Here is a 111,828-nt window from a genome sequence, read left to right on the forward strand (position 1 = left end):
ATCAAGTTCGGGCAGGCCCTTTACCGCGAGCGTGACGCGCTGATCGACGCTGAGCGGCAGATCGCCCTCGATGCTGCCGCCCTGCTGCGAGATGTTGCACAACGCCGCCGGCAGCACCACGCTGCCAGCACGCACCTGCGCCGGCAGGTCCACCCGCGCCCGGACCGGCCGCTTGCGAAAACGGCTGCGCTCCACCAGCAGGTGCTCCAGCTGGGCGGCATGGGTAAACACGAAACCGGCCTGATCGCCGCGCTCCCAGATCTTCTCGATATCGTAGCGATCGCCATTGCCGAGTTCGAGGACCATGAGGACATCGCGCGGCAGGGGATGGAACAGCTTCAGCCGCGCCCCCCTGCTGGCAACGTCGCGCAGGATGCACAGGTATTCGCCACTGCGGGCAATCACCTTGGCTGGCCGCAACAACAGGACCAGCCGCTGCACTTCACGCTTTTCCAGGCCATCAAAGCCCGGACCCAGTACCGATTCCGTTCCCGGCATCGCAACACCCCCGGCTGCAAAGCCCGTCCCCCGACGCGCCTTACAAGTGCAAACTATGGGCAAGTGCTTGAAACGCTTGCTACGAATCATGCTTAAAGCCGCGTAGGAGATCGCAGCCGCAAGGCTCCAAACGTGCTGCTGGGAGCAGCCCTGGCTCTCCAGGCCGGACCGCACAGACGGCCGGAGAACAGGCTGAAGGCAAAACAAAGGCCCGCCGGGACGCTTTCCCGACGGGCCCGCTTTACTGGTGCAGATGATCGTCAGCCGGCCATCATGTGGAAGGCGCACAGCTTGTTGCCATCGGGATCGCGCAGGTAGGCAAGGTACATCTTGCCAAAGGGCATGTCGCGCACGCCCGGCGGGTCCTCGCAGGTCGTGCCGCCGTTCTCGACGCCGGCCTGATGCCAGGCGTCCGCCTGTTCCGGGGTCATGGTCAGGCCGATGGTGCCGCCGTTGGCATGGGTGGCCGGCTCGCCGTTGATCGGCTTGGTGACCATGAAATTGCCGGTCGGCGACATGTAGAAAATGCGCCCTGCAGCCGCATCGCCGGCGCCCGAGATGCCGAGCACGGCGAATGTGGCGTCGTAGAACTTCTTCGATGCTTCAAGGTCGTTGGAGCCGACCACGATATGACTGAACATGCACTTCTCCTGATAATGCTCAAAGCGGCGTGACGCTCGCTTCGGGCGTAAACAGCATACGCGCGGCACTGCAGGCAAGGGCAATCGCCGCAAGCAATGCGGCAATCCCCGAGGCGGCCGCGCGGGCGGCGGACCGCTCGGGCGGTCAGCGGATGATCAGCGGGTAATGCTGGTGCGGCACGACCTTGTGGGTGTCGCGATATGACGGGGGCTGCCGCCCGCCCTCATCCGTGATGCCGTATTCGCGGCCCAGTTCGGCTCCGATCAGGGTCTGGCCCGAACGCTCCGCCAGCGCGGGATCGTTGTACAGCGCCCAGATGACATGGCCGGTGTATTCGGGCGTTTCGATCTGGTTGCGCAGGTAGCCGTACTTCTCGGGGTCGGCCTCGATCATGGCGAGCAGGCGGTCGGTCGCCAAAGCGCCCATCCAGATCGAGATGGCGGAGACATTGGCCTCGGCGTTGCGGAAATCGACCGCCATGTCGAAGGCCAGCTTGTCGACCCCCGCCTTGTGCGCGCCATAGGCCGGGCCCATCGAATAATGCGCCGCCCCCGAGGCAGAGGTCATGACGATGAGGCCGCTGTTCTGCTTCACCATTGCGGGGGCCGCCATCCAGCTGGCGACGTAGGAACTGCGCAGGCCGACATCGATCATGTCCGCCAGCTTGAGCGGCTTTTCCCAGAAATTGCCCGGCATCGACAGCTCGTCATAGACGGCCGCGGCATTGTTCACGAGGATGTCGATGCGGCCCTGTTCGGCAAGCACCTGATCGAACAGGGCCTGGACCTGCGTATCATCGGCATGGTCGCAGCGCACGGCGATGCCCTTGCCGCCCGCGCGGGTGATGGCTTCGGCGGTCGCGTAGATCGTGCCCGGCAGGGCATGATCGCCCGCCTTCTCCGAACGGCCGGTGACATAGACGGTGCAGCCATGGCTGCCGAGCGCGATGGCAATGCCACGACCGGCACCGCGGCTGGCTCCGGTAACGATGGCGACGGGGGCTTGTGCGGTCATCTTGGTCTTTCTTCGAGATTGACGCCGGGATCGGCCTAGAGCTTTGCGAAGATGCTGGAGGCGAGCGCGCCCCACATCACCATCAGGCCCAGGAAGGAAATCGTAAAGGCCCCGCCGCGATGGTTCGGGTTGTTGTAGGTGATGTGGACGAGGCTCTGCACCGTCCTGCCGACCGCGAAGATCCACGCGCAGATAAGCACCGTCGTCGTCACCGAACCGGTTACATAGGCCGTCAGGCAGCCCGCGTAGAACACCGTGGGCAGTTCGAACAGGTTGTCCCAGTGGCGCACGGCGGCACGGGTCTTCTCGGGCTCGGGATCGCCGAGGTAGACCTTGTAGAATTCCGGATTCTGGCCCTGCTTGACCGCGCTGGCGCGCTCGATCGCCATCTTGACGAAACCCACGAAGGTGATCGCCACCAAAAGCAGGACTGGCAGAAAGATCTTCAGCGAATGGTCATTGGCCATGATGGTCCCCTCTCGTTTTCAATCCGCGTGCAATCAGGAAAAGGCTTCCTCGCCTTCCAGTTTGGTGCGGTGCATCTGGCGGTCACAGTCCAGCGGATAGGCCATGGCGCGGTGCATGGTGCCGGTGTTGTCCCAAAGCACGGCATCGCCCACCGACCACTCGTGGCTGAGCGAGAACTGTTCCTGCGTGGCCCAGTCGCGCAGGCGCACCAGCAGGCGCCGGCTTTCGATCGGGTCCATGCCGGGGATGTAATCGCAGGTCGATCCCAGCACGAGCGACTTGCGGCCGGAAGTGTGCGCCCAGACCAGCGGCAGGTCATTGGTGCCGAGCCGCGACCACTGGTCGAGCAGCGCAAGGCTGGGCTCCGGCTCGACGAACAGTTGCGCCGCCACCAGCGAGTGGATCACGCGCAGGTTCTCCAGCTCCGCCTTTTCGTTATCCGGCAGAGCATCCCAGGCCGCATAGGTGTTGCAGAATTCGGTGTTGCCGCCGACCGGTGCCTTCTTCTTGCAGGTCAGCATCGAGGCGAACAGCGGCACCTGCTGCATCGTGCCATCGATGTGCCAGTAGAAGGCACCCTTCACATAGTCTGCCTGCGGGTTGATTTCCTTGTCCATGGAGATCTTGAAGATGTCGCCGTGCATCTCGGGCACGAACTTGCCAAGCGTCTTGGTGAACTCGACCTGTTCGGCATCGTCGAAATGGACCTCCTTGAAGACGATGACACCGCGATCTTCGAGCATCTCGCGGATCTGCGCGGAATAGCGGCCGCTGAGCAGCGTTTCCTTGTCGGTACGCACCACGGCGCCGATCAGCGGCTTGACCTGCGTCACTTCGAATTTTCCGGAAAGGGTAGCCATGGTCTGCCTCGTTCAATCAATGAATGCGTTGAAATTCACATCGCCGCCCCGCCGTTCACGCCCAGGACCTGACCGGTGATATACCCGGCGGCATCGGAAGCGAAGAAGGCACAAGCGGCTGCAATATCCTCGGGCTGGCCGAGGCGGGGAATCGGGTAGGTGGCAATGATCTGCTCATAGGGCACCGGGAACAGTCCGCCATCGATCGCGCGGCGCGCCATGGGCGTGTCGATGAAGCCGGGTGAGACCGAGTTGACCGTGATTCCCTTTGGCCCGAGCTCGATGGCCAATGAACGGGTCATCGAGATGATCCCGCCCTTGCTGGCGGTATAGAGCGCCATGTTGGGCGCGCCGATCTGCGCGCCAAAGGCAGAGACATTGACGATCCGGCCCCAGCCGGCCGCCACCATGTCCGGCAGCACGCATTGCGCGGCAACATAGGCGCCGCGCAGGTTGATCGCCATGAGCCGGTCCCATGTCGCATCGTCGAGATCCTCGATCGCGGTGAAGTTCTCGATAGCGGCATTGTTGACGAGGACGGTGATGGGACCGAGCGCCTCGCGGATCGCGGCAATCGCTACCTCCACTTGGGCGCGCTCGCCAATATCACCCTTGACCGCAATCGCCCGGCCACCAGCCGCCATGATCGTTTCGGCGACTGCCTGGGCACCTGCCAGGTCGACGTCGATGATACCCACGGCATGTCCGTCAGCCGCCAGCTTGAGGCTGGTCGCCCTGCCCATGCCGGCCGCGCCGCCGGTCACCACTGCCACGCGCGCCGCGCCTGCCATCTTTGTTCAATCCTTCCGACTGCAAGAGCGCCACGCTGCCGCTCTCGGTGCCTGGCGCCTTCCCGGTGATTTGGGGCAGGCAAGAACCCGAAGTCCAGTGTTCGTCATTTTGTTAGCGAGCCTGGCGGGCACGGTCAATTGCATGCTTTACCCGGGGCGGAGGGCAATCTAGGCAAGGTCATGGCCAGCGAAACAGGCATACAGGCCCCTGCAAGGACAGTGGCCCCTTCCCCTGAGCGCCGCATGGGTCCGGAGGGGTCGGAGAACTGGCATGCCATGCTGGACGGCGCCGAGCTGATTCTGCGCGAAGAAGGCCATGCCGCGCTTACGTCCCGGCGCGTGGCTGAGCGGATCGGTGTCAAGCAGCGGCTGGTCTACTATTACTTCCGAACGATGGACGACCTTGTCGTCAGCCTGTTCAGGCGCATGGCGGAACGCCAGGAGCTCAGGCTCAGCGAGGCTGCCGCTCAGCCCCGCCCCCTGCGGGCGCTGTGGGACATCAGCCTTCATTCGACCGACAGCAGGCTGATTGCCGAATTCATGGCGCTGGCCAACCGGATCGAGGGCCTCAAGCGCGAGGTGGTTCACTTCATCGAGAGCGCGCGTCGCATCGAGACAGAGGTGCTGGCGCAGGTGATGGACCGCGTGCCGCAAGCCAGGAACATGGGTCCGGCTTCGATGGCCGTGACGATCACCAGCCTCGCCCTGCTGCTGTCGCGCGAAAGCCAGCTGGGCGTGGACCTTGGCCATGAGGAAATCCTCGCGGCGCTTGACGCGTTCCTCGATCAGGTCGAGCCACTGGACGCCGCGACCTAGCAAGCGGGCAGACGCAAGGCCTGCACCGCATCGCCAGGCTGTCTTTCGTCAGACGATCGGGCGCTCGCCCACGATCGACAGGCCGTACCCTTCAAGCGCAACCAGCGAATGGTGCGTGTTGGTCAGCAGGACCATGTCGTGCACGCCCAGTTCGGCAAGGATCTGGGCGCCGACGCCATAGTCGCGCAGTTCCTCCGTCGGTGCCTCTTCACCAGCGCGCACCCGGCTCTTGATTTCGATGGCCTTGCTCATCAACCGCTGCATCGGCCGGTTGATGACCACGATCGCGCCCGAACCATGATCGGCAATCATCTTCATCGAACGGCTGAGCAGGTCGGCACGATCGCCCTCTTCGCCGAAGATGTCAGAGAACACGGACAGGGTGTGCATGCGCACAAGCGTGGGCTGGTCAGGGTCAACCTTGCCCTTGACCAGGGCGAAGTTCTCGTCCCCGGTTGCCTTGTTGTAGAAGGTGATCGCCTTCCAGTCGCCGCCCCACTTGCTGGTGAAGGGCAGCTCCGCGCGCTTTTCGACCATGCGGTCATGCTTGCGGCGGTAGGCGATGAGATCGCGGATGGTGCCGATCTTGAGGCCGTGCAGCCGGGCGAAGGACACAAGATCGTCGAGCCGCGCCATCTCGCCATCGTCGCGCATGATTTCGCAGATCACCGCCGAGGGGTTGAGGCCGGCCAGCCGCGAAATGTCGACGCCTGCCTCAGTATGGCCTGCACGGACCAGAACGCCGCCATCGCGGGCCTGAAGGGGAAAGACGTGGCCGGGCGAGGTGATGTCGTTCTTGCCCTTGGTCCCGTCGATGGCGACAGAGACGGTGCGGGCGCGATCGGCTGCGGAAATACCGGTCGTGATGCCTTCGCGCGCCTCGATTGAGACCGTGAAAGCCGTGCCGAGCGGCGTGCCATTCTCGCGTGCCATCGGCGGCAACTCAAGCTGCTCGCAGCGCTCGCGGGTGAGGCACAGGCAGACGAGGCCGCGCCCGTGAGTGGCCATGAAGGTGATGGCCTGCGGGGTTGCCATCTGGGCCGGAATGATAAGGTCGCCCTCGTTCTCGCGATCCTCGTCGTCGACAAGGATGAACATGCGCCCGTTGCGCGCCTCGTCGATGATTTCCTCGATGGGGGCGAGCACGGGGCGATCATCGTTGGCCATCAGGAAGCGTTCCAGCTTGCCAAGCGTTTCCGCAGTCGGGTTCCAGCCATCCTCCCCGCAATCACGCAGGGTATTGGCATGAAGCCCGGCCGCACGGGCAAGGCCGGAACGGCTCATGGAGCCGGAGGAAACGAGTTCGACGACGCGGTCAATAAGCTGCTTTGACATGGCCGCGCACATTGCACAGCTGCGTGTGCGAAGCAAGGCCCGCGCATACATCAGGATGTGATCGCCAACCAGCATGCGCCGACCTGGCCGACGATACGGCAGTCGTCTGGAGCTATGGCATTGCCCATCACATGGTCGGCAAGGACGAGGGCTGCGACGAGATCATTGCCGGGGTCCAGTATCGCGACAAATGTCGCCGGACGGACGATGGCTGGCTGATAATCGAGCGCTCGATCGCGAACCAGTGGGTGGACATGCGCAAGCCTGCCTGACCGCTCCGCGGCCGAACCCTTCAGATGGTGTCTGGCTCGAACAGCAATGTTGCGGGCCAGGCATCGCTGGCAACGAGGGCCGAAAGGGTGTGGCGCAGGATCATGTCCGCCCGTTCGACCAGACGCGGCACCTTGCAGTCCCGCGTTGCGCCGATGCTGACCGGCTGGTTGAGCACGGGATCGACGATCGGGCAAACCGCCAGGCTGCCTTCGCGCAGTTCGCGCATGATGGCTGACTTCGGCAGTACCGTGTGGGCCTGCCCGCCACTGACCATCTGCTTCAGCAGTTCGAGCGAATTCACCCGCCGGACTACGTTGATGCTCGCCTTGTTCACATAGGCGAGCTTTTCCACGATGGGGACCACGCCGCTCCTGGCCTCGGGCAGGATAAGCGGCAGGGCGGTTGCCGCGCTGAACCGCATCGGTTTTCCCTCGCCATCTTGAGGACTATTGCTGGGAGTGCGTGCCATGCGGCGCAGGCGCGCTGCGACGGTCTTGATGCTGGTGACTTCGGACATAGGGTGGATCTCCAAATCGGAGCAGCGGCACTCGCTGCTCCCACCACCCAAAGCCCCGCCAGTGGACTGGTCAGGGCGCTAGCGCCAAGCCACACGCTCAAAGGCAATGTTCGTTATCGCTATTACAGCACGCGATCAGACCTGATCGATGGCACGGAAGCCTGGCGGGTCTCTGCGCATGATGTCGAACGATTGGTTTGCGAGCGACTCGCCGCCTTGCTTGATGATCGATCCGGCATGACCAAGCATCTGTGCGCATATCTCAAAACGGCACGGCAATCTTCAACGATGCTTTATGATGCCGTCCGGCATGCAAACGAGCTCCGCACAGGTCGCCCCGCGCAGCGGCTGTCCCTGATTGTCAAACTGGTCGAACGCATCGAACTGGGCGCAGAGGATATCAGGATTCGGACAAGCACCTCGCGACTTGCCGCAACGTTTGATCTCGAAGCAGCATCCGATGCCAAGTCAGAGCCGATCGATCTGACCTGTCCATCAACCAAGGTCTGGCATGGACGTCAGCTGCGTTTGGTGATCCCTGGACCGGTTGCTCGTGCACAGCTCGGTCACCGCGACCTGAAGCTGATCAACCTCATTCGCGAGGCCCATGCCGCCAGGCGACTGGCAATCGTAAATCCGGACAAGACAATCTCCGACCTCGCCAGGATGTCAGGACGTTGCCGTAACCGACTCGCCCGCTACCTGAAAGTTTCGAGCCTTGCCCCTGACATTGTCACAGCAATCTTGCAGGGTCGGCAGCCGATTGGGTTTTCGATCACGCAGCTTCTGGGAGCAAATCTGCCACTATGCTGGCAGGAGCAGCGTCGCCTTCTCGGGTTCGCCTGAACGCCCAACATACCCTGTGCTGTCAGTCATTCTGCAATCGAGACTGACCCCAATTTGCTGAGAGATCATGTCTCTTCTCTGGGCGTCTCTGGAAGCACGGCCCTAAGCACCAAGCCCGAAAGCCCGCGGAAGTGCGCCAAACACACGCCCTTCCGCGTCGGGCAAACGCTAGAGGGCAGGACTTAAGGACTTCATGGTGCGGACGGTGGGACTCGAACCCACACGATCGAGGATCAGGAGATTTTAAGTCCCCGGCGTCTACCATTCCGCCACGTCCGCGCGCCACCGCCTTAGGGCGATGTGGCGGCGGTTTCCACCCCTTGCCGGGGCATTGCGTGAAGGCAGGTGCGCGGGATCAGTCCGCGTTCAGGCGCTGGCGCATTTCCTTGCCGGGCTTGAAGTAGGGAACCTTCTTGCCCGGAACGCTGACCGATTCGCCCGTGCGCGGGTTGCGGCCCTGGCGAGCCTCGCGCTCGCGGGTCGAAAACGCGCCGAAGCCGCGCAGTTCCACACGTCCGCCCTTGGCCAGGCGCTCGCTGATCTCGTCGAAAAAGATATCGACAACACGCTCGACTTCCTCGGCGCGCAGTTCGGGATTTTCACGGGCAAGAACCTGCAACAGTTCGGAACGGATCATGGTTTCTCCATCGCCGCAGACGCGACGTTATCCAGTTCCAGGTCGCGACCCCCCACTCCGGAGGACCTGAAAGGTTTTCGTTGATTGCCGATGTAATCTGCCAGACGTACGACACAAGTGCAATTGTCGGATTTGCGGCAGACCGAATGTCACGCTTCGGCAAGAAGTTCCGCCGGATCGATCCCCAGCATGTGCATTTTCGCCCGGATTGCCGGCCATTCACGGCTGAGGAACAGATCCCGCTCGCGCCCGCGCAGCTTTTCGGCAGCACCGGGCGCGACATACATGCCCACCCCGCGCTGCACCTCTACCAGTCCTTCGAGCTGGAACAGCTGGTACGCCTTGGCCACGGTCAGCGGGTTTGCGCCCTGTTCGGCGGCAAAGGCCCGCACCGAGGGAAGCATCGCGCCTTCGGCATAGGTGCCGTCGATGATCGCGGCGGCAATCAGGTCACGCAGCTTGAGGTAGACGGGCTGGCTGTTCTGGCTCATGGTGCAGCAGTGCCATAATACAGCGCGTCAGGCAAGGCCGTTTTTGCAGCATGGCTGTCGCAAATAAAGGTACAAGTGTAACGATTTTCCGCTTCACAGCCGCAAATTCGAAGCTAGGGTCTGCGCACGTATGCGCGCCGGGCAGGCGTGTGAATTCGGGGAGTTGTCATGAAGGAAATGGGTCTCTGGAACGAGGGTGACTGGATCGCGGCCATCGCGGTCGTCGTCCTCGGCGTGTTCCTGGCAATCGGCGCGCGTGTCGCCATCCAGAAGGAACCGGAGTTCGCAGGCCACCCCAAGGGCCTGTACATGCTGTTCTTTGCCGAAATGTGGGAGCGCTTCTCATACTACGGCATGCGCGCACTGCTGATCTTCTACCTGACCCAGCACTGGCTGTTTTCCGACAGCAAGTCGAACCTGATCTATGGCGCCTACACCAGCCTCGTCTACATCACGCCGGTGCTGGGAGGCTACCTGGCCGACCGCTATCTTGGCCAGCGCAAGGCCGTGCTGTTCGGCGGCCTGCTGCTTGCCGCCGGCCACAGCCTGATGGCGGTGGAAGGCGTTGGCGGACAGAACGATCCGACGATCAACGTGTTCTGGGCCGCACTTGCCTTCATCATCGTCGGCTCGGGCTTCCTGAAGGCCAATATCTCGGTGATGGTCGGCCAGCTCTACAAGCTCACCGACGTGCGCCGCGATGGCGCCTACACCATCTTCTACATGGGCATTAACCTGGGTGCTGCCATCGGCACGATCCTTGTCGGCTATCTTGGCCAGACGATCGGCTGGGGCTGGGGCTTCGGCCTTGCCGGCATCGGCATGCTCGCGGGCCTCGTCGTATTCGTGCTCGGCAAGAACGTGCTTGGCGGCGCGGGCGAGGCGCCGGCTCCGCTCGCGAAGAGCAAGGAATGGATGCTTTACGGCATCGGCCTTGCCTCGGTCGCCGTGATCTGGGCGCTGGTCCAGTACCAGGACGTGATCCAGACGTTGCTGATCATCTCGGGTGTCAGCCTGTTGGGCTACGTGCTTTACGAAAGCTTCAAGCTGCCCAAGGAACCGCGCGAGCGCATGTTCGCCATCCTGTTCCTGATCAGCCTCAACCCGCTGTTCTGGGGCCTGTTCGAACAGGCCGGCGGCTCGATGAACCTGTTCACCGACCGCTTTGTCGATCGCGGCGACGTGCCGGCGGCGATCTTCCAGTCGATCAACCCGATCTACATCATCCTGCTGGCACCGCTGTTCGCCGGATTGTGGGTGTGGCTGGGCAAGCGCGGCAAGGAACCGTCGGCTCCGGCCAAGTTCGGCCTGGCGCTGGCGCAGATGGGCCTTGCCAACCTCGTCCTCGTCTGGGGTGCCGAAGCCTTTGGCCTGGCAGCCATGACGCCGGTGATCTTCGTCTTCCTCTACTACCTGTTCGCGACGACTGCGGAGCTGTGCCTCTCGCCGGTCGGCCTCAGCGCGATGAACCGGCTGGCACCCAAGTTCCTCGCCTCGCTGATCATGGGAGCATGGTTCTACATGACCGCGGTGGGCAACTTCGTCGCCGGCAAGATCGGCGAGGCTACTGGTGGCCACGGCGGCGAGATGAGCAAGGCAAAGCTGCTGGAAATCTACGAGCTGTTCGGCTGGATCTCCATCGGCGCGGCCGTGCTCGTGCTGCTGCTCTCCCCGATCGTCAAGCGCTGGATGCACCTTGACACGCTTGAAGACCGCTGATCCCAGGAAGGCCTTTCATCGATGAAACGTAACCGTACCGTCCGCCCGGGCGTTTGCGCGCTGGCCGCGCTCGCCCTTGTCCTGCCGGTTGCCGGCGGGGCGAAGGAAAAGAACAGCAAGGACAAGGCAGCCGCCTCGCCCGCGGTGAACTTCAACAAGAACCCCTATCCATCGACGTACCGGCCCTTCCCGGGCGAGCCGACCGCGCTGGTCGGGGCGACGGTGTTCGATGGCGAAGGGCGCCGCATCGAGAACGGCACCGTGCTGTTCGCCGAAGGCAAGGTTGTCAGCGTCGGCGGACCGGACCTGGCGATCCCTGCCGGCTACCGCCGCATCGATGCTGCCGGCCGCTTCGTTACGCCCGGCATCATCGACATCCACAGCCACCTGGGCGACTATCCCTCGCCCGCGGTGCAGGGCCACAGCGACGGCAACGAGGCAACGGCACCGACCACCGCCGATGTCTGGGCGGAGCATTCCGTCTGGCCGCAGGACCCCGGCTTTTCCCGCGCGCTGGCCAATGGCGGCATCACCGCGCTGCAGATCCTGCCCGGTTCGGCCAACCTGATGGGTGGCCGCTCGGTTACGCTCAAGAACGTCTATTCGCGCACCATGCAGGGGATGAAGTTCCCCGGCGCGCCTTACGGCCTCAAGATGGCCTGCGGCGAAAATCCCAAGCGCGTCTATGGTGAAAAGGGCCGCATGCCCTCTACCCGCATGGGCAACATGGCCGTCAACCGCGCCACCTGGATCAAGGCGCAGGACTATCGCCGCAAGCGCGATGCCGGAAAGCTGGAAACCCGCGACCTTGCGATGGAGACGCTCGCTGGCGTCCTGGACGGTGATATCCTCGTCCACAACCATTGCTACCGCGCTGACGAGATGGCGCTCGTCCTCGATATGGCCAAGGAGTTCGGCTACAAGGTCAGCACCTTCCACCATGCCGTGGAAAGCTACAAGATCGCCGACCTGCTGAAGGAAAACGGCGTGTGCAGCGCGGTCTGGGCAGACTGGTGGGGCTTCAAGATGGAAGCCTATGACGCCATCCCCGAGAACGCCGCACTGATCAACAAGGCCGGGGCCTGCACCGTGATCCACTCGGACGACGAAAACGGCATCCAGCGTCTCAACCAGGAAGCGGCCAAGGTGCAGGGCGATGCCCGCCGCGCCGGGATCAACATCGCTGACGAGGAAGTGATCCGCTGGCTCACGCTCAACCCCGCAACCGCCATGGGCATCGCCAGCCAGACCGGCAGCCTTGCCCAGGGCAAGATGGCCGATGTGGTGCTGTGGAATGCCCACCCGCTGAGCACCTATGCCCGGCCTGACAAGGTGTGGATCGATGGTGCGCTGATGTACGATGCCGCCGATCCCAAGCGACGGCCGGTGAGCGATTTCGAACTTGGCCAGCCCGGCGAAGGAGACGTGAAATGAGCGCCCGCGCAACCACCCTTGCAGCAACGGCGCTGCTCTCGCTTGTCGCGGCACCGGCGCTTGGCCAGTCCGTCGCGGTGACAAACGCGACGCTTGTGATCGGCGATGGCTCGGCCCCCATCAAGGGCGGCACCGTGCTGGTTAGCGGCGGCAAGGTTGTCGCCGCAGGCACCAGTGTGGCCGTGCCTGCCGGCACGCGAATGATCGATGCCGGTGGCAAGTATGTCACCCCGGGCATCGTCGTCGCAGTGACCGATCTCGGTCTGGTCGACGTCGAATCGGACGATACCAGCAACGATACCGGCGCAGCCAAGGCCCCCTTCGGCGCCGCGCTCGATTATGCACCGGTGATCAATCCCAGCGCTCAGCCGATCGCCATCAGCCGCGCAGCCGGCGTAACGCGGGCGGCAGTCGTTGGCAGCGCCGGCAGCTCGATCTTCGCCGGACAGGGTGCGGTGATCGATCTGGGCAACGATCCCGCCGCCGTGGTCCAGCCGCGCGCCTTCCAGTACGTCGAACTTGGCGAAGACGGTGGCCGGATCGCCGGTGGCAGCCGCGTTGCCGCGCATACTGCGCTGCGCAATGCCCTGGCCGAAGCGCGCGACCTGGCTCGCCGCCACGGCCCCAACGTCGCCGCAGCCGACATGCGCCTGTCGACGACCAGCCCCGAACGGCCCGGCGATGCCCTGCTCAACCGCTTCGATGCGGCAGCGCTGGTACCGGTGGTGAACGGCCTCCAGCCGCTCTACGTGCGGGCGGAACGCGCGTCAGATATCCGCGCCGCCCTGGCGCTGAAGAACGATTTCCCGCTGCTCAAGCTGGTGATCGTCGGCGCGACCGAAGGATGGCTGGCAGCAGCCGACCTCGTCGCCGCGCGCGTTCCGGTCATCGCCTCGCCGCTGCGCGACCTGCCGAGCGACTTCGAGCACCTTGCCGCGACGCAATCGAACGTCGGGCGCATGGCTGCGGCCGGGGTGAAGGTTTCGCTCGGCGCGTTCTTCGACCAGCCGCGCCATGCCACGCAATATGCCGGCAACCTCGTCGGTCTGACGCGGGTTCCGCGCGCCAGCGGGCTCACGTGGGCCAAGGCACTCGCCGCGATCACCTCGGGCCCCGCCGAAGCCATCGGCATGGGCGACAAGTTCGGCAGCCTCAAGCCCGGCAAGGCCGGCGACCTGGTGATCTGGGACGGCGATCCGCTGGAAATGACCAGCGGCGTGGTTTCGGTGTTCATCGATGGCGTCGAACAGCCGCTCGACAACCACCAGAGCCGCCTGCGCGACCGTTACAAGACGCCGCAGGAAGGGGTGCTGCCGAAAGCTTACGATTGGTGAATCTGGAGGCGGGTCTGCACGTCAGGCCCGCACTTCTCCTACGCCTGCATCGTTCCAGCGCAGCGCCTTCAGCACGGTTTCGACGATGTGCGGCGCATTGAGACCGGCTTCGTCGTACTGCTTGTCCGGCGAATCGTGGTCCTGGAAAACGTCGGGCAGGCGCATGGTGCGGATCTTTAGGCCGGTGTCGGTCAGCCCCTCGTCGCTTGCCATGGTCAGGACATGGGCGCCCAGCCCGCCGATCGCGCCTTCCTCGATCGTCACCACAACCTCGTGCGTGGCGATGAGCTTGCGGATCAGTTCCTCGTCCAGCGGCTTGGCAAAGCGCAGGTCGGCGACGGTGGTGGAAAGCCCCTTCGCCTCAAGCTGGTCCGCCGCCTTCAGGCTTTCGGCGAGGCGCGTGCCAAGCGAGAGCAGCGCGATCTTGCTGCCCTGGCGCACGATGCGGCCCTTGCCGATTTCCAGCCTTTCGGGAACCTGGGGCAGCGGCACGCCCACGCCATTGCCGCGCGGATAGCGGAAGGCGATCGGGCCGGCATCGTACAGCGCGGCGGTGTGCGTCATGTGGACCAGTTCCGCCTCGTCCGCTGCGGCCATCACCACCATGTTCGGCAGGGTGGCAAGGTAGGTAATGTCGAACGAGCCAGCATGGGTCGCCCCGTCCGCGCCAACGAGGCCCGCACGGTCAATGGCGAAGCGGACCGGCAGGTTCTGGATCGCGACGTCATGGACCACCTGGTCATAGGCGCGCTGCAGGAAGGTGGAATAGATCGCCGCGAACGGCCGCATCCCCTGCGCGGCAAGACCGGCGGCGAAAGTAACCGCGTGCTGCTCGGCAATGCCGACATCGAAATAGCGGTCGGGATAGGCCGTCTCGAACTTGTCGAGCCCGGTGCCGCTCGGCATGGCGGCGGTGATCGCGCAGATGGTGTTGTCACGCTCGGCTTCGGCCAGCAGTGCCTTGGCGAAGACGTTGGTATAACTGGGCGGGCCGCCCGCGCTTTTCACCTGTTCGCCGGTGATGACATCGAACTTCTGGACGCCATGGTACTTGTCCGCCGCCGCCTCGGCCGGGGCATAGCCCTTGCCCTTCTGGGTGACGACATGGATCAGGCACGGCCCCTCGGCGGCATCCCGCACGTTTTCCAGCACGGGGATCAGCTGTTCGAGGTTATGTCCGTCGATCGGGCCGACGTAATAAAGCCCCAGTTCCTCGAACAGGGTGCCGCCCATGGCCATGCCGCGGGCGAATTCATCCGTCTTCTTGGCGGCGCGATGCAGCGGTTCCGGCAGCCTGCGCGAAATGCGCCTGGCGATCTCGCGAATGCCGAGGAACGGACGCGAGGATACCAGCCGGGCCAGGTAGGCAGAGAGCCCGCCAACAGGCGGGGCGATCGACATGTCGTTATCGTTGAGGATGACGACCAGCCGGTTGCCAGCCTGCTTGGCGTTGTTCATCGCCTCATAGGCCATGCCCGCGCTCATCGCACCGTCGCCGATCACCGCGATGCCGCGCCCCGGGGTGCCGGCCAGCTTGTTGGCCACGGCAAAGCCCAGCGCCGCCGAAATCGAGGTGGAGCTGTGCGCCGTTCCGAAGGGATCGTATTCGCTTTCGCTGCGCTTGGTGAAGCCGGAAAGCCCCCCGCCCTGCCGGATCGTGCGGATGCGGTCACGCCGCCCGGTCAGGATCTTGTGCGGATAGGCCTGGTGGCCAACGTCCCAGATCAGCCGGTCATCCGGCGTGTTGAACACATAGTGGATCGCCACGGTCAGCTCCACGACACCGAGGCCCGAGCCAAGATGCCCGCCGGTCTGGCCGACGGCGCTGATCATTTCGGCGCGCAATTCATCGGCCAGCTGGCGCAATTGTGCTGGCTCAAGCTTGCGAAGTTCGTCGGGAGTACCGACATTGTCGAGGAGCGGGGTGGCCGGATGGGCGGTCATGCGCTTAGCCTTACACCCGGAATCGGGCACTGTCGATTGATCCCCTCATGAAGGACCTGCATTAATGAGCATTCCCGCCGCCTCCATTCCGCTGTGCATGGTTCACACCGCCGACCGGGCTCGCAGCAGGCCGTTTTATTCGGGCGTGCTGGGGCTGCGCGAGCTGGGCGAGGACGACCACGCCGTGACTTACGACTTGGGCAACCGCACGCCCATGCGGCTGACGGAAATCCCGGGCCACGTGCCGTCGGGCCATACCGTGCTTGGCTGGCACGTGTCCGATATCCGCGCCACCATGGCGGACCTGAAGGCGAAGGGCGTGACCTTCCACATCTATGAAGGGTTCGATCAGGACGCGGACGGCGTCTGGCACGCTCCGGGTGGCGGCGCGAAGATCGCCTGGTTTTCCGATCCTGAAGGAAACGGCCTGAGCCTTACCCAGTTCGGGTAAGGCGGGTTCAGCCTTCGCTGCAATCCGCGCAGATACCGCGCACTTCGACCACCGGGCGGATATCGGCAAAGCCAGCCGCCCGTGCCGCTTCGACCAGCGCACCCGTCAGCCGGTCATCATCGCTGTGGACGGCGCGCCCGCACGAATCGCAGATCAGGAAAATGCAGTCGTGGCGGCAGCCGGGGTGGCTGTTGGCGACATAGGCATTGGCGCTTTCGACCCGCCGGGCGAGGTTGGTGCGCACGAACAGGTCGAGGATGCGATAGACCGAATTGGCGGCAACGCGCTTGCCGCGCTGCTTCGATACGTCCTCGGCAATGTCGTAGGCAGAGGCGGGACGCTCGCGCTCGGCAAGTGCGGCGAAGACGTCGGCGCGCATCTCGGTCCACTGTTCGCCGGCTGCTTCCAGCGCAGACTGCGCCGCATCGGCCAGATCCCTGCCGTGATGCTCGTGATGATGGTGATGGCCGCTCATGCCGCAGGTATAGTCGGCAATCAGCCCTTGGTGAAGCTTGGCTTGTAAAGGCCCGGGAACAGGCGCTTCAGCGCCGCCAGTTTGGGCACGTCCCAATAGGTGATGTAGGGATGCTGCGGATTCCTGGCCGCGAAGTCCTGATGCTCGGCTTCCGCGGCATAGAAGCCCTTCGATGGCTCGATCCGCGTGACGATCGGCGCGCGCCACAGGCCGGATGCGCGCAGCTGGGCAAGGTAGGCAGAAGCCACCAGCTTCTGTTCCGCGTTCTGCGGTACCAGTGCCGAGCGGTATTGCGTGCCGACATCCGGGCCCTGCCGGTTCAGCTGGGTCGGATCGGCGATGACGGAGAAGAATATCTGCAGCAACTGGTCGTAGCGGACCTGCGCGGGGTCATAAGTCACCCGCACGGATTCGGCGTGTCCGGTATTGCTGTCCTTCACCCGGTCATAGGTTGCAGAGCTGCGGCTGCCGCCCTGATAACCGGAAACCGCACTGGTCACGCCCTTCACATGACTGAACACCGCCTCGGTTCCCCAGAAGCAGCCGCCCGAAAATACCGCGACTTTCAGGCCTGCCGGCTCAGCCGACTTGCGCGCGGCGGCAGGCGCATTGACTGCGCTGTCACGCGCAGAGGCCGCCACGCCCTGCTGGCAGGCGGAAAGGACCAGTAGAAGCGGGATAAGCGCGAGGCCGCGCTTCATCTCAGCGCGCCGGGGCAGCGATCGCGGAAGGAACCACACCGTTCGAAGGTTCGCCAGAGTCCATGGTCATGAACAGCGCCGCGCAGCCGACCAGGAAGCCGATGCCGAAAGAGCGCAGGAGGTCAGCCTTGAGGAACGACATGTTACGATTCGCCCGAGTAGAAACGCGTGTTCGCCGAATGGGCGATCGCTGATTGCCAAGAAGTGAACTTTCGAGTCGCGCCAGCCAGCCTGCGGCAAACCGTTGGCGACCTGCGGCGAGTTGCCCGGCTCAGTGCCGGAAATGCCGCATTCCCGTGAACACCATCGCCAGGCCCGCTGCGTCTGCCGCGTCGATCACTTCCTGATCGCGCATCGAACCGCCGGGCTGGATCACCGCCGTTGCCCCCGCTTCGGCTGCGGCGAGCAGGCCATCGGCGAAGGGGAAGAAGGCATCGGAGGCCACGGCAGAGCCGACCGCGCGGCTCTGCGACCAGCCGTATTTTTCCGCCGCTTCCGCTGCCTTCATCGCAGCGATGCGGCTGGAATCGCGACGGTTCATCTGGCCTGCGCCAATACCGGCGGTTACCCCGTCCTTGGCATAGACGATGGCGTTCGACTTGACGTGGCGGGCAACCGTCCAGGCGAACAGGCAGTCCTTGAGTTCCTGCGCGCTCGGCTGGCGCTTCGTCACGACCTTGAGATCCGCCTCGGTGATCGCGCCATTGTCACGCGTCTGGACCAGAAGCCCCCCGGTGATCGGCTTGACGGCAAGACCGCCCCGGCGTGGATCGGGCAGGTCGCCTGTCAGCAGCAGGCGCAGGTTCTTCTTTTTCGCGAAAGCCTCGATCGCCTCGTCGGTGGCCGAGGGCGCGACGACCACTTCGGTAAAGATCTCGCAGATCGCCCGGGCCGTTTCGCCATCGAGCTGGGCGTTCACGGCAACGATGCCGCCAAATGCCGAGACCGAATCGCACTGCAACGCGCCGTTCCAGGCTTCCAGCAGGCTGGCGCCCTGCGCCACGCCGCAGGGGTTGGCGTGCTTGACGATGACCACCGCCGGGTCCTGCCCCTTGAATTCGGCGCAGAGTTCGAGCGCGGCATCGGCGTCGTTGTAATTGTTGTACGACAGCTCCTTGCCCTGCAGCTGGCGAGCCTGGGCGATACCGTGCGAATGCGGCCCCCTGGGCAGGTAGAGCGCCGCCTTCTGGTGCGGATTCTCGCCATAGCGCAGCTCTTCCTTGCGCGTTGCCGTGATCGCCAGCATCTCGGGGAAAGTTTCGCCCTGGTCAGCGAAGGCAAACCACTGGCTGATCATCGCATCGTAGGCGGCGGTGGCGGCATAGGCCTTGCCCGCCATCTTGCGGCGGAAATCGTAGGAAGTCGCGCCATCCTTCGTCTCGAGCTCGGCCAGCAGCGTGGCATAGTCGGCCGGATCGGTGACGATGGTCACATAGGCGTGGTTCTTCGCCGCCGAACGGACCATCGAGGGGCCGCCGATGTCGATATTCTCGATCACCTCGTCACGTTCCGCGCCCCGGGCAACGGTCGCCTCGAAGGGATAGAGGTTGACGACGACCAGATCGATCGCGCCGATCTCGTGATCGGCCATGGCCTTGGCGTGTTCGGCATTGTCGCGCACTGCCAGCAGGCCGCCATGGACTTTGGGGTGCAGCGTCTTGACGCGGCCGTCCATCATCTCGGGAAAGCCGGTGAGTTCGGAAATGTCCTTCACCGCAAGACCCGCCTCGCGCAGCGCCTTGGCCGTGCCGCCGGTAGAAACCAGTTCCACGCCGCGCGCACCAAGCGCCTGTCCCAGCTCCACGAGCCCGGCCTTGTCGGACACCGAAAGCAGCGCCCGGCGGATCGTCACGTCAGTCATTGCGAAAACTACCCCATTTTCTTCAGCAGCCAGGCGAAGTTTCGTCCGCCGCGCGAGGCGAGCCCCTGCACCACAAGCTGCTGGATGGCAACCGGGCGACCGTGATGGTCTGCCCAGAGCGAATCCTCGATCGAAACCTCGCCGCCGCCTGATCGGAATTGCCAGTAAGAACCGTCGGGCAAGGCAATGCCCGCACCCTGGCGATCTTCGGTCAGCCGCACTTCGACGTTGGGCCCAAGGTGGAAGCGGATGGCGAAGGCAACTTTTCCGCGCGATCCCTTGCCCTTGGCCGGAACCAGAAGGTCTTCCCCGCGCAGTTCGCTGCCATCGTCGCGCAGGATCAGGATGCGGCGATGGACCAGGCCATAGCGCCCGGCATAGCCATCGTGGCTCGCCTCGATCCGGGTCGCACCCGATCCGCGTTCACCCTCGAGCGTGCGCCGTTCGACATCGACTTCGTTCACGCCGGAGCCGATTTTCCCGCCGATCAGCACGGCGGTTGAGTTCGAATCGTCCAGGACGAGTGTTGAATGGGCCGCCGTGGCGCGCAGGCCGGCGTCGAGTCGCGCGGGAATCAGTCCACCCGCCGCCGCTGCGCCGCCGCAATTGACGATGATTCGCTGTCCGGCGTGGCTCAGTTCGAAGGCAAGGGTCGATGCGCAGCCGTGGCGCGAATGGCGCGACAGCGGGGGCGGCGCGGTATCGAACTGCAAGACCGACTTTCCGGCCACGACCCGCTGGTAGCCCCATTGCCGCACGTCGCGCAGCGGCCGGGTACGCGCGCCGCTTGCCTCGATCAGGCGCGAAAGCTGTTCGGCGCCGATTGCCCAGCCGCCTTGCCACGAACCCAGCGAACCATCGCCGTGCGTCAGCGCCAGAAGCGGCGGCACCAGCATGGATTGCATCGCGGCAATCGCCTCGGGCGGTTCGCGCTTCACGGCCTTGTAGCAGGCGCCCAGCCGCACGAGCAGTTCGATCGCTTCGATCTGGCACAGCGGGCTGCGCGAAAGCACGCCGCCATCGTCACCCACCATCTCGCCGATGGCACGGACCATGCCGGCCTCGCCGAACAGGCGCCGCGGCTTGCCATCCGAAAGCAGCAGGCCGGCCGCCGTGATGGCGCACCAGCCGGCGAAACGGGCAAGCAGATCCTCTCCGCGCTCGACATGGCGGTCAAGCCAGCGGGCGTGGCCAGTGATCGCGGCCATGGCCCGCGCACGGCTGGCCTTGTCGCCGGACAGGACGAGGGGCGCGTGGACGAGCCAGGAAAGCAGGCGGGTTCCAGCGCTGTCCACTGTCCAGAGGCCGGCCTTCGCAGGCCGCTTCGGTTCCTTGGGGTTGGCCGTTAGCCAGGCCTCCATGATGCGCTCGGCCACGGGCAGGCACTGCTCACGCGGGGCGGCCGCTTCAAGATCCGCCAGCCAGGCGAAGGAGTGGACATAGCGCTCCATCGGCGGAGCCATGCGGGCAATGCCGCCGAAATCGGCCTGCGAGATCGGCAGCTTCACGCCGTGCAGCAGGAAATGGCCTGCGCGCAGCGCGGTGCCCGCCACCTTGTCGCCGGCCAGGGGATCTTCCGCCGAGGCCAGCAGCCGCTCGCGCGCAGGCTTGGCAAAGGGCCGGGCGAGTGCGGAACCGGGGACACCCAGCTTGTAGGCAAAGCGCAGGAACCGCTCACCCGTGCTCAGCCGGGGTGGTGCAAAGTCTGCCAGCGCGAGCATGCGGCCGGGCGCAATGACCGAATCGGGCCTTTCGACTGCCTCTTCGCCTTCTGCCTCAGGGGCCGACTTGCCGATCACCAGATCCTCCCGCACCCCTTGCCGCAGCGGAATGGCGCTGCGCGGTTCCGCCAGCACTTCATCGTCCGCCTCGCCACCGGCCGCAAGCGGCGCATCGTGAAGAGGCGCTTCCACCGCGCCTACCCCTTGCCCTTCAGTGCGGCGATGTTGGCCGCATAGCAATCCGGGCCGCCCTTGAAGGTGGCCGTGCCGGCAACCAGCACGTCGGCACCGGCGGAAACGCACAGCGGCGCTGTGCCCGCATCGACACCGCCGTCAACTTCCAGCCGGATATCGCGGCCGGACTTGTCGATCATCTTGCGCACGGCCTCGATCTTGCGAAGCTGGCTGGAAATGAAGCTCTGCCCGCCGAACCCGGGGTTGACGCTCATCACCAGGACAAGGTCGATCTCGTCGATCAGGTAGTCCAGCATCTTGGCGGGCGTCGCCGGATTGAGCGAAATGCCCGCCTTCTTGCCCAAGGACTTGATCAGCTGCACCGTGCGATGGACGTGCGGACCCGCCTCAGGATGGACGGTGATGATATCCGCCCCGGCATCGGCAAAGGCCTGAATGTAGGCATCGACCGGCGAGATCATCAGGTGGACGTCAAACGGCTTGGCCGTATGCGGGCGCAGGGCCTTCACCACCATCGGTCCGATCGTGATATTGGGCACGAAATGACCGTCCATGACGTCAACATGGATCCAGTCCGCGCCCGCTGCGTCGATTGCGCGAACTTCTTCACCGAGCCGGGAAAAATCAGCCGAGAGAATCGAGGGGGATATCAGGGGAGCAGCCATTGTGCCTATTGGCCTTAACCCTATATCGAGTGCCGACAAGCGAGCTGCAGTGCTTTTCCACACAACATATACGGTTCAACGCCCTAGCGATTCAATTCATCGCAAAGCCCGCCATTGACCCTGCCCCGGCAAGCCGCAAGAACGCTGCCGTGACCAGCCCCGCCCCTTCCGACCCCGTTGCCCTGATGCGCCGCGAAATGCGCGTGCGGCTTGGCGAGGTCGGCGAATGGCTGGGCGACCTGCGCATCGAGCCGGGAACCTGGAACCTGCGCGGCGAAGAATTTTTGCTGCGCATGCCCAGCATCGGCTTCCGCTATCGTCGCGGCGAAGGGGTTACCATCGAACGCAGGCCCGGCGCGCGGCTTTCGGAAGAGCGCCTGTTCCTGTTCGGCACGGTCTATGCCGCCGTTGCCTGCATCAACGGCCTTTATCCCATCCATGCCTCGGCCGTTGCCTGGGACGGCGGCGTCCATGCCTTTGCCGGACCATCCGGGGCCGGCAAGTCGACACTGGTGACCGCGCTGGGAACGCGCGGCTTTCCGATGTTCTGCGACGATACGCTGATCCTCGACCTGTCCGATCCCGACCGCCCGCTCGCCCTGCCCGGGCACAAGCGCCTGAAGCTGACGGCAGAGGCGCTGCGGCTGACCGGAGCCCGGCCGCAAGAGCAGGTCGATGCCGCGGTCGAGAAGTTCTACGCCGTGCCGCCCGGCGGCGATTGCGCCGAGCCGCTGCCGCTGCGCCAGCTGATCTTCCTTGAAGACGGGGCGGACCTCGCTGGCAGCCCGATCACCGGGGGCGAGAAGATCGCCCGCCTGACCGACGACCATTACACCTTCGAAATCTACGACCTTGCCAATCGGCCCGATCCCGCCCGCCGCTTTGCCCTGCAGGCCCGGCTGGCGCGGCAGGTTGCCATGGCGCGGCTCGTGCGCCCGCGTGACGCGGCACGGTTCGCCCAATCCGTTGAACTTGCAGCAAAGCTGGTTTGCAGCCATAGCCTGCCGACATGACAGGGCTGATCGTCAAGTTTCCCGACCGTTTCGTCGAGACCGCCATCGACGATGAAACCGTTGTCATGGACCTTGACAGCGCAGAGTTCTTTTCGCTCAACGAAACGGCGGGCGCCGTGTGGCGGGCGATCGACGGATCGCGGGATCGCGATGCCCTGATAGCCGCCATTGCCGGGGATTATGGCGAGACTGCCGAGGCGATCGCCGCGGATGTCGATGCAATCCTGGCCCAGTTCACGCGGGCCGGCTTCATTGGCAACAGTGCCTGAAAAGCGCCGCCGCGGGCCTGTCCGCAGCCGCCTCGAAACGCTGGAGGCGGCCCTGTTTCTGACAATGGCGCGGCTGCTGATCGGCGCGGTGCGCTTTGAACGCTGGCGGAAATGGCTGGGCGATCCGGCGCAACAGGCCTGCCGTGAACAGCCGCAATGGATCGATGCCTACTGTGCCAAGGTGGTGATGCGGGCGGTAAGCCACCTGCCTTTTGACTGCGCGTGCCTGCCGCAGGCCATGGCGCTGCACTGGATGCTGCGCCGCCGTGGCCGCGCGGCCGATCTTGTCATCGCCACCCTGGGCGCGCCCCAGCGCGGCACGCATGACGACCTGCATGCCTGGGTGGAAAAAGGCGGGCAGATGCTGATCGGAATGACAACTGATCCGTTGCATCCGGTAATTCGTTTACGCTTTCCCGAATTCGAACAGGCGGCAAGTGCAGTGCAGCAATAAAGCTCTGGCGGCGGGGCAACTAATGGTTTATTCTTAGTCTTCACGCGTGCGTTAAAGTTTCCGACGGAGTTCCAAATGCCGGCCACGAGCAAGAAGAAGATCTGGACCAAGCCCACGATGTCCACCATCGGCCGCATCGGCGATGTGAAGGGCCTTGCTCAACCGGCAGTCAACCAGAACAACGGCGGCAGCGCCTGCACGGTCGGTTCGCCGAGCTGCGCCTTTTCCTGATAGGGCGCACCAAATTACCTGAATGATCGGCGCGGGAATCCGCTGGGCGGCCAATTCGTGGTTGGACGCATCCCGGATCGCGCCCTCGCTTGGCCTGTTTGCCGGCCATCCGGCCGCATCCGAAACCCGTGACGGGCTGACGCTGTCCAGGCTGGCGCGCCCGCGCGGCCCCTCGCCGCGCGGCTGGCGCGCGGTGCGCTCGCCCGCTGGCAATCCCGTGCTCATCTGCGGCTGGATCGACAATTGCGATCGGATCGCGGCGGACCTGGGCGTCGACCGCGCCTCGCCGCAGGGCCAGGACGAGGAATATCTCTACGGCGCGGCTTTCGACCGCTGGGGTGACGGTGCCGAAGCCCGGATCAGCGGCCTTTACGCCAGCATCATCGCCCTGCCCGATGGCCGGCTGCGGCTGGCCAGGAGCCCGCTGGGTGCCTACCCCCTGTTCTATGCCCACACGCCGACAGGTGCTGTCGCCTGCTCGATTCCCCGGCCCGTCTTCGCGGCCGGCTGGCCGCAAAAGCTGCGTTCCGATGCCCTCCTGTCGCAGCTTGCCTTCGAACTTGAAGATGACAAGGCGGCAAGCGCCTATGACGGGCTGATGCAGGTGCCGGAAGGATCCGTCGCCTACCTGTCACCCGCAGGTGTCACCTGCCGCCGCTGGTATGATATCACCGCCATCCCGCCGACCCGGTTTGCGCGCGACGAGGACTATGTCGAGCAGGCCAACGCCTTGCTGGCGGAATCGGTGGGCCATGCGCTTGCTGCTGCACGCAAGCCTGCGGTTTCGCTTTCAGGCGGGCTCGACTCGAGCATCGCCACTGCAGAGATCGTGCGCCAGCTGCCTGCCGGCCAGCGCCTGCCAAGCTTCACCTTCCACCCGCCGGATGACTGGCAGGGGAACGTGCCGCCAACCAATTTCGCCGACGAGCGCGAGTACGTGCGCGCCTTTGTCGCACAGTATCCGCAGATCGACCCGCACTTCATCGACAACCGGGGCATCGGTTTCGACCACAAGGCGCGCGAATTCTTCCTGGCAACAAGCACGGCCTATCCGGCCCAGACCGTGGGCGCCACGCATCACGGCGTGTGGCAGGCCGCCGCCGATGCGGGTGTCGACTGGCTGCTGACCGCGGCTGACGGCAATGCCACGATCAGCAATTCCGCCCCCTGGGCCTACAGCGAGTTCCTGCTGCGCGGCCGCTGGCGCGAGCTTTGGCGCATGGCGGCGAACCGGCCCGGCGACCATCGCAGTGTGCCTCGCCGTATCCTTGCCATGGGCCTGGTTCCCTTGCTGCCGCCTCGGATGAGGGCTGCCGTCCGCCAGTTCGTCCACCGCAACGATGACACGGCGCACTTCGGCAACCCCCTTTTGCGCGAGGGCCCCGCGCAGGGCCGCAAGGATTCGATTGTCGGCGGGCCCGAAGCGAGCAGCCGCCGGCAATGGCTCGCCATGCTGGAGGCACGTTGCGGCATCGGTGCGGAAATGGGCCACGGCTATGAACAGATATTCGGCCTGCGCTGCCGTGACGTGACGCATTACCGTCCGCTGCTGGAATTCTGCTTCAGCCTGCCGACCGATCAGTTCGTCCGCAACGGGCAAACCCGCTGGCTCGCGCGGCGCATGGCCGTGGGCCGCCTGCCCGAAGCACAGCGGCTGGAACGGCGCAACGCCATGCAGAATGCCGACTGGTATGCCCGGCTCACCCCGCGCCTTGGCGAACTGCGCGAGATGATCGGCGATATCGAGCGCGATCCGGAACTCGCCGGCCTGATCGATACTGCCCGCGCCAGGGCTCTCGTCGACAACTGGCCGCAAAGCGATCCGGGCTACGGCAAGCTGGCGACCCACCTGCGCTTTGCCCTGCCGTCGACCCTGCTGATGGCGCAGTTCGTGCGCCATGTCAGCGGTCGAAACTGAGGGGTCGCGCGTGGCTTCTCCCTCCCGATCCTCTACGCTCGCGCAGCTCGGACCGGCCTTGCCCCGGCGCAGGCTGGCCCTGTTGGCTGTGGTCTCGCTTGCCGCGTCGCTGAGCGAAGGGCTGGGGCTGCTGCTGCTGGTGCCGCTGATGGAAGTGGCAACGAACGGCCCGCAGGGAGGACTTGCCGCCGCGCTTGCCAGTTGGGGCCTGCCGCGCCGCCTTGATGGCCTGCTGGTGCTGTTCGTGGTGCTGGTCTCGCTCCGCTCGCTGCTGGTGCAGTATCGCATGGTGCTGGAAACTCGGGCTCGGATCGAGGTGACCAGCCGGCTGCGGGACCGGCTTCTGCGCGCCCTGTTCCATGCCGATTGGCGCTTCCTCTCGTCGCTGCGCCAGGGCGAACTCCTTTCGCTGGCGACCAGCGCGGTGGATCGCGCGGGCAACAGCCTGCAGTTCCTGTTGGGCCTGTTCTCCGCACTGGTCACGCTTGCCGCCATGTTGGTCGCGGCCCTGCTGATCGCACCGCTGCCGGCGATCGCGGTTGGCGCGGGTGGAGCGCTGGCACTTGCGCTCTACGCCGGCCTGCGCCGCCGCGCAGGACAGGAAGGCGAGGCGCTCGAGGCCCGGTTCACCGGCTTCTACGGGTTCTTCATCGAACGCTTCGGCGCGCTGCGGATCATCAAGAGCCTTGGCAAGGCGGAGGACGAGGCAGCTCTTGCCCGGAAACTGGCAGCAGGCGTTGCTAACGCGCAATTGCGTTACCAGTCGGGACTCGCGCTGGGGCAAGTCGTCCTGCAAAGCGGGGCGGCCCTCGCTCTTGCCGGCGCGGTCTGGCTGGCGCTGACCAGATGGAACGTGCCGCTGGCTGCATTGCTGCCGCTCGTCGCGCTGTTTGCCCGCAGTGTTCCCCTGTTGGCGGCAGTCCAGGCCAGCTGGCAGCACTACGCCCACAATGCCGCCGCCATTGCTGAGATCAATGCCCGCGTAACGCAGGCGCTTTCCCGCGCAGAGCCCGAGTGGGACGGGATCAGTCCGGCACCGGCCCTGCACCGGGATATCCGGCTCGAAGGCGCCTCGCTCTTCCACGCAGGTCGAGCCGTGCCCGCGCTCGACAAGGCCTCCCTCATCGTTCCGGCCGGTTCCGTCTGCTTCCTCACCGGGCCATCAGGCGCGGGCAAAAGCACGCTTGCCGACCTGCTGGCCGGGCTCATCCAGCCTGACGAGGGGCGGGCGCTGGTGGACGGTGTTCCGCTTGAAGGTGCAGCGCTGGCTGCATGGCGCCACCGGGTCGCTTACGTGCAGCAAGAGCCGGTGCTTTTCGACGCCTCGCTGCGGGAAAACCTGCTTTGGGCAGCGCCTGATGCAGACGAAGGGGCGCTGCGCGCGTGCCTTTCGCGCGGGGCCGCCGATTTCGTGCTGGACCTGCCGGACGGGCTCGACACCCGCATGGGACCGGGCGGGAGGCAGCTTTCCGGCGGCGAGCGCCAGCGGATCGTGCTTGCCCGCGCCCTGCTGCGCGATCCCGCCCTGCTGATCCTGGATGAGGCAACCTCGGCACTGGACCGCGAGAACGAGGCGCGCATTGTCGAGGCAATCGCCGCCCTCAAGGGAAAGGTCACTGTGGTCATCATCGGTCATGGCGGCAGGCTTGCAGAACTCGCCGATCAGACGGTGAGGCTGGAAAACGGGCGCGTTCTTGGCTAGCGCTCCGCAATCGCGGTGCAATCCATTCTCAATTCTGCCAAATTCAGGCGGCATTAACGGGGCGAATCGCATCCAAGGGGGGACAAGCGACTGATTTCAGCCGTGCCCGGTGCCTGCTTGCGGCACTTCCGGGCGAACCAATCCCCCCTTGCAGAACTGTTTTTGGAGTTCAGGAACGAACGACCATGGCTATTTCGACGACCATTCGCGCTGCAATCGCGCTTTCGCTGGCCAGTGCCGCCGCCCAGCCTGCCATGGCCGAAAGCGCGCCTGCGGGCTGCACCGGCACGCCCAGCCCGACCTGGGTAACGGTAGTGGCCGAAGGCATGCGCAACGGCAGCGGCAACCTGGCGATCACCCTGTATGCCGACGATTCGAAGAAGTTCCTTGTCCGCAAGGGATCGCTGTACGTCGGTCGGGTAAAGGCCAGTGCAGGCACGACGCGCGGCTGCATCTTCGTGCCAAAGCCCGGTGTCTATGCCATCGCCCTGTACCATGACGAGAACGCCAACGGTAAGATCGACCGGTCCGGGCTGGGCCTGCCGACGGAGGGTTTTGGCTTCACCAACAACCCGACCACGATCATGAGCCTGCCGGCCTTCAGCTCCGTGCGCCTCAACATCCCCAAGCCGGGCCTGGTGACGCGGATCCGCATGAAATACCCCTGATCGGGGCAGTTCAGCCGTAGATTTCAGCCAGCATTGCCGGGGCTTCGGCCTCGGCGAGCTTGTGTGCACGCGGGTCGTCGACATCGAGCCACCAGGCATCGCCGATATCCAGCGTTGCCGCCCTGCCGCGATCGGCCAGCCACTGCATGCCGTCGGAAAGACTGCCGGACTTGCCCTCGGCAATGGCTGCCTCGATGGCGCGGGGCAGTTCCTGGGTCGCGAGGAAAGCGCCGCAATCGACCGCGTCATAGGTCGGGATGGTCTTGCCGATGGCCCTGATGAACCCGCGGGCATCGGTTTCCACCCAGGTGGCATCGTCGGGATCGATCAGCGGGCTGCTCACGCGGCGATCGATGCCAAGGGTAACGCCGCGATCGGGAGCCCCCGCCGCTGCAAGCCGCTGCAGGATGGTGGCCGAGAAAATGTGGTCCGCCATCATCAGCAGGAAATCGCCGCCACCCAGCGCCGCCACGCGCCCCGCGCCGGCCATCACCGAGAGGCCATTGGGCTTCGACCAGTCAGCCACGCGTTCGGACAGGACTTCGATGCCCGCTTCCTGCGACAGCCGCGGCAGATAGGCTTCCACCCGCTCCGCCTCGTGCCCGGTGACGACCACCACCCGCTGCGCGCCCGCAGCCTTGGCCTGGCGGACGCCCAGTTCGACCAGCGGCTTGCCGGCGACCGGGGTCAGAGGCTTCGATTCGGAAATGTCGCGCAGGCGGCTGCCGAACCCGGCGGCGATGATCACGGCGTCCATGGCGAAACCTGCCCTCCTCAAACGAAAACGGCGCCGGATGGACCGGCGCCGCTTCTTCCGGCTTGATGCCGATTATTCGGCCGCGATGGCCTGGTCGGTGATGTATTCCTCGACCATCTGGGCGGCGAGATCATCGCTGAACTGCTGCGGCGGGTGCTTGCAGAAGTAGGCCGACGGGCCGACCAGCGCACCACCTTCGCCACGCTCGAGAGCAACCTTGGCGCAGCGGATCGCGTCCATCACGCAGGCTGCCGAGTTCGGGCTGTCTTCCACCGAGAGGCGGAGTTCCAGTTCCATCGGCACGTTGCCCCACTGCAGGCCTTCGAGGCGCAGGAAGCACAGCTTGTTGTCCTTCTGCCAGGGAACATAGTCCGACGGGCCGACGTGGATGTTCTCATCCTCGAGGCGCTGGGCGAGCATGGCCTGGACGGCTTCGGTCTTCGATTCCTTCTTGGAGCCGAGACGCTGGCGGTCGAGCATGTTCATGAAGTCGGTGTTGCCACCGGTGTTGAGCTGGTAGGTACGCTCCACCGTCACGCCGCGGGCGGCGAACAGGCTGGAAAGCACGCGGTGAACGATCGTTGCACCGACCTGAGCCTTGATGTCGTCGCCGACGATCGGGATGTTCTTGGCGCGGAACCGGGCTTCCCATTCCGGGCGGCTGGCGATGAACACCGGCATGCAGTTAACCACGGCAACGCCCGCTTCCAGCGCGCATTCCATGTAGAATTCGGTGGCTTCCTGCGAACCGACGGGCAGGAAGTTGATGAGCACTTCGGCGCCCGAGTCCTTGATCGCCTGGACGATGCGGGCCTGGTCGGCCTCAGGCTCGTTGGCGACGATGAAGCCCTTTTCGCCAACGGTGGTCATGTGGGCAGCAACGCCGTCCGAGACCTTGCCCATGATGACCTTCGAACCGGTCATCGGCACGTCTGCCTGGAACACCTTGGTGTTGTTCGGGGCAGCGAAGATGGCTTCGGAAATGTCCTTGCCGACCTTGCGCGCATCGACATCGATACCGAGAACGAATTCGACATCGCCAGCGCCATAGCCGCCGATGCGGTCATGGATCAGGCCCTGCGAGCTGTTGTTGTTCCGGTAGTAAGCTACACCCTGGACCAGCGAACTTGCGCAGTTGCCCACGCCGATCATGGCAACCTTGATTGGCTTCATTAATTCGATCCCTATCAGTATGTCAGACGCACGATCGCTGAGCGAATGCAGCGTCATTGTGAAATCGCGCGCCAAAAGCAAGAAGTTTGCGCGAGGTCAAGCCTGCTTGCCCCGCTTCGATGCATCCCCGGCGCGCCCCGTGGCGTTCCTGACACAACCAAAACGGGCCTGGCGGCTCGCATCCGGACCTGTCCCTAGCCGCAAACTGTGGCCAACCCAAGGCGGCATTTGTCGCAGCAGGAACGGTTATTCCCGACTATTTCCCTTTCTGCCGGTTGAGGAAAGCATAGGCGGTCTTGCGCATGTTTGCATCGATGGCCGGCGAATTGGCCCGGCCGAATTCGCCTATGCGCATGTAAAACCGCCATTGCATGAAGAAGAAGGTGATCACGCTGTAAGCCGCGATCATGACGAAGCCGGCCTCCCAGGCACCCAGCAGCACGAAGGGAATCAGGCACCACATGAAGGTATTGCGCCGTCCCGAAACAAGACGAAAGGCGCGTTCGATCCTGCCGGCATCGTCAAGCTGGCCGCCCGTGAAGCGCCGGAAGAATTCACCCTGCACCGCTTCGGCCAGCGCGAAGAGCACGATCAGGGCGCAGACGGCCCAGGCCCATCCCGTGCCGATCCACGCCGCCATGCAGATATAGCACAGATATTCCACGATCTTGTCAGCCACATGCTCAAGATCGCCCCACTTCGAAAAATCGAGCCGGGTGCGGGCGAGCTTGCCGTCCAGTCCGTCGAGCGGACCGATCACAAGGACTAAGACCAGCCCCGCCACCCACGCGCCAGTCGCAAAATACCAGGCCGCAAGAAGCCCCAACATGAAGACGAAGACCGAGACCATGTTCGGCGTGATCGGCGTGGGCAGCAGCAGGCGCGTCAGCAGGTTTTCAACCGGCGGATGGAAATAGCGCGCCGGCCAGTCGAGACAGCCCTTCTGGGCCGAATCGAGCAATACCGCCGTGCCCTTGCGGCCATCGGCCTCATTTGCCAGCGGCAGCCAGACCATCGGCAGGCGGCGGCGGCGGGCAGGTGCGTAGTCGTCGAGACCCGAAAGATCGACGATCCGTGCAGAGGCAGGCTCGAGGCCGGAAAGCGAATCGACAAGAAGAGTGTCGGCAAGCCGCGCATCGAAGGTGCCGCCCGGAAATTCGGCGATACCGGCAGGCCGCGCACCCTTTTCGTCGAAAGCGCCCAGGACGGGCCCCACCGGCGATTCATCCCGGTCGCTTGCGGTGAAAAAGGCAGCGAGCATCCGCTCATCGACCAGCAGGGCCTCGTCGATGGCCAGCACGCGGCTTTTGCCGACCGCTTCCACCAGCTTTGCAGGCGTATCGGCGATGAGAAGCGGCAGCTTGTCGCGCCGGGCTTCGCGCAGCGCCTCGTCCGCCGCCGCGCCCTGTTCGCCAGAACAGGCGAGCACGATCCGGTCTACGCCAAGCGTGTGCAACTGGCGGATCTGGCGGCGGATAATCGGGATTCCCCCGGTAACCAGTGCAGCCAGCGGGCCATGCGCCGAGCGCCGCGTTGCAAAGACCAGGCCGACGGCACCGGGGGCCGCGCGTTCCGCGCCAATGGCGGCAACCGCATCGACCTTCGGCCGCGCAACCTCCGTCAATTCACCAAGCAGGGGGGCAACACCGGGAGACAAGGGGGGAGAATATTTCACGTGCAGGCCAAATCCCTCAATTCCGGGAAAGGCGGTTCTCGCCAATCCCCTCTGTTCGCGGCTCCCCAAGCGATATAAGAACCAATCATCGTGTCGCCAGACAAGAAATTAATTCGGGGGCAATTGCAGTTTCGAATATGAACGAGACCCTTACGGCACCGCTGCAAAGGCCGCAGCGCAAGCGCGAACTGCAGGATTCGCTCAATCACTACCTTTATCACCCGCTGGCGTGGCAACTCGCTCGCGCGCTTTCGCGTACGCCGATCACGCCGAACATGGTGTCGATAATCGGCGGACTGTGCGTGGTGGGCGCTGCAATCGCCTATGCCCAGCCGATCTTTCCGCAGTCGGCCATGCTTGGCCTGCTGCTGCATATGACCTGGCACGTGGTCGACGGCGCGGATGGAGACCTGGCCCGGATGACCGGCCGTTCCAGCCCGATCGGCGAGATGGTGGACGGCCTGTGCGATTACCTCAGCCACGTCGTGCTTTACCTGACGCTCGGCTGGCTGCTCAGCAAGTCGATCGGCGGCGTGGCATGGTTCTGGACCGTCGCCGCAGGCATCAGCCACGCCTTGCAGGCCAACCATGTAGAGGTGCAACGTCGCCAGTACCAGTACTGGGTCTATGCCACCCCCTGGATCCGCCATAATCACGGCGCCGATTCCGCCACGGCGAAAAGCCCCTTCGCGGCGCTGGTAAGCGCCTACCTTGCCATTGCCAGCGGCATGACACCGCATGCGCTGCGGATCGACGAGGCGGTGGAAAAGGCCAAGGACGATCCCGCCCGGCTTGAGGCCATTCGCGCCGCCGTGCGCGCCGAAGCGCCGCCGCTGCTGATGCTGTGCAAGGTCCTGGGCCCGAATCCGCGCGCCATCGTGCTCGGCCTGTCGATGCTGGCGGGCGGAGCGGGCTGGCACGGCGCATTCTATTACTTCGCCTATCAGGCCGTTGTGCTGAACCTGCTGATGGTCTGGTCGGTCCGCGCTCACAACGCCGCTGCGAAACGGATTGCCGCCAGCATCGGCGCCTGATCTCGACAGGGCAATAATCGCGGCTATCATGCCGCCATGCCGAGCCCCGACCTGCTGGCGCAAGCGCGCGATATCGAACCGGAAATCGTCGGACTGCGCCGCGCGATCCATGCCGAGCCGGAGCTTGGCCTGCACACCCCGCTGACGCGCGACAAGGTGCGCGCGGCGCTCGCCGGCTTGCCGCTCGAATGGCGCGAGGGGCCTTCGACCACCGGCATGGTCGCGACGCTGAAAGGCCAGGCCGGAGAGGGCCGCCGGGTGCTGCTGCGCGGCGACATGGATGCCTTGCCCATGCCGGAAGAGACAGGACTGGCGTTTTCCTCCCGCTTCGAAGGCGCGATGCATGCCTGCGGGCATGATGCGCACACGGCCATGCTCGCGGGGGCTGCCCGCCTGCTGTGCGAACGGCGCGCATCGCTGGCAGGCGAGGTACAATTCATGTTCCAGCCGGGTGAGGAAGGCTGGCACGGCGCACGCTTCATGCTGGACGACGGCCTGATCGATCCCCTGCCCGATGCCGCATTCGCCCTGCACGTCATGCCCAATGCCCGCCATGGCGTGATCGGCGGGCGGGCTGGCCCGCTGCTTGCGGCCGCAGACCAGCTTGAGATCGTGGTCGAAGGCGCAGGCGGCCACGCCTCCATGCCGCACCAGACGCGCGATCCGGTGCCTGTCGCGGCGGAAATCGTCATGGCACTGCAAAGCCTCGTCACCCGCCGCTTCAATGCCCATGATCCGGTCGTCGTCACCATTGCCAGCCTCTCCGCCGGTTCGGCCCACAACGTGATTGCCGATCGCGCCGTGATGAAGGGGACCATGCGCACGCTATCGCCGGCGCACCGGGCCGAACTGCGCGATGCCGTGCAGCTTCTGGCCGCCGGAATCGCCGGGGCCCATGGGCTGACCGCCACCGTCACCATCATCGAAGGCTTCCCGGTGACCATCTGCGATGCCCGCGCGGTCGATTTCGGCGAGGCGGTGACCCGCGACCTGCTGGGCGCAGACCGCTTCCAGCGCCTTGCCGACCCGATCATGGGTGCCGAAGACTTCGCCTATGTTCTCGAGCGGGTGCCGGGCGCCATGTTCTTCCTTGGCGTTGCCCCCGAAGGGGACAACTGGGCCCAGTGCTGCGGCATCCATTCGACCCGCATGATGGTGGACGAAGGCACGCTGCCGGTGGGTGCCGCGCTGCTGGCTGCGCTGGGCGAGCGGTTTCTCGCCGGGGGATTCGGCGCATGACCGGGATCGAGCGCCTTGCCATCGCCGAAGAGGTGCGCCGGGTCAAAGCCACCTATTTCCGCGGTGTCGATACCGAAGATGGCGATCTCGTCCGCTCGATCCTCGCGGCCGATTGCGAGCTGGACTACCGCGGCTGCTGCACCGATCCGAAAAGCGGCGTCGATTTCATGCCGGCGATGAACTTGGTGCTGAAAGGACGCGAAGGCTGGGTTTCGGGTGCCTTCTCGAAAGCCGGGATCACCAGCGTGCACCAGGGCCACCAGGCCGAGATCACGGTTACCGGGCCGGACAGCGCCCGTGCCATCTGGGCGATGACCGACCGGCTCTACATGCCGCCCGGCGCCTTCTTCGGCCTGATGCGCGGCTTCGGATTCTATCATGAAACCTATGTGCGGGAAGCGGACGGATGGAAGATCCGCACCCTGAGGATCGAAAGACTGCGGGTAGAAGGGGTTTCGCCCTGACGCAGAAGGGAGAGGACAACAGGACGTGCTGGGAGGAATGCAGGATTGGGAAATGCGGGTCGAACATTTCGTCGATCACGCTGCGCGCGAGCATGGCACGCGCGAACTGGTAACCCGCTGGGCCGATGGCAGCGAAACGCGCACGGACTGGGCAGGCATCCGGCATGACAGCCTGAAGATGGTCCAGGCCCTGCGCCGGTTGGGCATCGGCAAGGGCGATCGCATCGCGACCCTGGCGATGAACCATCACCGGCACCTGATCACCTGGTACGGCGCGGTCGGCGTGGGCGGGATCCTGCACACCCTCAACCCGCGCCTGTTCGATGACCAGCTGGACTATATCGTCAACCATGCCGAAGACCGGGTGCTGCTCTACGATGCGGTTTTCCAGCCGATTGTGGACCGTATGCGGGATCGCTGGCCCAGCATCGAGCATTACATCTGCTTCGATTCCGATGCCCGTTCGCCGCATTTCGAGCAGTGGATCGGGGCAGAGGACGGCAATACCGGCTGGGAGCTTGGAGACGAACGCGATCCCTGCATGCTCTGCTACACCAGCGGAACCACCGGCCATCCGAAAGGCGTGCTCTATACCCACCGCTCCACCATGCTTCACGCGCTGACCAGCGTGCAGCCGTCGATCTTCGATTTCGACGCGCGCACGGTGATGCTGCCGATCGTGCCGATGTTCCATGCGGCAAGCTGGGGCCTGCCCTGGGGCGGAGCGGCCTGCGGCGTGAAATTCGTCTTCTCCGCCACCAACGATGCCGCCGTGCTGTATGAACTGTTCAAGCGCGAGAAGGTTACTCATTCGGCCGGCGTGCCGACCGTGTGGATGGCGCTGTTCCAGCACCTCGACGCCCATGGGGGCGAGCTGGAACGGCTGCGCCACATCATCTGCGGCGGCTCCGCCATGCCGCGCGCCATGGTGGAACGCTTCATGCGCATGGGCATCAACGTTGCCCATGCCTGGGGGATGACCGAAACGTCGCCCATCGGCACCACCGGCACAAAGCCATGGAACTGGGACGACATGGCCTTCGACGAACAGGTCGACGTCAAGGCGATGCAGGGCCGCGTGCCCTTTGGCGTTGAACTGCGCTGCGTCGACCTTGGCGATCCGGGCAAGGTCCTGCCGCGCGACGGCAAGACGTCAGGTGCGCTGCAGGTGCGCGGGCCCTGGGTGATCAAGCGCTACTTCAAGGGCGAGACCGACGCCGCGCCCGATCCGGACCAGTGGTTCGATACCGGCGATGTTGCCGTGCTTCACCCCGATGGCACCCTGCAACTGACCGACCGCACCAAGGACGTCATCAAGTCCGGCGGGGAATGGATCAGCTCCGTCGAGCTGGAGAACATCGCCGTGGGCTATCCCGGGGTTGCCGAAGCGGCGGCCATCGGCATTGCCCACCCCAAGTGGGACGAGCGGCCGATCCTGGTGGTGGTGAAAAAGCCGGGTGCGGAGGTTTCGGCCGAAGGGCTGGTTGCCTTCCTTGCCGACAAGGTCGCCAAGTGGTGGCTGCCCGATGCCGTGGAATTCGTCGATGAACTGCCGCACACCGGCACCGGCAAGATCAGCAAGAAGGACCTGCGCGACCGGTTCCGCGATTACCGGCTGGCCGAATGACCCTAGTTGTACTGCACCGTCACGCTGAGCGTGCCGGTGTAGGTTCCGGTGGTTGTCGAGGATGAAAGAGGCAGACTGCCGCCGACCTTCAGGGGTATGGTTCCCGCTGCGCCCAGCGAGCCTGAAAGCACCTGCGCGCCGTTGTGGGTCGGAATGGTGGTGACGGTCAGGCTCCCGTCCGGTCCTGTCAGCGTAACCGTCGATGGCACCGACAGGGAAACGCTCTGCCCGCCTTCGCCGCTGACCGTAAAGGCCGCTGCCCGCGGCAGGGGCGCCGAAAGGCTCGCAACGCCGATTCCACTGACCGTTACCGCATCGGTTGCCGGCGCAAGCGTGATCGTTCCCGCGCCGGTCTTGGGAGCGCTGACCCTTCCGAAGCTGAGGTCCTGCGTCTTGCTGAGCGTCAACGAGCGCAGCACCGTTGCATTGACCGATCCCGACAGCGAAATCGGCCGCGACCCGTTGAGGCGCGACACCGTGACAACAAAGCTCGACGATGCCGCGCCGCTCGCTCCTGCACCGTTGTCGCCGTTGATCGGCAGGTCATATCCCAGCCAGAATGTCTTGCTGCCGTTGCGGCCGACCGGTCCGATGCGAAAACTGATCGAACTGCCTGTGCCGGGGGCGAGCGTGATGGTCGCAGTTGCAGCCGATGTGGACACGGTAAAGTTCTGCAACGCCCCGGCTCGTCCGGTCGGCGTGCCGGTGAGCGCTACCGTTACCGCAGCTTCATCGGTATTGCAGCTTGGCTGGTTGGCGCAGGAAATCGTCACTAGCGAGCGGACCGGCGCCGTACCGGAGCGCAGGCCGTTGCCCGAAAGCCGCGTAACCGTACCCGTCGAGGCACTTGCGCGAAAGGTCGTCGGGCCGGTGGCCGCAGCGACGACCGGACCCAGGTTGGCGGTGCCGATCGACGAAACGCTGAAATTCTGAGCCGCCACCGGCGATCCCCAGAGACCGATTATCAGGAGGGCAAGGGCAAGGAGCCGCATCATTGCAGGGTCCGGCTGAACAGGATTTCGCCGGTCAGCGAACGCGCCTTGCCATCGTCGCCAATGGTGACGCGCAGAGGGCTTGCCAGGCGCATGCCCAGGCGGCGCGCCTGATCGGGATCGAGTTCCACCGTGTAGGACCCCGGCTTGACCGTATCGAAGACCAGCGAACCGTCGAACTCGGTTATGGCAGAGAGCACTTCACCCTTCTGCGGCACAAGTCGGACGAGCACGGCGGATAGTCCTGTCATCGTGCCATCCTGCTGGCGCATGTTCATGCGGATGACAAGTTCCGACGTAGGAACAAGCGGATAGAGAACCTTGACGACATTGCCGGCGCGCGGCTCGAAGGCCACGTTTTGCGGCGGCGGGGCAACGAAAACGGTGTCGGTATTGGCAATGTCGGTGCGCAGGTTTGCAACGCCGCCATCACCCAGCCCGGTCACGAAGGCACGGCCGGCGGCATCGGTGATCACCTTGCGCCCGGAACCTTGCAGCTCGACGCCGGGAACGGGATCTTCGCCTCGGTCCATGCGGCCGTTGGCATTGGCATCGAGGAAAGCCAGCAGGGCCGCGCTGCCGCCGTTGCCGGGGCCCGGCGGCGTGGCGCGATAGCGTCCGCGGAACGGATCGTAAGCCAGCCCGAAGTTCAGCTGCAGCCCCACCCGCCAGCGCTTCTGACCGGTGGAATAGTCCCCGCCCAACGTCGCATCGGCGAAGGGCAGGTGCGCGGTGAAACCGGCCTGAAGCGCATTGTCGCGCGCGGAAAAGTTGCGGCTCGCCCCCAGACGCAGGCTGTAGCGATCATTGATCGCGCGATCGGCGGTGATTGCCACGTTTTCCAGCCGCACCCCCGGCTTCAGGCGGTAATCGGCGCTCGCCCGCAGCTGCCATTTATAATCGATGAAGCGCGAGGCCGAGACGCTGCCGGTAAGGTTCTCGATTTTGCCGAACGGACCGGTACGCCGGTTGTAGTCCATGCCCATGGCCACCAGCGTGCCGGCGACCGAAGCGGTCGTGCGTGCGCGGGCCATCAAGCTGGTGCCGCCATCGGTGAACTGGGCCCGCTCGACCCGTGCTGAAACCGGCAGGCGGGCCTTGCCCGGCAGCGGCAGGGCGAAGTCCAGCGTAACCTCGTCATAGCGGCGCATGGGCCGTGAAAGATCCCAGGCCGAATTGGCTTCATCATTGAATTTGCCCGAATATTCCACGTGACGGGCAAGAAATCCGATGCCTGCGAGACGGCCGGCAGCACCGAGCGAAAGCGCGCTGCCGCCCTTCACCTGCTTGGCGAAATCGGCCTGCACCGCCATGCCCGCCAGCGATGTGCGGACCCCGGCATTGATGACATTGTGGCGATTGCCGCCAAAATCCTCGTAGCTGGCAAACCCGCCCCCCACGGTGAGGCCGGCGGTGAGGCCATGCGCCACGCTGACCACGCCGCGCACCGATCCGCGGGCCTTGTTGCTTGCCAGCTGGTTGTCTTCCGACAGGCTGATGACCGGCCGGTCCTGCAACACCACGCCCGCATCGAACTGCGTCTTGCCGGATGGAAGCTGCCCGCCGCCGACATTGACGATCCGGGTCTGCTCCAGCCGCTCGCCGCGCGGCCCATAAAGCACCAGCCGCACCACGTTGCGACCGCGCACCAGCGGCACGCCGGTGAATTCGTAGCGACCCTGGTTGCGCGCGCCGGCAAAGCCGCTGCGCAGGATATCGTTGACGTACAGTTCGGCATCATAGCCGATCGGCAATTCGCCGCGGATGTTTATCCGCTGGAAAACACTGGATTCTTCTGTCCCAGCCGAAGTGATCACCAGGCCGGCACCGCCCGCGCTGCGCGGCCCCAGGACGAGCGCGGGGGAATAGACGTCACCCGCCGATGCCATGGTCGCTTCAAGCGGACCGAGCAGGTCGCCGCTGGCGCTGCGACGCGTCGCGGTCACGCGCGCCGAACTCGGCTTGCCCTGCATGTCGGTGGCGAACCAGCCCGAAAAGCCGGTCTTGGCGAGGTCGCCGGAGACGCGAGCCTCCATGCGCGTGATCGCCCGACCGGTGCCGCTGTCTGCGCCCAGCTCCAGGCCGACATCCACGGAGGGACGACTAACCCATTGATATGGATTGGATACTCGTAATGCATCGACACCTGCCTGCGGTGCATCCATCAGCCCGCTAAGGCGCGCGACGCGCTCGCGACGGCTCTGGATGGGAAGCTTTTCCCGCGCTGTCAGGTCGATCGCCATTTCGTCGCTCGAAACCTTGATCGCGACTGGGAACAGCTTCGCTACCAGCGAGGCGCGCAGGTAGATGTCCGTCGCGGTCACCTTGCTGTCTGGCGGGACCAGGGCAATGACCTGTCCGCCAATCAGCGCACGACCGGCGGCGAGATCGACCGTGATGGCCCGCTGGTTCTCTCCCAGCCGTCCCGAGGCGATGCGGGCCTGCGGCTGGACGGTAAAATTGATTTCCAGCAGTCGGGAAAGTTCGCCAAGCGGGATCAGCGGATCTTCCGCATTGCCATAGGCGGCAAGCGATTCGCTAAGCGTGGCCTGATCCAGGTTCAGCGCATAGAGAAGCAGCTGGTCGGTATCCACCGCCAGGCTTGGGGACTGCGCCGCGGCAGTCCCGCCGGCTGGCGGCATGCCCGCAAGGACAGCCGCCAGGGCAAGGGCGAACAGCTTGCGCAGCATGGATCAGAAAGCCGTGAAGCTCCCGCTGGCCATGGCCGTGCCGGGCTTCTGATCCTCGGCGAAATAGCTCACGGTCACCGTCTCGCCCTTGCGCAGCGCGCGCAGCAGCGGAACGCCGGCGATGCGGTCGGTCACTTCGGGATAGACCGCGAGGCCGCGAACCAGGCCGACAACCTCGTTCTTGCCCGATCGCACTTCGATATTGCCATAGACGGAGCCTGTCCCGCTGCGGCGGATCGGAACGAGCAGTTCCGGCGTGCCCTTTGCAATGCTGCTGGTGATCGGACCGAGCGTAGCCTGCGCGCTGGCAGCTCCATCACGCACGATCAGCGGGATCGAAAGACCGAAGATCGACTGGATGCGAAGCACCAGTTCACCGCGCTGGGCAGCAGCGGCCTGTTCGGCGGTAAGGCCCGAATCAGCTGCGGGAACGGTGGTGACCGTCAGGTGCGAGCGGTATTCAGCGCCGCCAGCCCCTTCGGGCTGGGTCGCGCGGACCCGGATCGTCTTGCCCTGGCCGGGGCCAAGCACCAGTCGGCTCGGCGCAGCCAGCAGATAGGGCCTGGCGCTTTTCACCGTGGCGGCGGCGGCTTCGGCCTCAGGCCCTTTTTCCGCAGCGCGTGCCACGGGAACGATCTCGCCGGTCGGCAGCATGACGTTATCGACCAGCGCGACATCGACGGTAACCGCCGCGTTGCCCTGGTTGAACACGTAGACGGCTTCGGTCCGCTTGTTGGGCCCGAAGATCACGCGACGCGGGGTGATGTTGATATTGGCGGCACCAGTGGTCGGCGCGGCGGCGGCGGCGGGCGCAGAGGCAGGCGCGTCCTGCGCGGCAAGCGGAGCGGAAAACAGGCCCGCAAGGCCGGCGAATGCGACGGTCAGGGCGCGCAACGCGGCCCGGAATGATTGAATGTTGAGCCGGTTCATCACCAGTCTCCCCCGAAACGGTCGGCCCAGAGCCTCGCGGCTAATTGAACTGGGCCAGGAACAACAGGTTGCCCGGCGCAGTGCCAAAGCCCGCAGGCTGTCGGCGCGCGCCACCGGAATCTGGCAAAGCAGGAGGATTCGCTGTCGAGGATTCGCCGGGCACGCCGAAGCTGTAAGTGGCAGCGGAAAGCACCACCACTTCTCCCGGAATCCTGTTGCTGCGGCGTTTTGTGCCCGGCCGTGCCGGGGAAACGAGCAGCGAGACCGAATCGCCGACCTGTCCTTCGAGAAACGCTCCGGAAAGCGCGTCCGTCAGCACGTCATAGGCGATGCCGGTTCCCACCGAACGGGTTATCTCGACCAACCCGCGGGCGCTTGCCCGCTGTTCCTGGGCCTTGGCCGGAACAGCGGACAGGCTGGCGAGCGAGGCCGAAAGCAGCAGCGCCGTTGCGCGCATCTTGCCGGAACCCCGCTCGCTCATGCCCATATCTCCATGCAATCCAGGTTCTGGATTACTGATAGGCAACCGTCACGTCGAAAGTGCCGGTGTATTCGCCGCTGGCCTGCGAGGCGGGCAGGCTGAAGCTGCCGCCGACGTTGATCGCCTTCGAACCGGCAGCGCCCAGGGCGTTCGACAGCGTTTCGGTCGCGCCGACGTCCGGCGAGAGCGTGACGGTGATCGTGTTCGAACCGTTGGCGAGGTCGAAAGTGCTGGGGATCGCCACGGTGACGACCTGGCCGCCTTCGCCGTCAACCGTGAAGGTGGCGTGGCTGGTGGTGATGCCGGACAGCGCAACAGCGCCCGCACCGGCAACCGTGGTGTTGCTGTTGTTGGCGATCGAAACCGTGCCGGTGCCGCTGCGCGGCTGGACAACGCGGCCGAACACGAGATCGGTGTTCTTGGTGACCGTCAGCGGACGGATGATCGTGACCGAGCCATTGGCGGTCGCGGTCGAGGTGTCGGCGGCCGACTGGGCCGAGGCCGGAGCAGCGGCAAAGCCCGCAGCAACCAGCGCAAGTGCGATGATCTTCTTCATGTAAGTCTTCGTCCCGTACTCGGGGCACGAGGCCCCAGATGAGCATCCGGGAGACACCGCCTGGTCCCACACCAGTTGTTTCGCGAAGCCCCCCCGATCGAAGCAGATCGCCCGGGGTGCCCGCGCAAACTGCGGACTTCTACTTAGGTTAAAGGACTTATCGATTGGTTAACATGCGTAAAACGCCGCAAACCGGGGGCGGCTGACCAAAGCGCCGCGCTGCCGGGACAGGCCCGCTCGGAAACGGAATGCCCGTCTCCAGCGGTGAAGGGAGGAAGCGTTGCAGGATGCGCGGCGGAGCAAATTCCGGCGCACCTTGGAGGCACTCTTGGGGAGCGCTCGCTATAAACTATTGAAAAGATGGCGCACCCGACAGGATTCGGACCTGTGGCCTCTGCCTTCGGAGTGCAGGGAACCGGCCTAACCGTGGACAGAGCCGGACAATGAAACCCCTGAAATTGAGGCCTTCTATGTCTTGCGTCATCCCGTTTCGTCCTCCATTGTATTCCGTACAAATTCCGTACGGAACGAAAAGGGCGATCTGGCGATGGCACTGGACCTCAGCAAAGTTGGTGAGCGTGACAAGCTGAAGGCAACGCGGGAACCGCACTGGCAGCGGCTGCGCGTTGGCTGCTTTCTTGGCTTTCGCCCCTCCAAGGTTGGCGGCAAAGGCGGCAACTGGATTGCCCGCGCGTACGATCAGGACGGCGGCAAGTACCGCCTGAAGGCGCTAGGCGACTTTGGCACCCTTGCCGGTAATGAGGTGTTTGCAGCGGCCAAGAAGGCCGCTGAGGCATTTGCGGAACTGGTGGAAACCGGCGGGCAGGTGCGCGCCAAGATCGAAACGGTTGCCGATGCCTGCCGGGAATATGCCAAGGGCCGAAACGAAGCGGGCAAGCGGTTTGAGCGCCATGTTTATGACGACCCCATTGCCAAGGTGAAACTGGACAAGTTGCGCCGTCGCCACGTTGCCGAATGGCGCAAGCGGCTGGAGGAAAAGCCCGCCCTTGTGAGCCGCCGCAAGAAAGGTAAGCCGATCACCCGCGACCGGGCAGCCTCCAGCGTCAACCGCGATATGGCGGTGTTGCGGGCAGCCTTGAGCAAGGTGCTTACCAAGGGCGCTCCGAATAGTGAGGCGGCTTGGCAAGAGGCGCTGAAGGCCGTTCCCAATGCAGACGGGCGGCGCACCCTTTACCTTGACCGCAACCAGCGCCGCGCGTTGCTCGAAAAGATGGATGCAGAGGCCGCGCCGTTTGTCCGGGCGCTCTGCCTGTTGCCCTTGCGGCCCGGCGCTCTGGCAGCCCTGAAGGCTGGCGACTTTGACAAGCGCACGGCGGAACTCACTATCGGCAAGGACAAGACCGGTAAGGCCCGGCGCATTCAACTTCCGGCAGAGGCAGCCGCATTGCTAGCCGCGCAGGCCAAGAACAAGCTGCCCGCCGCATCGCTGTTCATGCGCGCCAATGGCACGGCATGGAACAAGGATAGCTGGAAACTGCCCATTGCGGCGGCTGTGAAGGCCGCTGGCCTGCCTAGCGAGGCGACCGCGTACACCTTGCGGCACAGCACCATAACGGACCTTGTGAGCGCAGGCCTTCCCTTGCTCACCATCGCGCAAATATCGGGCACCAGCGCCGAAATGATCGAACGGCACTACGGGCACCTTGCCAGCGATGCGGCGGTGAAGGCACTTGGGGAGTTGGTGTTGTGACCTTTGCAAATGAAGGCGAATGGCTGGCCTTCATTGCGCGGGACCATTACCTGCCCATGATAACGCCGGAAGCCGTCGAGAGCGCGTTAAAAGACTGTGCGCCGCCCATTGTCAGCGGCAAGGACTGGGAATGGCTGGCAATGGCCGTGCGGCGCTCATTGGCATCCACTATGCAAAATGTCAGCGACAGCCCTGATCGCACATCCAATGCAGCAATTTGCCGAGAACTGGTCGGCCTGTGTGAGCAAATTTCAGGCGCGTACATTGCCCTCCAGCGCAGGTCGAACGAGGCCGATATGCAGCTTTGGAATGTCGCCTTCAAGCAGTGGAAAGGCGTGAATGCGCTGGCGGCCGATGATGATCCAGACTTCGACTACAACCGTTTTGAACGAGCGCTTGCTGATCTTAAATGGCTTGGCGAGTTCGTCGGCCATGCAGCCGTCAACACGAAGCAGCAAAAGGCTAATTGGCGTACCACCGAAAGGAAGTTACTGCGCGTTGAGCGCGGCCATTGTTTGGCCAGGGTGTATGAATCGGCTTTCGGCATACCGATCACGGTAAACAACTGGCCAAGCGGGATGCACCGCGCGCCATCGCCGTTCATGGAGTTCTACCAGAAAATGGTGGCTCTGGCTTTCGGAGAGAGGGCAACACCAGACCTAGCGGGCATATTGAAACTAGCTCGAAGGCGGCACCTCAGCGCACCCTACGCCGTCTCGGAAGGTGAAATACCCGGCCTTTGATGGGGAGCATTGCCCCCCAATTCCTGATGCAACGATCACCACCTTAGTCCGCCCATCCTCTGGCACGTCCCTGTGTGTCCGCACTCATTGCGGCGACACATGAGGAAAAGAGGATGACGAAAAAATACGGAACGATGCCACAAGCGGTCGAGTACTCAGGCCTGAGCCGGTCGCGTATTTATGAGGCGCTTAAGGCGGGGGAACTGACAGCCAAAAAGGCAGGGCGCAGGACGCTCATCCCGTTTGCCGATCTCGACACGTACCTTGCCAGCCTTCCCACCTTTCAGGCGGGAGCATGAGCAATGCTGAGCGCTCCGCAAATGGAAAACGCCGGGTTGCAGCCCGGCGTGATCCGCAATCAACTTGGAGGCTGGTTGCACTCTCCCTCTACCGCATCGGACAGGCAGGCGCAAATGCTTGCGGCCCGTTTCTGCCTCTCGCCTTGGATGGCGCAGGATATGGCGCGGCTCTGCTTTGGGGAGTGCGGCCATGAGTAAGGCACCCTTTGCAACGCACCGGGAGGCGGCGCTTGCGCTGTTGAACGGCGGTTACCGGGCCAGCCGCAAGGCCGGGCAGTTTCTTGGCCAGCTAGCGGTTGATCCATCGCCAATGAGCGCCGCGCAGACCGATTGGCTGGCAAAGCTGCTAGACAAGGCAGGCCTGCCCCCACTGGCAGAGGGAGGCGCGCAATGAGCACCTATCCCAACGCACCGGGGCACCGGAAGGTGGAAACCTCCAAGGCTGCTGCCAATGCCCTTGCTCCCAAGCTGGGGCGGCTTCAGCGCATGGCAGAGGCCGCAATCCGCGCGGCTGGATCGTCCGGCCTGACAGCCGATGAACTGGCAGCCCGGTTGGAAATGGACCGCTGGTCTATCCAGCCCCGTACCAGCGAACTTAAGTGCAAGGGCCTGATCCGCGACAGCGGCAAGCGCAGGCCGAATTGCACCGGCAAGGCCGCTATCGTGTGGGTTGCTGCATGATGCCCGCTGCCGTTTCGCGCATTCCACGCGCGCGTGACGGCGGCGCTTTGAAACTTCACCGGGGGGCGACTTTCGGTGAAGTTTCAATTGCACCGCTCCAGCCGCAATCGCCCGCCAATGCGCCGTTTGCCCGATCTGGCACGGCGCTTGCGATAAATAACCTAACCTTAGGTGTGGCAGCACAATCGGCAGGCAAGCCCGGCAGGGGCGGAGCGCGGAACCGTGGCAACAGGCCAAGCCATGAACTGAAACAGGGCCAGATTGCCAATCTAAGCGCCTCTGAGGGCCATTCCCGCAACATCGGCCTGCCTTTCACCCGGATGATAACAATACACTGGAAAGCCGCTGGAGTGCCCTTGGAGGGCATGGCGGCAGCGACAGGCCTTTTTATCGACTACCTCACTAGATGGCTGGCCCGGCGCGGCCATCGCATCGCTTGGCTGTGGGTGCATGAGAACGCGGGCGACAAGGGCTGGCATTGCCATGTTCTCGCCTCCATCCCTGCCGATCTGGTGAAGCCTCTGGTTGGCGCACAAAAGCGATGGCTTAGGACGATCACCGGCAAGCCATACAAGGCGAAAGTCATTCGCAGCGACCCTATTGGCGGGCGGCTTAGGCTGGAAACCGGCAACCCCGTTTTGCACTTCGCCAATGCCAGAGCGGCGCTCGCCTATATCTGCAAGGGCGCTCCGCAAGCCGTGCTCGATACGGCTGGCCTAGACCGGCAACACAAGCCGCAAGGCCTGATTATCGGCAGGCGTTGCAGCACCTCTCAAAACATCGGCAGCACAGCAAGAAAGGCGCACGATGCCAAAGAAGAATAAGGCCAGGACGGAAGGCAAGGCAGCCGTGGTTGAGGGCTATACCGGCGAAAGCGAGGCGGAAACCATGGCGCGGGTGTTCACCGGGCCGACAATCCGCCACGGATCAGTTGCAAGCAGCTTTATTGGCAAGATGTTCGGCCAGTTGCCGGGACAGCCACAGTTTGACGACTACGGCAGGGCAATCGCTACCCGGACAGACAAAGCCAAGAGCGGAGATCTGGCGGCAGCGAGCGAAATGTTAATGGCTCAGGCAATCTCCCTTGATGCCATGTTCACCGAACTGGCCCGGCGATGCGCGATGAACATGGGTGACTATATCCACGCATCGGAGCGGTACGGGCGGCTAGCCCTGAAGGCTCAGAGCAACTGCCGGGCAACACTGGAGGCTCTGGCAAAGCTGCACCAGCCACGCATTCAAACGGTGCGCCATGTTCATGTCAACGAGGGCGGGCAGGCCGTCATTGCCGATCAATTCCACCACCACGGGGGGTGCGAGAAAAATGCGAGATCGAAAAATCAAAGCCATGCAACCGGAGCGGCTGGCGAAAGCGCCGCGCTGCCTAGCCCGGACCCGCTCAGGAACGGAGTGCCAATCTCCGGCGGTGAAGGGGAAGCGGCGTTGCAGGATGCACGGCGGGACCAATCCGGGGGCACCTAAGGGCAATGCCAACGCGCTTAAGCATGGGGCCTATTCGGCTTGGACGAAAACGACAGCGACACAGATAAGGGCGCGGCAAGTCGATTGGAATGACTTTTAGCTGGAGGCTTTGAACTCCTCCAAACACATCTTTTTATCGTTCTCGTGCCCTGTGTCGTAATCGTCGCCCAAGTCGTTTGGAAGGCTGCAATTGGTGGCGGGTGTTATCTTGATACTGTCACAGTAATATCCTCCACCATCCATACACCGCCGCTTCTTCTCCAAATCCTCCCCGTTCAATCTCCGGCAGGTTTTCTGCCAACGCGACTGATAATTTTCAAAAGCATCGGCCAAGCAGGCATTGTATTTTGCCTTCGCATCGCTGAGTCGCTTCTCTTTTGCCATTGCGGCGGTGGATTCGCTTGTCGCCCGAGCCAATTCAGCGCTCCGCTCTCGATCCAACTTGGTCTGGGCAACTTGGGGAAGGAAGATGGCATAGTAATACGAAACGGACACGCCGATCAGGAGAGCGGCAACCGCAAGCGCTAGTTTCAATAGCTGGTCTGCTTTCTCGATCATGCCCACCCCCTATGCGACAAAAGATAACCAGATTAGGACGATAGGCAACCGACGACACGAAATTGCAGCGGGATGCAAGCTCTACCCGAGAGCCACGCTGAACACCCCCTTTTTTCGTACTTATTCCGTACGAAAGGAGAGAGCGTCCGCTAAACCATTGAAAAGATGGCGCACCCGACAGGATTCGAACCTGTGGCCTCTGCCTTCGGAGGGCAGCGCTCTATCCAGCTGAGCTACGGGTGCCTGGCCGGGCGGTTAGCAGAGGCGGGGCGGCCTTGCCAGAACTAATGCGCGCGCTCCCTGACGGGTGGCTCGGTGCCTTCTTAGCAATTTTGCAAGGGGCCTTGCGGTACCAGCCTGGCATGAACGGAACCATGGCTCCCTTTTCCTCAGCCTCCGCAGGCTCCGCGAGCGGGCCGCTCGCCGGTGCCGGCCGCGCTTCTTTCGGGCAGGCGTCTGTCAGCTCGATGGGCATGAAGTGGTCGGCCTTGCACGATGCCGCGGGCATTGTCGCGACGCTGGCCGGCATGCCGCCCGAGCCGATGCGCCCCGAGGTCCGGAATTTCCCGGCCGTTATCCGCGATGCCGGTGGCTGGCGGCGCGAGCAGGCGGAACAGGGCGTCGAAGACCTTGCGGTCATCATGGAGGCCGGGATCGGTGCGCTGCTGGCAGTTCATGCCCGTGGTATCGATTCGCGCGCGGCCGCGCTCAGCCTGTGGACCGAGTTCCAGTCGGCCCGCGCCGCATTGCTCGAACTGGTACCGCAGGCCCGGGATATGCGCCGCCCGTTCTGAAGCGCTTGCACAGTTCCCGGTCTGTTCCTAGTATCGCGGGGTGAACCTTCCCGCGACTCCAACCGTTAGCGCCGAAGAGCGCGCCGCATTGGCTGTGGCCCGAGGCATCTGCCGTCTGTTCGCCCGCAACGATATCTGGTGCCTGCCCGAAATGCCGCTGCGATCGAATCGCCGGGCTGACCTGATGGGCATCGATGCCAAGGGGCGGGTGGTCATCGTCGAGATCAAGGTCAGCAAGGCCGACCTGATGGGCGATGGCAAGTGGACCGACTATCTCGACCATTGTGACCGGTTCTACTGGGGACTGGCCCATCACCTCGATCGCGCCTGCATGGAAACGCCTGCATTCCTGCCGGAACGCTGCGGCCTGATTGTTGCCGATGGCTACGATGCAGAGATTGTCCGGCAGGCCCCCGATCTTGGCCTCAATGCCGCCAGGCGCAAGGCAGAGATCGAGCGGCTGGCAAGGACCTCGCTGCGGCGGCAGGTCGTCGGCTCCGATCCGCAGTGGAGCGGTTGGGGCTAAATCCGGTCGAGCCGCACGGACTGAAGCCGCACCTCGCCCTCGCCGGGTTGCAGCATGAACGTGAGCCAGCGTGCGGGGCATTCCGCGCCTGCCCGGATTTCCGCCTGGTAGCTGGACGATTCCGGCCGGAACGTTGCCGGCAAAGGCTTTGCGTTGGACATGTCGCAATCGAGAGAAGCCTGGATCTGCGCGGAAGGCCTGCCCTGCGCCGTGGCTGCCTGCCAGGACAGCCGGTAAGCGCCCGGCGCCATGACCACGAGCTGGCGCAGCACCGTGCGCGAAGCAGGAGCGCTTGAGGTGAGTTCAAGAACCCGCTGCCCCGCCTTCGATCCGGGTAACACGGCCAGGCCTACATCGCTGCTGCCCACCAGCTCCCATTCGAAATTCGTGCGACCGCCGATGGTCCGCAAGTGGCCGAAATCGGCATCGGCAATCAACCCGGTGCCCGCTTCGCTGCAATGATCACGCCACAGGGTACGCGCCGCATCGAGCTTGCCGGCGTGGACAAGGCCGCTGACCGGCGGGGCAATGGCATCGCAGCCCAGAGGCATTCCCCTGCGGGCGATGGCATCGAGCACGATGGCGCGCCGCTCGACCACGTCCGCGGGCTGCTCGGCCGCGCTGCGGGCATAGGCCTCAAGCCAGGGCGGCCGGGCCTTTGCCACACGGTCCACGATGGCGCGCCGCCCCTCTGCCGGCCCTTCGATGGCGGCCAGCAACTGCGCGTTCTCGGCAAGCCAGGGTTGCTGGCGCAGCAGGGCGTCGAAGCGCTCGGCGGCAACGCGCCAGTCCTTTACCGCGATCGCCTGGTCCATCCAGTAGGCCTGCGTCAGCGGGACACGCCAGCCCATCTGGCCAGCGACGCGGAAGGCCTTTTCCGCGCCGGTACGATCACCCACCGCCAGACGCGCCGCGCCGAGCAAGGCCGGGCTTACGGGATCGACCGGCGCTGTGCGCACTGCGGCTTCCCCGGCCATGAGGGCATCCTGCGGGCGACCGGCGGCCAGATCGGCCTGTCCGCGGGTGTGGAGCGCCGTGCTGGCGAACAGGTCCGGCACCCTTTCCGCAGCGCTGGGGCGCAGGAAGGAGCGCCGGTCCATGGCGCTGCCGATAGCCAGCAGGCCGAACGCCAGGCACCCGGCCAGCACCGCGGCTTTCTCCGCCTGCTGCTTGCCTGCCGGGCCAAAGGCCATTTCAGCTCTCCTGCGTGTTGCCGTACTGGTAGTAGTCGTAACCGTAATATTCGGAATATTGGTTGCCCGCCTTCAGCGGATCGAACTTGGTCAGCACCGCGCCAAGCAACACCGGACGCATCGCGCGCAGGCGGCGAAGTGCCATCTTGAGCGATCCGCGGCGGCTGCGGTCTGCCTCGACAATGAAGACCACGCCATCGGCCAGGGCCGAAAGCGTCGGCGAATCGGCAAGGCCGAGGATGGGCGGACTGTCGATGATGACGACCTGGTGGGCGGCGGCGGCCTGCTGAAGGATGTCCTCCATGCGTGCCGTCGACACCAGTTCGGTCGGGCTTGGCGGGATCGGGCCGGAGGGCAGGAAGCTCAGGTTGTCCTGCCCGGAAGGCAGGATCGCGGTCCCGATGGCATCGTGCGAGGTCAGCAGCGAAGAAAGCCCGCGTTCGTTCTCATAGCCGATACGGCGGTGCAGCGATGGCCGGCGCATGTCGGCATCGATCAGCAGCACGCTGCGGCCCATGCGGGCGAAGCTGGAAGCAATGGCCACGGCGCTGGTGGTCTTGCCCTCGGACGGCTGCGCGCTGGTAATCAGCATGACATGCGGCAGGCCTTCGGCTGTCGAATAGAGCAGTGAACCACGCAGCGAGTTGTACGCTTCCGAAATGGGCGACTTGGGATCGAGCAGCGCTTCGGTCGGTTCGTCGGAATGCGAGCGCGGGACGACGCCGAGCAGCGCCATCCCGAGTTTCGATTCGACGTCTTCCGGCACGCGGATCGAATCGTCGAACTGGTCCTTGAAGAACACGATGACAGCGGCCAGCCCGAGGCCCAGCAGCAAGGCGGCCATCAGGTTCTTGAACAGGTTTGGCGAAGATGGCCCGCCGGGAATCTGCGCCGTATCGACGATCGAGATGTTCGAAAGCGCGATGCCGGCAGAAGCATTGAGCTGTTTGAAGCGCTGCAGCAGCCCGTCATAAACCTCGCGATTGGTATCCGCCTCGCGGGCCAGCAGGGCATACTGGACCGTGCGGTCCTGTTCGCTCAGGGTCGCCGACTTCAGCTGGACGACCTGCTCGGAAAGGCGCCGTTCGGTTTCCACCGCCGCGCGATATTCGGCCAGGATGCCGTTGCGGACGTTGGTTGCCGCCTGCTGGATCTGCTGGTTCAGCACGGCAAGCTGCTGCTGCTTGGCCTTTACCGTGGGGTACTCATCCAGGTGCCGGGCCTTTTCCTGTTGCAGCTCGGCCTCGACCTTGGCCTTTTCGGTAAGCAGGCTGGTGACGTTGCTGTTGGTAAGCACCGCCTGCGATGAAAGCAGCGGCGCTGCCGAAACCGCCTTCCAGCGGCCCTCTGCCTCGATGCGACGGGCAGTAGCTTCGTTGGCGGCGGTATTGATCTGCAACAGGCTGCCCGTGGTCACGGAGCCGCCGCTGTTGCCTTCGCCTTCCTTGCCGCCGACCAGCGCGTCGCGCGTGCGGATCAGGCCTGCACCGCGAGAATAGGCGGTCAGCGCCAGCTCGGACTGCTCGAGGCGCGCCTTGGTCTGCGCAAGCTGGTCCGAGATGAAGCTGCGCGCGTAGGTCGATGAATCGAACTTGCGCTGCAGGTCCGCCTGGATGAATTCCGACGCATAGGTATTGGCGATCAGCGCCGACATGCGCGGATTGGTGCTTTCCCAGGAAATCGTCACCACGCGCGAATCGCGCGGCAGGGTGACGGCCAGGTTGCCCTGCACCAGCCCGGCCGCAGCCTCTGCCAGCGCCTTTGCAGGAGTGCCGGGGGCAATCCCTTCGACTTCCTGCGAAGCGAAGAATTCCGGGTTGCTGCCAAGATTGAGCTTCTGCACCACGCGCTGGGCCAGACCGCGCGACTTGAGCACTTCGATCTGGGTCTTGAGGGCGCGGTCAACGTCGTAATCGGGCGCCTGTTCTTCCTCGCCCTGCTCGCGACCCAGGACCTTGCTGGTGCTGGCATTGATCTGGATCGTCGTTCGCGCAGTATACCGCGGCGTTTCAAGCATCGTCATGACCACCGCGATGGCCAACGCGGTGGAGACGATGGCAACGATCAGCAGCAGGTTCGAACGGATTGCCGCCACGATGTAGCGAAAGTCGATTGCTGGCCGGGCCGCAGAGACCTGGGCGATTTCGTCAGCCGGATCGGCCACGTAGTGCGGTTGCCAGACCGGCTCGTTGATTGGCGCACTGGTTGCCACGGAATGCCCTTTCCCGCTCGTGATCAGAAGAAGGTGAAGATGTTGAACAGCGGCGCAGCGGCGAGGAAATCGCGCCAGGTGCTCTTCACGGCGGAATTGCCGACGACGATGGTATCGCCCGCAAGAATCTGGGGATCGGGCGCGCGGCCGCGGCGTATGTCGCTCAGGTTGAAGCGCCCGCCGGCCCGCTGGCCGTTGATAATGCGGAACACCATGATCTCGCTGAGCTTGGCGGTCTTGGTCGGGCTCTTGGCCTGGGCAAGCGCGGTCAGCAGGGTGGTGCCGGGATTGGCTTCGAACACGCCCGGCGATTCGACGTCGCCTTCGACCGTGAAGGTCGAGCGCGGCCGATCCAGCACGGTGATCGCCACCTGCGGGTCCTTGATGAAGCGCGCTGCAAGCCTGCGTGTGATTTCGGCGCGCAGTTCGCGCGGGGTCTGGCCGCCGACCGGCATTTCGCCGATCAGGGGCATCTGCAGATAGCCGACCGCATCGACGCGATAGTTGTCGGACGAAAGCTCGGGCTCGCCGAAGATGCGGATGCCCAGGCGGTCACCCGGGCGGATCCGCTCGCTCAATTCGCCATTATCGACCCGTTCGGGAATGGTTTCATAGGCCGCAGCCCCCTGGGGCAAAGGGCTTGGTCCGCCGGCAGAGGCGCAGGCCGAAAGCATGGCAAGGCCCAAAAGGGCCGCAAGCATAGCCGGGACCCGCCTCAAGACATGTCGATCAAACATCCGCATTCCCTGTTTCTGCCCCGCGGGGCGCTGGCATCAAAAGAGCCACCGCCGCTGCCGCCAGAAATGCCAGCGACATAGACCGAAGCGGATAATCCACTATCGAATGCAGCGCAATCACGGCCAGGGCAGTCGTCGAAAAAACCACTTGGGAACGCGAGCTTGCAGGACACTCTTGCCAAGCCTGGCGGAGCAGCCCCGCGACGTTCCAACTGATCGCCGCCAGCAGCATCGCGGCGAAAATTCCCCCCTCGACGAGGATCTCCAGATAGTCGTTGTGCGCCCGGTTGGTCAGCGTTGCATCGATCACCTCGAGCGGCTCCACGGCGACGAAGGCGGGAACGAATCCCCCCATCCCGACACCCCAGGGAAAATACTGACGGATAACAAAAAGCGTATCGTGCCAGATCTGGGGCCGCAGCTCTCCCGAATCGCCGAAGCGCCTCACCACCCGTTCCACCACGCCCGCTTGCGCGAATATGGCCACGATCACGAGAACCGCGACAATTGAGATGGCGCCGCCGATTCGCAAAGCCTTCCGATCGAACCTGAGCCAGGGCCATACGATAGCCAGGACCCCGGCCCATGCCACCGGCAGCAGCAGGATCCCGGCCCGCGAACCCGTGAGGAAAACGCCGATGGTGAACAGCCCGACAAGCCCTGCCGATAGCAGCAGCCGGTAGCTCTGGGTCAGGCGCGAATGCGTCTTGAACTCGCCATATTCGCGCACGGTGGCAACGGCGGCGACCATGGCGATAAGGAAGACATCGGCCGCGGCATTATGGTTGGCCTGGAAGCCGTTCAGGAAACCGACATCGCGCTCGTAAAAACGGAAAGCGTTAGCTTCACCACCTGCCAGTTGGCCCGCGCCGACGACGAGCCCGAGCAGGGACATCGAAGCGATCATCGCCATTACCGTGGCCCGCCCACCGCGCCTCAGGCCGGCAACCATCAGCATGAAGGCCGCTGCGGGAAGCAGCGCCAGCAGCGAAGCAAGCGTGCGGAGCGGGTCGAGCGACCAGGGGTGCCAGCTATCCTGCGCGCCGACAAGGGCCAAGGATTCCCTGGTGAGCTCACGCCCCGGCAGAGCCTGCCACACCATGGGCGGCAGCGGGATCATCTGGACCAGCGGAAGGACGATCAGCAGGCCGGCAATTACCCAGGCCCGGCGATCCGCCGACACGAAGGGAAAGCGCAGTGGCGAGAGGACAACCCAAACAGCGCAGGCGAGCGCCGCAATTCCCTGAAGCAGCATTTCGGGAAGCGGCCAAGGCGAACCGCCGCCGCCAAGCACGACGGCGCACCCGACCAGCAGAGCCGCGATAATCACCTGTCCGGTGCTTGAGCGAACTGGATCCAAAATGCCCCCCCAGGCCAAAGAAAAACCCCCTCCGACTTGAAGGGGGTTCATCCGGTCAGGTCGATCCCGACATCACGATCAGCAACCGGCCTTCAGCCCGGCGACTTCTTGCTGACTGCGACCACAAGGCCACCTGCGCCCACCGAACCGACCAGAATGCCGAGCACACCGCCGCCGGCGCCCGCCGAGCTGGCAGCCTGACCTGCTTCTGCGCCAACCGGAGCATCTGCGCATTCGCGGGTCTGCTGAAGCTGTCGCACGATACCTTCGGCATTGCCGTTGCTTTCACTGGGACCAGTGAGAACGTTACAAACACAGGAGCCGTCATCAAGCTGTTGACGGGTCACGTTCGCCTCGCCCGGGGTGCCGGTGCGAATCACGTTAACCGTGCACTGGCCGCCAGTAGCGCCGGCAGCGAGCACAGGGAGGGGCAGCGATGAAACCGCGCGCGTTTCTGCGCTTGCAGCAACACCAGCGGTAACCAGGCCGGCTGCTGCGAGCGCGGCGAAAATCTGGCTTGTCACAATCTGCCTCCAAATACGCTTTAGGTTTATTTACCTAAGTAGGCAGCCTGAGTCTATTCCAATTCGCAAGCACAGCAAGACTTTCAATTAATTTTTGTGCATTGCAGCACGGATGTCCGGCGCCGTCGCAAAGGAAAGCCGCCGACCTCAATAGGCCCGGTCATGCACCAGCACCCTTATGGTTGCGACAACGATGCCGAGATCGCGCCAGATCGACCAGCCGTTAAGGTATTCGAGGTCCGCGCCGAGGCGCTGCTCAAGATCGGACTCGTGGTCAGTCGCACCGCGATAACCGCGCACCTGCGCCAGGCCGGTCAGGCCGGGCTTCAGGGCATGGCGCAGCCAGTAGCGTGTATCGACTTCCCAGAAAAGCTTGTCGCCAGCCTGGCTGCCGATAGCGTGCGGTCTCGGCCCGACGATCGACATGTCTCCGGCAAGGACATTGAACAGCTGCGGCAGTTCATCGATCGAGGTGCGACGGATGAAGGCACCGATGCGCGTAACCCGCTGGTCATCGCGGGCGGTCGAAACGTTGCCTTCCTCGTCAAGGCTGGCCACACGCATCGAGCGGAACTTGTACATCCGGAAGAACGTATTGCCGCGTCCGATGCGGCGCTGGACAAACAGGGCCGGGCCACCGTCTTCCGCCATGATGAGCAGCGCGACGACAAGCAGCAGGGGAGAGAGCGCGAAGATCGCCAGGCCCGAAAAGGCGACATCGAATGCGCGCTTCATCGCCCTTGCCCGAAGGCCCAGCGGCCCCACCGAAACCAGCAGCAGACCGTGCCCGCCGGCCTTGCGCGCGCCAAGGGCATCGAGTTCGGCAATGGTATCGTCGATTACTTCGCCGGCAATTGCCGCACCCTTGAAGATCAGCGCCCAGGCGTGGCGACGTTCGGGCGGGCAGGACACGATCACCCGGTCGCAGCCGCGCAGCACCTTGCCGATCCGGTCAAGCGCAACCGGGTCGGAAGCATCGGGCACAAGCCGGCGCTTGCGCGCATCCACCTGCATTGCGCCCGCCAGGTTGATCGGCGGTCCGCCATCATCGATGACCAGTTCGTTGGTCACCCGCGCGCCGCAGCGCCACCTTACAAAGCCGCGCATCTGCGCGCGCAGCCACGGCAGCATGAAGGCGGCAAACGCGATGCCCAGCGTGAAGCTGGCGCGCGAAAAGTCCCGGCTGGACTTGGTGTAGAAGGCAATGAAGACGACCGCTGCCGACGAGATGAGCAGGGCGATCAGCGCCCTTGCCGCGCCGAATTCCCAGCTTTGCAGCGTGCGCAGCGAATAGGCGTTGTTGTAAAGCGCAACCGTAAGGAACACGGGCAGGACGATCTGCCCCAGCACCAGGCCCATCTCGGCGCCTTCGCTGCCGAGATAGATCCATCCGCCAAGCAGGAATGCGCCCAGCACCATGGCGATATCGCCGATGAGGATCGCCAGGTAGCTTTGCAGTCGCCGCCGTTCCAGACCGGGCACGGAACCGGCCGGAGCGCTCTGCGCCCCACCTTTCCTGACTACCGGTACGGGATTTGCTTCGGCGTTCATCGTGCGTCTGCGGTTCGTTCCCAGCGGGCGCCAAGAGACCACCAAGGCACTGATGTGCCATTGGTTCCCCTCGCCCTTGTTGCGTTGCAACCAAGACCTAGAACAACCGAATTGTAAAGCTAATATACGTGTAACTACCGAGTGCCAGATTGGGGCGATACCCGGTCAATTCCTTCCCGCGGCAAAGCGGGCAATCTCGGTCAGCTCCTGGGCGAGAAGCAGTTCGGCAGACTGGCTGTTCGCCAGCAGCGCGCGGTGCAACGCGGTGAGGCGGTCAAGCAGACGCTCCAGCTTCCGCCCCCGCCAGCGCTGCAGCTGCGCCTGGAAATCGCGTTCGTCTTTCCAGAAAATGCGGCGCGCATTCTTCTCCGCCTCGACCAGCGCCCTCACATCGCCCCGCGGCCCCAGCTTGCTGGCCAGCTGCGCCAGTTGCGCAGCACGGCGCTCGAACTGGATGAGCAGACCGACCGGGCTGAGACCCAGTTCGCGCATCCGGCGGATTTCCGAGGCCAGCTTGTTGGTTTCGCCTGACAGCACGGCATTGACGATGGGCATCATGCCATCATCCCCGGTAGAGGCTCCGATCGCATCGAGAGCGGCCAGGTCCGCCGTGCGGGGCCGTTCGATGCTGGCATCGAGAAAGAGCGCAAGCTTGTTCACCTCGCTTTGCGCCAGCCGCGTATCCAGCCCGGATGCGCGGGCAATCCGTTCGGCCACCGCCCCATCGATCTTCAGTCCGGCGGCATTGCACATTTCGCGCACCGCCGCGGCAACGGACCGCAAGTCCGGCGGCCAGAAGATCGCGAACAGCGCGTCCTTGCGATCGGCCAGCAGCTTTGCCGTACGGCTCTTGTCGGTGGCATTGGCGGCAACGATCAGGACTGGGCAGGCTTCGACATCGCTCGACAGCAGGATTTCGACTGCTTCGGCCACCTCATCGCCCTGCGCGCGTACCCAGATATGGCGCTTGTCGCCGAACAGCGAAGTCGATCGCGCCTCGTCCCCCAGGCGGACCGGATCCTTCTTGAGCTCGGCGCCGGTGAGCTCGACCCGCTCGCCGATATCGGGAATTAGGCCCGCGATCCTGAAGGCGGCATCCTGCGCCCCTGCCTCGTCCTGACCGCAGAAGAAGAACACCCGCGCCTGCGCCGCCGCCTTTGGCGCTAGGCTGCCGAAATCGCGATTGGTGGCCTTCACTTGGCCGCAGCCGCGCCCTTGCGCAATTGCAGGGCGATCTGCGTGATCATGCGATCGGCAACGTCTTCGGCAAGGTTTTCGAGCGCCTTGTTCTCCGCCGCGATGGCCGCATATTCGGAGGAAACCACGTCGATACCGGCATCAGAACCGGCCGTGGCATCAAGCAGGATCTCGCCCGAAGCCAAATCGACAAGCTGGTAACGCGCACGCAGCGTGCGGCGCTCGCGGCCGATGGTATCGTCAGACAGCAGGCCGAGGCCTTCGAGCCGGTCGTCCAGCCGCACATCGAGCCGGTAACGCGCCACGCCCGAAGAACCGGCACTGCGCAGCCGGTCATTCAGCGCATTGCGCATCAGCCAGCCGGCACGCCCTTCGATCGCGGGCACGTCGATCCCTGCAAGGCCCTGCGCCACGGCACCCGAACCACCCCCGGCATACATCGGCTGGAGCCCGCAGCCCGAAAGCGCGAGCGCGGCACCGAGTGCAAGGAGCGCACGCCGGATCATGCTACCAGGTTCACCAGCCGGTCGGGCACGACGATCACCTTCTTCACAGCCTTGCCATCAAGCGCACGCTGGACCTTCTCGCTGGCGAGCGCAAGCGCCTCGACCTCTTCCTTCGGCAGGCCCTTGGCAACCGTGATCGTATCGCGCAGCTTGCCAAGCACCTGCACGGCAATGGTCACCTCGTCCTCGACGAGCAGCGCCGGATCGACCGACGGCCAGGCCGCATCGGCAACCAGCCCTTCGCCACCGATCCCCGCCCATGCCTCTTCGGCAAGGTGCGGCATCATCGGCGCGCACAGCAGCAGCAGGCTGCGAATGGCGGCACTCCGGCTGGCAGAGGGGGCGGCCTTCTCGATTACCCCGGTCAGCTCGTAAATGCGGGCGACCGCCTTGTTGAAGCCCAGCGAGGCGATGTCCTGACCGATGGCATGGACGGTCTGGTGGGTCTTGCGATCAACCGCCTTGTCCTCGCCCGTGGCGGACGCATCGTACTGGCCGAACAGGCGCCACAGGCGCTGGACGAAGCGCGCGCAGCCTTCGATTCCGGCTTCCGACCACGGCAGGTCGCGCTCGGGCGGGCTGTCGGACAGCATGAACCAGCGCACCGCATCGGCGCCGTACTGGGCAATGATGTCGTCGGGGTCGACCACGTTCTTCTTCGACTTCGACATCTTGATGACACGGCCGATTTCCACCGGCTGGCCATCGGCCCTGAGCACTGCCGAATCTCCGCCCCGGTCGATTTCGGCAGGGCTGAAATAGACCGGCTGGCCGTTCGCAGGATCGACGCGCGAATAGGTCTCGTGCGTGACCATGCCCTGGGTAAACAGGCTGGCAAAGGGTTCCTTGACGTCGATCAGCCCGATGTGGGCCAGCACGCGGGTCCAGAAGCGGGCATAGAGCAGGTGGAGGATCGCGTGTTCGATCCCGCCGATGTACTGTTCGACCGGCAGCCACTTCCTGATGGCCTCGGCATCGAACGGCTTGTCCGCCGGCTGACTGGCGAAACGCAGGAAGTACCACGATGAATCGACGAAGGTGTCGAGCGTATCGGTCTCGCGCTGGGCCGGCTTGCCGCACTGCGGGCAATCGACGTGCTTCCAGGTCGGGTGGCGCAGCAGCGGATTGCCGGGGGTCTTGAAATCGACATCCTCCGGCAGGGTAACGGGCAGGTCCTTCTTGGGAACCGGCACCACGCCGCAGACTTCGCAGTGGATGAAGGGGATCGGCGTACCCCAGTAGCGCTGGCGCGAAACGCCCCAGTCGCGCAGGCGCCACACCGTCTTGCCCTGGCCCCAACCGCCCGCTTCGGCGCGCCTGATCACTTCGGCCTTGGCAGCGTTGACCGTCATGCCATCGAGGAAACCGGAGTTGACGAGCACGCCATCGCCCGCCTCTGCCTCACCGGCGAAGGGCTTGTCCGCTTCCTCCGCATTCGCGGCAACCACGCGCAGGATCGGCAGTTCGTACTTGGTGGCGAATTCGAAGTCGCGCTGGTCGTGGCCCGGCACGGCCATGACCGCGCCGGTGCCGTAGTCCATCAGCACGAAATTGGCGATGTAGACCGGCAGGTGCTTGCCCGTGAACGGATGCTTCGCGCCGATGCCGGTATCGAAGCCCAGTTTCTCGGCCGTCTCGAGTTCGGCCGCGGTGGTGCCGCCCTGCTTGCACAGGTCGATGAACCTGGCCGCCTCGCAATTGTTCATCGCCACGCCCTGCGCGATCGGGTGATCGGCCGCGACGGCAACGAAGCTGGCGCCGAAAATCGTGTCGGGGCGGGTGGTATAGACCTCAAGGCTCTCGCCATTCGACAGCTCGAAGGCGAACTGCAGGCCCTGGCTCTTGCCGATCCAGTTGGCCTGCATGGTGCGGACCTTCTCGGGCCAGTTCTCCAGCCCGTCGAGCCCTTCGAGCAGGTCATCGGCGAACTGGGTGATCTTGAGGAACCACTGGTTGAGCTTGCGCTTCTCGACCAGGGCGCCCGAGCGCCAGCCGCGCCCGTCGATCACCTGTTCGTTGGCCAGCACGGTCATGTCGACCGGGTCCCAGTTGACCGCCGATTCCTTGCGATAGACGAGGCCCGCCGCATAGAGATCAAGGAACAGCGCCTGTTCGTGGCCGTAGTATTCCGGCTCGCAGGTCGCCAGCTCGCGGCTCCAGTCAAGCGCGAAACCAAGGCGCTTGAGCTGGGCCTTCATGTTGGCGATGTTGTCACGCGTCCAGCCGCCGGGATGGACGCCCTTTTCCATCGCCGCGTTTTCCGCCGGCATGCCGAAGGCGTCCCAACCCATCGGGTGCAGCACTTCATGGCCCTGCATCTTCTTGGCGCGGGCGATCACGTCGCCCATCGTGTAGTTGCGCACGTGGCCGATGTGTATGCGGCCCGAAGGATAGGGGAACATCTCCAGCACGTAGGAGCGCGGTTTCGCGCTGCCATCGTCGGCGCGGAAGGTCTGCCGCTCGTCCCATATGCGTTGCCAGCGCCCGTCGGCGACGGACGGATCGAACCGCTCACTCATTCATCGTGCCCCTTGTCGGGTCAGTTCTTGACCGCAGACTGGCGCAGGTCGCGCGCCTTGGTGAGGATGATGTCCTCAAGCTTCTGGACCGTCGCCGCCTGGACCGGCGCATCGACCCACGCACCGCCCTGCGAAACCTGGCGGCTGGCCGCAACGCGCAGCGCATCGGCGCGCAGGTCCTGGTCGAGGATGGTGACGGTAACCTTCACGCGCTCACCCGGGTTCTTCGGGTTGGCATACCAGTCGGTAACGATGACACCGCCGTTGCTGTCGGTCTGCACCAGCGGCATGAACGACAGCGCATCCAGGCTGGCGCGCCACAGGTAGGAATTGACGCCGATCGTGGTGACGCGGGCAGCGGCGAGATCGGCCTTGGGCCGTTCCTTCTTGCCGCATGCCGCCACCGACAACCCCAGCATCAGCACAATGCCAGCCTTGGCCAGAACGGACTTGGTCTTGCGGCTTGAGATAGTGCCAGTCATCGTCGATCGGTTCCTGTCAAAATGGGTGCAGCCCGAGGCCGGGCATTTCGCGCGTTTCGCCTCTATAACCGCGAGGTGGCGCGCGGCAAGCGTTGATACGCGGGCCTGCCACCTAGGGCGCAGGCCCCTTTAACCCCGAGTGAACAGCGCGATGGCGCCGATTGCCCGCCGGCCGCATCTGCGAATCCACTTGGAATTTGCAGCAAACGGGAGCACATTTGCCGGAGTCTGGGCGAGTCCCCGTCAGGGCTGGTTCAGGTAACCGGGGGCAAGGTTGCAACGCCATGATCAGGGCCAGGGACATCGATGCACGCGTATCCGGGGTTTCCCCGGCGGTGCTGATCGCCTGCGCCGTCGGCATGCTGGCCCTGCCCAGCGCGGTTCTGGCCTTTTCCAGTTCCTATGATCCCCGCCCGGTCAGCCTGAACGAACGTGCCGCCATGGGCACGATCACCCCGGCTTCGGTCGATCCCGCTCTTGCTCGCCAGATCAGCGTGAAGAGCCTGCCCAACGGCCAGATGTTCCGCTTTACTCCCGCCGGGATTGCCGGGCGGCCCGATCGCTCGATCACCGTTGCGGTGCGCGTCGATGCAACCACCGCCCGCGCCGTCAACGTCCGCGGCGGCCTGGGTGATACATCCGGCGCCATGTCGCCGCTGGGCATCGCGCCCACCGCCTATAACCTGGGCGTGGCGCGCGGCTTCCAGGGCTTCACCCTGCCCAAGGACGCGCGGCGGGGCGAGGACCAGGCGCTTAACAGCTTCAGCCTGAGCGCAGGCGCGCGCAATGCACCTTCGCGCTTTGCCCCGCGCATCGCGCTCGACAACCGCGAGAATGCCGGGCGCGCGCCCCGCACGTTTGAAGGCAATGGCGAGGCGACGGTGGATCTGGGTGGCTCCTATCGCCTGGGCAAGAACCTCAACGTCACGGCCGGCGTGCGCTATTCGCAGGAACGCGACCGCCTAATGCCGTTGACCGATGGCCGGCAGGACAGCCAGGCCGTCTATGTCGGAACCCAGTTCCGCTTCTGACCTCGCCTCCCTCCGGGAAATCCTCGCAAAATCGCCATCTTGCCGCTTTTGGCGGCTTGTCGCGCGCGCGCGCTCAGCCTAGCATCGGGGGCGAGGAGAGGACCTCGGCAGAAGGACACGGCGACTATGGGTAGAGTGGCAATCGTTACCGGCGGAACGCGCGGCATTGGCGAGGCGATCAGCCTTGCGCTCAAGGAAATGGGCTTCACCGTCGCGGCCAATTACGCCGGGAACGAGGCGAAGGCGGCGCAGTTCACCGCAGAGACCGGCATCCCTGCCTACAAGTGGGACGTGGGTGACCATGAAGCCTGCATCGAAGGCTGCGCGCGCGTCGCGGCAGACCTTGGCCCGATCGACGTCGTCGTCAACAATGCCGGCGTCACCCGCGACGGCGTGCTCCACAAGATGAGCTTCGACGACTGGAACGATGTGATGCGCATCAACCTCGGCGGCTGCTTCAACATGGCCAAGGCCACCTTCCCCGGCATGCGCGAACGTGGCTGGGGGCGCATCGTGAACATCGGCTCGATCAACGGGCAGGCCGGCCAGTATGGCCAGGTGAACTATGCCGCGGCCAAAAGCGGCATTCACGGCTTCACCAAGGCGCTGGCGCAGGAAGGCGCCAAGTATGGCGTCACCGTCAACGCCATTGCCCCCGGCTACATCGATACCGACATGGTCGCCGCCGTGCCCGCGCCGGTGCTGGAAAAGATCGTCGCCAAGATCCCCGTTGGCCGCCTGGGCCAGGCCAGCGAGATTGCCCGCGGCGTTGCCTTCCTCTGCTCGGAAAATGCCGGGTTCATTACCGGCTCGACCATGAGCATCAACGGCGGCCAGCACATGTATTGAGGGTGACCAGCCCCTATCACCCTCCGGTCAAGCGTTCGGTGGAGATCGCCGGACACAAGACCTCGATCAGTCTCGAGCCGCTGTTCTGGGACCTGCTCAGGCAGGCCGCCGAAGCTGAGGGCGTTCCGGTGAACGCCCTCGTCGCGCGGATCGATGTCGAGCGGATGGCCGCCGATGAGCCTCCGGGGCTCGCTGGCGCCGTCCGGCTCTGGCTGGTCTCAAACCTGTCCCAGCAATAGGCCCGCCAGGGCGCACGCGCCCAGCACTTCCGGCACGGAACGGCGCAGGCGGAACAGCAGCCAAGCGGCGAAGGCCGCCACCAGTCCGGCGCGCCAGTCGAACCGAAGCAGGTCCCCGTCCTGGAAGACGACATGCATCGCGAACCATGCGGCAAGGTTGGCGATCACCCCCACGACCGCAGCGGTAATCGCAGCCAGCGCAGCCTGCAGCGCGGCAATGCGTTCCAGCGCTGCCATCCACGGGGCAAAAGCGAAGATCCACAGGAAACAGGGAGCGAAGGTGACCCAGGTTGTCACCAGCGCACCCAGCAGTCCGGCGATCAGCGGGTTCAGCACGCCGGGATCGCGCAAGGCCGCCAGGAAGCCGACATGCTGGGTAACCAGGATCAGCGGCCCGGGCGTCGTTTCGGCCAGGCCAAGCCCGTCCGCCATTTCGCCCGCAGTGAGCCAGCCGAACTGTTCGACAGATGCCTGCGCCATCCACGCCAGCACGGCATAGGCGCCGCCAAAGGTTGCCACGGCCAGCTTGGAAAAGAACGCGCCCACCTGCCACAGCACGTGATCGGTGCCGAGCGTCATCGCAATCAGCACCATCGGCAGGGCCCAGATTGCCAGCCAGAGGAGAACCGTCGCCGCGGTTCCGGCGATCAGGCTGCGCGCGGGCGGACTTGGCTCCGAACCGTCGACGGCATGGGCACCCAGCAATTCGGGGCGAATCACGCCGACCAGGGCGCCTGCGAGGCCAGCCGCGAGGATCACCAGCGGGAATGGCACCGACAGCGCCGCCAGCGCGAGGAAGCTGGCAATGGCAAGGCCGGTCTTGAACTGCGTGCCGAGCGCCCGCCCGGCAATCCGCGCCACTGCCTGCGCGACGATCGCCAGAACGGCCGCCTTGATCCCGAGGAACAGCGGATCGAACCAGCTGGCACCCGAAAGTGCCACATAGAAGATCGACAGCAGCAGCATGACCAACGCGCCGGGCAGGATGAACAGCAGGCCTGCGGCCAGCCCGCCCTTCAGGCCATGCAGGCGCCAGCCGATCCAGGTCGCAAGCTGCTGCGCTTCGGGCCCGGGCAGGAGGTGGCAAAGGTTCAGCGCGCGCAGGTATGCGCCCTCGTCCACCCAGCCCCGCTCTTCCACCACCTCGCGGTGCATGAGGGCAATCTGGCCAGCCGGGCCGCCGAACGAGAGACAGCCAATGCGCGCGAATGTCCGCACGAGTTCCGGGAAGGAGGGCGAAATATCAGGTTGAGTCACGACAGTCCCCAATGCCTTTCGATCCGCAAGGTGCGGATATCAAAAAGGCAACGCTTGGGCACAACAGGCCTGATCGGGAGGTTGCTTTGCCCCGCTTGGCCAGCGCTAGGGCATCTTGCCGGACCGTTCAATACCGCCGGTCAATCCTTGCGGGCAGTGATCACCAGCGCGGACATGCAGACCGGCCCGGCCTGAATCAACGCGCGCAGTTCCGCCTCGGCCCGCTCACGCAGCGCCGCGCGCCGGTCTGCCGGCTGGGCGGCAATTTCGGCGGCAAGCGGACTGCCCTCGCACATGCCCTGGACCAGCCCGGCAAGGCTGACCGGATCCTGCACGAAGTCCACGCGTTCGATGGACACCTTGTGGAACCCCGCCGCATTGAGATCGCCGTGAAGCCGATGCGGATCGTGACAGGCAAAGGGCACCCGGGCGAGGAAATCGGCCTTGCCTTCGCCCATCACCTCTTGCGCCGCCCGATGCACGGCCTGGCTGGCGGGATTATCTTCAAGCCGGTTCCACACCGAAAACAGGTATGCCCCGCCCGGACGCAACACGCGCAGGGCCTCGGCATGGCCGGCGCGCCGGTCAGGATAGAACATCACCCCGAACTGGCAGGCGACGACATCGAAGCTGGAATCTGCGAATGGCAGCGCCTGGGCATCGGCGGCGACCAGCTCCACCCCTTCGCGCTCGATCCAGTCTTCGGCAATGGTCAGCATGGCCTGGTTGAGATCGCTTGCCACCAGCCGCACCGCCGCCGGCAGTTGCCGCGCCAACTGCCGGGTCAGGGCGCCCGAACCGGCGGCGACTTCCAGCACGGCCAGCGGCGCAAACCGCTCGACGCGGGCGACCATGTCGCGGGCATAGGGTTCGAACAGCGCCGGGACGAGGCAACGTTCGTAGGTTTCGGGGATGGAGCCGACGAATGCGGCATCGCTGGCCATGGAGCGCCTCCGTTTTGCCCGCCGCAGGCAACAACCTGTTCAGGCCCCGGCAGTTCCCGGAAAGAGCGGCTTCAGGTGATCTTGCCGCTGCCGGGCGGGTCACTGGCGGGGAAGCTTTCGTCGACCGCTTCATCGACCGGGTCCCATTCCGGCAAGTCACTGGCCATCGCCTCGGGCCCCGCGTTGCGCACGGGGGCAAAGCCCGGCGTTGCCTCGCCGGTGGCGAAGGCCGCCGGTTCGGCTTCGCGCTTGCGCGCAGAGCCGGCGAACCGGTAGATTAGATAGCCCGCGGTCGCAGCCGCAGCCAGCTTCAGCAGCATCATGGCAGTGTCTCCTGATCGAACCATCGATCAGGCAACGCGCCAGCGCCGATAAAGTTCGCCGGGACCCGCGCCTTTTTCGTCAGTCGCCGCCGATACGCTCGATATTGGCGCCGAGCAGGGCGAGCTTTTCCTCAAGCCGCTCATAACCGCGATCGAGGTGGTAGAGCCGGTGGACCTGCGTCTCGCCCTCTGCGGCAAGGCCGGCGATGACCAGGCTCATCGAGGCGCGCAGGTCCGTTGCCATCACTTCCGCGCCGTGCAGCCGGGGCACGCCATGGACGACGGCAGTGCGGCCCTTGGTCTCGATATGCGCGCCCATGCGATTGAGTTCGGGAACGTGCATGTAGCGGTTCTCGAAAATCGTCTCGGTGAGCACCGAGGAGCCATCGGCCATGCACAGCATGGCCATGAACTGCGCCTGCATGTCGGTAGCGAACCCGGGATAGGGCGCGGTCGAGATAGTGATCGGACGCAGGCGGCCCTCGGCAGCAACATGAATGCCGTCCGCCACCTTTTCAACCGAGACACCGGCATCGCGCAGGGCCTGAACGGTGGCGTCCATTTCTTCGATCACGGCGTGCTTCAGCGTCACTTCACCGCCGGTGATAGCTGCGGCGCAGGCATAGGAGCCCGCTTCGATCCGGTCCGACATCACGCGATAGGTGGCGCCATGGAGCCGTGGCACCCCGTGGATGGTCAGATCGCTGGTGCCGATGCCCTCGATCTGCGCGCCCATGGCGACGAGCAGCTTGCACAGGTCGACTATTTCCGGCTCGCGCGCGGCATTGTGCAGGGTCGACTTGCCGTTGCACAGCACCGCCGCCATCAGCGCGTTCTCCGTCGCACCGACCGAAACGACCGGGAAGGAATAGCGCCCGCCCGGCAGGCCGCCATCGGGCGCGATCGCGCGAACGTAGCCGGCGGCCAGCTCGATCTGCGCACCCAGCGCTTCCAGCGCCTTCAGGTGCAGGTCGATCGGCCGGTTGCCGATGGCGCAACCGCCCGGAAGCGAAACAGTCGCCTCGCCCATGCGCGCCAGCATCGGCCCCAGCACGAGGATCGAGGCGCGCATCTTGCGCACCAGTTCATAGGGTGCGACCGACGAGGTGATGCGCGTTGCCTCCAGGGTCATCACCCGGCCGAAGTCCTCGGGCCGCGAACCGGCAATCGTTGTGGAAATGCCGAACTGGTTCATCAGGTGCTGGAAGCCGTCGATATCCGCCAGCCGCGGCAGGTTGCGCAGGGTCAGCGGCTCATCGGTGAGCAGTGCGCAGGGCAGCAGGGTGAGAGCCGAGTTCTTCGCGCCCGAGATGGGAACCGTGCCGGAAAGGCGCTTGCCGCCCTCGATGATGATCTTGTCCATAAATCGCGGTTTAGCGGGAATTGTCCCGGCGGCAAGCCGGGTCGCCGCCAAGGTGGTTGACGACCTGCCAAGCACCTGCAATTCCTTGGTCCATGTCGCGCCAAAAGCCTATTCGCAAAGCCGTTTTTCCCGTTGCTGGTCTCGGCACGCGCTTCCTTCCGGCTACCAAGGCAATCCCCAAGGAGATGCTTCCGGTGATCGACCGGCCGCTGATCCAGTACGCAGTGGACGAAGCGCGCGAGGCGGGGATCGAACAACTGATCTTCGTCACGGGGCGCGGCAAGACGGCGATTGTCGAACATTTCGACATGGCCTTCGAGCTCGAGACGACGATGAAGGAGCGCGACAAGGCGCTGAAGGTTCTGGAGCCGACGCGGATCCAGCCGGGCAACCTGGTTGCCGTGCGCCAGCAGGTGCCCCTAGGACTGGGCCATGCCGTATGGTGCGCCCGCGCGATCGTCGGCGATGAACCCTTTGCGATCTTCCTGCCCGACGAACTGATGATTGGCGAGCCCGGCTGCATGAAGCAGATGGTCGAGGCCTATGAACAGGTTGGCGGCAACATCATCTCGGTCCTCGAAGTGCCCGAGGACGAGGTTTCCAGCTATGGCGTGATCGCCCCCGGCAAGCGGGAAGGCGCGCTGACCGAGGTCAAGGGCCTGGTCGAGAAGCCGAAGCGCGCTGAAGCGCCGTCCAACCTCATCATCTCGGGCCGCTACATCCTCCAGCCAGAGGTCATGCGCGTCCTTGAAAGCCAGGAGAAGGGTGCCGGCGGAGAAATCCAGCTGACCGACGCCATGGCCCAGATGATCGGCCAGCAGCCGTTCCACGCCGTGACCTTTGCCGGTCGCCGCTTCGACTGCGGATCCAAGACCGGCTTCATCGAGGCCACGCTGGCGCTGGCCCTTGAGCGCCCCGACTTGGCGGATGACGTCCGCGCCATCGCCCGCCGGCTTCTCGCCGAATAGGCAAAAGAAAAGGGCGGTTCGCACCGCCCTTTTCCTGGCACCTCTCCCCAGGTACCTTTTTCGCAGCCGCGCTTTGGCGCGGTCCACCGAACCTTAGTCTTCCGCGCCGCCCATTGCCGGGGCTGCGTTGGCAGCGGCAAGCTGCGCGGGCTTGAAGTCACCACCCTGCATGTAGGGGATCGGGTTCACGGCGGAACCGGCGATGCGGACTTCATAGTGGAGGTGCGGGCCGGTCGAACGGCCGGTCGAACCGACGTAACCGATGATTTCGCCCTTCTTGACCTTCTGGCCGCTGTACACGTTCAGGCGCGACATGTGGCCATAGCGGGTCTGGATTTCGCCGCCATGTTCAAGGCTGACATAGAGGCCGTAGCTGGAGAACCATTCGGCCTTGCTGACGATGCCGTCGGCCGAAGCGTAGATCGGCGTGCCGGTGGGCGCGGCAAGATCGACACCCTTGTGAGCGCGGCGACCGCCGAGGACCGGGTGCTCGCGCATGCCAAAGCTGGAGCGCAGCAGGCCAACTTCGACCGGCATCAGCGAGGGGATCGAAACGGAGCCGGGGATGGCAACCGGTGCGCTGGTGATGCCGGTCAGGCCCGGAACCACGCCATTGCGCTTGGGCTGGGTGGAAGCGGCGAGGGCGCGGCTGCCGTCGAGCTTCTGCCAGGAATTGAACAGCGAACGGAATTCATCGTCGCCCGAACCGGTGCCGGCCTGAGCCTTGGCGGCCTGGGCGGCGCGCAGCGGCGCAATGATGTCAGCGTTGGCGCTGGCGTTCGCGAATGCGGGGGATGCGGCAACGAACGAGAGCGCAGCGGCAGCAAAACCAGCGATCGAACGAAGCTTGAGAACCGAAGTGAAGATCACGAAAAACCCTTTTGAACCGTCCAACTCGATCAAGCGTCGAACCAGGCGTGCAACCCGCCAGTTCTTTATTCTTGGAGATGGTCGGACCCCCCGCCGTCTCGGTGGAGGCTGGCTACGGGGCCTCGGCAGGCAAGGCAACAGCTGCGTACATTTCCCGCGACAGACCGCACGCGAGGCGCGCCGAGTCGTTGAACGGTGGCTTAATGGAGCCACGAAAGTGGCGATTTACCTGCATTTTCCACCAGTCAGCCATCACTTCGCCGCGAGCCGAAGCGAGGGCGGCGAAATGCTTTGCGCCGATTCGAACGTGGACGATTTCATCGTCAAGGATTCGTTCGAGAATGCGCACACCAGTCGAATCTCCAGCTGCGCGGACACGCTCGATCGTCGCCGGGGTAACGTCGAGCCCGCGGGCTTCGAGTACCATTGGCACCACGGCCAGCCGCGCTGCGACATCGTGCCGGGTGGCGTGGGCAGCTTCCCACAAGCCGTCGTGCGCAGGCAGATCGCCATAGCTTGCCCCCATCGACTGGAGGTGGCGCTCGATGATCGCGAAATGCATCGCCTCGTCGCCTGCGACCTTGAGGAAATCGGACACGAAGGGCTCACCCATCTCCCGTCCGAAGCGGCCAGCCATGTCGAGCGCCAGGTCGATGGCGACGAATTCGATGTGCGCCAAGGCGTGCCACAGGGCGATCCGCGCCCGTTCGGATCCGCCCCGCCCGCGCTTGGGCATCCGGGCTGGAGGCAGCAGCTCCGGCCTGCCGGGGCGCGCCGGGCGATCGGGCATGGGGCAGTCGAAGGCAAATTGCAGCCGTCCCAGCCGCCAGTCACGCGCCACCTGGCGCGCCGCCATGACCTTGGCGCGCGGCTCGCCCGCTTCGAGCGCGTCGCGGATAGCGGCAGCAACCGAGGTCAAAGGGCTTTCGCCGCCTCCAGCACTTCGGCGGCGTGGCCCTTGACCTTCACCTTGTCCCAGACGCGGGCGATCTTCCCGTCTGCATCGAGCAGGTAGGTGGTGCGCACCATGCCCATGTAGGTGCGACCGTAGTTCACCTTCTCTGTCCACACACCCAGGGCATCGGAAAGGCCGCCTTCGGCTGCGTCGGTAGCGAGTGGGGCCTTCAGGTCGTACTTGGCGATGAACTTCGCGTGGCGGGCCGGCGGATCCTTGCTGACGCCAAGCAGGGCAACGCCCGCCGCGGCAAAATCGTCGGCGAGCGCAGAGAAATCCTGGTTCTCCACGGTACAGCCGGGGGTGTCATCCTTGGGATAGAAGAACACCACCGCCTTCTTGCCCTTCAAATCGGACGTGCGGATCGTGCCGCCATCCGGGGTGGTCATGGCAATATCGGGCATCGCGTCGCCCACGCCGGGTTTTCCGCTCATGTCTCGTCAAGCTCCAGTTGTTCGCCGAAGGCCTGCGCCCAGGCCTGCGCGACGACGCGCCGGGCCCCTGCGAATCCTTCCATCAGGCAATCCCAATCGTCGCATTGGCAGGCGCTGGCAAGAGCCGCGCAGGGCCCCGGCGGGGGCATCTGCGAATCGGGCGCGAGCAGGCGCGCAGCGACGAGCAGGCGGGTCAGGGCATCGTGCGCCGCAGCCAGTCCGGCCGGAACCAGCCCGGCGGCGGCCAGCGCCTCTATCGCTTGGGGCAGCGATGGTGTCAGGCCGACATGGTCGCGCAGTTGCAGGTAGTGGACGATGAATTCGACATCGACCAACCCGCCCCGCGCCAGCTTGGCATCGAGCGGGCCCTTGGCCGGTTTGTGCCGCGCCATTTCCGCGCGCATGGCCAGCACATCCTGCCGCAGTTTTTCGGGATCGCGCGGCCTTTCCAGAACCGCGCGCACGATCCGCCCCAGTTCCGCCTGCCCCGCCGCCGGGCCGAAGATGGTACGCGCACGCGTCAACGCCATGTGTTCCCAGGTCCACGCCTCCTCCCGCTGGTAGCGCTCGAAGCTGTCTAGGCTCACGGCAAGCGGGCCCTGGGTTCCGGAAGGGCGAAGGCGCGTATCGACCTCGTAAAGCGCGCCTTCCGCCGTGGGGACCGACAGCGCCGCGCCGATACGCTGGGCGAGCCGGTTGAAATAGAGCGTCGCGCCCAGCGGCCGGTCACCATCCGATTCCTCGTCATGCCCGCCGGTGAAGCAATAGACGAGATCGAGGTCGGAAGCGTGGGTAAGCGCCCCGCCGCCTAGCCGCCCCAGTCCGAGGATGACGAGATCGCTGCCCTCGATCCGGCCGTGCACCGCCTCGAACTCGGCAATTGTCGCGCCGGCCAGCACGGCAAGCGCGGCTTCGGCCACGCGGGCATAGGCACCGGCCACGGCAACCGGATCGGTCATCGCATCGACCAGCTGGACGCCCAGGGCAAAGCGCTTTTCGCCCACCTTGCGCCGCACCCGGTCAAGCAGGCGCTGGTAATCGTCATCGGCCTCGCCCTCGCCGAATTCCTCGACCAGCGCGCCGACTTCTCCGGGCAGCGCAAAGGCGGTGGCATCGATCAGCGGGTCCAGCAGGTCTGCGCGCAGGGCAAGCGCATCGGCCAAGGGCTGCGTCAGGCCTAGGACCTTGGCAAGCAGCTCCAGCAAGGCCGGGCGCGCCTCCAGCAGATGGAACAGGTTGATCGCGCTGGGCAGGCGGGTGAGCAGTTCCTCCCAGCGCAGGAAGGCGCGGCGGGGATCGGGTGATCGGGCCAGTGCAGCAAGCAAGGATGGCTGGATCGCGTCGAAGGCAGCGCGGGCCGCCTCGCTGCGCAGGCTGCGGATCTTGCCACTGCGCCAGGCTTCCACCCGCCCGGCCAGATCAGCCGCTTCATCGAAGCCCAGCCGCTCAAGCTCTGCCGCCAGCCGGTCTCCACCGATAGCCGGCGCGACGTGGGGATGCGGCCCGGCATCGGCATGGGCGGCGACAAGCAGGTCATAGCGCTGGCCGACCGCCTCGGTGATCGCCGCCAGTTCCCCGACCAGTGCCGCCCCGTCCGGCAGGCCATCGAGCCGGGCGACCCGGTCGATGGCGGCAGGGTCTGCCGGCAGTGAATGGGTCTGCTGGTCCGCCACCATCTGCAGGCGGTGTTCAACCGTGCGAAGCCGGTCATAGCTTTCGCCAAGCAGGCGGGCATCGTCGGCGGCGATGATCCCTGCCTCGGCCAGCGCATCGAGCGAAGCCCGGGTGCCGCGAAGGCGCAGCGCAGGGTTGCGCCCGCCATGGATCAGCTGGTGCGTCTGGGCGTAGAATTCGATCTCGCGGATGCCGCCACGGCCCTTCTTGAGGTCATAGCCCGGACCCACGCCGTTGGCCCCCTTGTGGTTCGCGCGGATGCGGCCCGTCAGCCGCCCGATCTCGGCAATGGCCCCGAAGTCGAGGCTTTTGCGCCAGACGAAAGGACGGATGGCGGCAAGGAACTGCTGCCCGGCATCGATATCGCCCGAACAGGCACGGGCGCGGATGAAGGCGGCGCGTTCCCAGGCAAGGGCCGAGCTTTCGTAGTGGATCAGCGCTGCTTCGATGGGGATGGCAAGCGGACTGACTTCCGAGGCCGGCCGCAGCCGCAGGTCCACCCGGAAGACGTATCCGCCACCGTCGATATGGCTCATCGTCCGCACCACGTCGCGCGCCACGCGCTGCGCGGCTTCGCCCGGCTCGTCGCGTTCGCGGCGGGGCAGCTTTTCGGGATCGTAGAGCAGGATCGGGTCGATGTCGGAGGAATAGTTCAGTTCCTGCGCGCCATGCTTGCCCAGGGCAAGCGCGAGCATCCCCGCCGGTTCGGCATCGGGCAGGCGCGCGACGATGGCGGCGGCGATGGCCGTACCGAGCGAGCGGTCGGCAAAATCGGAAAGCTCGCCCACGACCTTGCCCAGCGGGAAAGCGCCAGCCAGGTCGCCGATGGCAAGCGCGAGTGCCAGGGCCCGCTTTTCATGGCGCAAGGCCACGCCGACATCCCCGCCCGCGCTCCCGTGGCTTCGGGCCAGCGCGATCGCCTCTTCTCCCCGCCCTTCGGCAAGCAAGGCGGCAATATCCGCCTCGCGCTCGATAAGCCCTGAAAGATAAGGCGAATAAGCCTGCGCCCGCTCCAGCGCGCCCTGCCAGTCTGCTTCCCGTTCCATTGCGCTGCGTTGCCCTTTCGTCGGCGCTCAATCAAGCCGGTGCGGGCGAAGTCCGCCTTGCGACTGGTCAATCTTGCGCAGTGCAATCGCTTTTGCCATCACCGCGCCATGATGCGGCCAAGTCAGGCCGTTGCAGTATCGGCTTGAAAGGTCGCCCATGAAATCCTCGTTCCGTATCGCCGGCATTGCCGTGCTTGCCCTTGCCACTGCCACCGCCGCCCCGGCCGCGCCCAAGAAGGCGGCAGCCAAGGCCCCCGCCATCGATGCCACGCTGATGCGCCAGATGGTGCAGCGCCTCGCTTCCGATGAATTCGAAGGCCGCGCGCCTTCGACCAGGACCGAGCCGAAGGTGCTCAACTACATCATTTCCCAGTTCAAGGCCGCCGGGCTGAAGCCGGGCAACAAGGGATCGTGGCTGCAGGCCGTGCCGACGGTGGAGGTCACCGCCTCCAACGCATCGGCGCTGACCGTGACGGGGGCCGGCGCGCCGCTTTCGTTCCGGTTCGGCGATGACTATGTCGCCGGTTCCTATCGCGCCGTGCCGAAAACCGACATCAAGGACGCTGAGCTGGTCTTCGTCGGCTATGGCATCAACGCGCCCGAGCTTGGCTGGAACGACTATGCCGGGCTCGACATGAAGGGCAAGATCGCAGTCATCCTGATCAACGATCCGGACTATGCGATGGAAACGCAGGGCGGCCTCTTCAAGGGCCGCCGCATGACCTATTACGGCCGCTGGACCTACAAGTTCGAGGAAGCCGCAAGGCAGGGCGCGGCAGGCGCGCTCATCATCCATGACACGTTCCCCGCCGCCTATGGCTGGAACGTCGTCAATTCGAGCTGGACCGGTGCGCAGTACTACGTGCAGAGCGCCAACAACGGCATGGACCAGACCGAAGCCAACGGCTGGATCCAGAAGCCGGTGGCCGAAAAGATCTTCTCCACCGCCGGCAAGGATCTTGCCGCCCTGACCGCATCGGCAAAGGAAAAGGGCTTCAAGGCCGTGCCGCTGGGCCTGAAGGCCGGCTTCTCGTTCGACAATGCGATCCGCAAGTCCAATTCGCACAACGTGATCGGCGTGCTTCCGGGCAAGCAGGCACCCAACGAATATGTGCTCTACACCGGCCACTGGGACCATCTGGGCCGCTGTACTGCCGATGCCCGCGGGGACGACATCTGCAACGGCGCGGTAGACAATGCCACCGGCATCGCCGCGCTTGCCGCCATTGCCAAGGCCAGCGCCAAGGCAGGCCCGGCGCGCCGCAGCCAGGTATTCCTCGCCGTGACGCTGGAGGAATCGGGACTGCTGGGTTCGAAGTACTACGCCGAACATCCCGTTTTCCCGCTCAGCCAGACGGTCGGCGGCGTCAATATGGACGCGCTTTCGCCCACCGGCCGCTCGCGCAACTATTCCATCACCGGCGGCGACAAGAGCGAACTGACCGGGATCTTCCGCAATGTCCTCAAGGCGCGCGGCCTGATCGAAACCCCCGAGGAAGATGCCGAGAAGGGCTATTACTATCGCTCGGACCACTTCCCCTTCGCCAAGCAGGGCGTGCCCATGTTCTATGTCGAGCGCGGCACCGATCTGGTGAACGGCGGCACTGCAGCCGGGCGCGCGGCGGAAGACGATTACCGGATCAAGCGCTATCATCAGCCGAGCGACGAGTATTCGCCCAAGTGGGACTTTGCCGGCATCCTGCAGGATGCGGAAATCAACATGGCGCTGGGGCGCGAACTTGCCATGTCGAAGGCATGGCCGAACTGGCACTCGAATGACGAGTTCCGCCTGATCCGCGACAAGAGCCGAAACGGGAAGTAAGGCAGATGACGCTATCGACGCTGCGGATGCCGCCGGAGTGGCATCCGCAGGACTGGATCTGGATCGGCTTCCCGCACGATCCGGTGGAATGGCCCGGCTTCCTGGAAGCCGCGCAGGAGCAGATCGCCGCTTTCGCCAATGCCGTGGCGGAGAGCGGTCAGGAGGTGCGCCTCATTGTTCGCAACGAGGCCAATGCCGCCCGGGCAAAGGCCCTGTGCAGTGCCTCGGTCACGATCGAGACCCGCGTCTATGGCGATGTCTGGCTGCGCGATACCGGGCCGCTCGTCGTCTCGGACGGCAAGGGCGGCCGGGTTGCCCGGCGCTTCGGCTTCAACGGCTGGGGCGGCAAGTACCTGATGGAAGGCGATCAGACCATCGGCGCCGAACTGGCCGCCAGCGCCGGGCTTGAAACCACCTTTGCCGACTGGGTGCTGGAAGGTGGCGCGCTCGATTGCGATGGCACGGGGCTTGTCGTCACAACCGAACAATGCCTGCTCAACCCGAACCGCAACCCCCACCTGTCGCGTGCGGAAATCGCAGCGCGACTTGCCGGTGACCTGGGCTTCGATCGCGTGCTCTGGCTGGGTGACGGGCTGCTCAACGACCATACCGACGGCCACGTCGATAACCTCGCAAGGTTTGTTGCGCCGGGCGTGCTCGCCCTGCCCCGGGCGACCGGCAGTGACGATCCCAATGCGGCGATCTACGCCGATGCGCGGGCGCGCGCGGAAGCCTTCGGCGTGAGCGTGCGCGAAGTGCCCTCGCCCGGCCGCGTGGAGACTGACGGGCGGGTCGAACCGGCAAGCTACATGAACTTCGCCATCACCTCGAAGCTGGTTGCCGTGCCGATCTACGGGACGCCGCACGATGCCGATGGAGTCGCCGCCGTGGCGGAACTGTTCCCCGGCCGCGAGGTGGTGGGCATCATGGCCGATGCCGTGCTGGCCGGCGGCGGGTCGTTCCACTGCGCCAGCCAGCAGATGCCGGCTGCGGATTAACGAAGCGGTAACCGGACGGGGCGCATGAACGGTCCATGGCCCGAGTCATCGCCCTGTCCACTTCGCTGCCGCAACGCCTTGCCGGGCATGATCTGCTGCGCGCTGCAATGGTATCCGGCTGCGCGCTGGCACTGATCCTCGCCGGTCGCGCCCTGCCCTTCTGACCGTTCCGCCTAAAGCTTGATCACTGCGCCCAGGGCCGCTGCGCCCAGCACGCAGCCTGCGATCACGCGCCAAGCGCCCGTATCGATCCGGCCGAAGGCACGGCTGCCCAGCCAGTTGCCGATCACGACGACGGGGTAGAGCGCCATCACCAGCCACAACTCGCGAAGGTTCGCCTTGCCCAGCAGGATGGCCAGGACCACGCCGGCCCCCTGGGTTACGATGAAGATCGACATCATCGAGGCCCGGGCAACGGCAGGCGGAATGTCGCGCCTCAGGTAGTAAGGCACCACTGGCGGTCCCGGCATTCCGGCGAAACCGGTCAGCAGGCCAGATGCAATGCCGGTGGCAACGGTTTCCCCCTTGCCCGGCCGGTGATGCGGTTTTCCCGGCAGCAGCACAGCGACAAAAGCACCGATGGCGATGAGGGCGATCAGCAGGCGGGCAAGGTCCGGACCCGCAGCAGCCAGCGCAAACAGTCCCGCAGGGATCGCCAGCAGGGCCACGCCGCCGATGATCCAGGCCGAAGGCTCGGTATCAGCAACCTGCTGGCGCAGGCCCATGAAGCTGACGAGGAATCCCAGGCCATTGCCGACAACCACTGCCTCGGCCGGGGCGATTGCCAGCCCCAGCACCGGCACCAGCAGGATGGCCAGGCCAAAGCCCGCCAGCCCGCGCACGAAGCCGGCAACCAGCGTCGCCGCAAGGCCGAGCGCGATGGCTCCCCAGGTTATGCCGGCGATCAGGCGCGCAGGTCCGGCGGGGTCGCCTCAAGCTTCAGCATGGCGATCGCCTCGGCCAGCGGCATGACCTTCTGGTGCTCTGCGCCAAGGATACGGACGGCGACCGTGCCTTCCTCCGCCTCGCGCTTGCCCACCACCAGCAGGTGCGGAACCTTCTGCAGCGAATGTTCGCGCACCTTGTAGTTGATCTTCTCGTTGCGCAGGTCGGTCTCGACGCGGATTCCCGCGGCGGCAAGCTGCGCGGCGACCTCTTCGGCATAGCCATCGGCATCCGAAACGATCGTCGCCACCACCGCCTGCACCGGCGCGAGCCACGCCGGCAGACGACCGGCAAAGTGTTCGATGAGAATGCCGATGAAACGCTCGTAAGACCCGAAGATCGCCCGGTGCAGCATGACCGGGCGATGCTTTTCCCCGTCCTCGCCGATGTAGCTGGCATCGAGCCGCTCGGGCAGGACGCGGTCGGACTGGATCGTGCCGACCTGCCAGGTGCGGCCGATCGCGTCGGTCAGGTGCCATTCCAGCTTGGGCGCGTAGAAGGCGCCTTCGCCCGGCAATTCTTCCCAGCCGTATTCCTCGGTCGCCAGCCCGGCGCGCACCACGGCATCGCGCAGCTCGCCTTCGGCCTGGTCCCACTGCTCGTCGCTGCCGAACCGCATGTCCGGGCGCAGCGCCAGCTTGATCGAATAGGTGAAGCCGAAGTCCTTGTAGATCCGGTCAGCCAGCTTGCAGAAGTCCTGCACCTCGCTGACGATCTGGTCCTCGCGGCAGAAGATGTGGGCGTCGTCCTGGGTGAACTGGCGCACGCGCATGAGCCCGTGCAGCGCGCCGTGCGGCTCGTTGCGGTGGCAGCAGCCGTTCTCGTAAATGCGCAGCGGCAGATCGCGGTAGGACTTGATGCCCTGCCGGAAGATCAGGACATGCGCCGGGCAGTTCATCGGCTTCATCGCCATCCACTGCGCGTCGTTCGAGATCACCGGGCCTTCATCTTCGGTGTTCGGCACTTCATCGGGCACGACGAACATGTTTGCCCGGTACTTGCCCCAGTGGCCGGACTGCTCCCACTGGCGCGCGTCCATGATCTGCGGCGTCTTGACCTCGCGATAGCCCGCATTGTCGATGGCGCGGCGCATGTAGGCCTCAAGCTCGCGCCAGATGCGGAAGCCCTTGGGGTGCCAGAACACCGAACCGTGGGCTTCGGCCTGAAGGTGGAAAAGGTCCATTTCGCCGCCCAGCCGGCGGTGGTCGCGCTTGGCGGCTTCTTCCAGCCGGGTGAGGTGGGCATCGAGCTGCTTCTTGTTGAGCCAGCCGGTGCCGTAGATTCGGGTCAGCTGCGCGTTCTTCTGGTCACCGCGCCAATAGGCCCCGGCCACGCGCATCAGCTTGAACGCCTGCGGATCGAGCTTGCCGGTAGAGGGCAGGTGCGGACCGCGGCACATGTCGAGCCAGTCGCTGCCCGACCAGTAGACCGTCAGCTCCTCGCCCTCGGGAAGCTCTGCCGCCCATTCGGCCTTGAAGCTTTCCCCCTCGGCGCTCCACTTGTCGATCAGGGCCTGCCGGGTCCACACCTCGCGACGCAGCGGCTTGTCGGCGCGAATGATCTCGCGCATCTTTTCCTCGATCGCCGGCAGGTCATCCATGCCGAAGGGCTCGCGACTGGCAGGCGCCATCACGTCATAATAGAAACCGTCATCGGTTGCCGGTCCGAACGTGATCTGGGTTCCCGGCCACAGCGCCTGCACGGCCTCCGCCAGCACGTGGGCAAAATCGTGCCGGGCAAGCTCCAGCGCCTCTGCCTCGTCCCGGCTGGTGACCAGCGCGAGCGCGGCATCGCCGCTGAACGGCCGGGTCAGGTCCACCAGTTCACCATCCACGCGCGCCGCAATTGCGGCCTTTGCAAGGCCGGGGCCAATGGCGGCGGCGACGTCATAAGGGGTCGACCCTTGCGGCATCTGGCGCGAGGAACCGTCGGGCAGGGTGATCGTGATCGTTTCAGACATGGGCAAGCCCTTAGCCGGGAGCGCGTCCCGCCTCAACCGCGCTTTCCGCAAGCCGCATCTTGCACCCGCAGGATCACCGACCGGGCCTTGCACCAAGATTGGGCGTGACTGCCTCGATGCGGCGGGGCATTGACGCAGCATGACCGATACCAGTTTTCACACCCTGCCCGACGGCCGGCGCATCGCTTGCCGCTTCCATGCCGGAAAGGGGCCTGCACTCGTCTTCCTGCCCGGCTACATGTCCGACATGGCGGGCGGCAAGGCGCAGGCTGTGTTCGATCGTGCCGTCACGCAGGGGCGCGCCTGCCTGCTGCTCGACTATTCGGGGTGCGGCGAGAGCGGGGGCCTGTTCGCCGACGGCACACTCAGCCGGTGGAAGGAAGAAGTGCTGGCGCTGGTTTCCGCCCATTGTCCGGGCCAGGTGATTCTTGTCGGCTCATCGATGGGCGGCTGGCTGATGCTGCTTGCAGGTCTGGAACTTGGCGACCGGCTGGCTGGCCTCGTCGGCATTGCCGCCGCGCCGGACTTTACCGACTGGGGCTACGAACCCGGCCAGAAGGCGGAGCTGGCGGCAGGCCGGCCAATCTACGAGGACAATCCCTACGGCCCCGAGCCCACGCCCACCCATCCGGCATTCTGGGCTGACGGACAGGCAAACCGGCTGCTCGGCTCACAGATTGCGCTCGATTGCCCGGTGCGCCTCCTGCAGGGCCAGCAGGATCCCGACGTTCCGTGGCAGACGGCCCTGCGCCTTGCCGAAGCATTGCGTTCAGCCGACGTGCAGGTGCACCTGATCAAGGACGGTGACCACCGCCTCTCGCGCGAACAGGACATCGCCCTGCTGCTGCGCACGATCGAAAGCCTGGCGGGCTGAACCCGGGATTGCCATGACCCTCATCGCCTCCATCCTGCTGATCGCCCAGTTCGGTCCGTTCACCGGCCCCAATGCCCAGCCGGGCCCGCGCATTCCGCCGCCCGCCGTGGAGGGTCGCGACGTAAAGAAGCCAGCGCCTGCGCCCGCCGCAGCGCCGCCCGCACGCAAGCCCGCGGTGGAAACCTGCTTCCTGCTCGCGCAGAGCGATCCCGCCGAGGCTCTTGTGGCCGCCAACGATGCACTGGCCGGAAAGAGCGGCAAGGATCTTGCCGACGCGCAGCTGTGCAAGGCTTTCGCGCTTGCCGGGCTGGAGCGGTGGGGCGAGGCGGAAGCCGGCTTCCTTGCCGCGCGCGACCAGCTGGAGGAAAACGACCATGCCGCCCGCGCCGAGCTTGATGCTGGCGCCGGGATCGCCGCCGAAGGCCAGCTCGAATTCGCCCGCGCAGTCGAACATTTCGCCCGCGCCTTCGATCACGCGGTAAAGTCGGCAGACATGCCGCTGGTCGGACGCGTTGCGCGTGACAGGGCCAATTCGCTGTTCAAGCTCGGTCGCAAGGCAGAAGCGCTGGCCTCGCTGAACGAAGCACGCAACCGCCTTCCCGCCGACCCCGTGACCTGGACCATCTCGGCACGCGCCGCTCGCATCGAAAAGCGTCTGGATGAAGCGCAGGCCTTTATCCAGACCGCCGCCCGGCTCGATCCGCGCGATCCCGCGATCGGCTTGGAAGCCGGCGTGATCGCCATGCTTTCCGGCCGCGAGCAGGCGGCGCGGCGGTCTTGGCAATCGGTAGTCGCCACCGCGCCCGACTCGCCCGAAGCGAGGCAGGCGAAGGCCTATCTCGACCAGATCGGGCCAGCCGCCGACACCGCGGCGCGGCCCGCCGCAAAGCCCGCCGCCCAGCCAGCCGGAACGCCTTGACCGGCAAGGCGAATGGCCCGAACATTCCTGCCGGCACTGCGCTAAACTGGTTGCAAATGAGACCGGTCTTTCGTAGAACCGCGTAAGATTGCACCACGGGATAGTAATTTTATTTCTCTATCCCGGCGGCTGCACCAGCGCCGCAGGAGAGAGGCATGGCGACAGGTTCCCCCACCCGCAAGTCCGCCAATGGCGGGGCAAAGGCCGATCGCCTGCTGCGCGAAGAACTGGCCCGCCGGCTCGCCCGATCAGTCCTGCCCGGCGACGGGGATTTCACGGCCGAAGCGCTCGATGCCGCGGCCACCTTCCTGCTCGACGCTGCTGACGACCGCCGCCCCGGCCAGCCCGTGATCGCGATCGAATCGGTCACCGGAGCGGCCGCGGACCGCTTCATGCGGGTGGCCGTGATCAATGATGACATGCCCTTCCTCGTGGATTCGATCGCAGCCACCGTGACGGCGCAGGGGCTGGGGATCAACCGGCTGGTCCATCCGGTCCTGGCCGTGCGCCGCGATGCCGAAGGCCACCTCGCGGGACTGCCGGAAGGAGCCGCCGCTGCCGGCGAAAAGCGCGAATCGATGGTCTATCTCGAGACCGGCCGCGCCGATGCCCGCACCCGCCGCGCCCTGCGCGAATCGATTGCCGATACCCTTGCCGACGTGCGCGCCGCCGTGGCTGACTGGCCCAAGATGCAAGCCGCCATGGCAGAGGATGCCGATGGCCTTGGCGATGCCGAAGGTGCCGCCCTGCTCCGCTGGCTGAAGGATGGCATGCTGACCCAGCTGGGCCACGAAACGCGCCACCGCGACGGCAGCCGCAGCCACTCTTTGGGCATTTGCCGCAAGGGCGCGCTGCCTCTTCTGGGAGAGCCGAGCTACAAACGCGCCTTCGAATGGTTCGACAAGGCCCGCAAGGGCGCGCGCGTGCCGCTGGTGATCAAGTCCAACCGGATCAGCACGGTGCACCGCCACGTGCCGCTCGACCTGTTCATCGTGCCGCTTTACGAACAGGGCAAGGTATCTGCGCTCTCGATCCATGCCGGCGTCTGGACCAGTGCCGCCCTGGCCGCGGCGCCCACGCAGGTGCCCCGGATGCGCGCGCAGCTTGCCGAGCTCACGGCCCGGTTCGGCTTCGATCCGTCTGGCCATGCCGGCAAGGCGCTGGTCCATGCCATGACATCGCTGCCGCATGACCTGCTGATCAGCTTCGACGATGCCGACCTCGAACGGGTCTGCACCTCGATGATGAGCCTGATCGATCGGCCGCGCCCGCGCCTCAGCCTCGTCACCGCGCCGCTTGAACGACACCTGTTCGCCTTCGTCTGGCTGCCCCGCGACGCCATGTCCACGGCCACGCGACTGCAGGTCCAGTCGATGCTGACCCATGCCGCCGACGGCCCGGTGCTGGACTGGAGCCTTGAGGTCGAAGGGGGCAACCTCGCCCTGCTGCAATTCGTCATCGACATCCGCGAGGGTGCCGCAATCCCGGATGAAACCGCACTCGACGCGCAGTTGAAAGCCATGCTGCGCGGCTGGGGCGATGCCGTGGAAGCGGAGCTTGCCCGGTTCGACGATGCCGGCCGGGCCGCCGCCATTGCCGCGCGCTATGCCGAGGCATTTCCGCTGGCCTATCGCGCCACCCACGGCGCCGCGGAGGCCGCGAACGACATCGCCCGCCTGCGCCACCTTGCCGCCGACGAGGGCGAAGCCGCCCCCCGCCGCGGCGTGCGTCTTTATGCCGGCACCGCAGATGCCGCCGGACACCTGCGGCTGAAGCTTTACCAGCGCAGCGGCGCCATTGCCCTGTCCGATGCCGTGCCGGCGCTGGAGAACTTCGGCTTCCGGGTGATCGAGGACGTGCCGACCACCCTGAAGCTGCGTGAAGAGCACCTGGGCGCGATCCACGATTTCCTGCTTGCCCTTCCCGCTGGCCAGGACGCCGCGGAGGTTCTCGCCCATGCACCGGTAATCGAGGACGCGCTTGCCGCCGTGCTGAATGGCGCGGGCGAGGATGACGGGTTCAACCGGCTGATCGCAGCCCTGCGGCTCTCCGCGCGCGAAGCGAACTGGCTGCGCGCCTGGTATCGCTACCTGCGACAGGCGGGGATGAACTTTGGGGTGCCGACCGTGGTCGACGCCCTGCAAAATGCCCCTGCCGTGACGCTGGCCGTGCTCGACCTGTTCCGCGCGCTCCACGATCCCGCCTTTGCCGGTGACCGCACCGGCACAGCAGACCAGGCGCAGGAGGCCATAAAAACCGGGCTTGCCGGGGTCTCGGCAATCAACGACGACCGCCTCCTTCGCGCCTATCGCGCGCTGGTTCTGGCGATGCTGCGGACCAACGCCTTTGCTCCGGCAGGCGCTGCGGCGCTCGCATTCAAGCTTGATTCCGCGCAGGTTCCCGGCCTGCCCAAGCCGCTGCCCTGGCGCGAGATCTTCGTCTATTCGCGCCGGGTGGAGGGCATCCACCTTCGCGCCGGCCCCGTGGCGCGCGGCGGCCTGCGCTGGTCCGACCGGCGGGATGACTTCCGCACCGAAATCCTCGGCCTGATGAAGGCCCAGCGCGTCAAGAACGCGGTGATCGTGCCGACCGGCGCGAAGGGTGGCTTCTATCCCAAGCAGTTGCCCAATCCCGCGGTTGACCGCGATGGCTGGCTCGCCGAGGGCAAGGAGAGCTACAAGCTGTTCATCCGCACCCTGCTGTCGATCACCGACAATATCGTCGGCAGCAAGGTGGTCCATCCCGCTGGCGTGGTGATCCGCGATGGCGAGGATCCCTATTTCGTCGTCGCGGCGGACAAGGGCACGGCCACGTTTTCCGACACCGCCAATGCCCTCGCCGAAGAGGCCGACTTCTGGCTGGATGATGCCTTCGCCAGCGGCGGCTCCAAGGGCTATGACCACAAGGCCATGGGCATCACCGCACGCGGCGCCTGGCTTTCGGTTCGCCGCCACTTCCTGGAAATGGGCGTGGACGTGCAGAGCGAACCGGTGCGCGTCGCCGGCTGCGGCGACATGTCGGGCGATGTCTTCGGCAACGGCATGCTGCTGTCGAAGGCGATCAAGCTGGTCGCCGCCTTTGACCACCGCCACATCTTCCTCGATCCCGATCCCGATCCGGCAAGGAGCCACGCCGAGCGTGCGCGCCTGTTCGCACTGCCGCGATCGAGCTGGGACGATTACGACAAGACCCTGATCAGCGCGGGCGGCGGCGTCTTCCCGCGCAGCGCCAAGGAAGTGCCGCTATCCGCCCCGGTGCGAGCCATGCTTGGCACCGATGCCGAGGTTATGGACCCGGAAAGCCTGATTTCGGCAATCCTGAAAAGCCCGGTGGACCTGCTGTGGTTCGGCGGCATCGGCACTTATGTGAAGAGCAGTGCCGAAAACAACGCGACTGTCGGCGATCCGGGCAACGATGCCCTTCGCGTCGATGCCCGGGATATCGGCGCGCGAGTGATCGGCGAGGGTGCGAACCTGGGCTGCACCCAGGCGGGCCGCATCGAGTTTGCCCTTTCTGGAGGCCGGATCAACACCGACTTCATCGACAATTCCGCTGGCGTCGATTGCTCCGATAACGAGGTGAACATCAAGATCGCCCTCGCCTCGGCCAAGCGCGCCGGGCGGTTGAACGAGGCCGCGCGCGTCAAGCTGCTGGCCGGCATGACCGATGCCGTGGCGCACCTGGTGCTAGAGGACAACCGGCTCCAGGCCCTGGGCCTTTCCATCGCTGAAGCCGGTGGGGCTGCGGCGACGGGGTCTTACCTGCGCCTGATGGAAATGCTTGAGGAGCGCGGCCAGCTTGACCGTCGCACCGAAGGCCTTGCCGACAATGACAGCTACAAGCGCCGTGCGGCAGAGGGCCAGGGCCTGTCCCGTCCCGAACTTGCCGTGCTGCTGTCCAGCGCCAAGCTTGCCTTGCAGGATTCGCTGGAACATTCGCAACTGCCCGACGATCCGGGGCTCGACGCGGAACTGCTTGCCGCCTTCCCCGAGGATATGCGCACCAAGTTCCGCAAGGACATCCTTGGCCACCGGCTGCGTCGCGAGATCATCGCCACCAAGCTGGCCAACCGCATGGTCAACCGCATCGGCATGATCCACCCCTTCGAACTGGTCGAGGAAGAAGGCGGCGGACTGGCGCAGGTGGCGGCGGCGTTCCTGGTTGCCGAAAAGCTGTTCGGCATGGATGCCGTCTGGCAGCAGCTGGAAAGCGCCACCATGCCCGAGGGCGCTCGCCTGGTCGCCTTCCGGCGCGCATCCTCCGCGCTGCGCAGCCATATGGCAGACCTTCTGCGCGCAGGGGTGAGCGACCGTCTGCCCAGCAAGGCCCTTGCAGAACTGGCACCCGGCGTCTCGGCGCTGGATGCCCAGCTATCGGCGCTGCTGGCCGGCGAGGCGCGCACCGAATCGAGCCGGTTCCTGGCCGACCTGACGGGTGCGGGCGTACCCGGCGGCGAAGCGGCCATGGTGGCGCGCCTGCACGATCTTGACGGTTCGGTCGGACTGGCCCGCTTGGCGCGTGACCTTGCCATCGATGCCGGCGAGCTGACCCGCGCATTCTCCGATCTTGGCGCGCGCCTCGGTCTCGACTGGGCGCAGCAGGCTGCCAGCCGCCTGCGCCCGAGCGATTCGTGGGAGCGCCTGCTCGTTGCCGGTCTGGCGCGCGATTTCCAGCACATGCGGCTCGATTTTCTGCGGCGCCTGTGCACCCGCAAGGGCTGCGATCCGATTGCCGTCGTCGCCACCTGGGCGGCTGACCAGGCCACCGCGATCCGCCAGTTCCGCGCGATGGTGACCCGCGCCCAGGCCGCAATTCCCACCGCGCCGGCCATGCTGGCGCAAATTGCGGGACAGGCGAGGAACCTGCTGGGGCGCTAACGCGCCTCAGGCCGCCGTTTCGGTTTCGGGCGCCTCGATCCGGCTGGCGAGCAGCTTGTCGATCTTGCGCCCGTCCATGTCGACAATCTCGATCCGCCAGCCCTGGTCGGTGAAGTACTCACCTTCATGCGGCAAGTGCTTGAGCAGCGAGAGCACCCAGCCCGCGGCGGTGGCAAAATCGCGATCCTCACTGATCTCGATGTCGAGCAGCGAGGCCAGCGAATCAACCGGCAACGAACCGGCAAGCAGCATCGAGCCATCCTCGCGCATGACAACCATGGGTTCGTCGCCCTCGTCCTGGTGGCTGGCGAAGTTGCCGACGATGGCATCGAGCAGGTCGGCAGGCGTAACCACGCCTTCAAGATGCCCGTATTCGTCATGCACCATGGCCATCGACACGCCGGATTGTTGCAGCATCCGCAGTGCGTCCATGGCGTCCAGCTGGTCCGGCACGATTTCCGCCTTCTTCATCAGGCGGCCGATCTGCACGCGCTTTCCGGCAAGCAGCACGCGCTGCACGTCCTTCACCTTAACCACGCCGCAGACGTTATCGGGCGCGCCATCGACAACCGGCCACAGCGAATGCGGCGAGGATTTGAGCAGGGCGCGGATATCGTCCTCGCTGGCGCGACGGTCGATCGCGTCGATCTCGTTGCGCGGGGTCATCAGCTCGCGCACCGGGCGATCGGCCAGCCGCATGATCCCCGTCATGATCTGGCGCTCTTCCTCCTCGATCACGCCCGAGCGCGTCGCCTCTGCGAAGATCATGTGGATCTCTTCGGCCGTAACCTCGCTTTCGCCCGAACGGGTTACGCCCAGCAGGCGAAGCAGCAGGCCAGAACTGCGATCGAGCAGCCAGACCAACGGCGCGGTGATCCGCGCCACCAGCGCCATCGGCAGGGCGGCCAGCGTGGCGATCCCTTCGGCATGGCGCAGCGCGACCTGCTTGGGCACCAGCTCGCCGATCACGAGGCTGAGATAGGTTGTCATGGCGATGACGACCGCGAAACCGGCATCATCGGCAAAACGCACTGGAACGCCCCAGGCGGCGAGCCGCTCGCCTGTCGGCCCTCCAAGGCTCGCCCCCGAATAGGCACCCGCAATGATGCCGACGAGCGTGATGCCGATCTGCACGGTTGAAAGGAACTTGCCGGGATCGGCCGCCAGCGCCAGCGCGCAAACTGCACCCTTGCTGCCGCGTTCGGCCGCCACCTTCAGCCGCGCCGGTCGCGCCGAAACGATGGCCAGTTCACTCATCGAGAACAGCCCGTTGAGCACGATCAGCGCAAGGATGACGGCTACATCTGACCAGGGAAATGGTGTCACGACACTTCGTCTATCAGGGATTGTCCTGTGCCGCCAGTTGCTCTGCCCGGTCGGCAAGGCGTTGGACGGCGGCAGCATGTATTGCGGGGGCCGTCACCAGCACCCCGAAAGCGCGCGGATCGCGCTTGTTGTAGTTCAGCGGCTGGCCGAAGGCATCGGTGACAGCCGCCCCCGCCTCGCGCGCGATCAGGGCTGCGGCGGCAATGTCCCACTCCCAGCCCCAGCGCAGGGTAGCGAGCAGGTCTGCCTCGTCCGCCGCAACCATGGCGATGCGCAGGGCGATCGAATTGGGCTTGTCGACCAGTGTCAGGTCACGATCCACCCTGGCAAGGTGATCGGCAGGAACACGCGCCCCCGGCAGGTCCTGCCGCGTACTGCCAGACAGGCACTCGCCATTGCGCCACGAGCCCTGCCCCGCCTCGCCGTGCCAGAACTCGCCGCGTGCCGGGGCATGGAGCATGCCGAACAGTGGTCGCCCGGCGCTGACGAGCGCCACCGATACTGCCCAGCCGGTCCGGCCGCGGATGAAATCGCGTGTGCCGTCGATGGGATCGACCAGCCAGATGAGCCCGCCATCGAGCCGCGCCGGGGCATCGGCGGTTTCCTCCGAAAGCCAGCCGGCGGCCGGCAGCAGTGCCCCCAATTCGCGCTTCAGGAAGGTGTCGACGGCAATATCCGCAGCAGACACGGGGCTGCCCGGCGTCTTCTCCCAGACCTCGGGCGCGTGCCCACCACCCGGCCACATGTCGAAGGCCATGCGACCGGCCTCACGCACGATCGATTCGAGACGTTCCCGGTCGATCATCGGCCCTTCGCTCGCACGATTTCCGGCTTTGTTAAGAATGACTCGCAACTGGCGTTCATATTTCCACCCTGAGCCCGGTTCAGGCCCTTTTCAAGCCTGCATAACCGCCCTATGCGGCGGCGCACAAATCCTCTGTCCTCCCCAATTTCGGAAAGAGCGCCCGATGAACATCCACGAATACCAGGCCAAGGAACTGCTGGCGAAATTCGGCATCGCCATCCCCAAGGGCATTGCGGCGCTCAGCGTCGAGGAAGCGGTTGCCGCCGCAAAGCAGCTGCCCGGACCGCTCTATGTGGTCAAGAGCCAGATCCACGCCGGCGGCCGCGGCAAGGGCAAGTTCAAGGAACTGCCGGCCGAAGCCAAGGGCGGTGTCCGCCTCGCCAAGTCGATCGAGGAAGTCGAAGCCCACGCCAAGGACATGCTCGGCAACACGCTGGTCACCATCCAGACGGGCGATGCCGGCAAGCAGGTGAACCGCCTCTACATCACTGACGGCGTCGACATCGGCAAGGAATACTACCTGTCGATGCTCGTCGATCGCGCCACCGGCCGCGTCGCCATGATCGCCTCCACCGAAGGCGGCATGAGCATCGAGGACGTTGCCCACGAAACGCCCGAGAAGATCACCACGATCACTATCGATCCAGCCCAGGGCTTCATGCCTCACCACGGCCGCGCACTGGCGTTCGGCCTTAAGCTGAAGGGCGATCTCAACAAGCAGGCCCAGGTTCTCGGCAAGCAGCTTTACGACGCCTTCATGGCGCTCGACTGCTCGATGATCGAAATCAACCCGCTGGCGGAATCGAATGGCCAGCTGCTGGTGCTCGACACCAAGATGAGCTTCGATTCGAACGCGCTCTACCGCCATCCCGACGTCTTCGCCCTGCGCGACGAGACCGAGGAAGACCCGGCCGAGATCGAAGCGTCGAAGTACGACCTCGCCTACATCAAGCTCGATGGCGACATCGGCTGCATGGTCAACGGCGCGGGCCTTGCCATGGCGACGATGGACATCATCAAGCTGAACGGCATGTTCCCGGCGAACTTCCTTGACGTGGGCGGCGGCGCCACCACCGAAAAGGTCACCGCTGCGTTCAAGATCATCCTGGCCGATCCGGCGGTGAAGGGCATCCTGGTCAACATCTTCGGTGGCATCATGAAGTGCGACACGATCGCCGAAGGCATCGTCACCGCAGCCAAGGAAGTGAACCTCTCGGTGCCGCTCGTCGTCCGCCTCGAAGGCACCAACGTCGATCTCGGCAAGCAGATCCTCGAAGGTTCGGGCCTGCCGATCGTTTCGGCCAGCGACCTGGGCGATGCTGCCCGCAAGATCGTTGCCGAAGTGAAGAAGGCCGCCTGACACCGCATCGCCCCGGTGCACATCGTGGCACCGGGGATGACGGGGGCTTGACCTCGTTCGCAACTGCGGCAAAGGCGAATCGCAGAATTTAATCGAGCGACTAAATTCTCCCATCGAGGAAGGACCAAGCGCATGAAGATCCTTGTCCCGGTTAAGCGGGTGATCGACTACAACGTGAAGCCGCGCGTCAAGGCGGACGGCACGGGTGTGGACCTGGCCAACGTCAAGATGAGCATGAACCCCTTCGACGAAATCGCCGTCGAGGAAGCCATCCGCCTGAAGGAAAAGGGCGTGGCGACAGAGATCGTCGCCGTTTCCGTCGGACCGGCCAAGGCGCAGGAAACGCTGCGTACCGCTCTCGCCATGGGCGCCGACCGCGCGATCCTGGTGCAGACCGATGACGAGGTAGAGCCGCTCGCAGTTGCCAAGATCCTCAAGGCCATTGCCGAGGAAGAAGCCCCGGGCCTGATCGTGCTGGGCAAGCAGGCCATCGACGATGACTGCAACCAGACCGGCCAGATGCTCGCCGCTCTGATGGGTCGTCCGCAGGGCACCTTCGCTTCCGCGGTTGCCGTGGAAGGCGACAGCGTCACCGTGACGCGCGAAGTCGATGGCGGCCTCGAAACCGTGAAGCTGGCCATGCCGGCGATCGTCACCACCGACCTGCGCCTGAACGAGCCGCGTTATGCTTCGCTGCCCAACATCATGAAGGCCAAGTCCAAGCCGCTCGCAACCAAGGCCCCGGCAGACTACGGCGTTGAAACCGCGCCGCGCCTCAAGACCCTGAAGGTCTCGGAGCCGCCGGTCCGCCAGGCCGGCATCAAGGTGGCCGACGTGGACGCCCTCGTCGCCAAGCTCAAGGAACTGGGAGTCGCCTAATGGCCAACGTTCTCGTACTCGTCGAACACGACAACGGTAGCGTCAAGGACGCGACCCTCGCCGCCGTCACCGCTGCCGCGCAGCTGGGTGAAGTCACCGCCCTTGTCGCCGGTTCGGCCTGCGACGGCGCCGCTGCTGCCGCCGCGCAGATCGCCGGCGTCGCCAAGGTGCTCAAGGCCGATGACGCTGCCTATGCCAACGCGCTGGCTGAGAACGTCGCGCCGCTGGCTGCCGGCCTGATGGCGAACTTCGACGCCTTCGTCGCGCCCGCCACGTCGAACGGCAAGAACATTGCCCCGCGTGTCGCCGCGCTGCTCGATGTCATGCAGATCAGCGACATCCTCTCGGTCGAAGGCCCCAAGACCTTCACCCGCCCGACCTATGCCGGCAATGCCATCGCCACGGTCGAATCGAGCGATGCCAAGCTGGTGATCACCGTGCGCGGCACCGCCTTCGCCAAGGCTCCAGCAACCGGCGGATCGGCTGCGGTCGAAGCCGTTTCGGGTTCGGGCGATGCCGGCCTCTCCAGCTTCGTCGGTGCTGAAATCGCCAAGAGCGAGCGCCCCGAACTGACCAGCGCCAAGATCATCGTCTCGGGCGGTCGCGCGCTGAAGGACGGGCCGACGTTCGAAGCCACGATCTTCCCGCTCGCCGACAAGCTCGGCGCTGCTGTCGGCGCATCGCGCGCCGCGGTCGATGCGGGTTATGTGCCGAACGATTACCAGGTTGGCCAGACCGGCAAGATCGTCGCGCCGGAAGTCTACATCGCAGTCGGCATCTCGGGTGCGATCCAGCACCTCGCCGGCATGAAGGACTCCAAGACCATCGTCGCCATCAACAAGGACGAGGATGCGCCGATCTTCCAGGTCGCCGATATCGGCCTCGTGGCAGACCTGTTCAGCGCCGTGCCGGAACTGACCGGCAAGCTCTGAACCTGCCGGACGCAGCAAACACCAAAGCCCCGGGGGGAAACCTCCGGGGCTTTTGCTTTGCCCTCAGGTCCGGCTTTCGGCCAGCCGCAGCGTGCGATCGCTCGGTGCGACCAGCCACAGGATGCCCCGGCGCAGCGGCCCCTCCATGCGCACGATGCCCAAGGATAGCAGGCAAAGCCCCGGAAGCACGAGCGCCAAGGCCAGCCACGGATCGCCGATCATCAACATGATCTCCCGTCCGGCGGCAAAGTGGACGAGGTAGAGCGGATAGGTTGCCAGGCCCAGCTGCCGCACTGATCCGGCCCAATGGCCCAGGCGGGCGTGGATGCGATCGTTCCTGTTCACGGCGGTGAACAAGGCAACCATGATCACAAGCCAGGCGATTATCGGACTGGCGCTCAACTCGGTCCCACTCTCCAATGCCACTGAACGCGCATGGGCGACGAGCTCGACGAGGCAGCCCGGCAGGCTCACCAGGGCCAGCGCCATGCGCGACCGCGACCAGCCGCCCCGCCTGACGGCTGACCACAGAGCGATGCCAAGGGCAAAGAAGCTGCCGAACTCCAAGAGCAGCAGTTGCGACCAGAGCCCCAGGAATTGATCGAAATGGACATCGAATAGCAGCAGCGCCAGCACACGCAGGCCCCAGAAGGCCGAAGAAAGGAGGGCCAGAATCCAACCGAGGAAGTGTATCTTGTCGGCCCCGGCAAATCTCATGAGGAAATAGACCCAAGCGTAGAACACCATTTCCACGACGATGGTCCAGTATACGCCGTCGATCCACGGCCCGGCAGGACTGAGCAGCATGGATCCCACCCACCCGGTCCAGTCAGGCTTGCCGTTCCACAAGAGCACAGCGAGGGTCACGGTGGCGCATATCCAGGCGGCAGGGTACAGCCTTGTCGCACGACCGATAAGGAAGTCTCTGGGCAACCGGCCCTGAGCGGACAGGGCGATCACGAAGCCGGAGATGACGAAAAATATCTCGACGCCTACCCAACCGAAATCCACCAGGGGCACAACAGGTTCAAAAGCCGCGTGGTAGAGCCCTGATCCTCCATGTTTTGGCAGCCAGGCAAAGTAGGCAAGATGATAGAACATCACCATTGCAGCAGCACAAAAACGAATCAGGTCGAGGCCGAGAAAACTTTTCCGCATAACCATCCAGCGAATTCCATTGAATCCGCTGCTGGGCCTGCAGAAAACACTCGTAAATACGTGGACTTACGTGGTCACGGCGCTTTACACCATCGCCGGAAGCTCATGTGCGGCAGCCTGAGCGCTCGTAGAGGCGCAGGTAATGGCCATCAGGGTCCTGGTGACGATGGTATTCGACGAAACCGAGCGAGGCCGCGACGCGCTCGCTGGCCGTGTTGCCTTCCTCGATCATGCAGGCCACCCGTGGTGCACCGTGGGTTGCATCGAACCAGTCGAGCGCACAGCGCATGACTTCACCGGCAACACCCCGGCCCCACCAATCCTTGCGGACGATCCAGCCGCCTTCCGCCACGTCGTCGAGGCCCGGAAGGCCGCGCCAGGTGTGAAACACGCCGCAATTGGCGATCAGTTCCGTCTCGCCGCGTGGCCGAACCGCAAAGGTTCCATAGCCATAGAGGCTCCAGCACCCCGCGTTCTTCAGGAGCCTTCCAAAGCTGTCAGTCCGGTCGGCAACTGCACCCCCGAGGAAGCGGCGCGTCTCTTCGTCCTCCGTCAGCCGATAGAGCCCTTCGAGATCCTCTGCTTGCGGAAGCCATAGCTCGAACCGCTCGGTCGTCAGCAGCGGCGCAGTCACAACAGGACATCCACGGCATGCAGTGTCACCCCGACCAGACCGCCGACCAGCGTTCCGTTGATGCGGATGAACTGCAGGTCGCGGCCGACTGCCCCCTCGATGCGCTCGGTAACGGTTACTGCATCCCACCGCTTCACGGTTTCCGAAACGAGGCGGACGATCTGGTCGCCATAGCGCTGGGCGATCCCCACCAGCGTGCGGCGGGCAAAGCGGTTGATCTGCATCTGCAGCGCGGGATCATCGCGCAGGTTTGCGCCCAGTTCCGCCAGAGCCTCGGCAACCTGCCCGCCCATGGCCGGTTCCGGCGAGCGCAGGCGGGCGATGAGGCCGGTGCGCAACCGCTCCCAGACGCCTTGCCACCAGCTGGCCAGCGCAGGATTGGCGAGGATCTCGTGCTTGAGCCCTTCCACCTTCGCCTGCATGTCGGGATCGTGCCGCAGGTCATGCGCCAGGCTGGCCAGCCCCTCCTCGATCTTGCCGCGCAGGGGATGGTTCGGATCGACAACGACCTCTGCCAGCATCTTGTAGATGCCGTCGATCACCGAATTGGCCAGCTTCTCGTCCAACCCGGTCCAGCGCAGCACGGCATTGGCCCGGCGGTGGATCATGGCCCGGACCAGCTCCTCGTTGTCCTCCAGCGTCAGCCCGGCCCAGCGAACCAGCGAATCGATCACCGGCAGGTGGCGGCGGTCGGCAATTGCCGCCTCGACGAGATTGCCCAGCAAGGGTGACAGCTCAAGCTTGCCCAGCTGCCGGACAAGGCCGCCGCGGACCTGCGTACCGAGCCGTTCCGGGTCGAGCGATTCGAGCACCTGGGCGAGCAGTTCTGCCGCCCCGGCACGAACGCGGCTGCCTGATACGCCCTCGGGTGCGGTCAGCCAGTTTCCTGCCGCCTCGGCAATGTTCATCCCGCGCAGCCGCCGTGCCACGACCTGGGGGGTGAGGAAGTTATCGCGCAGGAACACCGCCATGGTTTCGGCGATGCGATCCTTGTTTTCCGGGATGATCGCGGTGTGCGGTATCGGCAGGCCCAGCGGGCGGCGGAATAGCGCCGTTACAGCGAACCAGTCTGCCAAGCCGCCAACCATTGCTGCCTCGCTGAAGGCAAGCACCCAGGGCCAGGCCGGGTGCGGCCAAGCGGCTTCGGGACCAACCTGGCTGCGCGCGAGGAAGAACAGCCCCGCCATCGCGATGAGCAGCCCGGTCGCGACCAGCCGCATCCGGCGCGCCTTGTCGGCGCCGCTGCGGGCCGGTTCGGGCGCGGGACTGCTCACTCGGCGGCGAGCGCTTTCGGCGGCAGATCGGGCACGGCCGCCGGATAATTCGCGCGGTGCTCATCTTCCGGCTGGTAGGTCAGGAACTTCTTGCGAAGCATCGGCCCAACGCGCTTTTCGAAACCGTCTGCGAGGCTGAACCCGGCGGGCACGATGACCAGCGTCAGAAGCGTCGACAGCACTAGGCCGCCGATCACCACCGTACCCATCGGCGCGCGCCAGGCACCGTCACCCGAAATCGAAATGGCCGTAGGCACCATGCCTGCCGTCATGGCGACGGTGGTCATGATGATCGGCTGGGCGCGCTTGTGGCCCGCCTCGATGATCGCGGAGAACTTGTCCGCGCCCTTGGACATTTCCTCGATCGCGAAATCGACCAGAAGGATCGAGTTTTTCGCAACGATGCCGAAGAGCATCAGGACGCCGATGAACACCGGCAGCGAGATGGGCTGGCCGGCCAGCAACAGCGCAATCATCCCGCCAAGCGGCGCGAGGAAGAGCGAGCCCATGTTGACCAGCGGAGAAACGAACCGGTGGTACAGCAGGACCAGCACGGCGAAGACGAGGAACACGCCGGCCACCAGCGCCTGGGCAAAGGAGGAGACCATGTCCGCCTGCCAGCGATCCTGACCGAAGGGCGCATTGGACACGCCGGCAGGCAGGTTCTTCATCGTCGGCAGCTTCGCGATCTCGGACATCGCCGCGCCCTTGACCACGCCCTCGGCCAGATCGGCGCCGACGAAGACGCGGCGGTTCTGGTTGTAGCGCTGGATGCTGACCGGGCCCGATCCGATGGTGATTTCGGCGATCGCGGCGAGCGGCACCGAACCGCCGGTCGCCGTGGGTACGGGCAGGTTCTGGATCGACGAGATGTTGCGGCGCGCGTCTTCGGACAGGCGCACGCGGATCGGCACCTGGCGATCATTGAGCGAGAACTTGGCAGCGTTCTGGTCGATATCGCCGATCGTCGCGATGCGGATCGCCTGGCTCAGCGCCTGGGTGGTCACGCCGAGGCTGGCGGCAAGATCGAGGTTCGGCTTGATGATCACTTCAGGCCGGCGCATGTCGGCCGCCACGCGCGGTGCGACAAGACCGGGCACGGTCTTCATTTCTTCGGCCAGCTGGGCCGCAGTCCGCTCAAGCACTTCGGTGTTGGTGCCCGACAGCATGATCTGGATCGGTCGACCGGGGCCACCGGGACCGCTCGGCCCGCTCATGTCCTGGAAGGCCACGCGCGCATCCGGGATTTCCTGAAGCTTGGGCGCCAGGCGGCGCTCGAATTCCTGGCTGGTCAGCTCGCGATCGCGCTTCAGGTTGATGAAGACGCGGGCATTGCCTTCGCGCACGCGCTCGAACGCCGTGGCGACGTTGGGGTCCTGTTCGACGATGGCTGCCACGCGATCGGCCACGGCCTCCGTCTGGGCCAGCGTCGTGCCGGGGACCATCTCGATACCGACCGCGCTGAAATCGCTGTTCACAGTCGGGAAGAACTGGGCCGGCGTCGAAGCGAAAAGGCCCACGGTCATGATCAGCGATCCGGCGCCGACACCCACCATCCAGATGCGATGATCGTTGAGCCGCGCAACGAAGCGCTCGTCCATGTAGCGGTACCAGGCCCGGAATCCGCGTCCGAAAACGGGCATGACCAGGCGCAGGAGCCGATAGAACAGCATCGCAATGACGAGGCCGAGCCCGATGCCGACGAGCAGGCTGAACCATGCGGGGATGACCTTGGACAGCAGCTTGGACATGTTCACGGCCTGGATCGGCAGCGCGACGCCGACACTGAATACCGCAAAGACCAAAAGCGAAGCGACGATCCAGATCGGATAGTAATAGACCCGGGCCGGCTGCTCGACGATGCGGGCGCGCATGGCCTTGGCCTTGCTGTCATCCAGCGTCCAGCGCAGGATATTGAGGTAGCGGTCCATCCACTTACCGCCGGCGTGTTCGGCAATGCCATGCGATTTCAGGAAATAGGCCGCGATCATCGGCGTGATCATGCGTGCGACGGCCAGGCTGAGCAGCACCGAGGTGACGACGGTAAGGCCGAAGCTCTTGAAGAACTGGCCGGGAATGCCGCCCATCAGGCCGACCGGGAGGAACACCGCGACAATCGAGAACGTGGTCGCCACGACGGCAAGGCCGATTTCGTCCGCCGCATCGATTGAGGCCTGGTATGCGCTTTTGCCCATGCGCATATGTCTGACGATATTCTCGATCTCGACGATGGCGTCGTCGACCAGCACGCCGGCTACGAGGCCCAGCGCCAGCAGCGACAGGCTGTTGAGCGAGAACCCGAACCAGGAATAGAGGAACCAGAAGGTCGGGATGGCCGACAGCGGGATGGCGATGGCCGAAATCACCGTCGCGCGCCAGTCACGCAGGAAGAAGAACACCACGATGACGGCGAGGATTGCGCCTTCGACCATGGCGGCGATCGAGCTGTCATACTGGCCGCGGGTATAGTCCACCGAGGAGAACAGGCGCGAGAAGCGCAGGCCCGGGTTCTCCTTCTGGATCTTTTCCAGTTCCTTGACCGTCTCGTCATAGACGGCAACGTCCGAGGCACCCTTGGCGCGGGTAATTTCGAAGGTGACGGCAGATTTGCCCTTCACCTTGCCCAGCGAAGTGACTTCGGCATAGCTGTCACGCACGTCGGCGAAGTCGGCCAGCTTGACCGTGCGACCTCCGCCCAGCGGCACGTCGGTCTGCGAAAGCTCGTAAGCGGTACGGGCATTGCCCAGCACGCGGACAGACTGGCGCGAACCGGCGATTTCGGCCTTTCCGCCCGCAGCGTTGACGTTGAGCGAACGCAGCGCGCTGTTCACCTGCGTCGCGGTAACGCCCAGCGACTGCATCCGCGCAGGGTCGAGCGTGACGCGGATTTCGCGGTTAACGCCGCCACCGCGATCCACCTGCGCCATGCCGGGGATCGCCAGCAGGCGCTTGGCAACGGTATCGTCGACGAACCACGAAAGCTGCTCAAGCGTCATGTCCTCGGCGGAAACGGCCCAGCCGGCGATTTCGGCACCGCCGCTTTCCATCTTGATGACACGCGGTTCCATGATGCCGTCGGGCAGTTCGCCGCGCGCCTGATCGATGGCGTTGCGCACCTCGTTCACCGCCTCGTCCACATCGATGCCGATCTGGAACATGACGACCGTGGAGCTGTTGCCTTCCGACGCCGTGGAGCTGAGCGTGTCCACGCCCTTGATCGCACGGACCGCAGATTCCACCTTCTGGGTGATCTGCGTCTCGATTTCGGTCGGCGCGGCGCCTGGCTGGCTGATCTGGACCATGACCGCCGGGAATTCGATATCCGGCATGTCGTTGATCTTCATCTGCATGAACGACACGACGCCCAGCAGCATCAGGCCGATGAACAGGATGATCGGCACGACCGGGTTACGGATCGACCAGGCCGAGATATTGCGGAAGTCCATCGCTGCTTCTCGTCCTTTGCGCCTAGGGCTTGCCGGCTACGGGCTGGATGGTTTCGCCGGGCGAGAGGAATCCGCCGGCACGCAGCACGACCTTTTCGCTGCCGCTAAGGCCCGAGGCAATGGCAATGCCCTTGTCGGTTACCAGGCCCAGTTTGACGTTGCGCCGTTCCACCTTGTTGCCCTTGCCGACGATGTAGACATAGCTGGTCTGTCCATCGGAGAGGATGGCGGAATCGGGAAGCATCGGGGCCACCATGGTGCCGGCCTTGATCACCGCACTGGCAAAGCCGCCGGGGCGCAGTTCGGGCGCATAGGCCAGCGCGATGCGCGCAAAGCCCTGCCGGGTCTGCGGATCGATAACGGGCGACACCTGCCAGACCTGACCCGTGAACTTGCGGGCACCGCCAACCGGGGTCACCTCGGCGGAAACGCCGGCTGTAACCTTGGCGAGATCCATTTCGCCGACCTGCGCCTTCAGCTCCATCTCGCCGTCCTTGGCGATGCGGAACAGCACGCCGCTGCCACCGCCAACTACCTGACCGGGTTCGATGCGCCGTTCGAGCACGAGGCCTGCGGCGGGGGCGACAATGTTCAGCCGAGCGATCTGCGCGCCGATCTGGGCGAACGAGGCGCGGGCGACGCGGACGCGCGCATTGGCGGCATCGCGGGTGGCAGTCAGCCTGTCGACATCGGCCTTGGAGATGAAGCCGCGATCCACCAGCTTGAGCGCGCGATCGAGGTTCGCCTGAGCCAGTCGGGCATCGGCCTCCGCAACAGCGATCTGCGCGCCGGAGCCGGCCTGCTGCTGCACCTGAACCGAACGATCGATCACCGCGAGCACCTGTCCGGCCCGCACCCAGTCACCCGCCTCGACGAGAACCTGGCGCACCTGACCGCCTTCACCGACCGAGCCCACCGGCATCTCGCGGCGGGCAGCCAGCGAGCCGTTGACGTTGATCATGCCTTCTACCGTCACGGCCCCCGGCGCAACGACCGAAACGCGCGGTGCCTGGTCCTTCTTCTCGGCCTCCTGGCCACCGAAGCCATGCAGCACGAAGAACAGCGCGATCAGCAGGACGACCGCGCCGGCAATGATCAGGATGGTGCGCTTGCGAGAGCGGCGATCCTCTTCCTCGACAGCATCGAGCGGCCCGCCCGCCAGCTCTTGTCCGTCAACGGCGGAATCGATGCTGGATTCGTAGTTCATCAAGTCATGCCCTGGTCTGCTGGCCGGAAAATCGCATTTCCCGGAAATGGTTCGATCGCAGCTGTGTTAGATCAATACATCACTGGCGGCAACAGTGTTGGACAGCAGCAATCGTCAAGCGAGGCATAGACTTCGACCAATGGTCTGGCAATCAGCGAGAATGCACTGATTTGTAACACGCCGAAACGGCAACGGCCGGACCCCGCGAAGGGGCCCGGCCGTAGCTTTTGCGCGGTCTGCGCGGAGGGTCAGTACTTCAGCTGGCGCTCGTACAGTTCGCGGTAGTGCTGGATGCGCGTGACGCGCAGGCCCTGCATGCCCGAACGATCGACGGCCCGCTGCCAGCCGGCGAATTCCTCAAGCGTCAGGCCATAGCGGTCGCAGGCCTCGTCGATGGTCAGCAGTCCGCCGTTGACGGCCGCAACCACCTCTGCCTTGCGGCGCACGACCCACCGCGTCGTCGACGGCGGCGGAAGCGATTCAAGGGTGAGCGGTTCGCCGAGCGGCCCGATGACCATTGCTGGCCGGATGTCCTGGTTTTCAATCATAGCTTTCCTCGGTCATCGGAGTGGGGGTGCCGATGACATCGGCATCAATGCCAGCCTGGCCTTTGCCATTGGCTAAAGCAGTTAGGTTAACGGCGACTGAGGACTCGCGCAGGGAGGCCAGCGCCTGCGACCCGGCAAGGATAAAGCTGCCGCCGGCAGAGGCCGATTCGGCAAGCTCGCGCCGCAGGGCATGAGCCGCGACAAAGCGTGACTTGAGGGCGTGCCAATCCAGCGCGCGACCAGTCTCTTCCGCAGGTGCGGTGGCGCTCGTCGTGGCGAGGCTCGAAGGGGCGAATCCCATTTCCATTGCAAGTGGTGTAAAGTGGCAGTCGTCAAAGCCAGGTAAAGGCGGCGTTCACTTCTGCTTGACCTTGGTTAACAAGTCTGAACTCGAACTTTTGCCGTCCGGCGCCTGCCGGTGTATGGGCGCGCCCATGGATTCCCTCTTGTCCGCATTCGATTGGCCTGCCTTGTTCCAGCTCCCCGCCGGAGCGGATGGAACCCTGTCCGGGCGTCGCATCGTCGTCGCCATGTCGGGCGGGGTGGACAGCTCGGTCGTGGCCGCGCTCGCCGCCGCCAGCGGGGCCGAAGTGATCGGCGTAACGCTCCAGCTCTACGATTATGGCGCATCGACCGGCCGCAAGGGTGCCTGCTGCGCGGGCGACGACATCCGCGATGCCCGCGCCGTGGCCGACCGCCTGGGCATCGCCCATTACGTGATCGACCACGAAAGCCAGTTCCGCGAAGAAGTGGTCGAGCGCTTTGCCGACGATTACCTTGCCGGTCGAACCCCGATCCCCTGCATCCGCTGCAACATGGGGCCAAAGTTCACCGACCTGTTCGCCATGGCGCGCGAATTCGGTGCGGATTGCCTGGCAACCGGGCATTACGTGCAGCGCATCCAGGGTCCGGCAGGGCCGGAACTGCACCGCGCGCTCGATCCGGCACGCGACCAGTCCTACTTCCTGTACGGCACAACCGAAGCCCAGCTGGCCTTCCTGCGCTTTCCGCTGGGCGGCCTGCCCAAGCCCGAGGTACGCCGGCTGGCCGAACATTTCGGCCTGCGCAACGCCGCCAAGCCCGACAGCCAGGACATCTGCTTCGTCCCCGATGGCGACTATGCCAAGGTGGTGAAGCAAGTGCGGCCCGAAGGCGTCGAGGGCGGGGACATTGTCCACGCCACGACGGGCGCGGTGCTGGGCCAGCACAAGGGCGTGATCCACTATACTGTCGGCCAGCGCCGCGGACTGGAAATCGGCGGGCAGCCTGAACCGCTCTATGTTACTGGCATCGATGCGCCGGGGCGTCGCGTGCTGGTCGGCCCGAAGCGGCTCCTTGCGGTTGCCGCAGCCCGGATCGTCGAAACCAATCGCATCGGCCCCATGCCCGCAGGTCCGGTCAACGCGAAGGTGCGCAGCCTCGCCAAACCGGTGCCGGTAACGGTCGAGGGCGTGCTGGGTGAAGGCGCAGAGGTGACGCTGCACTTCGCCAGTCCCGAATATGGCGTCGCCCCCGGGCAGGCAGCGGTGCTTTACGCCGGGGAGCGGGTGCTGGGCGGCGGCTGGATCGAAGCGACCCAGACCGCAGCCTGAGCCTATTCCCAGGGCTCCAGCACGCAGCCCGGACCCGGCCGGAAGGTGGCAGTCTGCGCGGCCAGCAACGGGAAGCGGGCGGTAACGCTCTTGGCCTCGGCATCTTCGCTCAGCACGATCAGCCCCATGCCCTCCTCGAAATCCTTGCGGCAGTCGCCCAGCGCGCGCCCGGCGACGTACCGGCACGAACAGGCAACGCGCGCGCCATAGGAAGCCCCGGCCTGGGCATAGCCGTTCAGCGGCGTCCAGAACCATGCCAGCACGGCCAGCAGGGCAATCGGCACCAGCCACAGCCAGCGCCTGCGGCGGGACCGTCCGGAAATTGCACTTGTCGGTTTGGTGGTTGCCATCGGCCCCGGTTCTTGCGCATGAGGCGCGCGACATGACCGCGCGCGCGCCCTCCCTTATCCTGACCCTGTCGCTCCTGCCAGCCCTGGCCGCATGCGGCTCGTCCGGAAAGGACGCGACCCCGCCCCCGCCGCTGTCGAGCGAGGCCATGGCTGCCGTGGTGGAAAAGCCGGGCGTCAACCGCGAACGCCTTGCCCGGGCGGTCGACGCGCTGTTCGCCGATAGCGAAGCCGGCGAAACGCGGGCGCTTGTGGTCTTCTCCGGCGGGCGGATCGTCGCGGAGCGCTATGGCGAAGGGTATGGCAAGGATACACGGCTGGTCGGCTGGTCGATGTCGAAGACGATCACGGCGGTGATGATCGGCCAGCTCGTCTCGGACGGTCGCCTGCGGCTTGACGATCCCGCCCCGGTTCCCGCCTGGCAACGCCCGGGCGACCCGCGCGGCGGCATCACCATCCGCCAGCTTCTCCAGATGCGCTCCGGCCTTCGCCACACCGAAGCCGGCGATCCGGTTTACGAATCGGGCGAGGTGCGAATGCTGTTCCTCGAAGGGCGCGACAACATGGCTGCCTGGGCCGAGGCGCAGCCGCTCGAGGCAGAGCCGGGCCGCAAGTTCGAATACAGTTCCGCTTCCACGGTGATCCTGTCCGACATCGCCACCCGCGCGCTGACGCCCAGCACCGACCCGGCGATCCGCCAGCATGCCGTGGCGGACTACCTGCGCACCCGCCTGTTCGAACCGGCGGGCATGAAAGGGACCGTGGCCGAATTCGATGCGGCAGGAACAATGATCGGCTCAAGCCTGATCCATGCCACGGCGCGCGACTGGGGCCGGTTCGGCGAATTCCTGCGTAATGGCGGGACTGCGCGCGGGGTTCAGCTGGTTCCAAGCGGGTGGGTGGACTTCATGACCAGCCCCAGCCCGCGCAATCCCGGCTATGGCGCGCAGACCTGGCTCAACCGCCCCCAGCCGGACGGCCGCGAATCGCTGTTCCCCGGTCGTGCCCCGAAGTCGCTGTTCGCCGCTCTCGGGCATCTCGGGCAATACGTGATCGTCTCCCCCGAACAGAAGCTGACGGTCGTGCGCCTTGGCAAGAGCACCGAGGCCGAGCGCAAGGCCGTGCGCGAACACCTGGCCAGGATTGTCCGGCTGTTTCCGTAACATATTGACGAATTGCAGACATCGCCTAGCCTCATGCCCGTTATAATGGGAGAAGGCGGCAATGGAACAGACGGACATTCTTTGCACGACCACGGAAGGCGACGTTGCGCGCACCGGGGGTGACTGGCCGGATTGGGAACTTTCGCGAACCCGCACTTTCTTCAGGGACGTTCCGCGTCCGATCGACACCAAGGGATACCTGGGCCAGACGCGCAACCGCAAGCTGGAGCTGGTGAAGACCCGCACCGCGACCGGTTTCGCCGCAACCTGGACCTTCTCCTGCGAGTTCAACATCGGGCCTTACCGGATCGTGCCGAACAACGTCGCGGAGTTCCAGCTGATCGGCGCCGGCACGACTTACGCGCGTCAGAAGCTGGCAGGCTTTGCCCGGACATGCGGCGGCTGGACCGCGCTGAGCTGGAACGGCAGCTTCCCCGCCGATGCATTCGATGCGATCGACACGTTCCAGATCTATGCGAAAGACGTCGAATTGAAACGCTGCTGATGCGCGATCAGCCTGGCAGCAGGTCCTTGGCACCGATCCCCGTATCGACGTGGCCTTCCGGGTCCGGGTGAATGAGGATTTCCACGCCGGGAAACTCTGCCAGCAGCTTCAGTTCGATCTCGTCCATCACGCGGTGGGCTTCGCGCACTGGCATGTCCGGATCGACCCAGACGTGGAACTGCACGAAATCGCGGTTGCCGGAGGTGCGGGTGCGCAGATCGTGCACGCCGCGCAGTTCGGGATGGCGGGCCATGACCTCGATGAACCGCTTGCGCTTTTCCTCGGGCCATTCGCGGTCCATCAGCTGGGTTATGGCTTCTTGCGAAGCCTTCCAGGCCCCCCAGCCCAGCCAAAGGGCAATGGCGAGGCCGAAAACCGGGTCCGATCCGGCAATCCCGGCATACTGATCGAGCGCCAGCGCGGCGATGACCGCAAGGTTGAGCAGCAGGTCCGACTGGTAATGGACATGGTCAGTGCTGATCGCGAGGCTTTGCGTCTTGCGGATGACGTGTCGCTGCCAGGCCAGCAGGGCAAGCGTTGCCCCCATGGCGATCAGCGAGACGACGATGCCTTCGCTGGCCGCTTCGGTGCGGGCACCCGCGAAGAACTGTTCCACCGCACGGAATGCCAGCGTAAGCGCGGAAATGGAAATCAGGACAATCTGGAACAGCGCCGCCAGCGCCTCTGCCTTGCCATGGCCGAAACGGTGGTGCGAATCGGCCGGTTGCGCCGCAACCCAGACCCCGGCGAGCGTTGCCACGCTGGCGATCAGGTCAAGCGTCGTATCGGCAAGGCTGCCGAGCATGGCTGTCGATCCGGTAGACCATGCCGCCCAGGCCTTGAGCCCGACCAGCAACAGCGCGACGGTGATCGAGGCATAGGCAGCACTGCGGTTCAGCGCGGCGGAATTGTCCTGCACGGTCATGGGTAGAGCAACTCGCTTGACCAGGATCCGGTCCGCGGATCGAGGGTGAAGTGGCGGCGCTCGTGGAGGCGGAAGGGGCGGTCCATCCAGAATTCCATGGCGTGCGGCACCAGCCGGAAACCCGTCCAGTGCGGCGGACGGGGAATCTCCCGGCCAAGGTATTTTGCGCCGACCTTTGCGATCCGGCCGAGGAACGCTGCGCGCGAGGGCAGCGGGCGCGACTGGTCGCTGGCCAGCGCACCGATCTGCGAATCGCGCGCCCGGCTGGAAAAATAGGCATCGGCCAGATCGTCGCTCACCTGCTCGATCGCTCCTTCAATGCGGATCTGGCGGCGCAGCGATTTCCAGTGGAACAGCATTGCCGCCTGCGGATTGGCCAGCAATTCGCCGCCTTTGCGACTCTGTGCATTGGTATAGAACAAAAATCCGTCCGGCCCGTGTCCTTTCATCAGGACCATGCGGACCGAAGGGGCTGCAGACGGGGTCGCCGTGGCGAGGGCAACGCCCTCCGGATCGTTCAGCTCGTGCTTGCGGGCCAGCGCGAACCACTCCTCGAACAGCGCGAAAGGATCCTCACCCGTGATCGCATCGGCTTCGTTCGGCATGGATTTGCGACTTTCCTGTGTTGCGGCATGGCTTGCCGGATGGCCCGCGCATGCCTAGCTAGGGGCTCATGTCAGACCCTTACGCGATCCTTGGCGTTGCGCGCAATGCAAGCGAGAAGGACATCAAGTCCGCCTATCGCAAGCTTGCCAAGGAACTTCACCCCGATCGGAACAAGGAAAACCCGAAGGCGGCCGAGCGCTTCAGCGAAGTGACCCGCGCCTACGACCTGCTTTCCGATGCCACCAAGCGCGCGCAGTTCGACCGGGGCGAGATCGACGCCGATGGCAATCCCGCCAACCCCTTCGCAGGCATGGGCGGGGGCTATGGCGGCGGCGGCAATCCGTTCGGCGGCGGGATGGGCGGCGGTGCCGAAGGCATCGACCTGTCCGACCTGTTCGACGGCCTGTTCGGCGGCGGTCGCAGCAGCAGCGGCGGCGGACCTTTTGGCGGAGGCTTCGGCGGCGGGCCACGCAGGCCCCCGGCCAAGGGCGCGAACGTCAGCTACAGGCTGAAGATCAGCCTGACTGACGCTGCGACCCGCGCGCCGCAGCGCATCACCCTGTCCGACGGCAAGACGATTGACCTCAAGCTGCCTGCCAGTGTCGAGGATGGCACCCAGATGCGCCTTGCTGGCAAGGGCGAACCCGGGCCCGGCGGCAATGGCGATGCCCTGGTCACCATCGTGGTCGAACCGCACGCCTTCTTCCGCCGCGATGGCGACAACCTGCGGCTCGACCTGCCGGTCACGCTCGACGAGGCGGTGAACGGGGCCAAGGTGAAAGTGCCGACCGCCGATGGCGCCGTAATGCTGACGATTGCTCCCGGGTCCAGCTCAGGCAAGGTCCTGCGGCTCAAGGAAAAGGGCTTCTCGCGCAAGGACGGCACCCGCGGGGACCAGCTTGTGACGCTGCAAATCGAGCTTCCGGCCGACGATGCCGACCTGAAGCAGCGGCTGGAAGGCTGGAGCGACGGCCGCAATCCGCGCGCGCGGCTCGGCGTCTGACATGGAAGAGCACGCCGCAGACGAACCCGACGTTCCGGCGCACGTTCCAGACCTCTCGCCCGAAGCCCGGCGCCGCCGCGCCGAACGCTGGCGTGGGGAACTGGCCGACCGGCTGGAAGAACAGTTTGGCCGGGGCTCGCGCATGCACCGCGTGTTCACCCGCGTGTGGACCGGCGCATGGAACGACGGGTTCATCCACGCCGGCAACCTGGCCTATACGACCATCGTCGCACTGTTTCCCTTCTTCATTACCGTTACCGCGGTGTTTTCCGCCATCGGCGAACCGCAGGAGCGGGCGAATTCGGTCGGGGCCTTCCTTGGCGGCCTGCCGCCGGTTGTCGCGCGAAGCCTGGCCCCCGTCGCCTATGACGTGATTGAGCTGCGCCACGGATCGCTGCTGTGGATCGGCGGGCTTGTAGGCCTTTGGACCGTCGGCAGCCTCGTCGAAACGATCCGCGATGTCCTGCGTCGCGCCTATGGCACCGAACAGACGCTGGCCTTCTGGCGTTACCGGCTGTTCTCTACCGGCATCATCATCGTTGCCGTGGTGGCGCTGATGTTCTCGCTGCTGGCGCAGGTCGCGTTGGGCGCGGCGGCACAGATGGTCGAGGCATGGTCGCCCCGCGCCTCCGAGGTTCTCGACGAGATCGCACTGGGCCGCATCGTGCCCGCACTGGTGCTTTACGTCTCGCTGCTCCTGCTGTTCATTTCGCTGACGCCAGGCGAATATCGCGGCGGCCGCTATCCCAAGTGGCCGGGTGCCGCCTTCGTGACAATGTGGTGGGTGGCGGTGTCGATCGCGCTTCCCTGGGTCCTCCGGTCGCTTTTCCACTACGATCTGACCTATGGCAGCCTTGCCGGGGTGATGATCGCCCTTTTCTTTTTCTGGCTTGTCGGCTTAGGACTGGTGGTCGGTGCAGAGCTCAACGCCGCCTTGGCGGAAAGCCCGGAGGAGCAGGACCTGATCGAACGGAAGGCCTCTCCGGGCTGGCGACGCAAGCAAAGGGATAGTGGGGAAGATACGGCATGAGCGGACTGATGCAGGGCAAGCGTGGCCTGATCATGGGCCTGGCGAACGACAAGTCGCTGGCTTGGGGCATTGCCCAGAAGCTGCACGAGCAGGGGGCGGAGCTTGCCTTCACCTATCCCAACGCGGCGATCGAAAAGCGCTGCCGCCCGCTGGCGGAACAGCTGGGCAGCGATTTCGTCTTCGAATGCGACGTGGCCGACATGGCCAACCTCGACAAGGCCTTTGCCGAACTGTCGGCATGCTGGCCGACGCTGGACTTTGTCGTCCATGCCATCGGTGCCTCCGACAAGAACGAGCTGCGTGGCCGCTATTCCGACACCAGCCTCGAGAACTTTCTCAACACGATGAACGTCTCGGTCTATTCGATGACCGCCGTGTGCCAGCGCGCCGTGCCGCTGATGCCGCAGGGCGGCTCGATCCTGACGCTGACCTACTATGGCGCCGAAAAGGTCGTGCCGCATTACAACGTGATGGGCGTGGCCAAGTCGGCGCTGGAAACCAGCGTCAAGTATCTTGCCGCTGACCTTGGCCGTGACAACATCCGGGTGAACGCGATTTCCGCCGGCCCGATCAGGACGCTGGCCGCCTCTGGCATCGGCGATTTCAACCTCATCCTGAAGTGGAACGAGCTGAATGCCCCGCTGGGCCGGAACGTCACGATCGAGGACGTCGGCGGAGCCGGGCTCTACCTGCTGTCCGACCTGGCCTCGGGCGTGACGGGCGAGATCCACCATGTCGATGCCGGCTACAACGTGATCGGCATGAAGCGCGAGGACGCGCCGGACATCGCGCTGGCCTGAGGCCCGCGAGGCTTTCCCGGCAGGAGAGGGCGAAACCCCCTCTCCACCCGTGATCAGATCTTGATCATTTCCTTGTGCACCGCATGGCGCGTCGGGCGGTTTGAACCGCGGCGCGAGCGTGAGCGCGGCGGGTCTGCCGGGCGAACCATCAGCACGCAGGCAATCGCGATCAGCGCGCTCATCGCCGCCGTGCGCAGCGGATAATCGACCAGGCTGTGCACCAGCACGGTGCCAATGGCGAGGCTTGCCGCCAGTGGCACGACGTTGCGACGGGCCCCGCCCCACAGCGTCCAGGTGCGGGGCAGGTACCATGCGAGGAACAGGCCCAGCGCAGCAAGGCCGAACACGCCGTTCTCGATCAGCAGCTCAAGCAGGTCATTGTGGGCATGGTTGACATAGGTCGTGCCGACAAGCTTCGGGTCTTCATACCAGCGGTAAAGCTCAAGGAAGGTGCCCGTACCGCTGCCGAACGGCGCGAAATCGCCAAGAATGCGCAGGCCGGTAAACAGGAACTCCTGGCGGCTGATCCCGGCGGTAGTGCCCTTGGTGGTAAGATCGTTGGCTGCCGGCCCGAACAGGAGGAAAGCAGCAAAGCCGGCGACAAGGATCAGGCCTGCCAGCAGGACAGCGCCAGCCGGCAGCCGGAAGTCCGGCTTGGCAACCAGGACGAGCGCCAGCAGCACCGGTCCGAGCAGCAACTGGCAGGCCAGCGATCCGCTGACGATCACACCGAAGGCCAGCAACAGCGCGATCCCGCCATAGATGGCCTGGATGCTCGCCGACTTGCCGACCTGTCCGGCATTGTTACGGATCTCGGCAATGGCCCAGCTGCCGAACAGGGCCAGCGTCACCAGCAGGAAGCTGCCCTGGTGGTTCGAGTTGGAGAAAAAGCCCGGACCCTCGCCGTAGTTGGTGACGATGTAGAAGTAGAGCGAGCCTGCACCCGCCTGCACGGAGCTGATGGCAACCGACACCACTGCCACAGCCGTGACCACGGCGATGATGTGGCGCGAGAGCGGAGCGTCATCCGTGCGCATCGCCATGAACAGCGCCAGCGCCGGAATCCACCAGGTGAAGGATCCAAGGCTCTTCCAGGGTGCCAGCGAAAGCGTCAGCCAGGGCGCTTCGGCACCGATCAGCCCGAACCCTTCGAACACCTTCTCACGCCCGGGCAAGTGCTGCCACAGGCCCGGGGGAAGCGGCAGGAACTGCACGGCACAGAGCACGCCAAGTGCGATGAAGAAGCCGCGCAGGCCAGTGTGGAGCGTTTCGCCCTCAGGCCGTGGCCAGATCGTCCAGGCAATCAGACCCGCGCCCAGCAATTGCAGCAGCAGGTTGCCGCCAAAGCCGGCAGCACTGGCACCGCCAAGGACAAGGACGAGCGCGAGGTAGGCCAGCGTGGCATTCGCCCGGGTAAGGAGGTTCATGGCCGCACTCCACCTTCGATGTTCAGGCTGCGGACAAGGGCATCCTGCGGATCGCGGCTTTCCTGCAGGCGCCCGGCGAGGGAAATGACCTGTCCCTGGCAGCCTTGCTGGGGGACCATGAAGTTCACCAGCAGCACGTGCTCGCTCCCCGCATCGCCCTTCAGCGGTTCGTCGAAGAGCAGCGCATCCTTTCCGGCACACTGCAGCTGGAAGCCAAGCGCACCCGGCGTGCCGCCGGTGGTGCGATAGGCCAGCCGGGCCCGGTAGTTGCCGGGCGCCAACGTGACGAGTTGCGATGCCAGCGCGCCGGGTTCGCGGCCGTAATAGGCAAGGGAAAGCCCCCCGCCGCGCTGGCGTTCTGCCGCGCCGGTCGAATCCGTCTCAAGTTCCCAGTTGAACGGCGGGGGAGCCTTGGTGTCCGAAAAGTCGGGGCTGTGCACCGCACCGCCCTTGCCGCTGCCGCCCCACATGGCCCGCGCCTCGGCAAAGGCCTGGGCACGGACCAGTTCCTTCACCGCGAGGTTGCGGACCTTGGGCTGGTCAAGCGCGGCCTTCGGAAGGTTTGCCACGAGATAGCGCGAGATCGCAGGCGTCTTGCTGGAGGTCGAGAAGCCGCGCAGGAACGGTTCGAACAGTTCCGGATGCGGCGCAAGCGCGGCAATCACCTCGTTGACCTGCTTTTCCGAAGAGATCGCCTTGCCTACGGCCGGCATGAGCCGGTCCGCCACGGCCGAAGTCAGGCGGTTGAGGACGGCGATCTCGTCAATCGCCTCCTTGAGGTTCCCCGCGCCGAGCGCATGGCGCATCAGGAAGGCATGGGATTCGCGCGAACGCGGATTCCGGCGCGTTGCTTCGCGCAGCAGCTTGCCATCCTGGGCTGAACCGTTGGCACCCTGCCCGCGGAAGCCGGCAGAGGCGACCGCGAAGAAGGGCTCATAGGCCAGCGGGGCCGAGGCAAGCGCGGCGCGGCCAAGCTCCGCCGCGTTTTCCGGGGGCTGGCCGCCGGAATCCAGGCGCATCGCGCGCAGCTGTCCGATCTTGCCCGGACCGAAGCTGCCCACGGCCGGCAGCGAAGCCGCCGCCGGGCTTTCGGCCACCCGGCCGAACTGGGCAAGCAGCGCTGCAAGGCCCATTGCCGCAGCAACGGCCACCGCCTGCAGGCGGCGATCGCGGTGTACGCCGGATTCACTCTCAATACCCATTGTGACCTGAATCCCCGCGGCGTCAGCGTTCCGGCTTGCCCAGATCGAGTGCGCGGCTCGGGTCGGAACTGACCCTGCCACCGATGCCATCGGAGCCATAGCTGTACGAATAGTAGTTGTATCCGTAGCCGGCATGGCCCGAAGTCACCTTGGTCAGGATGACGCCGATGATCTTGGCCCCCGCCGCATTGAGACGACGGACCATTTCGGTGACGTTGCTGGTGCGCGACAGGCGGCTTTCGATGACGATAGCCGTGGCTTCCGCGACGGAGCCCAGCAGCGGTGCGTCCGTGAGGCCGAGGACCGGCGGACCATCGATGACGACCATCTGGTAGGCCTGCTCCGCTTCGGAGATGATGACCGGCAGGCGGTTCGAGCTGAGCAGTTCTGCAGCCGATCCTACGAACCGGCCAACCGGGAGCAGTTCCAGATTCTCGATCTGGGTCTTCTCGATATAGGCTGACAGTGGTTCTTCCGTGCCGAGCAGGTGGGCGAGACCATAACCGTCCGAACGGCTCGAGACGAAGGTCGGCTTGCGCAAGTCGGCGTCGAGCAGCAGAACTTTGGTGCCAAGCCGCGCCATCGAGCTGGCAATGGCAAAGGCCGAGCTTGACTTGCCCTCGCCCGGGCGGGTCGAGGTGATGAGCAAAGTCTTCGGCACACCCTTGGCCTGCGAGAACCGGAGCGCGGTTCGCACCGAATAGTAGGCTTCCGAAATGTCGGATTTGCGATCGGCCAGGGCCTCCTGCAGCGTCCGGTCCTCGGTATCCATGGGAATGACGCCCAGCACCGGCAGGTTGAGCTTGCTGCGAACGTCATTGGTGTCGATCACCGTATCGAACAGCAGGTGGAGGATGAAGGCCAGGGCAATACCGGCGGTCAGGCCCAGAATCAGCCCGATCAGCGCATTGACCGGCAGTCGGGGGCTGAAGGCGCCTCCCGGCGGGGTTGCAGCATCGACCATGGCAACGTTGCTCTGGCCAATGCCGCCGGCAACGCCGACTTCCTTGTAGCGCTGCAGCAGCGCATCATAGAGCGCGCGGTTGGTATCGGCTTCGCGCTGCAGGATATTGTATTCGATCGAACGTCCGCGCTCGCCCTGGACTTCGCCCTTCGAAGCGGAGACCTGTGCCTCGAGCTGCGCTTCGGTGCGCAGGGCGGCCTTGTATTCACCGTAGAGCTCTTCACGCTTGCTGCTGGAAACGCGGCCCCGTTCGCCCGAGATCGTTGCGTCAAGCCGGTCGATACGGGCCTTGAGCTCGACCATCGCGGGATAGTCCGGTTTGAACACCTTGAGCTTTTCGTCGTATTGCGACTGCAACTCGGCCCGCTGCGGGACAAGCGTGCCAACCGCTGAGGTCTGGTCGGCAGCAAAGGTGACCGAGGCGTTCTTGTAGGCCTGTTCGGCGGCAATGCGCCGCACCCGCGCCTGACTGTAAGCTTCATTCAGGGCCGAAAGGTTGGACTGGGCAAGCGTCGCGCCTTCGGACGTCTTGCCTTCCACCGTGACCGACTGGGTGCGGAACACGCCAGACTGCATCGAGTAATTGTTGAGGTTGCGCTCCGATTCCTCGAGCGCTGCCTTGGTGCGCGCCAGCTGGTCGGAAAGGAACTTGCGCGCGTAGGAGGTATTGTCGAAACGCCGCTCCAGGCTGCTGGCGATGAAGCCGCGACCCAATGCATTGGCGATGTTGGCAGCCGATGCAGGATCCTTGGCCACGTGGCTCACCTGGATCAGCATCGCACCCTTGACCTGGTCGACCGACGTACCCGCGCGCACCAGCGCGACCGCACGTTTGGTGCGCTGTTCGCGTGTGCCTTCCTGGCCACCGTAATCCGGCGACGAGGCGAGGTTCAGGTCTTCCACGACACGCTTGGCCAGTTGCTCGCTCTTGAGCAGGCCCAGCTGGGTTGCCAGCAATTCCTGGTTTGCCCCGCGTGATTGGTACTGCTGCCCCCCACGACCGGCGCCTTCGATCATTTCGGTGCTCTGGTTGTTGACCTCCATCAGCGCGGTGGCGCGATAGAGAGGGGTCATCAGCAGAGTGGCAATGATCCCCAGGATAAGGCCCAGTACACCACCGCCGAGGATCACCCGGCGGTGCTCGGAAATCACGCGAAGCACGTCGCGCAGTTCGACGCCCGAAACCGCCCCCGGATGCGGGCCGTAGGGCGATGCGGAAACCGCGCCGGTCTGGTCTATGGTCTGTGCCGTCATTCGGTTGCTTGCCTGGTCTTGCCTTGCCCTGCGCTCTCGATCTCGTGCCGTGTCAGGCGGGGATCAGAGCGAATTGAAAACCGCGATAAGCGGCAGCGAATTCAGGATGTCGCGATAGATCGCGCGCACCTTCGAGCCATCGACAACAATGGTGTCGCCGGGATAGACCACCGGATCGGCCATTTCCCCGTGGCGGATCGACACGAGATCGAATGCCGCGCCCACGGTCTTGCCGTCGCGCTTGCGGAAGATGGCGATGCGCTTGGGGTTGGATTCGGAAACGGTGAGGCCGCGCGCCATGGCGATCGCCCCGACCAGCGTGGTCCGCCCGGGGAGGGCGTAGATGCCCGGAGAATTCACCCCGCCCTCGATCGTGATGTTCAGCTGGTTCGTGGTGACGACACGAACGGAAACCTCTGGGTTCTGGAGGTATTTCTGGCCATAGAGCGTTTCAAGC

Annotated in this window: 110 protein-coding genes and 2 tRNA genes (2 of these 112 only partly in view); 47 read left to right on the forward strand and 65 right to left on the reverse strand. The window is 65.1% G+C overall.

From position 1 onward, the window contains the following. From C0V78_RS09320 to C0V78_RS09345, 6 genes are all read right to left on the reverse strand, one after another. Positions 1–498, reverse strand: the 5' portion of a protein-coding gene (locus tag C0V78_RS09320; RefSeq protein WP_158241521.1) for a PilZ domain-containing protein. It extends 162 nt beyond the left edge of the window; 498 of the gene's 660 nt are visible here — the first part of the coding sequence; it begins with the start codon at positions 496–498; its stop codon lies off the left edge, out of view. Between the two features lie 260 nt (positions 499–758). After that, positions 759–1,139, reverse strand: coding sequence for a VOC family protein (locus C0V78_RS09325; RefSeq protein ID WP_101797461.1), 381 nt, complete (start codon positions 1,137–1,139; stop codon positions 759–761). Positions 1,140–1,284: 145 nt separating this feature from the next. Then, positions 1,285–2,154, reverse strand: coding sequence for an SDR family NAD(P)-dependent oxidoreductase (locus C0V78_RS09330; RefSeq protein WP_101797462.1), 870 nt, complete (start codon positions 2,152–2,154; stop codon positions 1,285–1,287). A gap of 35 nt (positions 2,155–2,189) precedes the next feature. Continuing rightward, complete coding sequence (locus C0V78_RS09335) at positions 2,190–2,621, reverse strand: MAPEG family protein (protein ID WP_101797463.1); 432 nt, start codon at positions 2,619–2,621, stop codon at positions 2,190–2,192. 33 nt (positions 2,622–2,654) lie between these two features. After that, positions 2,655–3,482 (reverse strand): TauD/TfdA family dioxygenase, encoded by an 828-nt coding sequence (locus C0V78_RS09340; protein ID WP_101797464.1) that lies wholly within the window; start codon positions 3,480–3,482, stop codon positions 2,655–2,657. Positions 3,483–3,517: 35 nt separating this feature from the next. Beyond that, a complete protein-coding gene (locus C0V78_RS09345) occupies positions 3,518–4,273 on the reverse strand; it encodes an SDR family NAD(P)-dependent oxidoreductase (protein WP_101797465.1) in 756 nt (251 codons plus the stop codon). Between the two features lie 243 nt (positions 4,274–4,516). Between C0V78_RS09345 and C0V78_RS09350 the strand changes: the two genes are divergently transcribed. Further along, positions 4,517–5,089 carry a TetR/AcrR family transcriptional regulator gene (locus tag C0V78_RS09350; RefSeq protein WP_101797466.1) on the forward strand — a complete coding sequence of 191 codons (573 nt, stop codon included), beginning with the start codon at positions 4,517–4,519 and terminating at the stop codon, positions 5,087–5,089. Between the two features lie 48 nt (positions 5,090–5,137). On the opposite strand, the gene ribB is transcribed toward C0V78_RS09350, so the two are convergent. Beyond that, positions 5,138–6,424: a 3,4-dihydroxy-2-butanone-4-phosphate synthase gene (gene ribB / locus C0V78_RS09355; RefSeq protein ID WP_101798291.1), complete on the reverse strand. Its 1,287-nt coding sequence runs from the start codon at positions 6,422–6,424 to the stop codon at positions 5,138–5,140. Positions 6,425–6,447: 23 nt separating this feature from the next. Here ribB and C0V78_RS09360 point away from each other — a divergent pair, with 23 nt between their 5' ends. After that, the gene (locus C0V78_RS09360; RefSeq protein ID WP_158241522.1) at positions 6,448–6,696 is read left to right on the forward strand and encodes a nuclear transport factor 2 family protein; all 249 of its coding nucleotides are present in this window, start codon (positions 6,448–6,450) and stop codon (positions 6,694–6,696) included. A 20-nt stretch (positions 6,697–6,716) separates the two neighbouring features. Here C0V78_RS09360 and C0V78_RS09365 read toward each other — a convergent pair whose 3' ends face one another. Then, positions 6,717–7,214 (reverse strand): LysR substrate-binding domain-containing protein, encoded by a 498-nt coding sequence (locus tag C0V78_RS09365; protein ID WP_101797467.1) that lies wholly within the window; start codon positions 7,212–7,214, stop codon positions 6,717–6,719. Between the two features lie 3 nt (positions 7,215–7,217). On the opposite strand from C0V78_RS09365, the gene C0V78_RS09370 reads away from it, so the two are divergent. Further along, a complete protein-coding gene (locus C0V78_RS09370; protein ID WP_144039869.1) occupies positions 7,218–8,060 on the forward strand; it encodes a hypothetical protein in 843 nt (280 codons plus the stop codon). A gap of 194 nt (positions 8,061–8,254) precedes the next feature. On the opposite strand, the gene C0V78_RS09375 is transcribed toward C0V78_RS09370, so the two are convergent. The 3 genes from C0V78_RS09375 to C0V78_RS09385 all read right to left on the reverse strand — a co-directional run bounded on the left by C0V78_RS09375 (position 8,255) and on the right by C0V78_RS09385 (position 9,188). Continuing rightward, a tRNA-Leu gene (locus C0V78_RS09375) sits at positions 8,255–8,339 on the reverse strand. 76 nt (positions 8,340–8,415) lie between these two features. Further along, complete coding sequence (locus C0V78_RS09380) at positions 8,416–8,697, reverse strand: integration host factor subunit beta (RefSeq protein WP_101797469.1); 282 nt, start codon at positions 8,695–8,697, stop codon at positions 8,416–8,418. Between the two features lie 149 nt (positions 8,698–8,846). After that, complete coding sequence (locus C0V78_RS09385; RefSeq protein ID WP_101797470.1) at positions 8,847–9,188, reverse strand: GntR family transcriptional regulator; 342 nt, start codon at positions 9,186–9,188, stop codon at positions 8,847–8,849. Positions 9,189–9,356: 168 nt separating this feature from the next. Here C0V78_RS09385 and C0V78_RS09390 point away from each other — a divergent pair, with 168 nt between their 5' ends. From C0V78_RS09390 to C0V78_RS09400, 3 genes are read left to right on the forward strand one after another with little or no spacing between them, the layout of a single operon-like run. After that, entirely contained in the window at positions 9,357–10,907 is a 1,551-nt protein-coding gene (locus C0V78_RS09390; protein ID WP_101797471.1) for a peptide MFS transporter, read from the forward strand. A gap of 21 nt (positions 10,908–10,928) precedes the next feature. Beyond that, positions 10,929–12,341: an amidohydrolase gene (locus C0V78_RS09395; RefSeq protein ID WP_101797472.1), complete on the forward strand. Its 1,413-nt coding sequence runs from the start codon at positions 10,929–10,931 to the stop codon at positions 12,339–12,341. Then, the gene (locus tag C0V78_RS09400; RefSeq protein ID WP_101797473.1) at positions 12,338–13,675 is read left to right on the forward strand and encodes an amidohydrolase family protein; all 1,338 of its coding nucleotides are present in this window, start codon (positions 12,338–12,340) and stop codon (positions 13,673–13,675) included. Before C0V78_RS09395 ends, C0V78_RS09400 begins: the two co-directional genes overlap by 4 nt. Before the next feature lie 21 nt (positions 13,676–13,696). On the opposite strand, the gene dxs is transcribed toward C0V78_RS09400, so the two are convergent. Next, entirely contained in the window at positions 13,697–15,619 is a 1,923-nt protein-coding gene (gene dxs, locus C0V78_RS09405; RefSeq protein WP_101797474.1) for a 1-deoxy-D-xylulose-5-phosphate synthase, read from the reverse strand. Positions 15,620–15,683: 64 nt separating this feature from the next. Between dxs and C0V78_RS09410 the strand changes: the two genes are divergently transcribed. Beyond that, positions 15,684–16,070, forward strand: coding sequence for a VOC family protein (locus C0V78_RS09410; RefSeq protein WP_216822172.1), 387 nt, complete (start codon positions 15,684–15,686; stop codon positions 16,068–16,070). Positions 16,071–16,077: 7 nt separating this feature from the next. Here C0V78_RS09410 and C0V78_RS09415 read toward each other — a convergent pair whose 3' ends face one another. From C0V78_RS09415 to rpe, 6 genes are all read right to left on the reverse strand, one after another. Next, positions 16,078–16,545 carry a Fur family transcriptional regulator gene (locus C0V78_RS09415; RefSeq protein ID WP_101797475.1) on the reverse strand — a complete coding sequence of 156 codons (468 nt, stop codon included), beginning with the start codon at positions 16,543–16,545 and terminating at the stop codon, positions 16,078–16,080. Positions 16,546–16,565: 20 nt separating this feature from the next. Continuing rightward, on the reverse strand, positions 16,566–17,246 hold the full coding sequence (gene msrA, locus C0V78_RS09420; protein WP_101797476.1) for a peptide-methionine (S)-S-oxide reductase MsrA: 681 nt from the start codon (positions 17,244–17,246) through the stop codon (positions 16,566–16,568). 1 nt (position 17,247) lies between these two features. After that, a complete protein-coding gene (locus C0V78_RS14930) occupies positions 17,248–17,388 on the reverse strand; it encodes a hypothetical protein (RefSeq protein WP_158241523.1) in 141 nt (46 codons plus the stop codon). Between the two features lie 129 nt (positions 17,389–17,517). Then, entirely contained in the window at positions 17,518–19,107 is a 1,590-nt protein-coding gene (gene purH, locus C0V78_RS09425; protein ID WP_101797477.1) for a bifunctional phosphoribosylaminoimidazolecarboxamide formyltransferase/IMP cyclohydrolase, read from the reverse strand. Positions 19,108–19,115: 8 nt separating this feature from the next. Continuing rightward, positions 19,116–21,020 (reverse strand): heparinase II/III family protein, encoded by a 1,905-nt coding sequence (locus C0V78_RS09430; RefSeq protein WP_254049875.1) that lies wholly within the window; start codon positions 21,018–21,020, stop codon positions 19,116–19,118. A gap of 5 nt (positions 21,021–21,025) precedes the next feature. Continuing rightward, positions 21,026–21,688, reverse strand: a complete 663-nt coding sequence (gene rpe / locus C0V78_RS09435; protein WP_101797478.1) for a ribulose-phosphate 3-epimerase — start codon at positions 21,686–21,688, stop codon at positions 21,026–21,028. 149 nt (positions 21,689–21,837) lie between these two features. On the opposite strand from rpe, the gene C0V78_RS09440 reads away from it, so the two are divergent. The 7 genes from C0V78_RS09440 (at position 21,838) to C0V78_RS09465 (ending at position 27,943) form a co-directional block, all read left to right on the forward strand. Next, complete coding sequence (locus tag C0V78_RS09440) at positions 21,838–22,701, forward strand: hypothetical protein (protein WP_101797479.1); 864 nt, start codon at positions 21,838–21,840, stop codon at positions 22,699–22,701. Further along, complete coding sequence (locus C0V78_RS09445; RefSeq protein ID WP_101797480.1) at positions 22,698–22,970, forward strand: PqqD family protein; 273 nt, start codon at positions 22,698–22,700, stop codon at positions 22,968–22,970. Before C0V78_RS09440 ends, C0V78_RS09445 begins: the two co-directional genes overlap by 4 nt. Then, on the forward strand, positions 22,918–23,424 hold the full coding sequence (locus C0V78_RS09450; RefSeq protein ID WP_256385682.1) for a lasso peptide biosynthesis B2 protein: 507 nt from the start codon (positions 22,918–22,920) through the stop codon (positions 23,422–23,424). The genes C0V78_RS09445 and C0V78_RS09450 overlap by 53 nt, the downstream gene beginning before the upstream one ends. 75 nt (positions 23,425–23,499) lie before the next feature. Beyond that, positions 23,500–23,655 (forward strand): hypothetical protein, encoded by a 156-nt coding sequence (locus tag C0V78_RS14935; RefSeq protein ID WP_158241525.1) that lies wholly within the window; start codon positions 23,500–23,502, stop codon positions 23,653–23,655. A gap of 22 nt (positions 23,656–23,677) precedes the next feature. Then, complete coding sequence (locus tag C0V78_RS09455; protein WP_101797482.1) at positions 23,678–25,573, forward strand: asparagine synthase-related protein; 1,896 nt, start codon at positions 23,678–23,680, stop codon at positions 25,571–25,573. 10 nt (positions 25,574–25,583) lie between these two features. Continuing rightward, a complete protein-coding gene (locus C0V78_RS09460) occupies positions 25,584–27,275 on the forward strand; it encodes an ATP-binding cassette domain-containing protein (RefSeq protein WP_158241526.1) in 1,692 nt (563 codons plus the stop codon). 185 nt (positions 27,276–27,460) lie between these two features. Then, positions 27,461–27,943: a DUF2141 domain-containing protein gene (locus C0V78_RS09465; protein ID WP_101797484.1), complete on the forward strand. Its 483-nt coding sequence runs from the start codon at positions 27,461–27,463 to the stop codon at positions 27,941–27,943. A 10-nt stretch (positions 27,944–27,953) separates the two neighbouring features. Here C0V78_RS09465 and C0V78_RS09470 read toward each other — a convergent pair whose 3' ends face one another. The 3 genes from C0V78_RS09470 to C0V78_RS09480 all read right to left on the reverse strand — a co-directional run bounded on the left by C0V78_RS09470 (position 27,954) and on the right by C0V78_RS09480 (position 31,548). Next, positions 27,954–28,700: an NTP transferase domain-containing protein gene (locus tag C0V78_RS09470; RefSeq protein WP_101797485.1), complete on the reverse strand. Its 747-nt coding sequence runs from the start codon at positions 28,698–28,700 to the stop codon at positions 27,954–27,956. Positions 28,701–28,772: 72 nt separating this feature from the next. Beyond that, on the reverse strand, positions 28,773–29,873 hold the full coding sequence (locus C0V78_RS09475) for an inositol-3-phosphate synthase (RefSeq protein WP_101798295.1): 1,101 nt from the start codon (positions 29,871–29,873) through the stop codon (positions 28,773–28,775). A gap of 256 nt (positions 29,874–30,129) precedes the next feature. After that, complete coding sequence (locus C0V78_RS09480) at positions 30,130–31,548, reverse strand: CDP-alcohol phosphatidyltransferase family protein (RefSeq protein WP_144039871.1); 1,419 nt, start codon at positions 31,546–31,548, stop codon at positions 30,130–30,132. A gap of 137 nt (positions 31,549–31,685) precedes the next feature. Here C0V78_RS09480 and C0V78_RS09485 point away from each other — a divergent pair, with 137 nt between their 5' ends. Genes C0V78_RS09485 through C0V78_RS09500 form a run of 4 tightly spaced genes read left to right on the forward strand, consistent with a single transcriptional unit; the run spans position 31,686 to position 35,912 of the window. After that, positions 31,686–32,582, forward strand: coding sequence for a CDP-alcohol phosphatidyltransferase family protein (locus tag C0V78_RS09485; protein WP_101797487.1), 897 nt, complete (start codon positions 31,686–31,688; stop codon positions 32,580–32,582). Between the two features lie 36 nt (positions 32,583–32,618). Then, positions 32,619–33,821 carry a M20 family metallopeptidase gene (locus C0V78_RS09490; RefSeq protein ID WP_101797488.1) on the forward strand — a complete coding sequence of 401 codons (1,203 nt, stop codon included), beginning with the start codon at positions 32,619–32,621 and terminating at the stop codon, positions 33,819–33,821. Then, on the forward strand, positions 33,818–34,285 hold the full coding sequence (locus tag C0V78_RS09495) for a nuclear transport factor 2 family protein (RefSeq protein ID WP_101797489.1): 468 nt from the start codon (positions 33,818–33,820) through the stop codon (positions 34,283–34,285). Before C0V78_RS09490 ends, C0V78_RS09495 begins: the two co-directional genes overlap by 4 nt. A gap of 37 nt (positions 34,286–34,322) precedes the next feature. Then, positions 34,323–35,912 carry a long-chain fatty acid--CoA ligase gene (locus C0V78_RS09500; RefSeq protein ID WP_101797490.1) on the forward strand — a complete coding sequence of 530 codons (1,590 nt, stop codon included), beginning with the start codon at positions 34,323–34,325 and terminating at the stop codon, positions 35,910–35,912. A 2-nt stretch (positions 35,913–35,914) separates the two neighbouring features. On the opposite strand, the gene C0V78_RS09505 is transcribed toward C0V78_RS09500, so the two are convergent. Genes C0V78_RS09505 through C0V78_RS09525 form a run of 5 tightly spaced genes read right to left on the reverse strand, consistent with a single transcriptional unit; the run spans position 35,915 to position 41,561 of the window. Further along, complete coding sequence (locus C0V78_RS09505; RefSeq protein WP_158241527.1) at positions 35,915–36,853, reverse strand: DUF4402 domain-containing protein; 939 nt, start codon at positions 36,851–36,853, stop codon at positions 35,915–35,917. Between the two features lie 50 nt (positions 36,854–36,903). After that, positions 36,904–39,594, reverse strand: a complete 2,691-nt coding sequence (locus C0V78_RS09510; protein WP_101797492.1) for a hypothetical protein — start codon at positions 39,592–39,594, stop codon at positions 36,904–36,906. A gap of 3 nt (positions 39,595–39,597) precedes the next feature. After that, positions 39,598–40,524: a hypothetical protein gene (locus C0V78_RS09515; protein ID WP_144039872.1), complete on the reverse strand. Its 927-nt coding sequence runs from the start codon at positions 40,522–40,524 to the stop codon at positions 39,598–39,600. A 40-nt stretch (positions 40,525–40,564) separates the two neighbouring features. Then, on the reverse strand, positions 40,565–41,005 hold the full coding sequence (locus C0V78_RS09520) for a hypothetical protein (protein ID WP_144039873.1): 441 nt from the start codon (positions 41,003–41,005) through the stop codon (positions 40,565–40,567). Between the two features lie 31 nt (positions 41,006–41,036). Further along, the gene (locus C0V78_RS09525) at positions 41,037–41,561 is read right to left on the reverse strand and encodes a DUF4402 domain-containing protein (RefSeq protein WP_101797495.1); all 525 of its coding nucleotides are present in this window, start codon (positions 41,559–41,561) and stop codon (positions 41,037–41,039) included. 547 nt (positions 41,562–42,108) lie between these two features. Between C0V78_RS09525 and C0V78_RS09530 the strand changes: the two genes are divergently transcribed. From C0V78_RS09530 to C0V78_RS15285, 8 genes are all read left to right on the forward strand, one after another. Continuing rightward, positions 42,109–43,272 (forward strand): tyrosine-type recombinase/integrase, encoded by a 1,164-nt coding sequence (locus C0V78_RS09530; RefSeq protein WP_101797496.1) that lies wholly within the window; start codon positions 42,109–42,111, stop codon positions 43,270–43,272. Then, complete coding sequence (locus tag C0V78_RS09535) at positions 43,269–44,015, forward strand: hypothetical protein (protein WP_144039874.1); 747 nt, start codon at positions 43,269–43,271, stop codon at positions 44,013–44,015. The genes C0V78_RS09530 and C0V78_RS09535 overlap by 4 nt, the downstream gene beginning before the upstream one ends. 113 nt (positions 44,016–44,128) lie before the next feature. After that, complete coding sequence (locus C0V78_RS09540) at positions 44,129–44,314, forward strand: helix-turn-helix domain-containing protein (protein ID WP_101797498.1); 186 nt, start codon at positions 44,129–44,131, stop codon at positions 44,312–44,314. A 190-nt stretch (positions 44,315–44,504) separates the two neighbouring features. After that, the gene (locus C0V78_RS09550) at positions 44,505–44,708 is read left to right on the forward strand and encodes a hypothetical protein (protein ID WP_101797500.1); all 204 of its coding nucleotides are present in this window, start codon (positions 44,505–44,507) and stop codon (positions 44,706–44,708) included. Next, a complete protein-coding gene (locus C0V78_RS09555; RefSeq protein ID WP_101797501.1) occupies positions 44,705–44,995 on the forward strand; it encodes a hypothetical protein in 291 nt (96 codons plus the stop codon). The genes C0V78_RS09550 and C0V78_RS09555 overlap by 4 nt, the downstream gene beginning before the upstream one ends. Further along, positions 44,992–45,819, forward strand: a complete 828-nt coding sequence (locus C0V78_RS14770) for a hypothetical protein (RefSeq protein WP_144039875.1) — start codon at positions 44,992–44,994, stop codon at positions 45,817–45,819. The genes C0V78_RS09555 and C0V78_RS14770 overlap by 4 nt, the downstream gene beginning before the upstream one ends. Next, positions 45,803–46,477, forward strand: a complete 675-nt coding sequence (locus C0V78_RS14940) for a hypothetical protein (RefSeq protein WP_158241528.1) — start codon at positions 45,803–45,805, stop codon at positions 46,475–46,477. Before C0V78_RS14770 ends, C0V78_RS14940 begins: the two co-directional genes overlap by 17 nt. Next, complete coding sequence (locus C0V78_RS15285; RefSeq protein WP_371514432.1) at positions 46,422–46,577, forward strand: hypothetical protein; 156 nt, start codon at positions 46,422–46,424, stop codon at positions 46,575–46,577. The genes C0V78_RS14940 and C0V78_RS15285 overlap by 56 nt, the downstream gene beginning before the upstream one ends. Here the strand turns inward: C0V78_RS15285 and C0V78_RS09570 are convergent. Both C0V78_RS09570 and C0V78_RS09575 read right to left on the reverse strand, forming a co-directional pair. After that, positions 46,574–47,035: a hypothetical protein gene (locus C0V78_RS09570; protein ID WP_101797504.1), complete on the reverse strand. Its 462-nt coding sequence runs from the start codon at positions 47,033–47,035 to the stop codon at positions 46,574–46,576. The genes C0V78_RS15285 and C0V78_RS09570 overlap by 4 nt on opposite strands. Before the next feature lie 166 nt (positions 47,036–47,201). Continuing rightward, a tRNA-Arg gene (locus C0V78_RS09575) sits at positions 47,202–47,278 on the reverse strand. Positions 47,279–47,397: 119 nt separating this feature from the next. Here C0V78_RS09575 and C0V78_RS09580 point away from each other — a divergent pair. Both C0V78_RS09580 and C0V78_RS09585 read left to right on the forward strand, forming a co-directional pair. Further along, positions 47,398–47,829 (forward strand): hypothetical protein, encoded by a 432-nt coding sequence (locus C0V78_RS09580; RefSeq protein ID WP_101797505.1) that lies wholly within the window; start codon positions 47,398–47,400, stop codon positions 47,827–47,829. Positions 47,830–47,869: 40 nt separating this feature from the next. Next, on the forward strand, positions 47,870–48,355 hold the full coding sequence (locus C0V78_RS09585; protein ID WP_101797506.1) for an MmcB family DNA repair protein: 486 nt from the start codon (positions 47,870–47,872) through the stop codon (positions 48,353–48,355). Here C0V78_RS09585 and C0V78_RS09590 read toward each other — a convergent pair. The 10 genes from C0V78_RS09590 to C0V78_RS09635 all read right to left on the reverse strand — a co-directional run bounded on the left by C0V78_RS09590 (position 48,352) and on the right by C0V78_RS09635 (position 60,573). Further along, the gene (locus C0V78_RS09590; RefSeq protein ID WP_101797507.1) at positions 48,352–49,548 is read right to left on the reverse strand and encodes a hypothetical protein; all 1,197 of its coding nucleotides are present in this window, start codon (positions 49,546–49,548) and stop codon (positions 48,352–48,354) included. The genes C0V78_RS09585 and C0V78_RS09590 overlap by 4 nt on opposite strands. A 1-nt stretch (position 49,549) precedes the next feature. Next, positions 49,550–51,760 carry a polysaccharide biosynthesis tyrosine autokinase gene (locus C0V78_RS09595; protein WP_254049877.1) on the reverse strand — a complete coding sequence of 737 codons (2,211 nt, stop codon included), beginning with the start codon at positions 51,758–51,760 and terminating at the stop codon, positions 49,550–49,552. Between the two features lie 23 nt (positions 51,761–51,783). After that, the gene (locus C0V78_RS09600) at positions 51,784–52,461 is read right to left on the reverse strand and encodes a polysaccharide biosynthesis/export family protein (protein ID WP_158241529.1); all 678 of its coding nucleotides are present in this window, start codon (positions 52,459–52,461) and stop codon (positions 51,784–51,786) included. Positions 52,462–52,489: 28 nt separating this feature from the next. Beyond that, positions 52,490–53,827: an O-antigen ligase gene (locus tag C0V78_RS09605; protein ID WP_216822173.1), complete on the reverse strand. Its 1,338-nt coding sequence runs from the start codon at positions 53,825–53,827 to the stop codon at positions 52,490–52,492. 122 nt (positions 53,828–53,949) lie between these two features. Further along, positions 53,950–54,381, reverse strand: a complete 432-nt coding sequence (locus tag C0V78_RS09610; protein ID WP_101797510.1) for a hypothetical protein — start codon at positions 54,379–54,381, stop codon at positions 53,950–53,952. A gap of 147 nt (positions 54,382–54,528) precedes the next feature. Beyond that, positions 54,529–55,932, reverse strand: a complete 1,404-nt coding sequence (locus tag C0V78_RS09615; protein ID WP_101797511.1) for a sugar transferase — start codon at positions 55,930–55,932, stop codon at positions 54,529–54,531. Between the two features lie 165 nt (positions 55,933–56,097). After that, positions 56,098–57,129 carry a DNA polymerase III subunit delta gene (gene holA, locus C0V78_RS09620; protein WP_101797512.1) on the reverse strand — a complete coding sequence of 344 codons (1,032 nt, stop codon included), beginning with the start codon at positions 57,127–57,129 and terminating at the stop codon, positions 56,098–56,100. After that, the gene (gene lptE, locus C0V78_RS09625; protein ID WP_101797513.1) at positions 57,126–57,635 is read right to left on the reverse strand and encodes an LPS assembly lipoprotein LptE; all 510 of its coding nucleotides are present in this window, start codon (positions 57,633–57,635) and stop codon (positions 57,126–57,128) included. The genes holA and lptE overlap by 4 nt, the downstream gene beginning before the upstream one ends. Then, positions 57,632–60,154 carry a leucine--tRNA ligase gene (leuS, locus tag C0V78_RS09630; RefSeq protein WP_101797514.1) on the reverse strand — a complete coding sequence of 841 codons (2,523 nt, stop codon included), beginning with the start codon at positions 60,152–60,154 and terminating at the stop codon, positions 57,632–57,634. Before leuS ends, lptE begins: the two co-directional genes overlap by 4 nt. 20 nt (positions 60,155–60,174) lie before the next feature. Next, positions 60,175–60,573: a DUF3576 domain-containing protein gene (locus tag C0V78_RS09635; RefSeq protein ID WP_254049940.1), complete on the reverse strand. Its 399-nt coding sequence runs from the start codon at positions 60,571–60,573 to the stop codon at positions 60,175–60,177. Positions 60,574–60,920: 347 nt separating this feature from the next. On the opposite strand from C0V78_RS09635, the gene C0V78_RS09640 reads away from it, so the two are divergent. From C0V78_RS09640 to C0V78_RS09650, 3 genes are all read left to right on the forward strand, one after another. Next, positions 60,921–61,667 carry a hypothetical protein gene (locus C0V78_RS09640; protein WP_254049878.1) on the forward strand — a complete coding sequence of 249 codons (747 nt, stop codon included), beginning with the start codon at positions 60,921–60,923 and terminating at the stop codon, positions 61,665–61,667. A 126-nt stretch (positions 61,668–61,793) separates the two neighbouring features. Next, complete coding sequence (phbB, locus tag C0V78_RS09645) at positions 61,794–62,516, forward strand: acetoacetyl-CoA reductase (RefSeq protein WP_101797516.1); 723 nt, start codon at positions 61,794–61,796, stop codon at positions 62,514–62,516. A 2-nt stretch (positions 62,517–62,518) separates the two neighbouring features. After that, on the forward strand, positions 62,519–62,755 hold the full coding sequence (locus tag C0V78_RS09650; RefSeq protein WP_101797517.1) for a ribbon-helix-helix domain-containing protein: 237 nt from the start codon (positions 62,519–62,521) through the stop codon (positions 62,753–62,755). Here the strand turns inward: C0V78_RS09650 and chrA are convergent. From chrA to murA, 4 genes are all read right to left on the reverse strand, one after another. Continuing rightward, positions 62,735–64,012, reverse strand: a complete 1,278-nt coding sequence (gene chrA / locus C0V78_RS09655) for a chromate efflux transporter (protein ID WP_101797518.1) — start codon at positions 64,010–64,012, stop codon at positions 62,735–62,737. The genes C0V78_RS09650 and chrA overlap by 21 nt on opposite strands. Positions 64,013–64,152: 140 nt before the next feature. Further along, complete coding sequence (locus C0V78_RS09660; protein WP_101797519.1) at positions 64,153–64,956, reverse strand: class I SAM-dependent methyltransferase; 804 nt, start codon at positions 64,954–64,956, stop codon at positions 64,153–64,155. Positions 64,957–65,027: 71 nt separating this feature from the next. Continuing rightward, entirely contained in the window at positions 65,028–65,279 is a 252-nt protein-coding gene (locus tag C0V78_RS09665) for a hypothetical protein (RefSeq protein ID WP_101797520.1), read from the reverse strand. 79 nt (positions 65,280–65,358) lie between these two features. After that, positions 65,359–66,642: a UDP-N-acetylglucosamine 1-carboxyvinyltransferase gene (gene murA, locus C0V78_RS09670; protein WP_101797521.1), complete on the reverse strand. Its 1,284-nt coding sequence runs from the start codon at positions 66,640–66,642 to the stop codon at positions 65,359–65,361. 92 nt (positions 66,643–66,734) lie between these two features. Here murA and galU point away from each other — a divergent pair, with 92 nt between their 5' ends. Beyond that, a complete protein-coding gene (gene galU / locus C0V78_RS09675) occupies positions 66,735–67,610 on the forward strand; it encodes a UTP--glucose-1-phosphate uridylyltransferase GalU (protein ID WP_101797522.1) in 876 nt (291 codons plus the stop codon). Positions 67,611–67,703: 93 nt separating this feature from the next. Here galU and C0V78_RS09680 read toward each other — a convergent pair whose 3' ends face one another. The 5 genes from C0V78_RS09680 to C0V78_RS15235 form a co-directional block, all read right to left on the reverse strand. Then, positions 67,704–68,480 (reverse strand): M23 family metallopeptidase, encoded by a 777-nt coding sequence (locus tag C0V78_RS09680; RefSeq protein ID WP_173843372.1) that lies wholly within the window; start codon positions 68,478–68,480, stop codon positions 67,704–67,706. A gap of 112 nt (positions 68,481–68,592) precedes the next feature. Next, positions 68,593–69,399, reverse strand: coding sequence for a ferritin-like domain-containing protein (locus tag C0V78_RS09685; RefSeq protein ID WP_101797523.1), 807 nt, complete (start codon positions 69,397–69,399; stop codon positions 68,593–68,595). Continuing rightward, entirely contained in the window at positions 69,396–69,869 is a 474-nt protein-coding gene (locus tag C0V78_RS09690) for a peroxiredoxin (RefSeq protein WP_101797524.1), read from the reverse strand. The genes C0V78_RS09685 and C0V78_RS09690 overlap by 4 nt, the downstream gene beginning before the upstream one ends. Continuing rightward, on the reverse strand, positions 69,866–72,589 hold the full coding sequence (locus C0V78_RS09695; protein ID WP_101797525.1) for a bifunctional [glutamine synthetase] adenylyltransferase/[glutamine synthetase]-adenylyl-L-tyrosine phosphorylase: 2,724 nt from the start codon (positions 72,587–72,589) through the stop codon (positions 69,866–69,868). Before C0V78_RS09695 ends, C0V78_RS09690 begins: the two co-directional genes overlap by 4 nt. Before the next feature lie 27 nt (positions 72,590–72,616). Beyond that, the gene (locus C0V78_RS15235; protein ID WP_256385668.1) at positions 72,617–72,748 is read right to left on the reverse strand and encodes a hypothetical protein; all 132 of its coding nucleotides are present in this window, start codon (positions 72,746–72,748) and stop codon (positions 72,617–72,619) included. Between C0V78_RS15235 and C0V78_RS09700 the strand changes: the two genes are divergently transcribed. From C0V78_RS09700 to C0V78_RS15240, 3 genes are read left to right on the forward strand one after another with little or no spacing between them, the layout of a single operon-like run. Beyond that, positions 72,747–74,411, forward strand: a complete 1,665-nt coding sequence (locus C0V78_RS09700; protein ID WP_101797526.1) for a M28 family metallopeptidase — start codon at positions 72,747–72,749, stop codon at positions 74,409–74,411. The genes C0V78_RS15235 and C0V78_RS09700 overlap by 2 nt on opposite strands. A 5-nt stretch (positions 74,412–74,416) precedes the next feature. Continuing rightward, complete coding sequence (locus C0V78_RS09705; RefSeq protein WP_101797527.1) at positions 74,417–75,409, forward strand: agmatine deiminase family protein; 993 nt, start codon at positions 74,417–74,419, stop codon at positions 75,407–75,409. 35 nt (positions 75,410–75,444) lie between these two features. Further along, positions 75,445–75,573 carry a hypothetical protein gene (locus C0V78_RS15240; RefSeq protein WP_256385669.1) on the forward strand — a complete coding sequence of 43 codons (129 nt, stop codon included), beginning with the start codon at positions 75,445–75,447 and terminating at the stop codon, positions 75,571–75,573. A 9-nt stretch (positions 75,574–75,582) separates the two neighbouring features. On the opposite strand, the gene C0V78_RS09710 is transcribed toward C0V78_RS15240, so the two are convergent. Together C0V78_RS09710 and thrS are read right to left on the reverse strand one after the other, a co-directional pair. Further along, complete coding sequence (locus tag C0V78_RS09710) at positions 75,583–76,317, reverse strand: sulfite exporter TauE/SafE family protein (RefSeq protein ID WP_101797528.1); 735 nt, start codon at positions 76,315–76,317, stop codon at positions 75,583–75,585. After that, positions 76,314–78,314, reverse strand: coding sequence for a threonine--tRNA ligase (gene thrS / locus C0V78_RS09715; RefSeq protein ID WP_101797529.1), 2,001 nt, complete (start codon positions 78,312–78,314; stop codon positions 76,314–76,316). Before thrS ends, C0V78_RS09710 begins: the two co-directional genes overlap by 4 nt. 139 nt (positions 78,315–78,453) lie before the next feature. Between thrS and C0V78_RS09720 the strand changes: the two genes are divergently transcribed. The 3 genes from C0V78_RS09720 (at position 78,454) to C0V78_RS09730 (ending at position 84,984) form a co-directional block, all read left to right on the forward strand. Then, positions 78,454–79,188 carry an alpha/beta fold hydrolase gene (locus C0V78_RS09720; RefSeq protein ID WP_101797530.1) on the forward strand — a complete coding sequence of 245 codons (735 nt, stop codon included), beginning with the start codon at positions 78,454–78,456 and terminating at the stop codon, positions 79,186–79,188. 13 nt (positions 79,189–79,201) lie between these two features. After that, positions 79,202–80,107 (forward strand): tetratricopeptide repeat protein, encoded by a 906-nt coding sequence (locus tag C0V78_RS09725; protein ID WP_101797531.1) that lies wholly within the window; start codon positions 79,202–79,204, stop codon positions 80,105–80,107. A 155-nt stretch (positions 80,108–80,262) separates the two neighbouring features. After that, positions 80,263–84,984, forward strand: coding sequence for an NAD-glutamate dehydrogenase domain-containing protein (locus tag C0V78_RS09730; RefSeq protein ID WP_101797532.1), 4,722 nt, complete (start codon positions 80,263–80,265; stop codon positions 84,982–84,984). Positions 84,985–84,990: 6 nt separating this feature from the next. On the opposite strand, the gene C0V78_RS09735 is transcribed toward C0V78_RS09730, so the two are convergent. Together C0V78_RS09735 and C0V78_RS09740 are read right to left on the reverse strand one after the other, a co-directional pair. Then, a complete protein-coding gene (locus C0V78_RS09735; RefSeq protein ID WP_101797533.1) occupies positions 84,991–86,310 on the reverse strand; it encodes a hemolysin family protein in 1,320 nt (439 codons plus the stop codon). A 13-nt stretch (positions 86,311–86,323) separates the two neighbouring features. Further along, entirely contained in the window at positions 86,324–87,115 is a 792-nt protein-coding gene (locus tag C0V78_RS09740; RefSeq protein WP_101797534.1) for a 3'(2'),5'-bisphosphate nucleotidase CysQ, read from the reverse strand. A gap of 163 nt (positions 87,116–87,278) precedes the next feature. Here C0V78_RS09740 and sucC point away from each other — a divergent pair, with 163 nt between their 5' ends. From sucC to C0V78_RS09755, 3 genes are all read left to right on the forward strand, one after another. After that, the gene (sucC, locus tag C0V78_RS09745) at positions 87,279–88,475 is read left to right on the forward strand and encodes an ADP-forming succinate--CoA ligase subunit beta (RefSeq protein ID WP_101797535.1); all 1,197 of its coding nucleotides are present in this window, start codon (positions 87,279–87,281) and stop codon (positions 88,473–88,475) included. A gap of 132 nt (positions 88,476–88,607) precedes the next feature. Continuing rightward, on the forward strand, positions 88,608–89,354 hold the full coding sequence (locus C0V78_RS09750; protein ID WP_101797536.1) for an electron transfer flavoprotein subunit beta/FixA family protein: 747 nt from the start codon (positions 88,608–88,610) through the stop codon (positions 89,352–89,354). Further along, on the forward strand, positions 89,354–90,286 hold the full coding sequence (locus C0V78_RS09755) for an electron transfer flavoprotein subunit alpha/FixB family protein (RefSeq protein WP_101797537.1): 933 nt from the start codon (positions 89,354–89,356) through the stop codon (positions 90,284–90,286). The genes C0V78_RS09750 and C0V78_RS09755 overlap by 1 nt, the downstream gene beginning before the upstream one ends. Before the next feature lie 63 nt (positions 90,287–90,349). On the opposite strand, the gene C0V78_RS09760 is transcribed toward C0V78_RS09755, so the two are convergent. From C0V78_RS09760 to C0V78_RS09790, 7 genes are all read right to left on the reverse strand, one after another. Next, a complete protein-coding gene (locus C0V78_RS09760; protein ID WP_101797538.1) occupies positions 90,350–91,450 on the reverse strand; it encodes an acyltransferase in 1,101 nt (366 codons plus the stop codon). 97 nt (positions 91,451–91,547) lie between these two features. Then, the gene (locus tag C0V78_RS09765) at positions 91,548–92,078 is read right to left on the reverse strand and encodes a GNAT family N-acetyltransferase (protein ID WP_101797539.1); all 531 of its coding nucleotides are present in this window, start codon (positions 92,076–92,078) and stop codon (positions 91,548–91,550) included. Beyond that, positions 92,075–93,298: a DUF445 domain-containing protein gene (locus C0V78_RS09770; RefSeq protein WP_101798298.1), complete on the reverse strand. Its 1,224-nt coding sequence runs from the start codon at positions 93,296–93,298 to the stop codon at positions 92,075–92,077. The genes C0V78_RS09765 and C0V78_RS09770 overlap by 4 nt, the downstream gene beginning before the upstream one ends. 50 nt (positions 93,299–93,348) lie before the next feature. After that, positions 93,349–96,798, reverse strand: coding sequence for an efflux RND transporter permease subunit (locus C0V78_RS09775; RefSeq protein WP_101797540.1), 3,450 nt, complete (start codon positions 96,796–96,798; stop codon positions 93,349–93,351). Positions 96,799–96,820: 22 nt separating this feature from the next. Beyond that, positions 96,821–98,005, reverse strand: coding sequence for an efflux RND transporter periplasmic adaptor subunit (locus C0V78_RS09780; protein ID WP_101797541.1), 1,185 nt, complete (start codon positions 98,003–98,005; stop codon positions 96,821–96,823). A 248-nt stretch (positions 98,006–98,253) separates the two neighbouring features. Beyond that, on the reverse strand, positions 98,254–98,553 hold the full coding sequence (locus C0V78_RS09785) for a DUF1153 domain-containing protein (RefSeq protein ID WP_101797542.1): 300 nt from the start codon (positions 98,551–98,553) through the stop codon (positions 98,254–98,256). After that, positions 98,546–98,854 carry a hypothetical protein gene (locus C0V78_RS09790; RefSeq protein WP_144039876.1) on the reverse strand — a complete coding sequence of 103 codons (309 nt, stop codon included), beginning with the start codon at positions 98,852–98,854 and terminating at the stop codon, positions 98,546–98,548. The genes C0V78_RS09785 and C0V78_RS09790 overlap by 8 nt, the downstream gene beginning before the upstream one ends. 133 nt (positions 98,855–98,987) lie before the next feature. On the opposite strand from C0V78_RS09790, the gene mnmA reads away from it, so the two are divergent. Further along, complete coding sequence (gene mnmA, locus C0V78_RS09795) at positions 98,988–100,145, forward strand: tRNA 2-thiouridine(34) synthase MnmA (RefSeq protein WP_254049880.1); 1,158 nt, start codon at positions 98,988–98,990, stop codon at positions 100,143–100,145. A gap of 2 nt (positions 100,146–100,147) precedes the next feature. On the opposite strand, the gene C0V78_RS09800 is transcribed toward mnmA, so the two are convergent. Continuing rightward, positions 100,148–100,495 (reverse strand): hypothetical protein, encoded by a 348-nt coding sequence (locus tag C0V78_RS09800; RefSeq protein ID WP_173843374.1) that lies wholly within the window; start codon positions 100,493–100,495, stop codon positions 100,148–100,150. A 32-nt stretch (positions 100,496–100,527) separates the two neighbouring features. Between C0V78_RS09800 and C0V78_RS09805 the strand changes: the two genes are divergently transcribed. Together C0V78_RS09805 and C0V78_RS09810 are read left to right on the forward strand one after the other, a co-directional pair. Further along, positions 100,528–101,655, forward strand: coding sequence for a serine hydrolase (locus C0V78_RS09805; RefSeq protein ID WP_101798300.1), 1,128 nt, complete (start codon positions 100,528–100,530; stop codon positions 101,653–101,655). A 61-nt stretch (positions 101,656–101,716) separates the two neighbouring features. Beyond that, positions 101,717–102,160, forward strand: coding sequence for a hypothetical protein (locus C0V78_RS09810; RefSeq protein ID WP_101797545.1), 444 nt, complete (start codon positions 101,717–101,719; stop codon positions 102,158–102,160). A 7-nt stretch (positions 102,161–102,167) separates the two neighbouring features. Here C0V78_RS09810 and C0V78_RS09815 read toward each other — a convergent pair whose 3' ends face one another. Both C0V78_RS09815 and pdxH read right to left on the reverse strand, forming a co-directional pair. After that, positions 102,168–103,085: a cation diffusion facilitator family transporter gene (locus C0V78_RS09815; RefSeq protein WP_101797546.1), complete on the reverse strand. Its 918-nt coding sequence runs from the start codon at positions 103,083–103,085 to the stop codon at positions 102,168–102,170. Next, on the reverse strand, positions 103,082–103,690 hold the full coding sequence (pdxH, locus tag C0V78_RS09820; protein ID WP_101797547.1) for a pyridoxamine 5'-phosphate oxidase: 609 nt from the start codon (positions 103,688–103,690) through the stop codon (positions 103,082–103,084). Before pdxH ends, C0V78_RS09815 begins: the two co-directional genes overlap by 4 nt. A gap of 68 nt (positions 103,691–103,758) precedes the next feature. Here pdxH and C0V78_RS09825 point away from each other — a divergent pair, with 68 nt between their 5' ends. Genes C0V78_RS09825 through fabI form a run of 3 tightly spaced genes read left to right on the forward strand, consistent with a single transcriptional unit; the run spans position 103,759 to position 106,524 of the window. Further along, positions 103,759–104,694, forward strand: a complete 936-nt coding sequence (locus C0V78_RS09825) for a DnaJ C-terminal domain-containing protein (protein WP_101797548.1) — start codon at positions 103,759–103,761, stop codon at positions 104,692–104,694. A 1-nt stretch (position 104,695) separates the two neighbouring features. After that, a complete protein-coding gene (locus C0V78_RS09830) occupies positions 104,696–105,724 on the forward strand; it encodes a YihY/virulence factor BrkB family protein (protein ID WP_101797549.1) in 1,029 nt (342 codons plus the stop codon). Continuing rightward, positions 105,721–106,524 (forward strand): enoyl-ACP reductase FabI, encoded by an 804-nt coding sequence (fabI, locus tag C0V78_RS09835; protein ID WP_101797550.1) that lies wholly within the window; start codon positions 105,721–105,723, stop codon positions 106,522–106,524. The genes C0V78_RS09830 and fabI overlap by 4 nt, the downstream gene beginning before the upstream one ends. A 53-nt stretch (positions 106,525–106,577) precedes the next feature. On the opposite strand, the gene C0V78_RS09840 is transcribed toward fabI, so the two are convergent. From C0V78_RS09840 to C0V78_RS09855, 4 genes are all read right to left on the reverse strand, one after another. Next, on the reverse strand, positions 106,578–107,951 hold the full coding sequence (locus tag C0V78_RS09840) for an O-antigen ligase (protein ID WP_101797551.1): 1,374 nt from the start codon (positions 107,949–107,951) through the stop codon (positions 106,578–106,580). After that, positions 107,948–109,153 carry a hypothetical protein gene (locus tag C0V78_RS09845; protein ID WP_101797552.1) on the reverse strand — a complete coding sequence of 402 codons (1,206 nt, stop codon included), beginning with the start codon at positions 109,151–109,153 and terminating at the stop codon, positions 107,948–107,950. The genes C0V78_RS09840 and C0V78_RS09845 overlap by 4 nt, the downstream gene beginning before the upstream one ends. Positions 109,154–109,175: 22 nt before the next feature. Next, positions 109,176–111,371, reverse strand: a complete 2,196-nt coding sequence (locus C0V78_RS09850) for a polysaccharide biosynthesis tyrosine autokinase (RefSeq protein ID WP_101797553.1) — start codon at positions 111,369–111,371, stop codon at positions 109,176–109,178. 63 nt (positions 111,372–111,434) lie between these two features. After that, a protein-coding gene (locus C0V78_RS09855; RefSeq protein WP_158241530.1) for a polysaccharide biosynthesis/export family protein crosses the window boundary here: on the reverse strand, positions 111,435–111,828 show its 3' portion. It continues 344 nt past the right edge of the window; 394 of the gene's 738 nt are visible here — the last part of the coding sequence; its start codon lies off the right edge, out of view — the gene reads right to left on this strand; it ends in the stop codon at positions 111,435–111,437.

Origin of the sequence: Novosphingobium sp. TH158 (genome assembly GCF_002855555.1) — a bacterium.
In the GTDB taxonomy this organism is placed as follows: Bacteria; Pseudomonadota; Alphaproteobacteria; order Sphingomonadales; family Sphingomonadaceae; genus Novosphingobium.

Excerpts from the sequence above, each read along its gene's own strand:
- C0V78_RS09325 (WP_101797461.1), bottom strand. The coding sequence starts at position 1,139 with ATGTTCAGTCATATCGTGGTCGGCTCCAACGACCTTGAAGCATCGAAG.
- C0V78_RS09330 (WP_101797462.1), bottom strand. The coding sequence starts at position 2,154 with ATGACCGCACAAGCCCCCGTCGCCATCGTTACCGGAGCCAGCCGCGGT.
- C0V78_RS09335 (WP_101797463.1), bottom strand. The coding sequence starts at position 2,621 with ATGGCCAATGACCATTCGCTGAAGATCTTTCTGCCAGTCCTGCTTTTG.
- C0V78_RS09340 (WP_101797464.1), bottom strand. The coding sequence starts at position 3,482 with ATGGCTACCCTTTCCGGAAAATTCGAAGTGACGCAGGTCAAGCCGCTG.
- C0V78_RS09345 (WP_101797465.1), bottom strand. The coding sequence starts at position 4,273 with ATGGCAGGCGCGGCGCGCGTGGCAGTGGTGACCGGCGGCGCGGCCGGC.
- C0V78_RS09350 (WP_101797466.1), top strand. The coding sequence starts at position 4,517 with ATGGGTCCGGAGGGGTCGGAGAACTGGCATGCCATGCTGGACGGCGCC.
- ribB (WP_101798291.1), bottom strand. The coding sequence starts at position 6,424 with ATGTCAAAGCAGCTTATTGACCGCGTCGTCGAACTCGTTTCCTCCGGC.
- C0V78_RS09365 (WP_101797467.1), bottom strand. The coding sequence starts at position 7,214 with ATGTCCGAAGTCACCAGCATCAAGACCGTCGCAGCGCGCCTGCGCCGC.
- C0V78_RS09380 (WP_101797469.1), bottom strand. The coding sequence starts at position 8,697 with ATGATCCGTTCCGAACTGTTGCAGGTTCTTGCCCGTGAAAATCCCGAA.
- C0V78_RS09385 (WP_101797470.1), bottom strand. The coding sequence starts at position 9,188 with ATGAGCCAGAACAGCCAGCCCGTCTACCTCAAGCTGCGTGACCTGATT.
- C0V78_RS09390 (WP_101797471.1), top strand. The coding sequence starts at position 9,357 with ATGAAGGAAATGGGTCTCTGGAACGAGGGTGACTGGATCGCGGCCATC.
- C0V78_RS09395 (WP_101797472.1), top strand. The coding sequence starts at position 10,929 with ATGAAACGTAACCGTACCGTCCGCCCGGGCGTTTGCGCGCTGGCCGCG.
- C0V78_RS09400 (WP_101797473.1), top strand. The coding sequence starts at position 12,338 with ATGAGCGCCCGCGCAACCACCCTTGCAGCAACGGCGCTGCTCTCGCTT.
- dxs (WP_101797474.1), bottom strand. The coding sequence starts at position 15,619 with ATGACCGCCCATCCGGCCACCCCGCTCCTCGACAATGTCGGTACTCCC.
- C0V78_RS09410 (WP_216822172.1), top strand. The coding sequence starts at position 15,684 with ATGAGCATTCCCGCCGCCTCCATTCCGCTGTGCATGGTTCACACCGCC.
- C0V78_RS09415 (WP_101797475.1), bottom strand. The coding sequence starts at position 16,545 with ATGAGCGGCCATCACCATCATCACGAGCATCACGGCAGGGATCTGGCC.
- msrA (WP_101797476.1), bottom strand. The coding sequence starts at position 17,246 with ATGAAGCGCGGCCTCGCGCTTATCCCGCTTCTACTGGTCCTTTCCGCC.
- C0V78_RS14930 (WP_158241523.1), bottom strand. The coding sequence starts at position 17,388 with ATGTCGTTCCTCAAGGCTGACCTCCTGCGCTCTTTCGGCATCGGCTTC.
- purH (WP_101797477.1), bottom strand. The coding sequence starts at position 19,107 with ATGACTGACGTGACGATCCGCCGGGCGCTGCTTTCGGTGTCCGACAAG.
- rpe (WP_101797478.1), bottom strand. The coding sequence starts at position 21,688 with ATGGCTGCTCCCCTGATATCCCCCTCGATTCTCTCGGCTGATTTTTCC.
- C0V78_RS09445 (WP_101797480.1), top strand. The coding sequence starts at position 22,698 with ATGACAGGGCTGATCGTCAAGTTTCCCGACCGTTTCGTCGAGACCGCC.
- C0V78_RS09450 (WP_256385682.1), top strand. The coding sequence starts at position 22,918 with ATGCAATCCTGGCCCAGTTCACGCGGGCCGGCTTCATTGGCAACAGTG.
- C0V78_RS14935 (WP_158241525.1), top strand. The coding sequence starts at position 23,500 with ATGCCGGCCACGAGCAAGAAGAAGATCTGGACCAAGCCCACGATGTCC.
- C0V78_RS09455 (WP_101797482.1), top strand. The coding sequence starts at position 23,678 with ATGATCGGCGCGGGAATCCGCTGGGCGGCCAATTCGTGGTTGGACGCA.
- C0V78_RS09465 (WP_101797484.1), top strand. The coding sequence starts at position 27,461 with ATGGCTATTTCGACGACCATTCGCGCTGCAATCGCGCTTTCGCTGGCC.
- C0V78_RS09470 (WP_101797485.1), bottom strand. The coding sequence starts at position 28,700 with ATGGACGCCGTGATCATCGCCGCCGGGTTCGGCAGCCGCCTGCGCGAC.
- C0V78_RS09475 (WP_101798295.1), bottom strand. The coding sequence starts at position 29,873 with ATGAAGCCAATCAAGGTTGCCATGATCGGCGTGGGCAACTGCGCAAGT.
- C0V78_RS09485 (WP_101797487.1), top strand. The coding sequence starts at position 31,686 with ATGAACGAGACCCTTACGGCACCGCTGCAAAGGCCGCAGCGCAAGCGC.
- C0V78_RS09490 (WP_101797488.1), top strand. The coding sequence starts at position 32,619 with ATGCCGAGCCCCGACCTGCTGGCGCAAGCGCGCGATATCGAACCGGAA.
- C0V78_RS09495 (WP_101797489.1), top strand. The coding sequence starts at position 33,818 with ATGACCGGGATCGAGCGCCTTGCCATCGCCGAAGAGGTGCGCCGGGTC.
- C0V78_RS09500 (WP_101797490.1), top strand. The coding sequence starts at position 34,323 with ATGCAGGATTGGGAAATGCGGGTCGAACATTTCGTCGATCACGCTGCG.
- C0V78_RS09510 (WP_101797492.1), bottom strand. The coding sequence starts at position 39,594 with ATGCTGCGCAAGCTGTTCGCCCTTGCCCTGGCGGCTGTCCTTGCGGGC.
- C0V78_RS09515 (WP_144039872.1), bottom strand. The coding sequence starts at position 40,524 with ATGAACCGGCTCAACATTCAATCATTCCGGGCCGCGTTGCGCGCCCTG.
- C0V78_RS09520 (WP_144039873.1), bottom strand. The coding sequence starts at position 41,005 with ATGAGCGAGCGGGGTTCCGGCAAGATGCGCGCAACGGCGCTGCTGCTT.
- C0V78_RS09525 (WP_101797495.1), bottom strand. The coding sequence starts at position 41,561 with ATGAAGAAGATCATCGCACTTGCGCTGGTTGCTGCGGGCTTTGCCGCT.
- C0V78_RS09530 (WP_101797496.1), top strand. The coding sequence starts at position 42,109 with ATGGCACTGGACCTCAGCAAAGTTGGTGAGCGTGACAAGCTGAAGGCA.
- C0V78_RS09540 (WP_101797498.1), top strand. The coding sequence starts at position 44,129 with ATGACGAAAAAATACGGAACGATGCCACAAGCGGTCGAGTACTCAGGC.
- C0V78_RS09550 (WP_101797500.1), top strand. The coding sequence starts at position 44,505 with ATGAGTAAGGCACCCTTTGCAACGCACCGGGAGGCGGCGCTTGCGCTG.
- C0V78_RS09555 (WP_101797501.1), top strand. The coding sequence starts at position 44,705 with ATGAGCACCTATCCCAACGCACCGGGGCACCGGAAGGTGGAAACCTCC.
- C0V78_RS14770 (WP_144039875.1), top strand. The coding sequence starts at position 44,992 with ATGATGCCCGCTGCCGTTTCGCGCATTCCACGCGCGCGTGACGGCGGC.
- C0V78_RS14940 (WP_158241528.1), top strand. The coding sequence starts at position 45,803 with ATGCCAAAGAAGAATAAGGCCAGGACGGAAGGCAAGGCAGCCGTGGTT.
- C0V78_RS09570 (WP_101797504.1), bottom strand. The coding sequence starts at position 47,035 with ATGATCGAGAAAGCAGACCAGCTATTGAAACTAGCGCTTGCGGTTGCC.
- C0V78_RS09580 (WP_101797505.1), top strand. The coding sequence starts at position 47,398 with ATGAACGGAACCATGGCTCCCTTTTCCTCAGCCTCCGCAGGCTCCGCG.
- C0V78_RS09590 (WP_101797507.1), bottom strand. The coding sequence starts at position 49,548 with ATGGCCTTTGGCCCGGCAGGCAAGCAGCAGGCGGAGAAAGCCGCGGTG.
- C0V78_RS09600 (WP_158241529.1), bottom strand. The coding sequence starts at position 52,461 with ATGCTTGCGGCCCTTTTGGGCCTTGCCATGCTTTCGGCCTGCGCCTCT.
- C0V78_RS09615 (WP_101797511.1), bottom strand. The coding sequence starts at position 55,932 with ATGAACGCCGAAGCAAATCCCGTACCGGTAGTCAGGAAAGGTGGGGCG.
- lptE (WP_101797513.1), bottom strand. The coding sequence starts at position 57,635 with ATGATCCGGCGTGCGCTCCTTGCACTCGGTGCCGCGCTCGCGCTTTCG.
- leuS (WP_101797514.1), bottom strand. The coding sequence starts at position 60,154 with ATGAGTGAGCGGTTCGATCCGTCCGTCGCCGACGGGCGCTGGCAACGC.
- C0V78_RS09635 (WP_254049940.1), bottom strand. The coding sequence starts at position 60,573 with ATGCTGGGGTTGTCGGTGGCGGCATGCGGCAAGAAGGAACGGCCCAAG.
- C0V78_RS09640 (WP_254049878.1), top strand. The coding sequence starts at position 60,921 with ATGATCAGGGCCAGGGACATCGATGCACGCGTATCCGGGGTTTCCCCG.
- phbB (WP_101797516.1), top strand. The coding sequence starts at position 61,794 with ATGGGTAGAGTGGCAATCGTTACCGGCGGAACGCGCGGCATTGGCGAG.
- C0V78_RS09660 (WP_101797519.1), bottom strand. The coding sequence starts at position 64,956 with ATGGCCAGCGATGCCGCATTCGTCGGCTCCATCCCCGAAACCTACGAA.
- C0V78_RS09665 (WP_101797520.1), bottom strand. The coding sequence starts at position 65,279 with ATGATGCTGCTGAAGCTGGCTGCGGCTGCGACCGCGGGCTATCTAATC.
- murA (WP_101797521.1), bottom strand. The coding sequence starts at position 66,642 with ATGGACAAGATCATCATCGAGGGCGGCAAGCGCCTTTCCGGCACGGTT.
- galU (WP_101797522.1), top strand. The coding sequence starts at position 66,735 with ATGTCGCGCCAAAAGCCTATTCGCAAAGCCGTTTTTCCCGTTGCTGGT.
- C0V78_RS09690 (WP_101797524.1), bottom strand. The coding sequence starts at position 69,869 with ATGAGCGGAAAACCCGGCGTGGGCGACGCGATGCCCGATATTGCCATG.
- C0V78_RS09695 (WP_101797525.1), bottom strand. The coding sequence starts at position 72,589 with ATGGAACGGGAAGCAGACTGGCAGGGCGCGCTGGAGCGGGCGCAGGCT.
- C0V78_RS09700 (WP_101797526.1), top strand. The coding sequence starts at position 72,747 with ATGAAATCCTCGTTCCGTATCGCCGGCATTGCCGTGCTTGCCCTTGCC.
- C0V78_RS15235 (WP_256385668.1), bottom strand. The coding sequence starts at position 72,748 with ATGGGCGACCTTTCAAGCCGATACTGCAACGGCCTGACTTGGCCGCAT.
- C0V78_RS09705 (WP_101797527.1), top strand. The coding sequence starts at position 74,417 with ATGACGCTATCGACGCTGCGGATGCCGCCGGAGTGGCATCCGCAGGAC.
- C0V78_RS15240 (WP_256385669.1), top strand. The coding sequence starts at position 75,445 with ATGGCCCGAGTCATCGCCCTGTCCACTTCGCTGCCGCAACGCCTTGCC.
- thrS (WP_101797529.1), bottom strand. The coding sequence starts at position 78,314 with ATGTCTGAAACGATCACGATCACCCTGCCCGACGGTTCCTCGCGCCAG.
- C0V78_RS09720 (WP_101797530.1), top strand. The coding sequence starts at position 78,454 with ATGACCGATACCAGTTTTCACACCCTGCCCGACGGCCGGCGCATCGCT.
- C0V78_RS09725 (WP_101797531.1), top strand. The coding sequence starts at position 79,202 with ATGACCCTCATCGCCTCCATCCTGCTGATCGCCCAGTTCGGTCCGTTC.
- C0V78_RS09730 (WP_101797532.1), top strand. The coding sequence starts at position 80,263 with ATGGCGACAGGTTCCCCCACCCGCAAGTCCGCCAATGGCGGGGCAAAG.
- C0V78_RS09740 (WP_101797534.1), bottom strand. The coding sequence starts at position 87,115 with ATGATCGACCGGGAACGTCTCGAATCGATCGTGCGTGAGGCCGGTCGC.
- sucC (WP_101797535.1), top strand. The coding sequence starts at position 87,279 with ATGAACATCCACGAATACCAGGCCAAGGAACTGCTGGCGAAATTCGGC.
- C0V78_RS09750 (WP_101797536.1), top strand. The coding sequence starts at position 88,608 with ATGAAGATCCTTGTCCCGGTTAAGCGGGTGATCGACTACAACGTGAAG.
- C0V78_RS09755 (WP_101797537.1), top strand. The coding sequence starts at position 89,354 with ATGGCCAACGTTCTCGTACTCGTCGAACACGACAACGGTAGCGTCAAG.
- C0V78_RS09760 (WP_101797538.1), bottom strand. The coding sequence starts at position 91,450 with ATGGTTATGCGGAAAAGTTTTCTCGGCCTCGACCTGATTCGTTTTTGT.
- C0V78_RS09770 (WP_101798298.1), bottom strand. The coding sequence starts at position 93,298 with ATGCGGCTGGTCGCGACCGGGCTGCTCATCGCGATGGCGGGGCTGTTC.
- C0V78_RS09775 (WP_101797540.1), bottom strand. The coding sequence starts at position 96,798 with ATGGACTTCCGCAATATCTCGGCCTGGTCGATCCGTAACCCGGTCGTG.
- C0V78_RS09780 (WP_101797541.1), bottom strand. The coding sequence starts at position 98,005 with ATGAACTACGAATCCAGCATCGATTCCGCCGTTGACGGACAAGAGCTG.
- C0V78_RS09785 (WP_101797542.1), bottom strand. The coding sequence starts at position 98,553 with ATGATTGAAAACCAGGACATCCGGCCAGCAATGGTCATCGGGCCGCTC.
- C0V78_RS09790 (WP_144039876.1), bottom strand. The coding sequence starts at position 98,854 with ATGGGATTCGCCCCTTCGAGCCTCGCCACGACGAGCGCCACCGCACCT.
- mnmA (WP_254049880.1), top strand. The coding sequence starts at position 98,988 with ATGGATTCCCTCTTGTCCGCATTCGATTGGCCTGCCTTGTTCCAGCTC.
- C0V78_RS09800 (WP_173843374.1), bottom strand. The coding sequence starts at position 100,495 with ATGGCAACCACCAAACCGACAAGTGCAATTTCCGGACGGTCCCGCCGC.
- C0V78_RS09805 (WP_101798300.1), top strand. The coding sequence starts at position 100,528 with ATGACCGCGCGCGCGCCCTCCCTTATCCTGACCCTGTCGCTCCTGCCA.
- C0V78_RS09810 (WP_101797545.1), top strand. The coding sequence starts at position 101,717 with ATGGAACAGACGGACATTCTTTGCACGACCACGGAAGGCGACGTTGCG.
- C0V78_RS09815 (WP_101797546.1), bottom strand. The coding sequence starts at position 103,085 with ATGACCGTGCAGGACAATTCCGCCGCGCTGAACCGCAGTGCTGCCTAT.
- pdxH (WP_101797547.1), bottom strand. The coding sequence starts at position 103,690 with ATGCCGAACGAAGCCGATGCGATCACGGGTGAGGATCCTTTCGCGCTG.
- C0V78_RS09825 (WP_101797548.1), top strand. The coding sequence starts at position 103,759 with ATGTCAGACCCTTACGCGATCCTTGGCGTTGCGCGCAATGCAAGCGAG.
- C0V78_RS09830 (WP_101797549.1), top strand. The coding sequence starts at position 104,696 with ATGGAAGAGCACGCCGCAGACGAACCCGACGTTCCGGCGCACGTTCCA.
- fabI (WP_101797550.1), top strand. The coding sequence starts at position 105,721 with ATGAGCGGACTGATGCAGGGCAAGCGTGGCCTGATCATGGGCCTGGCG.
- C0V78_RS09840 (WP_101797551.1), bottom strand. The coding sequence starts at position 107,951 with ATGAACCTCCTTACCCGGGCGAATGCCACGCTGGCCTACCTCGCGCTC.
- C0V78_RS09845 (WP_101797552.1), bottom strand. The coding sequence starts at position 109,153 with ATGGGTATTGAGAGTGAATCCGGCGTACACCGCGATCGCCGCCTGCAG.
- C0V78_RS09850 (WP_101797553.1), bottom strand. The coding sequence starts at position 111,371 with ATGACGGCACAGACCATAGACCAGACCGGCGCGGTTTCCGCATCGCCC.